This window comes from Sphingopyxis sp. UBA6723 (assembly GCF_002454115.1).
Lineage (GTDB): Bacteria > Pseudomonadota > Alphaproteobacteria > Sphingomonadales > Sphingomonadaceae > Sphingopyxis.
In genome coordinates, this window is the sequence record NZ_DKIH01000010.1 from 406,040 (window position 1) to 504,042 (window position 98,003).

At 64.8% G+C, this 98,003-nt stretch carries 93 protein-coding genes and 1 pseudogene (1 of these 94 cut by a window edge); 48 read left to right on the plus strand and 46 right to left on the minus strand.

Features of this window, described 5'->3' with window-relative positions:
* The 7 genes from B4F07_RS10585 to mmsB form a co-directional block, all read left to right on the plus strand.
* Positions 1-430, plus strand: the 3' portion of a protein-coding gene (locus B4F07_RS10585; protein WP_293701084.1) for a hypothetical protein. It extends 95 nt beyond the left edge of the window; only the last 430 of its 525 coding nucleotides appear in the window; the start codon falls outside the window, past its left edge; its stop codon occupies positions 428-430.
* A gap of 20 nt (positions 431-450) precedes the next feature.
* Complete coding sequence (locus B4F07_RS10590; protein ID WP_293701083.1) at positions 451-753, plus strand: I78 family peptidase inhibitor; 303 nt, start codon at positions 451-453, stop codon at positions 751-753.
* The gene (locus tag B4F07_RS10595; RefSeq protein ID WP_293701082.1) at positions 746-1,144 is read left to right on the plus strand and encodes a RidA family protein; all 399 of its coding nucleotides are present in this window, start codon (positions 746-748) and stop codon (positions 1,142-1,144) included. The genes B4F07_RS10590 and B4F07_RS10595 overlap by 8 nt, the downstream gene beginning before the upstream one ends.
* 2 nt (positions 1,145-1,146) lie before the next feature.
* Positions 1,147-2,292 carry an acyl-CoA dehydrogenase family protein gene (locus B4F07_RS10600; RefSeq protein WP_293701081.1) on the plus strand — a complete coding sequence of 382 codons (1,146 nt, stop codon included), beginning with the start codon at positions 1,147-1,149 and terminating at the stop codon, positions 2,290-2,292.
* Between the two features lie 181 nt (positions 2,293-2,473).
* Positions 2,474-3,520: an enoyl-CoA hydratase/isomerase family protein gene (locus B4F07_RS10605; protein ID WP_293701080.1), complete on the plus strand. Its 1,047-nt coding sequence runs from the start codon at positions 2,474-2,476 to the stop codon at positions 3,518-3,520.
* A gap of 95 nt (positions 3,521-3,615) precedes the next feature.
* Positions 3,616-4,398 (plus strand): enoyl-CoA hydratase-related protein, encoded by a 783-nt coding sequence (locus tag B4F07_RS10610; protein WP_293701079.1) that lies wholly within the window; start codon positions 3,616-3,618, stop codon positions 4,396-4,398.
* A 179-nt stretch (positions 4,399-4,577) separates the two neighbouring features.
* Positions 4,578-5,453: a 3-hydroxyisobutyrate dehydrogenase gene (gene mmsB / locus B4F07_RS10615; RefSeq protein ID WP_293701078.1), complete on the plus strand. Its 876-nt coding sequence runs from the start codon at positions 4,578-4,580 to the stop codon at positions 5,451-5,453.
* A gap of 105 nt (positions 5,454-5,558) precedes the next feature.
* Here the strand turns inward: mmsB and B4F07_RS10620 are convergent, their stop codons facing one another.
* The 10 genes from B4F07_RS10620 to B4F07_RS10665 all read right to left on the minus strand — a co-directional run bounded on the left by B4F07_RS10620 (position 5,559) and on the right by B4F07_RS10665 (position 17,152).
* Positions 5,559-5,786 carry a hypothetical protein gene (locus tag B4F07_RS10620; RefSeq protein ID WP_293701077.1) on the minus strand — a complete coding sequence of 76 codons (228 nt, stop codon included), beginning with the start codon at positions 5,784-5,786 and terminating at the stop codon, positions 5,559-5,561.
* 152 nt (positions 5,787-5,938) lie between these two features.
* Complete coding sequence (locus B4F07_RS10625) at positions 5,939-7,972, minus strand: 3-hydroxyacyl-CoA dehydrogenase NAD-binding domain-containing protein (RefSeq protein ID WP_293701076.1); 2,034 nt, start codon at positions 7,970-7,972, stop codon at positions 5,939-5,941.
* A gap of 110 nt (positions 7,973-8,082) precedes the next feature.
* A complete protein-coding gene (locus tag B4F07_RS10630) occupies positions 8,083-9,285 on the minus strand; it encodes a serine hydrolase domain-containing protein (protein ID WP_293701075.1) in 1,203 nt (400 codons plus the stop codon).
* A 153-nt stretch (positions 9,286-9,438) separates the two neighbouring features.
* Positions 9,439-10,242, minus strand: a complete 804-nt coding sequence (locus B4F07_RS10635; protein ID WP_293701777.1) for an SDR family NAD(P)-dependent oxidoreductase — start codon at positions 10,240-10,242, stop codon at positions 9,439-9,441.
* The gene (locus B4F07_RS10640; protein ID WP_293701074.1) at positions 10,242-11,018 is read right to left on the minus strand and encodes an SDR family NAD(P)-dependent oxidoreductase; all 777 of its coding nucleotides are present in this window, start codon (positions 11,016-11,018) and stop codon (positions 10,242-10,244) included. The genes B4F07_RS10635 and B4F07_RS10640 overlap by 1 nt, the downstream gene beginning before the upstream one ends.
* Positions 11,015-12,082 carry a phosphotransferase family protein gene (locus tag B4F07_RS10645; RefSeq protein ID WP_293701073.1) on the minus strand — a complete coding sequence of 356 codons (1,068 nt, stop codon included), beginning with the start codon at positions 12,080-12,082 and terminating at the stop codon, positions 11,015-11,017. The genes B4F07_RS10640 and B4F07_RS10645 overlap by 4 nt, the downstream gene beginning before the upstream one ends.
* A gap of 148 nt (positions 12,083-12,230) precedes the next feature.
* Positions 12,231-13,322 (minus strand): Zn-dependent alcohol dehydrogenase, encoded by a 1,092-nt coding sequence (locus tag B4F07_RS10650; RefSeq protein ID WP_293701072.1) that lies wholly within the window; start codon positions 13,320-13,322, stop codon positions 12,231-12,233.
* Positions 13,323-13,429: 107 nt separating this feature from the next.
* Positions 13,430-14,719 carry an acyl-CoA dehydrogenase family protein gene (locus tag B4F07_RS10655; RefSeq protein WP_293701071.1) on the minus strand — a complete coding sequence of 430 codons (1,290 nt, stop codon included), beginning with the start codon at positions 14,717-14,719 and terminating at the stop codon, positions 13,430-13,432.
* Positions 14,720-14,831: 112 nt separating this feature from the next.
* The gene (locus tag B4F07_RS10660; protein WP_293701070.1) at positions 14,832-16,298 is read right to left on the minus strand and encodes an MFS transporter; all 1,467 of its coding nucleotides are present in this window, start codon (positions 16,296-16,298) and stop codon (positions 14,832-14,834) included.
* The gene (locus B4F07_RS10665; protein WP_293701069.1) at positions 16,295-17,152 is read right to left on the minus strand and encodes an SDR family NAD(P)-dependent oxidoreductase; all 858 of its coding nucleotides are present in this window, start codon (positions 17,150-17,152) and stop codon (positions 16,295-16,297) included. The genes B4F07_RS10660 and B4F07_RS10665 overlap by 4 nt, the downstream gene beginning before the upstream one ends.
* A gap of 169 nt (positions 17,153-17,321) precedes the next feature.
* Between B4F07_RS10665 and B4F07_RS10670 the strand changes: the two genes are divergently transcribed.
* From B4F07_RS10670 to B4F07_RS10685, 4 genes are all read left to right on the plus strand, one after another.
* Entirely contained in the window at positions 17,322-18,503 is a 1,182-nt protein-coding gene (locus tag B4F07_RS10670) for an acyl-CoA dehydrogenase family protein (RefSeq protein ID WP_293701068.1), read from the plus strand.
* Between the two features lie 210 nt (positions 18,504-18,713).
* Entirely contained in the window at positions 18,714-19,832 is a 1,119-nt protein-coding gene (locus tag B4F07_RS10675; RefSeq protein WP_293701067.1) for an acyl-CoA dehydrogenase family protein, read from the plus strand.
* Between the two features lie 154 nt (positions 19,833-19,986).
* Positions 19,987-20,790, plus strand: a complete 804-nt coding sequence (locus B4F07_RS10680; RefSeq protein ID WP_293701066.1) for an SDR family oxidoreductase — start codon at positions 19,987-19,989, stop codon at positions 20,788-20,790.
* A 196-nt stretch (positions 20,791-20,986) separates the two neighbouring features.
* The gene (locus B4F07_RS10685; RefSeq protein WP_293701065.1) at positions 20,987-21,502 is read left to right on the plus strand and encodes a hypothetical protein; all 516 of its coding nucleotides are present in this window, start codon (positions 20,987-20,989) and stop codon (positions 21,500-21,502) included.
* A gap of 114 nt (positions 21,503-21,616) precedes the next feature.
* Here the strand turns inward: B4F07_RS10685 and ppc are convergent, their stop codons facing one another.
* From ppc to B4F07_RS10700, 3 genes are all read right to left on the minus strand, one after another.
* Positions 21,617-24,295: a phosphoenolpyruvate carboxylase gene (gene ppc / locus B4F07_RS10690; RefSeq protein WP_293701064.1), complete on the minus strand. Its 2,679-nt coding sequence runs from the start codon at positions 24,293-24,295 to the stop codon at positions 21,617-21,619.
* Positions 24,296-24,358: 63 nt separating this feature from the next.
* Positions 24,359-24,778, minus strand: a complete 420-nt coding sequence (locus B4F07_RS10695; protein ID WP_293701063.1) for a YbaY family lipoprotein — start codon at positions 24,776-24,778, stop codon at positions 24,359-24,361.
* A gap of 141 nt (positions 24,779-24,919) precedes the next feature.
* Positions 24,920-25,486, minus strand: a complete 567-nt coding sequence (locus B4F07_RS10700; RefSeq protein WP_293701062.1) for an HNH endonuclease — start codon at positions 25,484-25,486, stop codon at positions 24,920-24,922.
* Positions 25,487-25,655: 169 nt separating this feature from the next.
* On the opposite strand from B4F07_RS10700, the gene gluQRS reads away from it, so the two are divergent.
* The 8 genes from gluQRS (at position 25,656) to B4F07_RS10740 (ending at position 32,690) form a co-directional block, all read left to right on the plus strand.
* Entirely contained in the window at positions 25,656-26,507 is an 852-nt protein-coding gene (gluQRS, locus tag B4F07_RS10705; RefSeq protein WP_293701061.1) for a tRNA glutamyl-Q(34) synthetase GluQRS, read from the plus strand.
* A 9-nt stretch (positions 26,508-26,516) separates the two neighbouring features.
* The gene (locus B4F07_RS10710) at positions 26,517-26,741 is read left to right on the plus strand and encodes an HIG1 domain-containing protein (RefSeq protein ID WP_293701060.1); all 225 of its coding nucleotides are present in this window, start codon (positions 26,517-26,519) and stop codon (positions 26,739-26,741) included.
* A 133-nt stretch (positions 26,742-26,874) separates the two neighbouring features.
* Complete coding sequence (locus B4F07_RS10715; protein ID WP_293701059.1) at positions 26,875-27,456, plus strand: cob(I)yrinic acid a,c-diamide adenosyltransferase; 582 nt, start codon at positions 26,875-26,877, stop codon at positions 27,454-27,456.
* Between the two features lie 240 nt (positions 27,457-27,696).
* On the plus strand, positions 27,697-28,974 hold the full coding sequence (egtB, locus tag B4F07_RS10720) for an ergothioneine biosynthesis protein EgtB (protein WP_293701058.1): 1,278 nt from the start codon (positions 27,697-27,699) through the stop codon (positions 28,972-28,974).
* Between the two features lies 1 nt (position 28,975).
* Positions 28,976-29,962: an L-histidine N(alpha)-methyltransferase gene (gene egtD / locus B4F07_RS10725; protein ID WP_293701057.1), complete on the plus strand. Its 987-nt coding sequence runs from the start codon at positions 28,976-28,978 to the stop codon at positions 29,960-29,962.
* A gap of 149 nt (positions 29,963-30,111) precedes the next feature.
* Positions 30,112-30,978 (plus strand): 3-hydroxyacyl-CoA dehydrogenase NAD-binding domain-containing protein, encoded by an 867-nt coding sequence (locus tag B4F07_RS10730; RefSeq protein WP_293701774.1) that lies wholly within the window; start codon positions 30,112-30,114, stop codon positions 30,976-30,978.
* Between the two features lie 38 nt (positions 30,979-31,016).
* Entirely contained in the window at positions 31,017-31,517 is a 501-nt protein-coding gene (locus B4F07_RS10735; protein WP_293701056.1) for a hypothetical protein, read from the plus strand.
* Positions 31,518-31,547: 30 nt separating this feature from the next.
* Entirely contained in the window at positions 31,548-32,690 is a 1,143-nt protein-coding gene (locus tag B4F07_RS10740) for an epoxide hydrolase family protein (protein ID WP_293701055.1), read from the plus strand.
* A 7-nt stretch (positions 32,691-32,697) separates the two neighbouring features.
* On the opposite strand, the gene B4F07_RS10745 is transcribed toward B4F07_RS10740, so the two are convergent.
* From B4F07_RS10745 to B4F07_RS10755, 3 genes are all read right to left on the minus strand, one after another.
* Positions 32,698-33,018 (minus strand): MliC family protein, encoded by a 321-nt coding sequence (locus tag B4F07_RS10745; protein WP_293701054.1) that lies wholly within the window; start codon positions 33,016-33,018, stop codon positions 32,698-32,700.
* A gap of 11 nt (positions 33,019-33,029) precedes the next feature.
* On the minus strand, positions 33,030-33,641 hold the full coding sequence (locus tag B4F07_RS10750; protein WP_293701053.1) for a beta/gamma crystallin-related protein: 612 nt from the start codon (positions 33,639-33,641) through the stop codon (positions 33,030-33,032).
* Positions 33,642-33,747: 106 nt separating this feature from the next.
* Positions 33,748-35,100 carry a NupC/NupG family nucleoside CNT transporter gene (locus B4F07_RS10755; protein ID WP_293701052.1) on the minus strand — a complete coding sequence of 451 codons (1,353 nt, stop codon included), beginning with the start codon at positions 35,098-35,100 and terminating at the stop codon, positions 33,748-33,750.
* A 115-nt stretch (positions 35,101-35,215) separates the two neighbouring features.
* Here B4F07_RS10755 and B4F07_RS10760 point away from each other — a divergent pair, with 115 nt between their 5' ends.
* The 6 genes from B4F07_RS10760 to B4F07_RS10785 are packed head-to-tail and all read left to right on the plus strand — an operon-like array spanning position 35,216 to position 39,338.
* Positions 35,216-35,887, plus strand: a complete 672-nt coding sequence (locus B4F07_RS10760) for a queuosine precursor transporter (protein ID WP_293701051.1) — start codon at positions 35,216-35,218, stop codon at positions 35,885-35,887.
* A 5-nt stretch (positions 35,888-35,892) separates the two neighbouring features.
* Positions 35,893-36,792, plus strand: coding sequence for an acetylglutamate kinase (argB, locus tag B4F07_RS10765; protein WP_293701050.1), 900 nt, complete (start codon positions 35,893-35,895; stop codon positions 36,790-36,792).
* A gap of 44 nt (positions 36,793-36,836) precedes the next feature.
* Positions 36,837-37,136 carry a YggT family protein gene (locus tag B4F07_RS10770; RefSeq protein WP_088443299.1) on the plus strand — a complete coding sequence of 100 codons (300 nt, stop codon included), beginning with the start codon at positions 36,837-36,839 and terminating at the stop codon, positions 37,134-37,136.
* Positions 37,136-38,041 (plus strand): bifunctional methylenetetrahydrofolate dehydrogenase/methenyltetrahydrofolate cyclohydrolase FolD, encoded by a 906-nt coding sequence (gene folD / locus B4F07_RS10775; protein ID WP_293701049.1) that lies wholly within the window; start codon positions 37,136-37,138, stop codon positions 38,039-38,041. The genes B4F07_RS10770 and folD overlap by 1 nt, the downstream gene beginning before the upstream one ends.
* Entirely contained in the window at positions 38,041-38,715 is a 675-nt protein-coding gene (locus B4F07_RS10780) for a hypothetical protein (protein WP_293701048.1), read from the plus strand. Before folD ends, B4F07_RS10780 begins: the two co-directional genes overlap by 1 nt.
* A complete protein-coding gene (locus tag B4F07_RS10785; RefSeq protein ID WP_293701047.1) occupies positions 38,712-39,338 on the plus strand; it encodes a MarC family protein in 627 nt (208 codons plus the stop codon). The genes B4F07_RS10780 and B4F07_RS10785 overlap by 4 nt, the downstream gene beginning before the upstream one ends.
* A gap of 52 nt (positions 39,339-39,390) precedes the next feature.
* Here B4F07_RS10785 and B4F07_RS10790 read toward each other — a convergent pair whose 3' ends face one another.
* Positions 39,391-40,080, minus strand: coding sequence for an OmpA family protein (locus B4F07_RS10790; RefSeq protein WP_293701046.1), 690 nt, complete (start codon positions 40,078-40,080; stop codon positions 39,391-39,393).
* A 212-nt stretch (positions 40,081-40,292) separates the two neighbouring features.
* Here B4F07_RS10790 and B4F07_RS10795 point away from each other — a divergent pair, with 212 nt between their 5' ends.
* Entirely contained in the window at positions 40,293-41,615 is a 1,323-nt protein-coding gene (locus tag B4F07_RS10795; protein WP_293701045.1) for a hemolysin family protein, read from the plus strand.
* A 254-nt stretch (positions 41,616-41,869) separates the two neighbouring features.
* The gene (locus B4F07_RS10800; RefSeq protein WP_293701044.1) at positions 41,870-42,784 is read left to right on the plus strand and encodes a beta-1,6-N-acetylglucosaminyltransferase; all 915 of its coding nucleotides are present in this window, start codon (positions 41,870-41,872) and stop codon (positions 42,782-42,784) included.
* Between the two features lie 79 nt (positions 42,785-42,863).
* Here B4F07_RS10800 and B4F07_RS10805 read toward each other — a convergent pair whose 3' ends face one another.
* From B4F07_RS10805 to B4F07_RS10815, 3 genes are all read right to left on the minus strand, one after another.
* Positions 42,864-43,139, minus strand: coding sequence for an HU family DNA-binding protein (locus B4F07_RS10805; protein ID WP_088440085.1), 276 nt, complete (start codon positions 43,137-43,139; stop codon positions 42,864-42,866).
* A gap of 140 nt (positions 43,140-43,279) precedes the next feature.
* Entirely contained in the window at positions 43,280-44,734 is a 1,455-nt protein-coding gene (locus B4F07_RS10810) for a cobyric acid synthase (RefSeq protein ID WP_293701043.1), read from the minus strand.
* A 28-nt stretch (positions 44,735-44,762) separates the two neighbouring features.
* The gene (locus B4F07_RS10815) at positions 44,763-46,220 is read right to left on the minus strand and encodes a S41 family peptidase (RefSeq protein WP_293701042.1); all 1,458 of its coding nucleotides are present in this window, start codon (positions 46,218-46,220) and stop codon (positions 44,763-44,765) included.
* Between the two features lie 185 nt (positions 46,221-46,405).
* Here B4F07_RS10815 and B4F07_RS10820 point away from each other — a divergent pair, with 185 nt between their 5' ends.
* Entirely contained in the window at positions 46,406-46,774 is a 369-nt protein-coding gene (locus B4F07_RS10820) for a nuclear transport factor 2 family protein (RefSeq protein WP_293701041.1), read from the plus strand.
* A gap of 66 nt (positions 46,775-46,840) precedes the next feature.
* Here B4F07_RS10820 and B4F07_RS10825 read toward each other — a convergent pair whose 3' ends face one another.
* From B4F07_RS10825 to B4F07_RS10835, 3 genes are all read right to left on the minus strand, one after another.
* Positions 46,841-47,554 (minus strand): RlmE family RNA methyltransferase, encoded by a 714-nt coding sequence (locus tag B4F07_RS10825; protein WP_293701040.1) that lies wholly within the window; start codon positions 47,552-47,554, stop codon positions 46,841-46,843.
* Positions 47,551-48,654, minus strand: a complete 1,104-nt coding sequence (locus tag B4F07_RS10830; protein WP_293701039.1) for a Ppx/GppA phosphatase family protein — start codon at positions 48,652-48,654, stop codon at positions 47,551-47,553. The genes B4F07_RS10825 and B4F07_RS10830 overlap by 4 nt, the downstream gene beginning before the upstream one ends.
* 189 nt (positions 48,655-48,843) lie before the next feature.
* Positions 48,844-49,251 carry a glycine zipper 2TM domain-containing protein gene (locus tag B4F07_RS10835; protein ID WP_293701038.1) on the minus strand — a complete coding sequence of 136 codons (408 nt, stop codon included), beginning with the start codon at positions 49,249-49,251 and terminating at the stop codon, positions 48,844-48,846.
* 177 nt (positions 49,252-49,428) lie between these two features.
* Between B4F07_RS10835 and B4F07_RS10840 the strand changes: the two genes are divergently transcribed.
* Entirely contained in the window at positions 49,429-50,439 is a 1,011-nt protein-coding gene (locus B4F07_RS10840; RefSeq protein WP_293701037.1) for an esterase-like activity of phytase family protein, read from the plus strand.
* Between the two features lie 24 nt (positions 50,440-50,463).
* Here the strand turns inward: B4F07_RS10840 and rpmB are convergent, their stop codons facing one another.
* Complete coding sequence (gene rpmB, locus B4F07_RS10845) at positions 50,464-50,757, minus strand: 50S ribosomal protein L28 (protein WP_293701036.1); 294 nt, start codon at positions 50,755-50,757, stop codon at positions 50,464-50,466.
* Positions 50,758-50,899: 142 nt separating this feature from the next.
* Between rpmB and tadA the strand changes: the two are divergent.
* Positions 50,900-51,352, plus strand: a pseudogene (tadA, locus tag B4F07_RS10850) (tRNA adenosine(34) deaminase TadA); the annotation flags it as partial.
* A 1-nt stretch (position 51,353) separates the two neighbouring features.
* Here tadA and B4F07_RS10855 read toward each other — a convergent pair.
* Positions 51,354-52,058, minus strand: coding sequence for an NAD-dependent deacylase (locus tag B4F07_RS10855; protein ID WP_293701034.1), 705 nt, complete (start codon positions 52,056-52,058; stop codon positions 51,354-51,356).
* Positions 52,059-52,280: 222 nt separating this feature from the next.
* Here B4F07_RS10855 and dapB point away from each other — a divergent pair, with 222 nt between their 5' ends.
* The 3 genes from dapB to B4F07_RS10870 all read left to right on the plus strand — a co-directional run bounded on the left by dapB (position 52,281) and on the right by B4F07_RS10870 (position 55,294).
* Positions 52,281-53,015: a 4-hydroxy-tetrahydrodipicolinate reductase gene (dapB, locus tag B4F07_RS10860; RefSeq protein ID WP_293701033.1), complete on the plus strand. Its 735-nt coding sequence runs from the start codon at positions 52,281-52,283 to the stop codon at positions 53,013-53,015.
* The gene (gene nth, locus B4F07_RS10865; RefSeq protein WP_293701032.1) at positions 53,012-53,668 is read left to right on the plus strand and encodes an endonuclease III; all 657 of its coding nucleotides are present in this window, start codon (positions 53,012-53,014) and stop codon (positions 53,666-53,668) included. Before dapB ends, nth begins: the two co-directional genes overlap by 4 nt.
* A 252-nt stretch (positions 53,669-53,920) precedes the next feature.
* Positions 53,921-55,294 carry a M20/M25/M40 family metallo-hydrolase gene (locus tag B4F07_RS10870; RefSeq protein WP_293701031.1) on the plus strand — a complete coding sequence of 458 codons (1,374 nt, stop codon included), beginning with the start codon at positions 53,921-53,923 and terminating at the stop codon, positions 55,292-55,294.
* A gap of 6 nt (positions 55,295-55,300) precedes the next feature.
* On the opposite strand, the gene B4F07_RS10875 is transcribed toward B4F07_RS10870, so the two are convergent.
* Positions 55,301-56,200, minus strand: coding sequence for an AraC family transcriptional regulator (locus B4F07_RS10875; protein WP_293704754.1), 900 nt, complete (start codon positions 56,198-56,200; stop codon positions 55,301-55,303).
* Positions 56,201-56,363: 163 nt separating this feature from the next.
* Here B4F07_RS10875 and B4F07_RS10880 point away from each other — a divergent pair, with 163 nt between their 5' ends.
* A complete protein-coding gene (locus B4F07_RS10880; RefSeq protein ID WP_293701030.1) occupies positions 56,364-57,098 on the plus strand; it encodes an SDR family oxidoreductase in 735 nt (244 codons plus the stop codon).
* 21 nt (positions 57,099-57,119) lie between these two features.
* Here the strand turns inward: B4F07_RS10880 and B4F07_RS10885 are convergent, their stop codons facing one another.
* Positions 57,120-57,713: a TetR/AcrR family transcriptional regulator gene (locus B4F07_RS10885; RefSeq protein ID WP_293701029.1), complete on the minus strand. Its 594-nt coding sequence runs from the start codon at positions 57,711-57,713 to the stop codon at positions 57,120-57,122.
* Positions 57,714-57,746: 33 nt separating this feature from the next.
* On the opposite strand from B4F07_RS10885, the gene B4F07_RS10890 reads away from it, so the two are divergent.
* Together B4F07_RS10890 and B4F07_RS10895 are read left to right on the plus strand one after the other, a co-directional pair.
* On the plus strand, positions 57,747-58,913 hold the full coding sequence (locus tag B4F07_RS10890) for an aromatic ring-hydroxylating oxygenase subunit alpha (protein WP_293701028.1): 1,167 nt from the start codon (positions 57,747-57,749) through the stop codon (positions 58,911-58,913).
* 99 nt (positions 58,914-59,012) lie between these two features.
* Positions 59,013-60,617, plus strand: a complete 1,605-nt coding sequence (locus B4F07_RS10895) for a phytoene desaturase family protein (RefSeq protein WP_293701027.1) — start codon at positions 59,013-59,015, stop codon at positions 60,615-60,617.
* Here B4F07_RS10895 and B4F07_RS10900 read toward each other — a convergent pair.
* From B4F07_RS10900 to B4F07_RS10925, 6 genes are all read right to left on the minus strand, one after another.
* The gene (locus B4F07_RS10900; protein WP_293701026.1) at positions 60,579-61,925 is read right to left on the minus strand and encodes an amino acid permease; all 1,347 of its coding nucleotides are present in this window, start codon (positions 61,923-61,925) and stop codon (positions 60,579-60,581) included. The two genes, B4F07_RS10895 and B4F07_RS10900, sit on opposite strands and share 39 nt — an antisense overlap.
* Positions 61,926-61,929: 4 nt before the next feature.
* Positions 61,930-64,314, minus strand: coding sequence for a TonB-dependent receptor (locus tag B4F07_RS10905; protein ID WP_293701025.1), 2,385 nt, complete (start codon positions 64,312-64,314; stop codon positions 61,930-61,932).
* Between the two features lie 144 nt (positions 64,315-64,458).
* On the minus strand, positions 64,459-66,273 hold the full coding sequence (locus B4F07_RS10910) for a tetratricopeptide repeat-containing sulfotransferase family protein (protein ID WP_293701024.1): 1,815 nt from the start codon (positions 66,271-66,273) through the stop codon (positions 64,459-64,461).
* 10 nt (positions 66,274-66,283) lie between these two features.
* Complete coding sequence (locus tag B4F07_RS10915; protein WP_293701023.1) at positions 66,284-67,906, minus strand: DsbA family protein; 1,623 nt, start codon at positions 67,904-67,906, stop codon at positions 66,284-66,286.
* Between the two features lie 53 nt (positions 67,907-67,959).
* Positions 67,960-69,363 carry a M48 family metalloprotease gene (locus B4F07_RS10920; RefSeq protein ID WP_293701022.1) on the minus strand — a complete coding sequence of 468 codons (1,404 nt, stop codon included), beginning with the start codon at positions 69,361-69,363 and terminating at the stop codon, positions 67,960-67,962.
* Positions 69,364-69,524: 161 nt separating this feature from the next.
* Positions 69,525-72,233: an Rne/Rng family ribonuclease gene (locus B4F07_RS10925; RefSeq protein ID WP_293701021.1), complete on the minus strand. Its 2,709-nt coding sequence runs from the start codon at positions 72,231-72,233 to the stop codon at positions 69,525-69,527.
* A gap of 622 nt (positions 72,234-72,855) precedes the next feature.
* Between B4F07_RS10925 and B4F07_RS10930 the strand changes: the two genes are divergently transcribed.
* The 7 genes from B4F07_RS10930 to B4F07_RS10960 all read left to right on the plus strand — a co-directional run bounded on the left by B4F07_RS10930 (position 72,856) and on the right by B4F07_RS10960 (position 81,503).
* Entirely contained in the window at positions 72,856-73,788 is a 933-nt protein-coding gene (locus B4F07_RS10930) for an N-acetylmuramoyl-L-alanine amidase family protein (protein WP_414711707.1), read from the plus strand.
* Between the two features lie 204 nt (positions 73,789-73,992).
* Positions 73,993-75,246 carry a D-arabinono-1,4-lactone oxidase gene (locus tag B4F07_RS10935; RefSeq protein WP_293701020.1) on the plus strand — a complete coding sequence of 418 codons (1,254 nt, stop codon included), beginning with the start codon at positions 73,993-73,995 and terminating at the stop codon, positions 75,244-75,246.
* Entirely contained in the window at positions 75,243-76,391 is a 1,149-nt protein-coding gene (locus B4F07_RS10940; RefSeq protein ID WP_293701019.1) for a DSD1 family PLP-dependent enzyme, read from the plus strand. The genes B4F07_RS10935 and B4F07_RS10940 overlap by 4 nt, the downstream gene beginning before the upstream one ends.
* Positions 76,358-77,017: a TetR/AcrR family transcriptional regulator gene (locus tag B4F07_RS10945; RefSeq protein ID WP_293701018.1), complete on the plus strand. Its 660-nt coding sequence runs from the start codon at positions 76,358-76,360 to the stop codon at positions 77,015-77,017. Before B4F07_RS10940 ends, B4F07_RS10945 begins: the two co-directional genes overlap by 34 nt.
* Before the next feature lie 61 nt (positions 77,018-77,078).
* Positions 77,079-79,595: a penicillin-binding protein 1A gene (locus tag B4F07_RS10950; protein WP_293701017.1), complete on the plus strand. Its 2,517-nt coding sequence runs from the start codon at positions 77,079-77,081 to the stop codon at positions 79,593-79,595.
* A 61-nt stretch (positions 79,596-79,656) separates the two neighbouring features.
* Positions 79,657-80,784: a peptide chain release factor 2 gene (gene prfB, locus B4F07_RS10955; RefSeq protein ID WP_293701016.1), complete on the plus strand. Its 1,128-nt coding sequence runs from the start codon at positions 79,657-79,659 to the stop codon at positions 80,782-80,784.
* Positions 80,784-81,503 (plus strand): class I SAM-dependent methyltransferase, encoded by a 720-nt coding sequence (locus B4F07_RS10960; protein ID WP_293701015.1) that lies wholly within the window; start codon positions 80,784-80,786, stop codon positions 81,501-81,503. Before prfB ends, B4F07_RS10960 begins: the two co-directional genes overlap by 1 nt.
* A 102-nt stretch (positions 81,504-81,605) precedes the next feature.
* On the opposite strand, the gene B4F07_RS10965 is transcribed toward B4F07_RS10960, so the two are convergent.
* The 9 genes from B4F07_RS10965 to B4F07_RS11005 are packed head-to-tail and all read right to left on the minus strand — an operon-like array spanning position 81,606 to position 87,876.
* Positions 81,606-81,971 (minus strand): DsrE family protein, encoded by a 366-nt coding sequence (locus B4F07_RS10965; RefSeq protein WP_293704776.1) that lies wholly within the window; start codon positions 81,969-81,971, stop codon positions 81,606-81,608.
* The gene (locus B4F07_RS10970) at positions 81,959-82,708 is read right to left on the minus strand and encodes a HesA/MoeB/ThiF family protein (RefSeq protein ID WP_293704756.1); all 750 of its coding nucleotides are present in this window, start codon (positions 82,706-82,708) and stop codon (positions 81,959-81,961) included. Before B4F07_RS10970 ends, B4F07_RS10965 begins: the two co-directional genes overlap by 13 nt.
* Positions 82,709-83,248, minus strand: coding sequence for a dUTP diphosphatase (dut, locus tag B4F07_RS10975; RefSeq protein WP_414711755.1), 540 nt, complete (start codon positions 83,246-83,248; stop codon positions 82,709-82,711). It lies immediately after the preceding gene.
* Positions 83,220-84,482, minus strand: coding sequence for a bifunctional phosphopantothenoylcysteine decarboxylase/phosphopantothenate--cysteine ligase CoaBC (gene coaBC / locus B4F07_RS10980; RefSeq protein ID WP_293704758.1), 1,263 nt, complete (start codon positions 84,480-84,482; stop codon positions 83,220-83,222). Before coaBC ends, dut begins: the two co-directional genes overlap by 29 nt.
* 4 nt (positions 84,483-84,486) lie before the next feature.
* On the minus strand, positions 84,487-84,783 hold the full coding sequence (locus B4F07_RS10985; protein ID WP_293704760.1) for a CcdB family protein: 297 nt from the start codon (positions 84,781-84,783) through the stop codon (positions 84,487-84,489).
* Positions 84,783-85,043, minus strand: coding sequence for a type II toxin-antitoxin system CcdA family antitoxin (locus B4F07_RS10990; RefSeq protein ID WP_293701014.1), 261 nt, complete (start codon positions 85,041-85,043; stop codon positions 84,783-84,785). Before B4F07_RS10990 ends, B4F07_RS10985 begins: the two co-directional genes overlap by 1 nt.
* A gap of 34 nt (positions 85,044-85,077) precedes the next feature.
* Positions 85,078-85,563, minus strand: a complete 486-nt coding sequence (locus tag B4F07_RS10995) for a hypothetical protein (RefSeq protein ID WP_293704762.1) — start codon at positions 85,561-85,563, stop codon at positions 85,078-85,080.
* Between the two features lie 34 nt (positions 85,564-85,597).
* Positions 85,598-87,142 (minus strand): 2-polyprenylphenol 6-hydroxylase, encoded by a 1,545-nt coding sequence (gene ubiB / locus B4F07_RS11000; RefSeq protein WP_293704778.1) that lies wholly within the window; start codon positions 87,140-87,142, stop codon positions 85,598-85,600.
* Positions 87,139-87,876 carry a class I SAM-dependent methyltransferase gene (locus tag B4F07_RS11005; RefSeq protein ID WP_293704764.1) on the minus strand — a complete coding sequence of 246 codons (738 nt, stop codon included), beginning with the start codon at positions 87,874-87,876 and terminating at the stop codon, positions 87,139-87,141. The genes ubiB and B4F07_RS11005 overlap by 4 nt, the downstream gene beginning before the upstream one ends.
* Before the next feature lie 92 nt (positions 87,877-87,968).
* Between B4F07_RS11005 and mutM the strand changes: the two genes are divergently transcribed.
* From mutM to dnaA, 3 genes are all read left to right on the plus strand, one after another.
* Positions 87,969-88,781, plus strand: a complete 813-nt coding sequence (gene mutM, locus B4F07_RS11010; protein ID WP_293704766.1) for a bifunctional DNA-formamidopyrimidine glycosylase/DNA-(apurinic or apyrimidinic site) lyase — start codon at positions 87,969-87,971, stop codon at positions 88,779-88,781.
* Between the two features lie 187 nt (positions 88,782-88,968).
* On the plus strand, positions 88,969-89,232 hold the full coding sequence (gene rpsT, locus B4F07_RS11015) for a 30S ribosomal protein S20 (protein WP_293704768.1): 264 nt from the start codon (positions 88,969-88,971) through the stop codon (positions 89,230-89,232).
* Positions 89,233-89,737: 505 nt separating this feature from the next.
* Positions 89,738-91,096: a chromosomal replication initiator protein DnaA gene (gene dnaA / locus B4F07_RS11020; protein WP_293704770.1), complete on the plus strand. Its 1,359-nt coding sequence runs from the start codon at positions 89,738-89,740 to the stop codon at positions 91,094-91,096.
* A 410-nt stretch (positions 91,097-91,506) separates the two neighbouring features.
* Here dnaA and B4F07_RS11025 read toward each other — a convergent pair whose 3' ends face one another.
* The 4 genes from B4F07_RS11025 to secB form a co-directional block, all read right to left on the minus strand.
* Entirely contained in the window at positions 91,507-92,205 is a 699-nt protein-coding gene (locus tag B4F07_RS11025) for a DUF4136 domain-containing protein (protein WP_293697534.1), read from the minus strand.
* 158 nt (positions 92,206-92,363) lie between these two features.
* Complete coding sequence (gene trpS / locus B4F07_RS11030; RefSeq protein ID WP_293697536.1) at positions 92,364-93,362, minus strand: tryptophan--tRNA ligase; 999 nt, start codon at positions 93,360-93,362, stop codon at positions 92,364-92,366.
* Positions 93,363-93,375: 13 nt separating this feature from the next.
* Positions 93,376-94,968 (minus strand): murein biosynthesis integral membrane protein MurJ, encoded by a 1,593-nt coding sequence (gene murJ / locus B4F07_RS11035; RefSeq protein WP_349681326.1) that lies wholly within the window; start codon positions 94,966-94,968, stop codon positions 93,376-93,378.
* A gap of 135 nt (positions 94,969-95,103) precedes the next feature.
* Positions 95,104-95,622, minus strand: coding sequence for a protein-export chaperone SecB (gene secB / locus B4F07_RS11040; RefSeq protein WP_293697528.1), 519 nt, complete (start codon positions 95,620-95,622; stop codon positions 95,104-95,106).
* Between the two features lie 205 nt (positions 95,623-95,827).
* Here secB and B4F07_RS11045 point away from each other — a divergent pair, with 205 nt between their 5' ends.
* The gene (locus tag B4F07_RS11045; RefSeq protein ID WP_293697530.1) at positions 95,828-96,538 is read left to right on the plus strand and encodes a Tim44/TimA family putative adaptor protein; all 711 of its coding nucleotides are present in this window, start codon (positions 95,828-95,830) and stop codon (positions 96,536-96,538) included.
* 5 nt (positions 96,539-96,543) lie between these two features.
* Complete coding sequence (locus tag B4F07_RS11050; protein ID WP_293697532.1) at positions 96,544-97,884, plus strand: murein transglycosylase A; 1,341 nt, start codon at positions 96,544-96,546, stop codon at positions 97,882-97,884.
* Positions 97,885-98,003 lie beyond the last annotated feature (119 nt).

Below are 98,003 nucleotides of genomic sequence, written 5' to 3' on the forward strand. Positions count from 1 at the left end.
ATCGGTGCAAGAAACCGAGCGCGCCGACCCTGCTGCCACGACGGTCGATTCCGACATGTCTGAAGCAGCGGAAGAATCGGCCGTGAAACCCGAGCCTCAAACTGCCGCCGACGGCCAGACGATCCCGGCCTCGATCCGCGGTCGTTGGGCGCTGAAACCCGCCGATTGCGCCGCGAAGAAAGGCACCGACCTCACCGCGCTGACGATCGACGCGACCAACTTGCGCTTTTACGAATCGCACGGCGAACTCGCGCGCGTCCGCATCAGCGAACCGGGCCGCATCGACGCCGACTATAAATTCAGCGGCGAAGGCGCGACTTGGGATCGCCGGATGCAGCTCGACCTCGCCGACGGCGGCAAGACGCTCGTTCGCCGCGATCAGGGCGAGGGTGCCGCCGCCGGTCCGATGCGCTATACGCGCTGCACCTGATGGTTTTGAAAGGGAGACTCATGTTGGACATTCGCTTGCTTGCCATGGCCGCCGCGCTGCCACTCGCCGCTTGCACCCAGGAACGGCCGCCCGAATCGACCCCGACGCCGCCAGCGGAAATGATGTGCAAGGCTGACGCGGCACAAAGCTATATCGGCCAGACGGCAACGCCCGACCTCGGCGGCGCGATCGTCAAGGCCACCGGTGCGCGCACGCTGCGCTGGGGGCCGCCGCGCTCGGCAATGACGATGGATTATCGTCAGGACCGGGTGAACGTCATGTACGACGACGCTTACAAGATCACGCAGGTCACCTGTGGCTGATTCCAGTCGTCGCAATCACAGCTCGGCGTCTCCCTTCGAACCGATCTACGGCTACAGCCGCGCGGTTCGCGTTGGCAACCGCATTGATGTCGCGGGCTGCGCACCGATCGAAGCCGACGGGACATCGACCGTCGGCGACGCAGGGGTGCAGGCGGCGCGCTGCCTGACCATCATCCGCGAGGCATTGGAGGCGCTCGGCGCTAGCCCCGCCGATGTCGTGCGCACGCGCATGTACATCACCGATGCCGCCGACGCCGATCTTGTCGGGCGCGCGCATGGGGCGGTGTTCGGAGACATTCGCCCCGCATCGACGATGCTCGTCATCCCGGCGCTGATCCGCCCCGAGTGGAAAGTCGAAATCGAAGCTGAAGCCATCCTCATCGAGAAATGACCATGACCGACCAGTTCCAGCTTACCGACGACCAGCTCGCCATTCAGGATATGGCGCGCAAATTCACCGCCGATGCCATTACGCCCTTTGCCGCCGAATGGGACGAGAAAGCGCATTTCCCGCGCGACGTGATCAAACAGGCCGCCGAACTCGGCTTTGCTGCAATTTATGTGAGCGAGGAATCGGGCGGCATCGGTCTTGGCCGATTGGAAGCCGCGCTGATCATGGAAGCCATGGCCTATGGCTGCCCTGCGACGAGCGCCTTCATTTCGATCCATAATATGGCGGCCTGGATGATCGACTGCTTCGGCAGCGCCGAGGTGAAGGCGAAATTCCTGCCCGGCCTCGTCACGATGGAGCAGATCGCGAGCTATTGCCTCACCGAGCCGGGCAGCGGGTCCGACGCCGCGGCGTTAAAGACGAGCGCGCGGCTGGAAGGCGATTATTATGTCGTCAATGGCACCAAGCAATTCATCTCGGGCGCCGGGGTCAACGACATCTATGTCACGATGGTCCGCACCGGCGGGCCGGGTCCAAAGGGGATCAGCTGCCTGGTCATCGAAAAGGACATGCCGGGGGTCAGCTTTGGCGCCAAGGAGCGCAAGCTTGGCTGGAACGCCTCGCCGACCGCGGCGGTGATCTTCGACAATGTGAAGGTGCCGGTCGAAAACCGCGTCGGCGCCGAGGGCGACGGCTTCCGCTTTGCGATGGCGGGGCTCGACGGCGGCCGCCTCAATATCGGCGCCTGCTCGCTCGGCGGCGCGCAGCGCTGTCTCGACGAAGCGGTCGCTTATACCAAGGATCGCCAGCAGTTCGGGCAGCCGATCGCCGATTTCCAGAACACCCAGTTCATGCTGGCCGACATGGCGACCGACCTCGAAGCTGCGCGTGCGCTGCTCTACATGGCGGCGGCCAAAGTCACGGCCAACGCCCCCGACAAATCGCGTTTCTCCGCGATGGCGAAACGGCTCGCGACCGATAGCAGCAGCAAGATCGTCAACGACGCGCTGCAATTGTTCGGCGGCTATGGCTATTTGAAGGATTATCCGATCGAGCGCTTCTGGCGCGACCTGCGCGTTCATTCAATCCTCGAGGGGACCAATCAGGTGATGCGGATGATCATCGGAAGGGATCTGCTGCGCCAATGATTTTTACCCCTCTCCCGTCGGGAGAGGGTTGCGAAGACTTGCGAGCTTGCTCGCTAGTCGAAGCTGGGTGAGGGGTGGTGTGCTATCGATACGGCGGATCCCCTCATCCAACTCCGCCTAACCGGCAAGCCGGTAAGGCTTCATATCCTTCTCCCGACGGGAGAAGGTTTTGAGAGGTTGTATGACCGAAGACATTGTCATCTCGACCGACGGCCGCAGCGGCCGCCTGTCGCTCAATCGCCCGAAGGCGCTCCACGCGCTCAACCTCGCGATGTGCGAAGCGATGATCGACGCGCTCATCAAATGGCGCGACGACGACGCCATCGAAGCGGTGATCATCGACCATAGCGAAGGCCGTGGTTTCTGCGCGGGTGGCGACATTCGCATGCTTGCGGATAGCGGCGCCAAGGACGGCACGGAAGCGCGTCAATTCTTCCACACCGAATATCGCCTCAACCACCTGCTCTTCACCTATCCCAAGCCCATTGTCGCCTTCATGGACGGCATCACCATGGGCGGCGGGGTCGGCATTTCGCAGCCGGCGAAATATCGCGTCGCGACCGAGCATACCCGCTTTGCGATGCCCGAAACCGGGATCGGCCTGTTCCCCGATGTCGGCGGCGGCTGGTACCTGCCGCGGCTCGAAGGCCGCGTCGGGGTGTTCCTCGCGCTCACTGGCGCGCGGCTCGACGGCGCCGAATCTTTGGCACTCGGCCTCGCGACCCATTATCTGCCGTCCGAAAAGCTCGATGACGCAAAGGCGCGCATCGCCGCACACCCCGACCGCATCGGCGGGATCCTGGGTGAGCTGTCGGTCACCGCGCCGCCTGCGGCGATCACCCAGCATATCGACAAGATCAACCGGCTGTTCGCCAGCGACACCTATGAGGAGATCCTCGCCGCGCTCGAAGCCGATGGCGGCGAATGGGCGTTGAAGGAGCTGGCGGCATTGCACAGCAAATCGCCGCAGACGTGCAAGGTCGCGCTGCGCCAGCTGAAGGAAGGCGGCGAGATGCACGACTTTGCGGCGCAGATGACACAGGAATATGCAATCGGCAGCCGCGTCGTTCAGATGCACGACTTCCTCGAAGGCGTGCGCGCGCTGATTATCGACAAGGACAACAGTCCGAAATGGGATCCGGCCAAACCCGAAGCGGTGACCGAGGACTGGATCGACGCAATCTTTGCGCCGCTGCCTGATGATGAGAAATGGACGCCGCTCAATTAGCTTCGTCACCCCGGACTTGATCCGGGGTCCATTCGGCCCCGTCGGAATGGATGCCGGATCAAGTCCGGCATGACGATTTTCAGGAGATCATTGGAATGACCTACGAAACCCTCCTCGTCGAACAGCGCGGCGCCGTCACCTTGGTGACGCTCAACCGCCCGCAGGCGCTGAATGCGCTCAACTCGAAAGTGCTCGACGACCTGATCGCCGCCTTCGCCGCCTTCGAAGCCGATAGCAGCCAACGCTGCGCCGTCCTCACCGGCTCGGGCGACAAGGCGTTTGCTGCGGGCGCCGACATCAAGGAAATGGCCGACAAGCCCGCCTCCGATTTCTACCTCGAAGATTTCTTCTCGAAATGGACGAGCGATTTCGTGAAAAAGGTCCGCAAACCGTGGATCGCCGCGGTCAACGGCTTCTCGCTTGGCGGCGGCTGCGAACTCGCGATGATGGCCGATTTCATCATCGCATCGGACAAGGCGAAATTCGGCCAGCCCGAAATCAAGCTTGGCGTCGCGCCGGGCATGGGCGGCTCGCAGCGACTGACCCGCGCGATCGGCAAGGCAAAGGCGATGGAAATGTGCCTGACCGGCCGGATGATGGACGCCGCCGAAGCCGAACGCTCGGGCCTCGTCGCGCGCGTGGTTCCGCACGAGTCGCTGGTCGAAGAAGCGGTAAAGACCGCGACTGTCATCGCCGCAATGCCGCCGATGGCCGCGATGGTGAACAAGGATATGGTCAACGCCGCGTTCGAAACCACGCTCGACCAAGGACTGATCTACGAACGCCGCCTGTTCCAGATTTTGGCGGCGACCGAGGACAAGGCCGAGGGCATGGCCGCCTTCATCGAGAAGCGCGAAGGCGTGTGGAAGGGGCGGTAGTCCTCCATCCTCTCCCTTTGGGAGAGGCAACGGAGACTTGGTCCGAATGGACCTAGTCGCAGTCGGTGAGGGGCTGTGCACTACCGCTAAGGAAAAACCCCCTCACCAACTTCGCCTAGTCGGCCAAGCCGACAAGGCTGCATATCCTCTCCCCAAGGGAGAGGGAGTTGGAGCAAGACATGAAAATCGTATTCATCGGACTGGGCAACATGGGCGGCGGCATGGCCGCGAATCTGGCGAAGGCGGGTCATGAGGTGCGCGCATTCGACCTTAGTGAAGACGCGCTCGCCCGCGCGGTCGCGGCGGGCTGCGTCCGCGCTGCGTCGGCGGCCGAGGCCGTGACCGGCGCCGAGGCCGTCGTGACGATGCTTCCCGCGGGCAAGCATGTCGCGTCGGTCTATGAAAGCGACGTCTTTCCGAACGCCACGCCGGGCACCTTGCTCCTAGATTGCTCGACGATCGACGTCGCCACCGCGCGCTCGAACATCGAAGCCGCGACCGCCAACGGCCTCGTGGCGGCCGATGCGCCGGTGTCGGGCGGCATCGCCGCCGCCAACGCCGGGACGCTGACCTTCATGGTCGGCGGCACCGACGAAGGCTTTGCCCGCGCGCAGCCGATCCTCGCGCAGATGGGCAAGGCGGTGATCCATGCCGGTGACGCGGGGGCGGGGCAGGCCGCGAAAATCTGCAACAACATGCTGCTCGGCGCCTCGATGGTCGCGACGTGCGAAACGCTCGCGCTGGCGCTCAAGCTCGGGCTCGACCCGCAGAAATTCTTCGACATCGCCAGTGTATCGTCGGGGCAATGCTGGTCGCTGACCAGCTACGCACCGCTCCCCGGCGTCGGCCCGACGACGCCCGCCGACAATGATTACAAGGGCGGGTTCGCCGCGGCGCTGATGCTCAAGGATCTGCGGCTGGCGATGGAGGCAGCGGTCAGCGTTGACGCCGATGTCCCGATGGGCGCGAAGGCGCGCGAATTGTATGAGGCGTTTGTTGCGGCAGATCAGGATGGCCGCGACTTTTCGGCGATTATCCGGACGTTGCAGGGCTGACGCATTGCACCCAACGCCGTTCGCATCGAGCGAAGTCGAGATGCGTCTGGCGCTGTTCTGGCGTGTCTCGACTTCGCTCGACACGAACGGAAGTTTGAGTCCGTTCTAGTAAAAATCCGCCGTCTCGCCGCCGTCCTTGCGCTCGCCGCGGTGCACCTGCGTCGGCGCTTTGCGGTTGCCCGTCCGTACCTCGATCCGGCCGTCAACGCGCCGCACTTCGGCGGGTGCCAATATCCGCGCCCGCGCCACGCCGACCGCGCTCGCGGGCGGTGCCGCCACCGGAGCGGTGACCGGGACGCTGCCGGTGAGCAGCAATAGGGCGAGAAACGACATGGCAATCATGCTCTGCCGTAACGGCAGGTGTGACCAGCGCTTTAACCCTGAATCGCAACTATTTGTGTCCACCGACGGCGGCCGCAGACCAAAGCAAAGGCCGCCTGCCCCGAGCTGGGACAGACGGCCTGCTGATTTTAATCGAAGCGGGTTTAGAAGCCGCTTTTCGCGTCGGCCTTTTCCTTGAGCAAAGGCGCGATCTCGAATCCGTGCTTTTCCAGCGCCGCGACGATCTTGTCGGTGCCTTCCAGCCCGGCCCAGAACATCGGGCCGCCGCGATAGACCGGCCAGCCATAGCCATAGATCCACACGACATCGATGTCCGACGCACGCTGCGCCTTGCCCTCGGACAGGATCAGCGCGCCTTCGTTGACCATCGGATACAGGGTGCGTTCGATGATCTCCTGATCGGTGATCTCGCGCTTTTCGGTTCCGGACTTGGTCCGGAATTCCTCGATCAGTTCGGCAACGCGCGCGCTTTCCGACGGCTGGCGCTTCTCGTCATAATCATAGAAACCTGCCTGCTTCTTCTGGCCCCAGCGGCCCTCGGCGCATAGCGCGTCGCGGATGCTTTCGATGCGGTTGGGGTCGCGGTGCCAGCCGATGTCGACGCCGGCCAGGTCGCTCATCTGGAACGGTCCCATCGGCATGCCGAATTCGACATGCACCTTATCGACCTGCGCCGGGGTGGCGCCTTCCATCAACAGGTTCATCGCCTCCATCTGGCGCGGCTTGAGCATGCGGTTGCCGATGAAGCCATCGCACACCCCCGCGACCACGGCGACCTTGCCGATCTTCTTGCCGATCGCCATCGCCGTTGCCAGCGCGTCGGGCGCGGTCTTGTCGCCGCGCACGACTTCGAGCAGCTTCATGACATTGGCGGGCGAGAAGAAGTGCATGCCCAGCACGTCGCCGGGGCGGCTCGTCGCGGTCGCGATCTCGTCGACATCGAGATAGCTGGTGTTCGACGCCAGGATCGCGCCGGGCTTGGCGATTGTGTCCAGCTTGCCAAAGATGTCCTTCTTGACGTCCATATTCTCATAAACGGCTTCGATGATCAGGTCGCAGTCGGCGAGATCGTCGAGGCTGAGCGTCGGGGTGAGGATGCCCATCATCTGCTCGACCTGCTCGGGTTTGAAACGTCCCTTCGCCGCCGAGGCGTCGTAATTCTTGCGGATCACGCCGACGCCGCGGTCGAGCGCCTCCTGCTCCATCTCGACGATGGTGACTGGGATGCCTTTCTGCAGGAAGTTCATCGAAATCCCGCCGCCCATCGTACCGGCGCCGATCACGCCGACCTTCTTGATCTCGCGCAGCTGGGTGTCCTTGGGCAGGCCGTCGATCTTGGCCGCCTGACGTTCGGCAAAGAAGATATGGCGCTGCGCCGCCGACTGGCTGCCGAACATCAGCTTCATGAACTGCTCGCGTTCGAACGCCAGACCTTCTTCGAAGGGCAGCCGCGTTGCGGCTTCGACGCAGGCGAGGTTGGCGTAAGGCGCCTCGAACCCGCGCCAGCGCTTGGCGTTGGCGGTCTTGAGCTGTTCGATCACCGCGACGTCGCCGAACACCGGGCGTTCGCGCGTCGGGCGGGGGCCATCGGCGATCTTCGCGCGCGCGAAGGCGATCGCATCGGCGGCAAGGCTGTCTTCGCCCGCGAGTTCGTCGACGAGGCCGAGCTCCTTCGCCTTGGCGGCGGGGAGCGGATCGCCGGTCGAGGTCATCGTCGCCGCAGCTTCGACGCCGACGACGCGCGGCAGGCGCTGGGTGCCGCCGGCGCCGGGCAGCAGGCCCAGCTTGACCTCGGGAACGCCGAGCTTCGCCGAGGGGACGGCAATGCGATAATGACAGACGAGCGCGGTTTCCAGACCGCCGCCGAGCGCGGTGCCGTGGATCGCCGCGACGACCGGCTTCGATGCCGCTTCGATGCTATTCAGCACCGCATTAAAATCGGGTCCACGCGGCGGCTTGCCGAATTCGCTGATGTCGGCGCCCGCGATAAAGGTCGCCCCGGCGCAGCGCAGCACGATCGCTTTCACGCTGTCGTCGGACAGCGCGGCGGCGAAATTGTCTTCAAGGCCCTGACGGACGTGCCAGCTCAGCGCGTTGACGGGCGGATTGTTGACGATGATGACGGCGACGTCGCCATCTTTTTCCATCGTGACGGAAACGGGGGTTTCTTCGGACATTTCAGGCTCCTTAAAAGATTCCGTTCGCTTCGAGCGAAGTCGAGAAGCGTCTAGCGCTGCGCTTCGCGTGTCTCGACTGCGCTCGACACGAACGGGGATGGGTTCTCAATTCAATCGTCAATTGCGGCGTGGACCAATGTCTTGACCTCGCGCCGCACGGGATAGGTGGAGGAGGGCATCAGCTGGGTCATGAACACCATGCAGATCTGCTCGACCGGATCGACGAAGAAGCCGGTCGAAAACATGCCGCCCCAATAATAGTCGCCGACCGACCCGGGGGTCATCGTCTGCGCCGGGCTTTCATTCACCGCAAAGCCGAGCCCGAAGCCGACCCCGGCATTTTCGGCCTCGGAAAAGATGCCGACGCTATGCTGCACCAGATCGCCGCCGCCGACGAGGTGGTTCGCGGTCATCAGTTCCAGCGTCTTGCGGCTGATGATGCGCGTGCCATCGAGCGCGCCGCCGCCGAGCAGCATCAGGCAGAAACGGTGATAGTCGGCGAGCGTCGAAGCGAGCCCGCCGCCGCCCGAATGGAAGCTGCGGTCCTTCGCCCAGCGGCTCTTGTCGCCGCTATCGAAGGCTTTCATTTTCGCCTGCGGGTCGAACGCATAACAGTCGGTCAGCCGGTGCTGCTGGTCGGCGGGTACCTTGAACCCGGTGTCGATCATGCCGAGCGGACCAAAGATGCGCTCCTGCAAGACCTCGGCAAACGGCTTGCCCTCGATCCGCTCGACCACCGCACCAAGCACATCGGTCGCCATCGAATAATTCCAGTGCGCGCCGGGGTCGAACTGGAGCGGAATTTTCGCCAGCCCCTCGATGAAGCTGTCCATCGTATAATCGGCATCGAAATCGTCGATCCGCATTTTGCGGTACGCCGCATCGACCGGGGTGCGCTCCTGAAAGCCGTAAGTCAGCCCCGACGTGTGGCGCAGCAGGTCGACCATGCGGATCGGCTGCGTCGGCGCGCGGGTCAGGAACGGCACATTGCCGCCGCCCGCGACAAAGACGCCGGTGTCCTTGAATTCGGGGCAGAATTTCACCAGCGGGTCGGACAGCGCAACCTTGCCCTCCTCGACCAGCATCATGAACGCGACGCTGGTGATCGGCTTGGTCATGCTCGCGATACGAAAGATCGCATCGTCCTTCAACGCCGCGCCCGGCCGCGCCTCACCGACGCACGACAAATGCGCGATCTCGCCGCGCCGCGACACCAGGGTCGCGGCGTGCGGCAGGCGGCCGATGCCGACATATTTGGCCTCGAGAAAGGCGGGAATGCGGTCGAGCCGCGCCGTGTCGAAACCGTGAGTCATGGCATCCCTTTTGACTGTGAAGGCTTCGCGCCTTCCTTTCGTTCCCGTTCGTGCCGAGCGAAGTCGAGACACCCCGAATGCACGCGCGACCGATGCGCATCTCGACTTCGCTCGATGCGAACGGAAGAGGGGAGGCAGATCAAAACCATTGTCTCAATGCGAAGTCTGGCCAAGCAGCTGGCGCGTCACCGGATGCGAACTGGTGAGCCCGCCGTCAACCGCGATCGCCTGTCCATTGACATAACTCGCCTGATCGCTGGCCAGGAACAGCGCCACATTGGCGAGCTCCTCGGGCTGCGCGGCGCGTTTCAACGGATTGAGCTGGCCCAGCTTGTGGGTGACCTCCTTGGCCTTGGCATAGTCGAAGGTCGGCTTGGTCATCCCGGTTTCGGTGAGCCCGGGGCAGATCGCGTTGACGCGCACGCCGCTGGTGGTCAGCTGCTGCGCCGCGGTCTTGGCCAGGTTGATGACCCCCGCCTTCGACGCCGAATAGGCGCCCGGACCCGCGCCCGAATTGAGGCCCGCGACGCTGGCGGTCAGCACGATCGCACCGCCGCGACCCTGATCGACCATGGCTTTTCCGGCATGTTTCACCATCAGCGCCGGGCCGATCAGATTGACGCGCAGCGTCTCGGCCCAGGCGATCGGATCGAAATCGAAGATGCCGCCCATGTCGCCGATGATCCCGGCGTTGGCGAAAGCGATATCGAGCGCGCCATAGTTGTCCTTGGCGGCAGCAACCAGCTTGGCGACATCGGCCTCGACGCCCGCGTCGATTTCCAGTCCGACCGCTTCACCGCCCGCGTCCTTCACCAGCTGCGCCGTCTCATGCACCGCCGCCGTCTTGTCGCCGAGGACCAGCTTCGCGCCCTCGGCGGCGAAGCGCAGCGCGCTGGCGCGGCCGATGCCCGAACCGGCACCCGTAATGATCGCAATCTTGCCGTCCAACGCGCCCATCATGCGCCTCCTGAAATCGTGGCCCCGCCATCGCACACGATGGTCTGGCCGGTGGTGAATGCCCCCGCGCGGCTGGCGAGGAAGACGGCGGCACCGGCGATTTCCGGCGGTTCGCCGATCCGGCGCAGACACGCCATGGCGGTCGCGCGTTTCAACGTCTCGGGATTTTCCCACAGCGCGCGCGCCATGTCGGTGCGGACCAGCCCGGGGGCGATACAGTTGACGCGGACCCCTTGCGCGCCGAATTCGACCGCAAAATTGCGCGCGACCTGCATGTCGGCGGCTTTCGAAATCCCGTAAGCGCCGATGACCGGCGATCCTTTCAGCCCGCCGACCGAACTGATGATGGTGATCGACCCCTCGCTGCGGCCTAGCATCTCGGGCGCGACCATCGAAATCAGCCAGTGGTTGGACAGGATATTATTGTCCATGATCTTGCGGAACTGATCGTCGCTGATCCCAAGGCCGGGGCCATAATAGGGGTTCGACGCGGCATTGCAGACCAGCGCGGTGATCTTGCCGAATGCGGCGCGCGTTTCGTTGACGAGATTCTGCAGGTCGTCCTTCGACGAGATGTTGGCGGCGACCGAAATCGCGGTACCGTCGCCGAACTTCGCGTTGATCTCGGCGGCAGTGGCATCGCAGGCGTCCTGCTTGCGGCTCGAAATCACGACCTTGGCGCCTTGCTCGGCCATCGCTTCGGCGGTGGCCTTGCCGATGCCGCGCGACGATCCGGTGATCAGCGCGACCTGGCCACTCATGTCGAACAGGCTCATGCGCCGGCCTTTCGTGCAAAGTCCCATGCGCGTTCGGCCAGCGGACGGACGCGCTCGGACATGTCCTTCGCGTGCTGCGACGAGGCGGTGCCTTCGATCACGCGCTTCTTGATGCCCTGAATAATCCCCGCGAGGCGGAAGAAATTATAGGCAAAATACCAGTTCATGTCGGGCACGCCGGTGCGGTCGGTGGCGGCGCAATAGCGCTCGACCATTTTGTCGAGCTCGGGAATGCCGAGCGCCTGCCGATCGAGATCCATGACGCCCGAGCGCCCGCCATTTTCGGTCACCCACGCCATCGCGACATAGGTGAAATCGGCGAGCGGATCGCCCAGCGTCGACAGCTCCCAGTCGAGCACCGCCAGAACCTCCGGCCGATCCTTGGCAAAGATCATATTGTCGATGCGGTAGTCGCCGTGGACGACGCTGGTGCGCGTCTGTTCGGGCAGGCTGGCGGGCAGGAACGCGATCAGCTGTTCCATCTCGTCCATCGTCTCGGTTTCGGCGAGGCGGTACTGCTTGGTCCAGCGGTCGACCTGGCGCCCGAAATAATTGCCCGGCTTGCCATAATCGGACAGCCCCGCCGCCTCGACATCGACCTTGTGCAGCGCGGCGAGCGTGTCGATCATCGCTTCATAGGTGGCGCGGCGGTTTTCGGGGGTCGATCCCGGCATTGCGCCGTCCCAGATCGTGTGCCCATCGACCATGCCCATGACATAGAACCAGCTGCCGGTGACGCTTTCGTCGGTGCACAGTCCATATTGGCGCGCGACGGGAAAGCCCATCTTATGCAGGCCGGACTGGACCTTATACTCGCGGTCGACCGCATGCGCCGAAGGGAGCAGCGGGCCATAGGGTTTGCGGCGCAGGACATAATTTCCCGACGGCGCGGAGATTTTGTAGGTCGGGTTCGACTGGCCGCCGGCAAATTTATGCTGGGTCAGCGGGCCTTCAAAACCCTCGACATTCGCTTCCATCCACGCGGTCAGCTTCGCTTCGTCGAGCACGTCGGCGCCCTCGGGCGCGACCGTGCCGCTGAAGGCCTTTTGCGCGTCGAGCGTCATAAGCCCCTCCCCTTCAGGGGAGGGGTTGGGGTGGGGTCTGTCGGGTTAGCACAAGGCCGCGAAACCCCTCCCGCTGCGACTAGGCAGCAAGCTGCCAAGTCTCGCTGCCCTCCCCTGAAGGGGAGGGAGGAAAAGATGCTCGCGCCCATCATTGATCGAAAACGATCACCGACCGCGCGGCGTCGCCTTTCTTCATCTTGTCGAACCCTTGGTTGATCCGCTCCAGCGGGATCGTCTCGGCGACGATGCTGTCGAGATCGAGCAGGCCTCGCAGGTAGAAATCGACGAGGCGCGGGATGTCGACGGGGAAGCGGTTGCCGCCCATGATCGCGCCCTGCAATTTCTTGCCCGAGAGCAAGTCCATCGCCGACAGGCCAACCTTTTCCGACAAAGGCATCATGCCCAGGATCGTCGCAGTACCGCCGCGGCGCAGCGACGCGACGGCAAGCGCCGCCGAGGCCGGACGCCCGACAGCTTCGATCGCATGATCGACCCCGCCCTTGCTGAGCTCGAGGATCTGCTTGGCGGCATCTCCGTCCATCGCGTCGACGACATCGGTCGCGCCCAGCTTCATCGCCAGCGCGCGCTTTTCGGGCATCGGGTCGGCGGCAATGATGCGCCCCGCGCCCGCAATCTTCGCGGCGTTGATCGTGGCCAGTCCGACCCCGCCGCAGCCGACGACCGCGACGGTCTCGCCCGGCGTCACCTTGCACGCGTTGAAGATCGTCCCCGCGCCCGTCGTCACCGCGCAGCCAATCACCGCGGCGCGGTCGAGCGGCATGTCGGGGTCGATCGCAACGCACGCATGTTCGTGGACGAGCATCGTTTCGGCAAAGGCCGACAAGTTGAGCATCTGGTTGACCAGACTGCCATCGGGGCGCGTGATGCGCGGCGCCGATCCGACTGCGCGCCGCGTATCGCCGCCCATGCACAGCGACATCCGGCCCGAAACGCAGAACTCGCAATGACCGCAGAAGGCCGACAGGCAGGTAACAACCGCGTCGCCGACCTTCACCGTCCGCACTTCGCTGCCGACCGCCTCGACTATGCCCGCCGCCTCATGCCCCGGAATCGCGGGCAGGGGGTGCGGATAGGCGCCGTCGATGAAATGCAGGTCCGAATGGCACAGCCCGCAGGCGGCGGTGCGAATGCGCACCTCGTGCGGGCCGCAATCGGCGATCTGTACCGTCTCGATCGACAGCGGCTGGCCGGGTTCGATCAGGATCGCGGCTTTGGTCATTTAAACTACCCTCTCTGCCGGTTTGCCCTGAGCCTGTCGAAGGGCCGTTCTTTCTTGTGGTCAAGAAAGGCGGTGCTTCGACAAGCTCAGCACAAATGGATTGTCCTTTAGCGTGACACCCCGATGTCGCCCGACGAAAAGCCCGGCTCGCTCGCCGCGCTATGCTTGGCGAATTCGATGCGGGCGATCGCGCGCTCATGCACTTCATCGGGACCGTCGGCGAGGCGCAGCGTCCGCTGATGGGCATAGGCGTTGGCCAGGCCGAAATCTTCGGACACGCCCGCCGCGCCATGCGCCTGGATCGCGTCGTCGATGATCTTCAGCGCCATGTTCGGCGCCTGCACCTTGATCATCGCGATCTCGGCGGCGGCGGCCTTGTTGCCGACCTTGTCCATCATGTCCGCGGCCTTCAGGCACAGCAGCCGGGTCATCTCGATGTCGATGCGCGCACGCGCCAGACGATGTTCCCAGATGCTGTATTCGGCGATCGTCTTGCCGAACGCGACGCGCGATTGCAGGCGTTTCGCCATCTTGGCGATCGCTTCCTCGGCGGTACCGATCGTGCGCATGCAGTGGTGGATGCGGCCCGGGCCAAGGCGCCCCTGCGCGATTTCGAAACCGCGGCCCTCGCCCAGCAGCATCGCTTCCTCGGCGTTGACGCGGACGTCCTTGAGCTCGATTTCCATATGGCCGTGCGGCGCATCGTCATAGCCGAACACGGGCAGGTGGCGCAGAATGGTGACCCCCGGCGCGTCGAGCGGCATCAGCACCATCGACTGCTGCGCGTGGCGCTTGGCATTGAAATCGGTCTTGCCCATCACGATCGCGATTTTGCAGCGCGGATCGCCCGCGCCCGACGACCACCATTTGGTGCCGTTGATGACATAATCGTCACCGTCGCGCTCGATCCGGCATTCGACATTGGTCGCGTCGGACGACGCCACCGCGGGCTCGGTCATCAGGAACGCCGAGCGGATTTCGCCGTTCATCAGCGGCAGCAGATATTTCTCTTTCTGCGCGCGCGTCCCGTAACGGTGGAACACTTCCATATTGCCGGTGTCGGGCGCCGAGCAGTTGAACACCTCGCTGGCGAACCCGATGCGGCCCATTTCCTCGGCGCACAGCGCATATTCCAGATTGGTGAGCCCCGGGCCTTCGAATGCGATCGTTTCGTCGACATGATGATGCGCCGCCGACTTGGGCGGCATGAACAGGTTCCAGATGCCCGCGGCCTTGGCCTCGGCCTTCAGTTCCTCGACGATCGGGATGACCTTCCAGCGGTCGCCCGCCTTGTCCTGTTCCTTGTACGTCGGGACCGCCGGGCGCACCTTGCGCTCGATGAATTCGCGCACCCGGTCGCGCCAATGAGTCTGCCGGTCGGTGAGATCGAAATCCATCTGAGCATCCTTTCCGTTTACGTTCGCGTAAGCCTTTGGACCGATTCGTCCCGCTTTGCCAACCCCTGCGGGCCGATTATTACCTCATTCCGTCGTCAACTGACATTTTCCGTCATGGATGCGCGCCGCTGGCGTCGGGATCCGCGCGCGCCGCGTCACCCAAAATGGCGATCCGTGCCTCATGATCGGCGCGCGAGATCGGAAAACGCCGCATGACGATCAGGCCTAGGATGCCGATGACGAGCACCGCTGTCATGTAACCCAAGGCCAGATTGCCAAGGATCGCATTGCTGATCTCGCCGGGCTGGGCTGCCGCGGGAAAGGCCGCGAATGACAGGATCAGCCCGGCGATGAAGATGCCGACACCCGTCGCGCATTTCTGCATGAAGAAATATCCGGCAAAGAACAGTCCTTCGGATCGCCGCCCGGTCTCGCTTTGCGATGCCTCGACAACATCGGCCATCATCGACGACGACAGGATCATCAGCATGATCGAAAAGCTGTTCGAGATGAATACGAGCGCGAACATCACCGCCGCGCTGGGCTTGCCGGGCAGGCCGGGAAATACACCCTGGATCCACGCGAAATACATCCCGCTGTTGACCAGCAGCGCGATTGCCCCGGCCAGGATGGCGCCGTCGCGCTTGCCCAGCCGTGCCGACAGCGGCGCCACGAACAGAAAAGCGGCAATCATCGATCCAAACAGCAGAAAGACATAGGCGATCAGCTCGCCCTGCGTCAGCTGCCAGAAAAAGCCGAGCAGATAATTGGTCATTGAAAAGGTGATGCCCTGATTGATGAAGCCGAACAGCGCGGCAAAGATCAGCCACAGAAAGGCGCGGTTCGACAGCGTATCGCGCATCTCGCCCAGTACCTGGCGCAGCGTCATCACCGGTTTGATGTCGGCCAGGTTCGACACCGCAATCCGCCGATGCTGGCCCGCCGCCGAAATCACTACCGCGCCCAGCATCATCAGCGCGCCGGTCAGCGCATAGGGGCCATAGCCGTCGGGATCGACCAGCCCCTTTTCGCCACCGAAAAACACGCCATAGGCAAGGAGCAGGACCAGCAGCCCGCCGGCCCACCCGAACAGGAAGCGATAGCGCATGACGATCGTGCGCTCGTCATAATCGGCGGTCAGTTCGGGGACGATCGCCACCGACGGCACCTCGCAGCACGACACCAGCGAGCGGACGATGATCGCAAAGCCGATCAGCCAGGCCACGGTCATCGAATCGGACATTTCGGGCGGGTGCCACAGCAGCATCCACGCAATCGCCAGCGGCACCGGCGCGATATAGAGCCACGGCAGACGGCGGCCCCAGCGGCTGCGCGTGCGGTCGGTCAATTCGCCGATCACCGGATCGACAAAGGCATCGGCGATCAGCGCGACCATGATCGCGGTGCCGACGATCCCGGCGTCGAGGCCGACAACCTGATTGTAGAACAGCAGCAGGAAGGTCGAAAAGCCGTTGTCCTTGACGCCATAGGCGATGCTGCCCAGACCATGCGTTGCTTTCAGCCACACGGGGAGTTTTTCGGGGCGCGGCACCGCGGCGGTTGCCGCCGCTGTGGTCACGCCGACGCTCCCGCCTTGGCGGCCTCCTCCATTGCCGTCAGCGCGTCGAACATGCCGGGCGTTTGCTTGTCCCACGCATGGCGCTGGCCGATCGTCAGCCCGCCGTCGACCAGCAGGTGGGTGCCGGTCATGAAACTGGACTCTTCGCTCGCCAGATAGGCGACCGCATTGGCGATGTCGTCGGGCTGGCCGCCGCGCGCCACCGGCTGCGCCTGCGCGCTCATCCCGGCGATCACGGCGTTGGCCTGCTCCTTCATCGCGTCGGGAACCTCGAGCGACGCGGTGAAGATATTGGTGTTGATGAAGCCGGGGCAGATTGCGTTCACGCGGATGCCGTACTGCGCGAGGTCGGTCGCAGCGACCTTGCTCAAGTGCAACACCCCCGCTTTTGCGACGGCGTAGGCGATTGGCGAATAGCCGGCCCCGAGCGCCGCGACGCTGGCGGTGTTGACGATGCTCGCGCCCTTCCGCCCCTTCATGTGCGGCGCGGCATAACGGATCCCCATCGCGACCGATTTCAGCACCAGGTCCATCGTCCGGTCCCATCCTTCGGGGGTGATTTCGTCGATTGGCGCGCGGTCGCCGCCCGCTGCGGCATTGTTGAAGACGATGTCGATACCGCCGTCCTTTGCCGCGGCCGCGTCCATCAATGCTTCAATGTCCGACGGCTTTGTGACGTCGCAGCGGACAAAGTCGATCTTGCCGTTCGACTGTTCGGCGAGCGCGCGGCCGCCTGCTTCGTCGATGTCGGCGGCAAAGACATGCGCGCCTTCGCCTGCCAGTTTCAGCACTGTGGCCTTGCCGATACCTGATGCCGCGCCGGTGACGACGGCGACTTTGCTTGCGAATCGCATATCCTGCTCCCGTTTTCTTTTGCCACTTAGCTTAGGGGCGAAGCGGGGCGCGTCAACGCTGGCCTGTCGGACGCTACGGTGCCGTAACGGCAGGGACGGGCGTCCAAGTTGACGCTTGCGTAAAGCAGGCGAATCCCCCTAGATTTGGCGCGGAAGAGGAGCATTGACGATGAGCGATCTGGCCGCATTCCGCGCCGAAACCCGTGCCTGGCTGGAGGCGAACTGCCCCGCCGAAATGCGCGAGCCCGTCCGCGAAGAAGGCGACGTCTGTTGGGGCGGACGCAAATGGGTGTTCAAGAATGACGCCCAGAAGACGTGGCTCGAAGCCTGCGTTGCCAAGGGCTACACCGTCCCCGACTGGCCCAAGGCCTATGGCGGCGCCGGGCTGACCCCCGAACAGACCAAGATCCTCAAACAGGAAATGAAGCGCATCCACGCGCGTTCGCCGCTCGACAGCTTCGGCATCTGGATGCTCGGCCCCGCGCTGCTGCAATTCGGGACCGAGGAGCAGAAAGTCCAGTATCTCAATCCGATCGCGCGCGGCGAAATCCGCTGGTGCCAGGGCTATTCGGAACCCGGTTCGGGCAGCGATCTCGTCTCGCTCCAGACGTTCGGCGAAGACAAGGGCGATCATTGGGTCGTCAACGGATCGAAGATCTGGACCAGCTACGCCGACCAGGCCGACTGGATTTTCTGCCTCGTCCGCACCGACAAGGCGAACAAATATCAGGGCATCACCTTCATGCTTTTCGACATGGAAAGCCCGGGGGTCACGACCAAGCCGATCCTGCTGATCAGCGGCAACTCGCCCTTCTGCGAAACCTTCTTCGACGATGTGAAGGTGCCAAAGGACCAGTTCGTCGGCGAGATCAACCGCGGCTGGGATGTCGCCAAATATCTGCTCGGCCACGAACGCGAGATGATCTCGGGCGGCGGCGCCGGCGGCGACATGGTCAGCATCGGCGGCGCGTTCGCGAAATCCTTTGGCAAGAATGCCGCGGGCGAACTCGACGATCCGATCCTGCGCGCCGAAATGGCGGCGTTCGATACCGACGTCTTTGCCTATCGCGCGATGGGCGAGCGTTTTATGGATATGTGGAAGACCGGCCGCGCGCATCCCGCCAGCTCGAACATGATGAAATATGTCGGCACCGAGCTCAACAAGCGCCGCCACGAACTCGTCATGTCGGGTGGCGGCAGCGAAGCGCTCGAATGGGACAGCGAAGAGACCAAGGGCGGCGCCCGCGCGCGCGGCTGGCTGCGCACCAAGGCCAATTCGATCGAAGGCGGCACGAGCGAAGTCATGCTCAACGTCATCGCCAAGCGTATTTTGGATTTGCCGGGGGCTTAGAACGGAAACACGCCCTCCCCTTCAGGGGAGGGCAGCGAGACTTGGCAGCTTGCTGCCTAGTCGCAGCGGGGTGGGCCTCGCAGGCCGCGCAAGGCCGCTGGCCCCCACCCCAACCCAGTGGCGGGTCGATCATGCCCCCGGCATGATCTAAACCGTCCGGGGGACGGTTTACCCGCCACTCCTGAAGGGGAGGGGCTTAGGAGAAACAAAATGCCACTCTACTACAATGACGACCAGGCGATGCTCAAGGACAGCGTCGCGCCCTTCGTCGCCGAACAGGCCCCCGTGTCGCACCTGCGCAAACTGCGTGACTCTGCCGACGCCACGGGCTTCTCCCGCGACCTGTGGGCGCAGTTCACCGAAATGGGCCTGCCGGGGATGCTCGTTCCCGAGGCGCATGGTGGGCTCGGCATGGGCCATATGGAGGCGGGGATCGTGCTCGAGGAAATCGGCCGCAACCTGACCCCCTCGCCCTTCCTGTCGACCAGCGTCGGCGCGGTCGCCGCGCTCGCCAAGGCGGGCGGCACACAGGCGGGCCGCTGGCTTCCCGCCATTGCCAGCGGCGAGGCGATCATCGCACTCGCGATCGACGAAGGCGCCAAGCACCGCCCCGACCGTATCGCGACCACCGCGACGCGCGCCGGCAATGGCTTTCGTCTCGATGGCAAGAAAAGCTTCGTCCTCCATGGCCATGTCGCCGACATGAGCATCGTCGCGGCGAAGACCGACGGCGGAATCACTTTGTTTGCGGTGCCGAAGGATGCCAAAGGCGTCACCGCCGATCCGCGCCGCCTTGTCGACTCTTCGCTCGCGAGCCATGTCACCCTCGACGGCGTCGAGGTCGATGCCGACGCGGTGATCGGCGAGGTCGATGCCGGCGGCGACATCCTCGACGCGCTGCTCGCCGCCACCCGCACCGGTGCCGCCGCCGAAATGGTCGGCGTCGGGCAGGGCGCGATGGACATGACCGTCACTTATCTCAAGGAACGCAAGCAGTTCGGCAAGCTGATCGGCGAGTTCCAAGGGCTCCAGCACCGCGCCGCGCATCTCTACGGCGAAATGGAAGTCGCGCGCGCTACCGTTATGAAGGCGCAGCAATTGCTCGATGAAGGCAATGAGGGCGCCAAGCTGATGGTCTCGGTCGCCAAGGCCAAGGCCGGCCGCGCCGCCAACCTCGCGGTGCGCGAGGGCGTGCAGATGCACGGCGGCATCGGCATGACCGACGAATATGACATCGGCCTCTATATGAAACGCGACCGCGCGCTCGCCGAATTTATGGGCGACGTGCATTACCACATCGACCAGGTCGCGCGGATGAACGGGTACTGAGTTAATTGAAACCCCTCCCCTTCAGGGGAGGGGCAGCGAGACTTGGCAGCTTGCTGCCTAGTCGCAGCGGGGTGGGCACCGAAGTCTGCGCAACCTCGCAACCCCCACCCCAACCCCTCCCCCGAAGGCGAGGGGCTTTAAGGAGCCCACTAGAATGAACCTCCAAGACATGTTCGGCCTCGACGGCCGCATCGCCCTCGTCACCGGCGGCTCGCGCGGCATCGGCAAGATGATCGTCGAGGGCTATCTCGCCGCAGGCTGCGCCCGCGTGTACATCTCGGCGCGCAAGACCGCGCAGATCGAGGAAGCCATCGCCGATTTCGACACCCGCTATCCGGGCAAGGTTATCGGCCTGCCGGTCGACCTTGCCACGGTCGAAGGCTGCCGCGCGCTCGCCAAGGAACTCGAAGCGCGCGAGGAACGCCTCGACATCCTCGTCAACAATGCCGGCGCCGCATGGGGCGAACCCTTCGAGGGCTTCCCCGAAGCGGGCTGGGACAAGGTGATGGACATCAACGTCAAATCGCCCTTCTTCCTGACGCAGGCGCTGCACGGACTGCTCAAGGCGGGCGGCTCGCATGAGCGCCCCGCGAAAGTCATCAACATCGGCTCGATCGACGGCCAGCGGCTCAATCCGTGGGAAACCTACAGCTATCACGCATCGAAAGCCGCGATCCTCTACCTCACCAAGCGCCTCGCCGCGCGGCTGGTCACCGATCATATTCTGGTCACTGCGATCGCCCCGGGCGCCTTTCAGTCGGACATGAACAAGGCGGCGCGTGACCATGGCGATGCGGTCGCGAAAAGCATCCCCGTGAAGCGCATCGGCGTTCCCGAGGATATGGCGGGCGCCGCGATCTTCCTCGCGTCGAAAGCTGGCGACTATGTCGTCGGCGACACGATCACCGTCGACGGCGGGCTGGTGCATGGCGACCTGAAGACGAGCATCGACGCCTAACGTAAGCCCCTCCCCGTCAGGGGAGGGGTTGGGGTGGGGTCTGTCGGCTTAGCGCAAGGCCGCAAAACCCCACCCGCTGCGACTAACGAACAAGTTCGTAAGTCTCGCTGCCCTCCCCTGAAGGGGAGGGCGAGGGCCGATTGACTCGCCCAGCTTCAAGGTGTATTATATAACTAATGCACCAAGGAGAATCCCCATGCGCCTCGCGTTCCTGATCCCCCCGATGATGTTCCTCGCGGCCTGCGGGTCTGACGAGAAAGCCAAGGACGCCACTGAGGTCTCGATCAACGCGGGCGACGACCAGGGCGGCGTCCAGATCAAGGCCGGCAAGGACGGCGGCAATATCAAGATCGGCGGCGAAGGCGCGTCGATCGACATCAACATCCCCGATTTCGTCGACCTCGACATCGAAAGCGATTTCGACATCGATGGCGTCAAACTCTACCCCGGCAGCAAGGTGACCACGGTCGACGTCGATGCCAACGACAAGAATGGCGCCGACAAGGCCGTGGTCAAACTTGGCTTCACCTCCCCCGCCGCGCCGACCAAGGCTGCCGACTGGATGGCGGGCGAATTTGCCAAAAAGGGCGTCAAGGTTACTCGCACCGGCAATATGCTCGCGGGCAAGGACAAGGACGGCGCCGATTTTCGCATCAACTTCGCCCCTGACGGCGCGACCGCCAAGGGCGAGGTGGTGATTGTGAAGAGCTGAGGGGCAGCCCAACACCCACCTCCGTTCGTGTCGAGCGAAGTCGAGACACGCTAGCGCTGCGTTGACGTGTCTCGACTTCGCTCGACACAAACGGGATCAGGCGTGGGTCGAACCTTACCCGCTATTCCGCAATGCCGTCGCAATCGCGTTGATCGTCAGCTGGATTCCTTCGGCGATCCGCGGGTCGGTTTCCCCCGCCCGGTGCCGCTTCATCAACTCGATCTGAAGTAAATTCAGCGGTTCGATATAGGGCAGCCGCAACCGGATCGACGCCTCGAGCGCCGGGTTCTTCTCCAGCAACCGCGTCTGCCCGGTAATGTCCAGCAACCCGTCATGCGCGCGGTTCCATCCGTCGCGGATGCGGCCAAAGATCGCGTCATGGCCATCGACATGCGCTGCCAGCTCGGCATAGCGCGCCGCGATCCCCATGTCGGACTTCGCCAGCACCATTTCCATATTGCCGAGCAGCGCCGCAAAAAATGGCCAGCCCGCCGCCATGTCGGCCAGCAGCGCCTTGTCGCCGAACGCCGCAAAACCTTCGCCGGTCCCGTACCAGCCCGGCAGCATCGCGCGCGCCTGCGCCCAGCTGAACACCCACGGGATCGCGCGCAGATCCTCGATCGCGCTCGACTTGGTGCGGCTCGACGGCCGCGACCCGATCTTTAGCGTCGCGATCTCGGCGATCGGGGTCATCGCGCGAAAGAAATCCTTGAACGTCGGGGTGTCGTACACCAACCCGCGATAGGCGGCGAAGGCGCTATCCGAGAGTTGGTCCATCGCCGCGGTAAAGCGCGCCGCGTCGGCATCGCTCAGCGCCTCGGGCTCGAGGCTCGCGAGCAGGCTCGCCGATACCATCGCTTCCAGGTTTGTCGCCGCGCTCGCCGCGGTGCCATATTTCGCTGCGATCACCTCGCCCTGTTCGGTGATCCGGATGCGCCCCTGCACCGTGCCCGCGGGCTGGGCGCGGATCGCGGCAAAGGCGCTGCCGCCGCCGCGTCCGACCGCGCCGCCGCGGCCGTGGAACAATTGCATCGCCGTATCGGCCTCGTCGAACACCGGGGTCAGCGCCTGCGACGCCTGATGCAGCCCCCAGGTCGAGGTCAGATACCCGCCATCCTTGTTCGAATCCGAATAGCCGATCATCACTTCCTGATGTCCGCGCACCCCGACCTGCGGGCCGATTTCGGGCATCGCGAAATAGCGCGCCATGATGTCGGGCGCCTTGTCGAGATCGGCAATCGTCTCGAACAGCGGCACCACCATCAGGTTCGATTGGCCCGCCGCCTCGCCGCTCCGCCACAATCCGGCTTCGCGCGCCAGCACATGAACCTCCAGCAGGTCGGACAAGGTCTGCGCCATGCTGATGATCCACTGGCAGATCGCTTGCCCGCCCAGCCGCGCGCGGACATCGGCAGCGGCGTGGACGATCGCGAGTTCGCCGGCGGTCTCGTCGCTCCACTGGTGCCACGGGGCGGCGAGGGGCCGGTCACTTTGCAGCTCGGCGGTGAGCAGCGCGACGCGTGCCTCTTCGTCCAGCGCCAGATAGTCGGCGCACACGCCCGACACCTTGAGCAATTCGGCGAGCACACGTTCGTGCACCGCGCTGTTCTGCCGCATGTCGAGCGTCGCAAGGTGGAACCCGAACACTTCCACGGCGCGGATCAAACGCCCGAGCGCGCCGATCCCACCGAACTGGCCTTGGCTGTTCGAAGACAAGCCATTGGCGATCGTAACCAGATCGCGGCGAAAATCGGCAGGGGTCGCGTAAGGCAAACCCTTCAGCGCCGACGGCCGCGGCGGCGCCTTGCCGACAATCTGCGTATAGGTCGCGCACAGCCGCGCATAAATACCCGACAGCGCGCGGCGATAGGGTTCGTCGCGGCGGCTCGGCGCGCCATCGCCGCTTGCCTCGGCCAAAGCTTCTACCGCGTCGGGAACCGCAGCCAGGCTCGCCGACACCGACAGCTCGGCGCCCAGCCCATGCACCGCGTCGATATAATGGCCCAGCACCGCGGCGGCATTGCGCCCCGTCGCCATGACCATCGTCTCGGCGGTGACGAAGGGGTTGCCGTCGCGGTCGCCGCCGATCCAGCTGCCGACGCGCAGGAAGCTGGCGGGGCGCTGCCCCAGCTCGGCTTCCCAGCGCGCGTAAAGCTTGGGAACGACCGGCAGGAACACATCGCGCAAATAGGTCAGCGCATTGTCGATCTCGTCGGCAACGAACAATTTCTCCATGCGCAGCGGCCGCGTCTGCCACAGCAGCACGATCTGGCGCCGGATCGCATCTTCGACGACGTCGCCCTCGGGCGTCTCGTCGGCGCCGCTGTCGCGCAGCAGCATCAGTTCGGCGATGCGGTTCTTGTGGTCGAGCATCGATTTGCGCCGCACTTCGGTCGGGTGCGCGGTCAGCACCGGCGCAACGAGCGAGGCGCTCAGCAAGGCCGCGATCGCATCGCTATCGATCCCGTCGCCCTTCAGCTTCTCGATCGCCGCCGCGACCGTCGCCTCGGGCTCCGCCGCAACCCCCTGCCGGTCCTCGGCCAAGTTCGCGAGCATCGAAAACAGCATGAACCCGCGCACGAACGCGACCGTGTCATCCAGGCTCAGTGCATCGAGCCCCGGATCGATCGCCTCGGCCCCCGCAATCCCGCGATGCCGGTCGACGCTCGACGAGCGGATATATTCGGTCTGCCGAAACAATTTGTCGCCGCCATAGGCACGAATGACGTCGCCCAGGATCCGCCCCAGATAGCGGATGTCGGGATTTTGCGAGATCTGGATCGGCGGCCCCATGACGCGATTGCTGCACCTGCGAAGGCGCGGGGTCAAGCGGCGCATAGCTATGCGCGCGATTGATTAGTTCGTCTTGACCAGCACCAACATCCCCATGTCGATCGCGCGGCGGCCATCGAACGCAACGCTGTTGCGCGTATCGGTGATGAACATCAGCCGCCCCGACGCGTCGGTGATGCGCGCCGACACCGCATAGCTGTGGCGCGGGTCGAGCGGGCGCTGGTCGACGGTCAGCGAAAAGGCAAAGGGCACCTGCCGCCCGTCGGCGGTGAAGCGTTGCTGGGCGATCGTCTTTGCGGGTGCGTCCATCAGGCTGACGTCGGCCAGGGTGATTTCGACCTGCGCGGTCGGCGGCAAGGCGATGCGCTCGCGATAGGTGATCTGGCCGGTGACGGTCACCGGTTGCTCGGCGGGCGTCGTCATGCACGCCGCGAGCGGCAGGGTTGCGAAGCTAAGCGCGATGGCGCGGACGATACGGACCATGATCTTTTCCTTACCAGACTGCACCCCTGCGAAGGCAGGGGTCCATCTCCGGTCGATGCCGAATAAAACCGGCAGGAGATGGGTCCCTGCCTTCGCAGGGACACGGGAAGCTAAAGACATATCTCAATCAGACGGGGCAGCCTATCCCTCCAGCTCGACATCCCAATATAACCAGTCGATCCAGCTTGTATGCAGATACCCCGGCGGAAAGGCGCGGCCATTGTCCTGCAGCTGCCAGCTCGTCGGGCGCCACGGCTGGCGATAGATCGGCATCCGCGCCTGTTGCGGCGTCCGCCCGCCTTTTTTGAGGTTGCATGGCGCACAGGCCGTCGTGACATTTTCCCATGTCGTCCGCCCGCCGAGCCGCCGCGGCACGACATGGTCAAAAGTCAGGTCCTTGCCTGACCCGCAATACTGGCACGCAAAGCGGTCGCGCAGGAACAGGTTGAAGCGGGTGAAGGCCGGGTGCTGCGATGGTTTCACATATTGGCGCAGCGCGATGACGCTGGGGATCGGCATCGTCCGCGTCGGCGAGTGAATCTCGCGCTCGTAATTTTCGACGATGGTGACGCGGTCGAGGAAAACCGCCTTGACCGCAGTCTGCCACGGCCACAGGCTCAAGGGATAATAGCTGAGCGGGGTGTAGTCGGCGTTGAGAACGAGCGCCGGGCAACTATCGGGATGCCGGGCAAGATCGGGATGGAACATGGCTAGTTATGCTGCCCCCATTGCTTCACGGGATGGCGCGCCACTGCCTTCCCTGCGTGACACCATCATTACATGCCCGATCAGATTCTGACGTCAAGGGGGCATCTGCCGCAAGATATGGAAGGATTTTGATGACGTCGGCACAGTATATGGAGTTTTTACCACGGCGATGCTGACCCGTTTCGCGCCCAGCCCGACCGGTGACCTGCATCTGGGTCACGCTTACAGCGCGGTGCTGGCGCATGCCGCGGCGCGCGCGGCGGGCGGGCAATTCCTCATCCGCATCGACGATATCGACGGCAGCCGCTCGCGCGAGGACTATGTCGCCGCGTCGCTCGCCGATCTGGCGTGGCTCGGGCTCGGCTGGGATAGTGAGCCGATGCGCCAGTCGGCGCGACTGAGCGATTACGCCGCCGCGCTCGATACGCTCCGCGCCCGCGACCTCGTCTATCCCTGCTTCTGCACCCGCGCCGATATTGCCGCGAGCCTTTCGGCACCGCATGGCCCGTCGGGGGCGGTCTATCCCGGCACCTGCCGAAATCTGCCTGAAGCTGAGCGCGAGCGGCGGATGGCGACCGAGCCGCATTGCTGGCGTCTAGATACCGCGCGGGCATCGGCGATGGTCGGTGATCTGATGTGGGAAGAACAAGGGCAGGGGATGCGCCCCGCCGATCCGCTGGCGCATGGCGACATCGTCCTCGCGCGCAAGGACGCCCCCGCCAGCTATCATCTCGCCAGCACGCTCGACGACGCCGCGATGGGGGTCACGCACGTCATCCGCGGCGCCGACCTGGTCGCCGCGACCGATGTTCACCGCCTCCTTCAGGCGCTGCTCGACCTGCCCACTCCGCTGTACCGCCATCACGCACTGGTCTGCGGCCCCGACGGCAAGCGGTTGGCGAAGCGCGACGCCGCGGCCTCGCTCGCCGCAATGCGCGCGAGCGGTGTCGATGGCCCCACGCTCGCCGCCAATCTGCTCGCCGGACGGCTTCCCACTGGTTATTCGCTGCAAATGCCCTAAATAGGGGCCATGAACATCTTGCTGATCATCGGCGTCGTCGTGGCGGCCGGCTTCGTCCTCTTCTCGCTCGCGCGGGGGCTCTTCTATTTTTCGCAAGGTCACCGGGCGGTGATCGACGGAAAAGTCGAGGAAAATCAGGTGATGCAGAACAAGATGATGATGTCGCGCGTCAAATGGCAGGCGATCACCATCATCCTCATCGTGCTGATTGGCCTGCTCGCCGCGGGCGGCTGATCGGGGACGCTTCTTCTTCCGTTCGTGTCGAGCGAAGTCGAGACACCGGGAAGGCCAGCACGAACGATGAGTGTCTCGACTTCGCTCGACACGAACGGGGTAGGGTGATGGTCCCACAACGGATTATCCACACATGGTCAAACTCAACAAAATCTACACGCGCACTGGCGACGACGGCACCACCGGGCTGGTCGATGGCTCGCGGATCGCCAAATCGGCGTCGCTGATGGCGGCGATCGGCGATGTCGATGAAGCGAACAGCGCGATCGGCATCGCGGTCGCCGCGCTCCATCCGAACAGCGACGCCACCGCGATGCTCGTGCGGATCCAGAACGAGATGTTTGACCTTGGGGCCGACCTCGCCACCCCCGCCGACATCCAGTTCGGCTTTGGCCCGCACGACATGGCACTGCGCATCGTCCCCAGCCAGATCGCGCGGCTGGAGGACGAGATCGACCGCATGAACGACGATCTTGACGCGCTCAAGAGCTTCATCCTGCCCGGCGGCACCGACGCGGCGGCGCGGCTCCATCTTGCGCGCGCGGTAACGCGCCGCGCCGAACGGGCGGCGGTCGCGGCAGGAAGCGAGCGCGACCTCAACCCGCTCGCGCTCACCTATCTCAACCGCCTGTCCGACCATCTGTTCGTGCTCACCCGGCACCTCAATGCCGCAGCGGGCGGTGACATTTTGTGGAAACCCGGCGCGACACGGTAACCGCATAATCCTCCCTGTCGCGCAGCGATGGGGAGGTGGCAGCGCGAAGCGCTGACGGAAGGGCGTTGGAACTTCCGTTGCGGCCCCTCCACCCCTTGCTTCGCAAGCGGTCCCCCTCCCCATGGCTTCGCCACAGGGAGGATCGGCACTGTTCCCCAAATGTTCTAGACATTTCGCCACCGCGTAACCATATTCCTTCGTCATGCGAAACCGAATCGCACCGCGGGGGATTGTCTCATCATGGCCAGCCGAACCGACGCTTCACCTCTCGCGCAAACCGCCCACACGCCCGACCTGCTCGCGCAGCGTTTCGCCGCCACCCGCCGCCTGTCGCTCGACCTCGTCGCAACGTTGTCCGACGCCGACGCCAGCGCCCAGTCGATGCCCGACGCCTCGCCCGCCAAATGGCACCTCGCGCACACGACATGGTTTTTCGAAACCTTCATCCTGCGCGACCATGTGGCGGACTATAGCGCGTTCGACGATCGCTACGCCTATCTATTCAACAGCTATTATGAGGCCGAGGGACCGCGCCACGCGCGCCCGCAACGCGGTCTGCTGACCCGCCCCTCGCTGGACGACATCTGCATCTGGCGCGCGCATGTCGATACCGCGGTGCAGACCGCGCTCCCCGACCTGCCCCCCGCGGCACACATATTGATCGAACTCGGCATCCAGCACGAACAGCAGCATCAGGAATTGCTGCTCACCGACCTCAAACATCTCTTCGCGCAAAACCCGCTCGGACCGGCGGTGTGGGAAAAAACCGCCATCGCGAGTGAAGTTACGCAGTTTTCCGCCATGAAATGGATTGAGGGCAATGCGGGCGTGACCCAGGTCGGCCATGATGGCGACGGCTTCGCCTTCGATTGCGAAGGCCCACGCCACGATACGCTCCTGCCCCCGCACGCGCTCGCCAGCCGCCCGGTCAGCAACGGCGAATGGCAGCAATTCATCGCCGATGGTGGCTATCACACGCCCTCGCTCTGGCTCAGCGACGGCTGGGCGTGGGTGCAAAGCGAAAGCATCGACGCCCCCGCCTATTGGGACGGCGACCGCCACTTCACCCTGTCGGGTTGGCAGGCCATCGACCCCGCTGCCCCGGTTACCCATATCAGCTTTTTCGAGGCCGACGCCTTCGCCAGCTGGGCAGGCGCGCGCCTCCCGACCGAGTTCGAATGGGAAGTCGCCGCAGCGCGCCTCGACCCGGCCTCGGGGCAACAGCTCGACGTGGCAGGGCCGGCGCACCCTGCCGCCGCGGTCGATGACACCGGCTTGCAACAGATGTTCGGCAGCGTGTGGGAATGGACCGGCAGCGCCTATCGCCCGTACCCCGGCTTCCGCGCCGCGCCCGGCGCGGTCGGCGAATATAATGGCAAGTTCATGAGCGGCCAGTTCGTGCTGCGCGGCGGCAGCTGCGCGACCCCGCGCGGCCATCTGCGCGCCTCCTACCGCAATTTCTTTTACCCCCACCAGCGCTGGCAATTCACCGGCGTGCGTTTAGCCAAGGATCTCTGACATGGGCGTTGTTCGCAATCTTCGGCAGGTCGATGCCGATGCCGCGGGAGTCGATATCGCCTTCCGCGCCGACGTCCATGCCGGTCTGGCGCAGGCGCAAAAAGCGGTTCCGGCGCGCTGGTTCTATGATGCCACCGGCTCGGCGCTGTTCGAGGATATCACCGCGCTGCCTGAGTATTATCCGACGCGCAGCGAGACCGATCTGCTCACCCGCCACGCCGCCGATATCGCAGCGGCAGTCGGCCCGAGCCGCGCGGTTGTCGAACTGGGCTCGGGCAGCTCGACCAAGACCCCGCTTTTGCTCGATGCGATCGCGCCCGCGGCTTATGTGCCGGTCGATATCTCCGGCGATTTCCTGCGCGATAGCGCCCGCACGCTTGCGACGCGTTTTGACGGGTTGCCCGTCTATCCGGTTGAGGCCGACTTTACCCAGCGCGTCGATATGCCGCGCGAAATCGCCGCTATGCCCAAGCTCGGCTTTTTCCCGGGCAGCACGATCGGTAATATGGTTGCGCGCACCGCGGTCGATTTGCTCCGCAACTGGCGCGAAGCACTGGGCGAGGGATCCCTGCTTCTGATCGGCATCGACCGGATCAAGGATGAGCGTGTACTGGAACTCGCCTATGATGATCCGGCGGGCGTCACGGCGGCGTTTAACCTCAACCTGCTCGAACGGATCAACCGCGAGCTGAACGGTGACATTCCGGTCGAAAATTTCACCCACCGCGCGGTCTGGAACGGCGTCCATGCGCGGATCGAAATGCATCTCGTCGCGGCGTGCGACTTGGATTTCACCATCGATGGGCGTGACTATCATATGGCGGCAGGCGAGACGATCCACAGCGAGAACAGCCATAAGTACGGCCCCCGCGATGCCAACCTGCTGCTGCGCGCCAGCGGCTGGACCCCGGTCGCGACGTGGGACGACACCGACCCCGCCTTCGCGCTGATCCTCGCTGAAGCAACCGAGTTCCGCTCGGCCCCTTGACGCTGACCGCCGATGACGTAGGGCAACCATCAAATCGTCATCCCGGCGAAAGCCGGGATCTCGCCCTTTCGCCAGAACGCAGCGGTGAGGTCCCGGCCTTCGCCGGGATGACGGATGAAAGCCTTAAGGTTGTTTTGGAGAATAAGGTCATGATCGTCGGCGTCATCGGGGCAGGGCAAATGGGCGCGGGGATTGCGCAAGTGTCAGCGGGCGCCGGTCACGACGTGCTGCTGTCGGACATCGATCTGGCACGCGCCGAAGCGGGCAAGGCGGGGATCGCCAAAGCGCTCGGCCGCCTCGTCGCCAAGGACAAGATGACGCAGGGCGATGCCGATGCTCTGCTCGGCCGTATTGCCCCGGTCGCCGACCACAGCGCCTTCGCCCCCGCCGACCTCGTCATCGAGGCCGCGACCGAGCGCGAAGACATCAAGCGCGCGATCTTCGCTAGCGTCGGTCCGCATCTGTCTGACACCGCGATCCTTGCCAGCAACACCAGCTCGATCCCGATTACCCGGCTCGCCCAAGCATCGCCCGATCCGGCGCGCTTTATCGGGGTGCATTTCTTCAATCCGGTGCCGGTGATGGGGCTGATCGAATTAATCCGCGGCCTCGCCACCAGCGACGCGACGCTGCAAGCCGTCGAAGCCTTCGGCCGTGGCCTCGGAAAGGAGATCGTCCACGCCAACGACGCGCCCGGCTTCATCGTCAATCGCGTCCTCATGCCGCTGATCAACGAAGCGGTGTTCGCACTGGGCGAGGGTGTTGCGACGATGCAGGACATCGACGCCGGCTGCCGCCTGGGGCTCAATCATCCGATGGGGCCAATCACGCTGGCCGACTTTATCGGGCTTGATACCTGCCTCGAAATCATCCGGGTGCTGCACAGCGGCACCGGCGACCCCAAATTCCGCCCGGCGCCGCTGCTGGTGCAATATGTCGAGGCGGGCTGGGTCGGAAAAAAGGCAGGGCGCGGCTTTTACGACTGGACGGGAGCCGAACCGGTTCCGACGCGTTAGCAGCTTATGCGGTCAGGGAACCGCCAAGGAGGCGTCATATGCAAAGCACATTTTTCGTTACATTGTCGGCCACCGCTGTGGCTGCCTCGCTCGTCATCGCGGCACCGGCCTATGCTCAGGCGGGATCGCCGGAAAATTCGACCATCAAGGACACCGCCAACAAAGTGACCGAACCGTTTGACGGCAAGGAAGCGCCCGCGAAGCTGATCGCGGTTCAGGGCGATCCCTATTCCTTGGCGGGCCTGCGCAAATGCGCCGCGATCCAGCAGGAAATCGTCGAACTGGACGAAGTGCTCGGTCCCGACGTCAACGAAACCGAAGAAGAAAGCAGGGATAAAAAGCGCGAGCGCACCGCCGGCCGCGTCGCCGGCAGCGTTGCCGGGTCGATCATCCCGTTCCGCAGCCTGATCGGTGAAATCACTGGCGCCAATGCCGAACGTCGCCGCTATGCCGAAGCGGTCTATGCCGGAACAGTACGGCGCGGCTTTCTGAAAGGTGTCGGGCTGGAACGCGGCTGCAAGGCGCCCGCGCGGCCCTGATAGACGGAGGGCGTGGGGAGGGGGTATTCCATGAACGTCGACAATATCCGCAGCTTTACCGTCGATGTTCCGCAGGCGGCGCTCGACGATCTGAAAGACCGTCTGGCGCGGACGCGCTGGCCCGAGAGGGAAACGGTCGACGACTGGGATCAGGGCATTCCGCTTGCCTATGCGAAGGAACTGGCGGCCTATTGGCTTGACCAACATGATTGGCGCGTTGTCGAGGCGCGACTGAATGCCCTGCCCAATTATCTGGCGACGATCGACGGGCTCGACATTCATTTCCTCCATGTCCGGTCGGCCAATCCGGCGGCGCGACCGCTGGTGCTGACGCATGGCTGGCCGGGGTCGGTGCTGGAGTTTCTCGACGTCATCGAACCGCTATCGGCCGACTATCATCTCGTGCTCCCGTCGCTCCCCGGTTACGGCTTTTCGGGCAAGCCGACCGCGGCCAAATGGAGCGTCGAGCATATCGGCGCGGCGTGGGACGCGCTGATGGTCGCGCTCGGTTATGATCGCTATTTCGCGCAAGGCGGCGACTGGGGCAGCGCGGTGACCTGTGCGATCGGGATGAACCATGCCGATCATTGCGCCGGCATTCACGTCAACATGGTCGTCGGCGCGCCGCCGCCCGACCTGATGAGCGATCTCACTGACAGCGAAAAACTCTATCTCGCGCGCTTCGCCTGGTATCAGGCGAAGGACAGCGGTTATTCGACGCAGCACGCGACCCGGCCGCAGACGATCGGCTATGCGCTGACCGATTCGCCGGTCGGCCAGATGGCGTGGATCGCCGAGAAATTCCATGGCTGGACCGATTGCGGGCATCAGCCGGGCGGCCATTCGATCGGCGGCCATCCCGAGAAAGCGCTGTCGAAGGACGCGATGCTCGACACGATCAGCCTCTATTGGCTGACCGCGAGCGCCGCCTCGTCGGCGCGGCTGTATTGGCACAGCTTTCGCAATTTCGCCGCGGGCGAGATTTTGGTGCCGACGGGGTGCAGCCTGTTCCCGAACGAGATCATGCGGCTGTCGCGCCGCTGGGCCGAGCGGCGGTACAAGACTATCGTCCACTGGAACGAGCTGCCCCGCGGCGGTCATTTCGCCGCGTGGGAGCAGCCCGAGCTGTTCGCCAGCGAGGTTCGCGCCGCGCTGGCGAAGATGGCGCTCTGACCGGTCCCTAGCGCGGCACCACCACCTGACGACAGGTTTCGGGCGCCGAGCGCAGCGCGGTGTTCCACATCGCCTCATTGCCCTTGGTATGCAGTCGCCACCCGGCGCGGTTTTCGTAGATCGCGCCGCTGGCCGCGGGGGTGGAACGCATTGCTTCGGGACGTCCGCCATTGACGCTCACCAAAGCGCGGTCGCCCATGAAATCGACTTTCAGCCGGGTGCCGCGGTCGCATTCATAATAGGTGCTGACCCCCGGCCCACCGACCGACATGCAAGCCGAAAGCAGCACCGCGGCCCCGCCGACAGCGGCAAACTTCAGCGTCGTCATCGCATCCTCCCTCAATAGCCCGAGCGGACGCACAGCACGTCGGCCAGATAGACGCGGCCCGCCACCGTTTCCATATGCTCGCGCGCCGACCCGTTCCAGCCGATCGAGCGGCAATAATTGTCCGCCGTCTGCGCCGCGCAGTTCGCCGTCACCGATCCATATTGGCAAGCAAGGAGGCGCCGGTTGCCTTGCGCGGGCTGGGTGTGGAATTCGGCAAAATTGCCGCGCGCGACCTGATCATTGGCGGGCGGCGCCGGATCCCAGCCGCCACCCCCCGATCCAACCGGGCGGATCGACTGGATGGTCAGGCCGCGCAGGACGTTGTTCAGCATCGGCGTATCGCGCTCGACGGTGCGGCAGGTGCCGCGAAAGCGCGTCTTTTCGCACAATTCCCAGCGCCCGCTGGCGACGCGCACCGAATTGACCGGCCAGGCGAGGCCCAGATTGGGTTTCGCTTCGCCGACGAACACCGCGGGGCCACGATAGGCGGCGTCGCGATAGATCGTCGCCTCGGGCGGTCGGTACATGCGGTCATCGGGCGTTTGCGCGCTGGTGGCGAGGACCCCCGCCCCAATCGACGCGGCGGCGGCGGCGAGGATCGACAAACGATAGGCGATTTTCATGGCAACCTCCCTGTTGGCAAATGCGACCCGGGATTCGATAACTTTGCCGAGTTTACGCCATCGAGGTGCGGCTTGCAATTCTCCCCGAGCGTGGGCCTTGGTAGGGTCAGGGGGTTTTGCTAGGGGCGGTTGCCGCGGCGTCGGGCGTTGTTACCGGTGCGCTTTCGGATGCTGTGGCAGCCTCGACTGCCGGTGCGGCGGGCGGCGCGGCGACCGGCGGCGCGATCCCAAGCATCAGCCCCGCCAAGGCCGCCGACATCAGGTTCGACAGGCTGCCCGCGAGCAGGGCCTTCAGCCCCAGCTTGGCGATCATCGGGCGCTGGTTGGGGGCGAGCCCGCCGGTCACCGCCATCTGGATCGCGATCGAGCTGAAATTGGCGAAACCGCACAACGCAAAGGTGGCGATTGCGACGGCGGCCAGCGACATATCGCCCTGCACACGGCCCAGATCGATGAAGGCGACAAATTCGTTGAGCACGATCTTGCTGCCGAACAACCCCCCGACGACCGCGCTTTCGTCCCACGGCACCCCCATCAGCCACATCACCGGGCGGAACAGTGCGCCGATGATCGCCTGAAACGACAGCTCGGGGTAACCGAACCATCCCCCGATGCCGCCGAGCAATCCGTTGGCGAGCGCGACGAGCGCCACGAACGCCAGCACCATCGCGCCGACCGCGACGGCCAGCTTGACCCCGGTCTGCGCACCTTGCGCCGCCGCCATGATGATGTTGGCGGGCTTTTCCTCGTCATGGCTTGCCTCGGGCATGATCACCGGTTCGATGCCCAGATCCTTGGGATCGTCGGGCATCATGATCTTGGCCATCAAAATGCCGCCGGGTGCCGACATGAAGCTGGCGGCGAGCAGATAGGGCAGCAGTTGTTCGCCGATCATGCTGGCATAGGCGCCGAGGATCGTCCCCGCGACCCCCGCCATCCCGACGGTCATGATCGTGAACAGCTGCGGCGGGGTGAGTCCGGCCAGATACGGACGGATGACCAGCGGCGATTCGGACTGGCCGACAAAGATATTCGCCGCCGCGCCCAGGCTTTCGACCTTGGTGATGCCGGTGATTTTCTGGATCGCACCGCCGACCCATTTGATCACCAGCTGCATGATGCCGAGATAATAAAGGATCGAGATCAGCGAGGCGAAGAACACGATGACCGGCAGCGCCGCGATCGCAAAGCTGTTGGCACCGATTTCGGGCGAGGCGAGCGGGCCAAAGATGAAATCGGTGCCCGCCTTGGCATAGCCGAGCAGGTTCGACACCGCGTTCGACATCGCCTGGATGATCGCGCGGCCCCATGGGGTGCCGATCACGAGTAGCGCAAAGCCGGCCTGGAGCAGGAAGGCCGGAATGACGACGCGCAGGCGGATCCAGCGGCGGTTCGACGAAAACAGCACGGCAATCGCGAGCAGCGCGACGATGCCAACCAGACCAATCAGGCGTTCCATATATTTGTGCGTCCCCCGCAAATTGTTGCGCCTTGTCTAGCGGGCTTTGGCGGGGGGGCAAGTGTTGCCGCCACCCCCATCTTTCCACCGCCGACAAAACCGACTATCGGGCGGCATGACCGACACCACATCGACGGCGCTGCCGCGCACGCTCTCACCCTCCCTGTTCCTTTTCACCATCGTCTATGGCGGCATGGTCGTGCTCGCCGGGGTGCTGGGGAACAAACAGGTGGCGCTGGGCGACTGGCTGGCGGTCGAAGCGGGGATTTTTGCCTTCTTATTGCTCGTTGCGTTGTCGAGTGCGACCGCCGAGCTGCATGGCCAAGGGACCGCCAACCGACTGGTGCTCTGGGGTTTTGTGCCGTTGGTGATCGCGATCATGCTTACGGGTCTCGTTTTGGCGCTTCCGGCGTCGCCAAAGATGGACCCAAAGATACTTAGTTCCTTCCATACGGTGTTAGAACAGAGTCCGCGCCTGATGGCAGCTGGGATTGTGGCTTATGGCACCTCGCAGTTCCTCAACGTCACGATTTTCAGCAAATTGCGCGGGCGTGAAGGGGCGGGTGCGGGTGCGCTCGCAATCCGCGGCGCGATCGCCAGTGCGCTCAGCCAGATCGTCGATACGCTGCTGTTCGTCACCATCGCCTTTTACGGCGTGTTCCCGATCGCCAATCTGATGGGCGGACAGATGCTGGCCAAGGTCGCGTTGTCGGTGCTGGTCATTCCGTTCGTGATCACCGGCTTGGTCGCGCTCGGCCGCAACCTCGATGCCAAGACCGGCGGATGATGACGATGACCGACGCGCCCGCAATGCCCGACCTGCTCGCCAAGGCCGAAACGCTCGTCGAAGCGCTGCCCTATCTGCAGCGCTATGCGGGCGAGACGTTCGTGATCAAATATGGTGGCCACGCGATGGGCGACGCCGAGGCGCAGCGCGATTTTGCCGAGGATGTCGTGCTGCTCAAAGCCGTCGGCATCAATCCGGTGGTTGTGCATGGCGGCGGGCCGCAGATCGGCGCGATGCTGAAAAAACTGGGGATCGAATCGTCGTTTGTCGGGGGGCTGCGCGTCACCGATGCCGCGACCGCCGAGGTCGCCGAAATGGTGCTGGCGGGCAAGATCAACAAGGAAATCGTCGGCTGGCTCGCCGCGCTCGGTGGCCGCGCGGTCGGCATTTCGGGCAAGGACGCCAATCTGGTGCTTGCCGAAAAGGTCCGCCGCACGGAGCCCGACCCCAATTCGGGGATTGAGCGCCATGTCGACCTGGGCTTTGTCGGCGAACCGGTAGCGGTCGATCCGACGATCCTGATCAACCTGACCAAGGATAATTTCATCCCCATCGTCGCGCCGGTCGCGCTGGGCGCCGATGGTGCTACCTATAATATCAACGCCGATACGATGGCCGGCGCGATCGCCGGGGCGCTCGGCGCTAAACGCTTTTTCCTGCTCACCGACGTCGCCGGGGTGCTCGACAAGGCGGGCGCACTGCTCACCGACCTCGACCAGCCGGCGATCGATGCCCTGAAGGCCGACGGGACGATCACCGGCGGCATGATCCCGAAGGTCGAAACCTGCGTCGCCGCCGTCGATGCCGGGGTCGAGGCCGCGGTCATCCTTGACGGGCGCATTCCGCACGCGATGCTGCTGGAAATTTTCACGGCAAGGGGTGCAGGCACGCTCATTCACCGCTAAGAGACGCGGCAAGATCTTAATTCGGAGAAATCGCCTTGGTTCTCATGCTCCTCCAGATCGTCCACATCATCCTGACGGTCCTGTGGTGGTTCATCATCGCGCAGGCGGTGATGTCGTGGCTGATCGCGTTCAATGTGATCAACACGCACAATGATTTCGTCAACCAGCTGTGGACGGTGCTCGACCGGATCACCGAGCCGCTGTACCGCCCCTTCCGCCGCATCATGCCCGATTTCGGCGGGCTCGACCTGACCCCGATGCTGGTGCTGATCATCATCATCATTCTCGACGGGCCGGTGCTCAATTATCTCGGTCGCCTCGCTTATGCGAACGGCATGGCGTGATGGCGGTTGATGCCGCCGCGCAGGTGATCGACGGCAAGGCGTTTGCCGCTGGTCTGCGCGGCCGAATTGCCGACGCTGTCCCCGCCTTTGTCGCCGCGACCGGCCGCGCGCCCGGGCTGGCGGTGGTGCTGGTCGGCGACGATCCGGCGAGCGCGGTCTATGTCGGATCGAAGGGCAAGGCCACCGTTGCCGCGGGGATGGCTAGTTTTGAGCATCGCCTGCCCGCCACCGCGACGCAGGACGAGGTCGAGGCGCTGCTCGCCCGACTGAACGCCGACGATGCGGTCGACGGCATCCTGCTGCAACTGCCGCTCCCCGGCCACCTCGACGAACAGGTGGCGGTCGCGACGATCGATCCCGACAAGGATGTCGACGGGCTGACGCCGGTCAGCGCCGGGCGCCTCGCGCTCGGCATCGCGGGCATGGTGCCGTGCACCCCCTATGGCTGTCTGTTGCTGCTGCAGGACCGGCTTGGCGACCTGTCGGGCAAGGACGCGATCGTCGTGGGGCGCTCGATCCTGGTCGGCAAGCCGATGGGGCAATTGCTGCTGGGCGCCAACGCCACGGTGACGATGGCGCACAGCCGCACCAAAGACCTGCCCGCGCTCGTGCGCCGCGCCGACATCGTCGTGGCGGCGGTCGGGCGCGCCGAGATGGTCAAGGGTGACTGGATCAAGCCGGGTGCCATCGTCATCGACGTCGGCATCAATCGGCTGCCGCCCGCCGACGGCGCGGCAAAGGGGCGACTGGTCGGTGACGTCGATTATGCCGAGGTCGCGGCGGTCGCTGATGCGATCACCCCGGTTCCGGGCGGGGTCGGGCCGATGACGATCGCCTGCCTGCTTCGCAACACGCTGGTCGCCGCGCACCGCCGCGCGGGGCTTGCCGATCCGGAAGGATTCTGATGCGCCGTCTGTTCTCCGCCTCGTTCGTCCTTCTGTTGGTCGCCGCTTGTGCCGGTGACGCCGATGACCTCCGCAACCGCCCGCTGGGACCGAATCCGAGCGCCTTTATCGCGGCCGAGATCGGCTTTGCGCGGCTGGCGCAGGACAAGGGGCAGTGGACCGCGTTTCGCGAAACCTCCGCCCCCGACGCGGTGATGTTCGTGCCGCAGCGGGTGAAGGCGCGCGACTGGCTCAAGACGCAAAAGGACCCCGCTGAAGCGGTCAAATGGCAGCCGCACGCGGTCTATGTCAGCTGCGACGGAAACGCTGGGGCGACCACTGGGGCGTGGCAAAAGGGACCGGCGAACGGTTATTTCAGCACCGTCTGGCTGCGCGATCCGAAAAGCGGCAAGATCAACTGGATCCTCGACCATGCTGACGAACTGACCGCCGCGCGCGAAGCCCCTGAATTCATTGCGTCGAAGCAGGCGGTGTGCGGATCGCGGCCCGCGGTACCGATCGAGGCGAGCGCGGAGGGTGACGACATGGCGGTCGGCCTGTCGCCCGACCAGACGCTCAGCTGGACGTCGACCGTGCGCCCCGACCAATCGCGCCGCGTCACCATCCGGCTGTGGGACGGCAAGGCAATGGCGACCGTCATCGACGATCAGGTCGCGGCGCCGAAACAGCCATGATTGACCTGTTCATCTCGGCCTTTGTCACGCTGTTCGTGGTCATCGACCCGCCAGGCTGCGCGCCGATATATGCCAGCCTGACCACCGGCGCGAGCGCACAGCAGCGCCGGTCGATGGCGATCCGCGCCACGGTGATTGCGGGGGCGATCCTCGTCTTTTTCGCGATGTTCGGAGAGGCGCTGCTCAGCTTCCTGCACATCGACCTCGACAGTTTTCGGATCGCGGGCGGCATCATGCTGTTCATGATCGCGATCGACATGGTGTTCGAGAAGCGCACCGAGCGGCGTGAGCAGCGGGCGGAAAAGGTTGCGGCATCGCATGTCGAGGATGTGTCGGTATTCCCGATGGCGATGCCGATGCTCGCCGGGCCGGGATCGATCGCATCGGTGATGCTGCTGGTGTCGCAGAATAACGGGCTGGACCGCGCCTTCGTCATTTTTGGCGCGTTGCTGCTTGTGTTGCTGTTGACGCTGGCGGCGTTGCTCGCCGCAGGGCCGCTGATGCGCTTTATTGGCAACAAGGGCGAGGCGGTGATCACCCGGCTGCTTGGTGTGCTGCTGGCCGCGCTGGCCGCGCAATTTGTCATCGACGGGCTCAAGGCCAGCTTCCCCAGCCTCACATAGAAAAGGGCGCCGCCCGCAGGCGACGCCCTTTCCTGTTCCACGGGAATGGAATCTAGCGTGCGGCGTTGACGTCCGCTTGCGTCACCGGCGCGATGCGGATTTCGACGCGGCGGTTGCACTGATAATCGGCCTCGCTGCGTTCGGGCGAACATTTCAGCTGCGATTCGCCATACCCCATCGTCGCCATACGCGCGCGCTGGATGCCGCGGCCGCCCAGATAATCGGCGACCGACGAGGCGCGGCGTTCGGACAGACCTTGGTTATAGCTGTCGCTGCCGGTCGAATCGGTGTGACCGTACACGTCGATATAGGTGCTGGGATATTCGGCCAGCGTCGACGCGACGTTATCGAGCGCGCTGCGGAACTGCGATTTCACCAGCGCGCTGTTGTAATCAAAGGTCACATCGCCGGGCATGTTGAGCACCAGCTGGTCGCCCTGACGTTCCACGTCGATGCCGGTGCCGGCGGTGCGCTGGCGCAGCTTCTTTTCCTGCTCATCCATATAATAGCCGACGCCCGCACCGGCGACCGCGCCGATGCCCGCGCCGACGATTTCTTCGGTGCGGCTGTTCTTGCCGCCGATCAGGTCGCCGAGCAGATAACCGCCGAGCGCACCGCCGATGCCGCCGATGGCGGCGTTCGAAATGCGCTTCTGCCCCGTTTCGGGGTCGGTGACACAGCCGGTCAGCGCCACGGCGCTCATCGTGGCCAGTGCCGCGAGTTTAATGGTCTTGATATTCATTGGTCGCTCCCTTTTTTGCGGCCGCATGGATCGTTTGCGCACCGCCATTCCTGCCGATAACATATGGCTGGCGATCTAGTTCCCGAATCCGGCTGAACGCTCGCTGAGGCCGATGTTCAGGCGCCATTGTGCAATTGCGCAACTTTCGCCTATAGACGCCGGATGACCGACGCTGACAGGGGCCGGGCGCCGAAGCGCCAGATCACCGCCCAATGACCCCTTTCCCATGGTCCGACGTGGCGATCATTGCCATCCTGATCCTGCTCAATGGCGTTTTCGCGATGTCCGAACTCGCCATCGTCTCGGCGCGCGCGCCGCGCTTGCAGGCGGCCGAAAAGCGCGGCAGTCGCGGCGCTGCAGTTGCACGGCAGCTTGGCGCCGATCCGGGGCGTTTCCTGTCGACGGTACAGGTTGGTATCACGCTGATCGGCATTCTGGCCGGTGCCTATTCGGGCGCCAGCTTGGGCGGCCCGGTCGGCGACCGGTTGCAGGCGCTGTTCGGCCTGGACGATGAAACCGCGCTGACGGCAGGCTTCGCCGTGGTCATTGCGGTGACGACCTATTTTTCGCTGATCGTCGGCGAGCTGGTGCCCAAGCAATTTGCGCTGCGCGCGCCTGAACCGATCGCGATCTTCATGGCGCTCCCGATGCTGTGGCTGTCAAAAATCGGCGCGCCGCTGGTGTGGCTGCTCGATCGCAGCTCCGCGCTCGTCTTTCGGGTGCTCGGCCTCAACCGCGAATCCGAGGATCGGGTGACCGCCGAGGAGCTGCACCTGATCGTTGCCGAAGCGTCAAAATCGGGTCTGATCGAGGAAAGCGAACGCGCGATCATTTCGGGCGTCGTCCGGCTTGCTGACCGCCCGGTGCGCGAAGTGATGACGCCGCGCAAGGACGTCGACTGGATCGATATCTCGCTCGATGCGCAGGGGGTGCGCGACAAGCTCGTCGCGTCGCCGCACAGCCGACTGCCGGTCGCACGCGGCTCGGTCGACGATATTGTCGGGGTGGTCCAGGCGCGCGATATCGCCGCCGCGCTGTTCCGCGGCGAGGCGTTGGATCTGGAGACAGTGACGCGCTCCGCCAAGGTGATCCACGATCAGATCGACGCGATGGACGCGCTCGAAGCATTGCGCGTCGCCGACGTACCGATGCTGTTCGTCCATGACGAATATGGCCATTTCGAAGGGCTGGTGACCCCCGCCGACCTGCTCGCGGCGATCGCCGGCGAGTTTGCGTCGGACCAAGATATCGGCAGCGAACCGTTTGTCGTCGAACGCGACGACGGCAGCCTGCTGATCGCCGGATCGATGCCCGCCGACCAGATGGCCGAACGGCTGGGGATCGAGCTTGACGACGACCGCGACTATGCGACCGCCGCAGGCCACGCGCTGGCGATCCTGAAGCATCTGCCGAAGGAGGGCGAACGCTTTACCGACAAGGGCTGGCGATTCGAGATTATCGATATGGACGGGCGCAAGATCGACAAGCTGCTCGCCACCGAATTGTCCCGGCCAAAGGACGCCGACGACACCTAGCTTCAGCGTCTATCCACGGCATCAGCACCGTAACCGATCCCGCCACCAGCCGAGCAACCCTTACAATGCGATCGGTTGCCCCCATATGCAAACGATGCCGCTGGACCGCGCCGCGTCGTAACGTGGCGGGCCAACTGTCGGGCATTGTCTCCTGTCGATCAAAAATAGATTTGGTTGGGTTTTCCGGAGCACGCGAATGATTGCGCACCCGGTGGGCTGACAGCCCGGGTCTGCGATCCGAAAGGCATGACCGCATGATCGGCTATTTCATCCTCCTCCACCGTTTTCCCGAACAGTTCAAACGGATGTTCCGTGCCATCTACGCTCCCGGCAACAGCTATGTGATCCATGTCGACAAAGGGTCGGGCGCGGAGTTTGCCGCCGACATTGCCGAATTCCTCAAGCCGTATCAGGGGGTCGCGATCATCGAATCGAAAAAGGCGCTGTGGGGCGGCTATAGCTTGGTCGACGCCGAACTGCGCGGCATGGCCAAGTTACTGGCGATGAGCAGCAGCTGGACGCATTACATCAACCTCAGCGGCCAGGATTTTCCTCTGAAGTCGCAGGCCTATATCCGCGATTTCCTGCGCGCTAACCCGCGCCGCCAGTATATCCGCGCGCTCGACCAGCGCGCGATCCGGCCCGATACGCTGAACCGCGTCAGCCATATGTTCGTCGAAGCGCTGGGGCGGATGTTCCGGACCCCTGTGTCGCGCCCATTCCTGAAAGGTGCCACGCCGTTCATCGGCACCCAGTGGAAGGGGGTGACGCGCAGCTTCTGCCAGTTTGCGGTCCATCACCCCAGCGCCGATCGCTTCAAGACCTTCTATCGCCGCAGTTTCATCCCCGACGAGGCGTTTTTCCAAACGCTGATGATGAACAGCCCCAATCAGGGTGAAGTGATGAACGACGATCTGCGGACGATCGACTGGGTGCCCGACGGCGACATCAAGCTGCGTCCGCGCACCTTTGTGACCGCTGACGCGCTGCGCCTGACGCTCAGCCCCGACCTGTTTGCGCGCAAATTCGACATGAACGAGGATGCGATGATTTTTGATCTGATCGAGGCGCATCTGAAAACGCCCGCGGCAATGGACTATGTCGGCGATGTGGTGATCAAGCCGACCAAACCGCGCGCCAAACCCGTCGCAGCCGTCACCCCGACCTGAAAAAGCTGCCGGGCTGAAACAGCAAGGGCTCCGCCGATGGTGCGGCGGAGCCCTGTGTGCGGCAATGAGCCGGGATGGCTCAGCCGTTCAGGCGATCCTTGACGGCCTTGGCCGGACCAAAGGTCAGCTTCTTGGCAGCCTTGATCTGGATCGTCGCGCCGGTCGACGGGTTTCGGCCTTCGCGCGCCGGGGTTGCCTTGACCTTGAACTTGCCAAAGCCGTTGACCGAAACTTCGTCGCCCTTGGCGGCGGCATCGGCAATCGCAGCGAAGACGGCATCCACGGCCTTGCGGCCATCGGCTTTGCTCAGGTCCAGCGACGCGGCGACAGCGTCCGACAGTTCGGCATGATTCATAAATTCTCTCCTGGTTTCGGTCGGGCGATTCCCGGCCAATGCGCTGCCATAGACGCATGATGTACCCTTCGCCAAGCCCGTGTTTGCGGGGGGTTGGGTGTCTCGGCTGGCGATTCGCAGCGGGAAGCGCCGCGTCTGCGTCAACGCATTCTGGCAATTTCGAGAATCGCATCGAGGTTGACATGGACCGCGAGCTCAGCGGCGATGTCATCGAGCGCCGCATCGACGTCGGCGGCATGGTCGCGCGCGCCGCCTGTAACCCCGATGTGCGCCAGCAACGCGCGGCGCAGCTCGGCCGAGGCGAAAAGGCCATGGATGTATGACCCCATCACCCTTTGATCCCTGCTGATCGCGCCGTCGCTGGCGCCGTCGGCGACCATCGCAAAGGGCTGGGTCGTCCCCGGACCGTGGGTTTCACCCATATGCATCTCATAACCTTCCAGAGCCGCGCCTAGCGCGGTCCCGGTGACGTGCCGCAGTGTCTTGGCGGGCGACAGCGTCGTTTCGACGTCGAGCAGCCCCAAGCCCGCGACGTCGTCCGCCACGCCCTCGATCCCCAGCGGATCGGCGATCCGTTGTCCCAGCATCTGATACCCGCCGCACAGCCCGACGATCATCCCGCCCCGCCGGTGGTGTGCCAAAATATCGATGTCCCAGCCCTCGGCGCGCAGCGCGCCCAGATCGGCGATCGTCGCTTTCGACCCGGGCAGGACGATGATCGCGGCTTCGGCAGGGATCGGCCGCCCCGGCGGCACCATCACCATTTCGACCCCGGGTTCGAGTTTGAACGGATCGAGATCGTCGAAATTGGATATGCGCGGCAGGATCGGGCAGGCGATCATGCGGCGTCCGTCGCGCGGGTCGGCCGGGCGCTCCAGGATCACCGCATCCTCGCTCGGCAACCGCGCCGCGGCGCTGAGCCAGGGGATGACCCCCAACCCCGGCCACCCGCTGCGCCGTTCGATCTCGCGATAGCCATCGTCGAACAGGGCCGGATCGCCGCGAAACTTGTTGATCATGAATCCGCGGATCAACGCCGCATCGTCGGGATCGATCACGGCGCGGGTGCCGACGACCGCGGCGATCACCCCGCCGCGGTCGATGTCACCGACCAGGATGACGGGGACGTTCGCGGCGCGCGCGAAGCCCATATTGGCGATGTCACCGGCGCGCAGGTTGATCTCGGCAGGTGACCCCGCGCCCTCGACGACGACGATATCGCACTGCGCCCGCAACCGGTCGTAACTTTGCATGACCTCGGTCAGCAGCGCGCCGCGCGCCTCGCGAAAATTGCTGCTGCCCAGCGTGCCGCGCACCCGGCCATGGACGATCAGCTGCGACGTGCGGTCGGCCTGCGGCTTCAACAGCACGGGGTTCATGTCGCTGTGCGGCGGGGTGCGGCACGCGACCGCCTGCAACGCCTGCGCGCGCCCGATCTCGCCCCCGTCGATCGTCACCGCGGCGTTGTTCGACATATTCTGCGGCTTGAACGGGCGAACCACCATGCCGCGATTGGCAAACGCGCGGCACAGCCCCGCCACCAGCACCGATTTGCCGACGTCGGAGCCCGTTCCTTGCAGCATTACAGCGGCCATGCGCGGTGCTCCTGCCGCATCGCGCGGATCAGAACAGCCCCGGCAGTTCGCGCTGCGCCGCGCTCGGGCGGTCGGGGACCAGCATTTCGGGTTCGGCCAGTACGCGCACATTGCTGCTTTGCGCCGCCGCGCCGACGCTGGCTTCGGCGATCCGCGTGGGGCAACCGGCGCCGGACAGGAAGTCGATCGCCGCGCGAACCGACGCTTCGCGCGGATCGCCCAGCGGCAGGCTCAGATCGTCGCCCGCGGCGCAGCTGTTGCCGATTTTGGGCGCCAGACCATTGTAATAATCGCCCGCGCCAGTCGAATTGGCGGTTGCAAAGGCGACGACGCGCATCCGGTCGTCACATTCGGCCTTGTCGAGCGCGATCTGGCCGACCGGCTTGCCGAAGGTATTGCTGCCGACCAGCGTCATGTTGGTGCCAAGGTACGGCAGCATCGAATTGATCACCAGTTCGCTCGCCGATGCGGTCGATCCGGTGCCGATAAAGGCGATCCGTGTCGGCGCGATCGATTCGGCGGTCGGCGCAAAGCGATGCTCGTCATTCTCGACTGCTTTCGACGCGCGAAACACCGTCTGCGAAAAGATCGATCCGCCGCGTCCTTCGCCCATCAAATCGCCCATCAGCTCGGCGGTCGAAACCAGCCCGCCGCCATTATAGCGGAAATCGATGATGACGTCGGTCACCCCCTGGTTGCGGAAATTGAGGAAGGCGGCGCGAAGCTGCGGATTTGCTGACGAAATGAAGGTGCGCAGGTTGAGATAGCCATAATTGCGCCCGCCTTCGCTGATGATCTTGGCGCCATAACGATCCGAAATCGGGTCGAGCGAATAATCGGCCTTGCTGATGGTGACGTCGCGGGTGCCCGCGGCGTCCTGAATGCGCAAAACGCGGGTGATGCCGGGGTCATTGGGACCAAGCGCATTGGTGATGCCCTGCGTGCCTTCGGCAGCGACGATCGCGGCGATGGTGCGCATATTGCTGGCGGTGGCGCCGATCGCGACGATGCGGGTGCCGCGATCGATGCCTGCGGCCAAGGCGGGAGCACCCTCATAGGCTTCGGCGATGACGACCTGGTTCGCGGCGGCATCATAAGTCAGCCGGATACCGAATCCGGCGCTCGATCCGCTGGCGAAAAACGCATTCTCCTCGGCGATCGAGGTGATGTAGGTGAAAAACCGGTCCTTGCCGAGCGCGCGCGCCGGGGCGACCAGCGCATCAATATAGGCATCCACATTGGTGAAACTTGCTGGGTTGACCCCGCTCGCGACGTCGCCGGGGAACAGATACCATTCGTCGATCACCGCCTTGGCAAAGCCCTGCCTTGCGGCGAGGCCGCAGCCTGCGGTCGGGGTGGGCGTCGGCGACGGGGTCGGGGTGACGGTCACTGGCCCGGCATTGCTGCCGCTGGTCGAACCCCCGCCGCCGCCGCACGATGCCAGAAGCAAGGACAGAACGGTGAGTGACGCAACGGCGCGGCGCATATTTTTCCCCGGTATAATCAACGGCTCGGACGATAGTCATATTGGCCATGAATTGGAAATGAAGAAGCAGCGACGGCTTGCGATCCGTCGCGGGTAAACCGGAAGGGGAGGGGATTGTTTCAAAACAGCCGTTGCTACAAACGGCAACCAAACCCTTTGCCGGAAGGACGGTCTCTGTGAACAAAATGATCGAAGTCGAACAAGTTGAGGAGAAATTGAGAATCGCCATGTTGGCGAGCGATATCGAAACGCTCGATGATCTGCTGAGCGACGAACTCGTTTTTACCAATCACCACGGCCAACGACTATCCAAAGCAGATGATCTGGCAGCGCATAGGTCCGGTCTTCTCAACATTGATCGGTTGGAACCCAGAGCCGAACCAACAATCCGTTTCATCGGCGACAGCGCAATCGTCAACGTCACGCTCGATCTGGCGGGCACATATGATGGGCAGCCCTTTGCAGGCGCATTTGCCTATTCCCGCATGTGGTATCGTCAGGGTGGCAAATGGCGAATCGAAGCGGCGCACTGCTCGTCGGTCGCGGGCAGCTGAACATTTTCTGCAATGAGCAACGAGCGCGCGATCACTTGATATTGACCCAATGGCGACGCCGACCCGTCAGGCGTCCGCTTCGGTTTCACGCCGCCCCTTGAATCCTTGCGCAACGACGTACAGCTCGGGCGACCCCTTGCGGCTTGCAGGCGGCTTGGCGTGCTTGACCGTCGTGAAATGTTTTTTCAGCAAGGTTAGCAGGGTGTGGTCGGCGCCGCCGGCAAAGACTTTGGCGACAAAGGCGCCGCCGGGTTGCAGCGTCTGCACCGCAAAATCGGCAGCGGTTTCGGCCAGCCCGATCGTGCGCAGATGGTCGGTTTGCTGGTGGCCGACGGTATTCGCCGCCATGTCCGAAATCACCAGATCGGGGGCGCTGCCCAGCGCGTCGATCAGCGCATCGGGCGCGGCATCGTCCATAAAATCCATCTCGAGGATTTCGACGCCCTCGATCGGCTCGCACGCCAGCAGGTCGATCCCCGCGACACGCGCGCGCGGATTCGTCTTGCGCACGACCTGCGACCAGCCGCCGGGGGTGATGCCCAGATCGACGACCGCGCGCGCCTTTTTGATGAAGCCGAATTTCTCGTCGAGCTCGATCAGCTTGTACGCGGCGCGCGACCGATATCCCTCCGCCTGCGCGCGGCGCACATAGGGATCGTTAAGCTGACGTTGCAGCCAGCGCGTCGACGACACGCTGCGCTTTTTCGCTGTCTTGACGCGGACATGCAGCCCGCCCCGCCCGCTGCCGCCGCCACCGCTCTTGCCGCCACCGCCGCTCATTTACGATACGCGCGCCGTGTCACCGGCACGTCGCGGCCCTGCATTGCCAGCGTCCGCAAAATGCCTTCGCGGATGCCGCGGTCGGCGACGCCGACCCGCGCTGCGGGCCACAGGTCGATAATGCTCTCCAATATCGCACAGCCAGCGACGACCAGATCGGCGCGCTCTCGGCCGATGCACGCGATGTCTGCGCGGTCGGCAATGCTGGCATCTGCCAAACGGCGGCTAATGTCGCGCATCGCATCGGCCGGGACGACCAGCCCGTCGACCGCGCGGCGATCGTATCGCGGCAGGTTCAGAAACACGCTGGCCAGCGTCGTTACCGTGCCGCTGGTGCCGAGCAGGCGCAGCTCCTGCCCGGAAAATTGTTCGGCGCGCCCGGCAAAGGCGGCAAAGGCGCCGCGCGTCACTTCGCGCATATGCGCGTAGGCGGCTTGCCGCCCCGCCAGACTGTCGTCGGGTAGCGGCGCATGTTCGGTCAACGACACGACCCCCCACGGCACGCTGATCCAGTCGTGGATCTGCACGTCATGCTCCGACACATCGACCTGCATCAATTCGGTCGAACCGCCGCCGATGTCGAAAATCAGCGCTGGCCCCTCTCCGGGCTCCATCAGATTGTGACAGCCCAGCACTGCAAGCCGCGCTTCTTCGGCGGGGGAAATGATGTCGAGGACGATGCCCGTTTCGCGCCGCACCCGCTCGGCCAGTTCGGCGCCATTGGCGGCACGGCGGCAGGCCTCGGTCGCGACCGCGCGCGACAGCGAGACATGGCGGCGGCGCAGCTTGTCGGCGCAGATCGCCAGCGCCGCCACGGTGCGATCCATCGCTGCTTCGCTGATCCGACCGCTGGCGTGCAGACCTTCGCCGAGCCGGACAATGCGTGAAAAGGCGTCAATCACGACCAGCTCGCCGTCCTGCGGTCGAGCGATCAGCAATCGGCAATTATTGGTGCCCAGGTCGATCGCGGCATAGCTTCGCGGTCGCGCGAAATGCGCAGGCCGCGCGGCGGGTTCTGCCTGGTTTCGCCCTTTCGCCGCTGGCCCCGTCCTCGAACCTGGCCGCGGCGGTCGCCCGGATGGCGCTGCCATTTGCCGCATGGCTAGTATTACCTGTCTCTCTCACGCATCCACCAATCGCGGATGTGCACTTGGGAAGGAACCTAGGCTTTGGCGGCCTTTTAGGCAACCCCGTCCCCCGCCGGGGTCGCGGCCCAAAGAAAACCCCGCCCGGCGGTGGCCGGACGGGGCATAAGGGGGACTGTAAATTATTGGAGGTCGGGACTGCCCTTAACGGCAGCCGTCATTCCCCTTGTCGATCGCGCGGCCGGCGATCGCGCCGACGGCGCCGCCGATGATCGTGCCGACGGCGCGGTCGCCGCGGCCGGCGATTTCATGGCCGGCGAGGCCACCGGCGATCGCGCCGATGATCGTGCCGCCGGTGCCATTGTCGCACTGGCGATAATTGCGATTGATGTACCGCTGCTGGTTATAGCGACGGTCCTGACGATAATCGCGGCGGTCGGCGCGGCGATCGTAACGACGGTCATACCGGCGGTCGTCGCGGTCATAGCCGACATTATAGCTCGAATAGCCGCGCTGGTCGTAATAACTGTTCTGCGCCGCAGCGGGAGCCGCCATGCCCAGCGTCGCGGTGGACATCAGGGCGGCGATCGAGAGGGTCACCATCTTTTTCATCGTCGTTCTCCTTCTTTCGTCGTTCGGCCCCTTGGGGCTGCCCATCTGGGCGTTGGTCGATGAAGGGGTTATGGGTGATTCGCATTGAGCCAAGCCTGAACGCGCTTGTTGGCTGCCGTTCAGCTTCGCGCCCCGGAACGCTTCCCTTTCGGCCCGCACCGCCCTAACCCCGCGCCGATGCGCCGCCTGTTTCTTGCCGCCCTGATCTTTCTCGCGCTCGGCCCCGTGCCGGGGACGGTGCATCGTTTCCCGGTCGATAACCTGACCCAGCGCGCCAGCGCCCACCCACTGGCGTTGGCACCCGCGACGACCGGGTCGATGCGCTTTGCGCGCGGCTGGCACCTGGACAGCCCCAACAGTCACTTCGGGGGATTTTCGGGACTGGCGCGGATCGGACCCGCCCAATTCCAGCTGATCGGCGACAATGGCTATGCCACCCGGCTGACCATGGATGCGCAGGGCCGCATCGCCGCGGTTCATATCCGCCCGCTGCCGACCCCCGACGGCCGCCGCGCAACCAAAGCCATGGCGGACACCGAGGCGTTGTTTATCGATCCGGCGAGCGATCAAGCCTGGATCGCGCTCGAAGGGATCAACCAGATCTGGCGGCTCAACGCCGATCTGACCATCATCGAATCGCGCCGCCGGTTGCCGGACCCGCGCTGGCCCAAGAATCGGGGTGCCGAGGCGATGGCGCGGCTCGCCGACGGGCGGACGGTGATTTTTTCGGAGGACGCCGACAAAGATCCGCGCGGACGCGAGGCGTTCTTATACGCGGGCGACCCCGCGGCGCCCGGCCCGACGCCGATTCGCTTTTTCTACGATTCGCGCGGCAAGGGGCTGGTCAGCGACGCTGCGGCGCTGCCCGATGGGCGCCTGCTGCTTGTCCACCGGCGGCTGGGATTCGATCCTGTGTTCACGACAATCATTGGCATCGTTGATCCCGCCGATATCGCCAAAGACGCGGTGGTGCGGTCGCTAACGGTCGGCCGCGTTCCCCGTCCGCTCGCCGAAAATTACGAAGGCGCGTCGATAACCGTCGAAAATGGCCGCACCTGGCTGTGGCTCGTCGCCGACAATAATTTCAACCGCTGGCAGCGCAGCCTGCTGCTCCAGTTCGAGCTGATTGATCTGCCGCCGCGCAAGACGCCAGACAGCAAAAAGGCCGCGCGGAAACCGGCGGCCTGATTGCGTTTAGCGATGGAAAAGTGCTTAAGCGGCCTTTTCGGCCAGCTTCTTCGCCACTTCCTTCTTCACCTTGCGCGCCGAATCCGACAGCTGGTCGTCACCGGCTTTCAGCAGCCAGTTGTCGAGCCCGCCATTATGTTCGACGGTGCGCAGGCCGTGGGTCGACACCCGCAGCTTGACGCCCTTGCCCAGCGCGTCCGACAGCAACGTCACATTCTGCAGATTGGGCAGGAACGTGCGCTTGGTCTTGTTGTTGGCGTGGCTGACATTGTTGCCGACCATACGACCCTTGCCGGTCAGTTCGCAGATGCGCGACATGATGTTTGTCCTCGTACAAAAATATCGGTTCGGCGTCCGGGTGCTTCCCGTGAAATCGGGGAAGGAAGGACCGGAGTGAGCCGGGAAAGGCGCGCGCTTATCGGCTTGCCGCAGATTCGTCAAGCGACTAGCGGGAAAAGCGATGCCGCAATTTCTGCTCCCCGCGCCGATGCGCCGCGCGCTCGACCTCGCCAAAACCGCGGCAGACCGGGGGGAAGTGCCGGTCGGTGCGGTCGTCGTCAAGGACGGCGCGATTGTCGGCGAGGGCCATAATGCCCCCCGCGAATCGCACGATCCCACCGCCCACGCCGAAATCGTCGCGATTCGCGCCGCCGCGCGGGCTCTCGGCAACGAACGCCTCGATGGCTGCGATCTCTATGTGACGCTGGAGCCTTGCGCGATGTGCGCGGGCGCCATCGCCCACGCCCGCATCGCGCGGCTTTATTATGGCGCCGACGATCCCAAGGGCGGCGCCGTGGTCCACGGCCCGCGCGTCTTCGCGCAGCCGACGGTGCATCATCGGCCCGAGGTTTACGACGGCATCGGGGCAGGGGAAGCGGCGGCGCTGCTGCGGGATTTTTTCGCGGCGCGGCGGATTAAGTTCCCAAAACTTCCTCCACCCATTTCGGCACCAGCATCCCCGCCGGGCCATGCCGCGCCTCGCTGAACCAGTGGCTTCCCTGGCTCGGCTCCATATTCAGCTCCAGCGTCCGTGCCCCTGCCGCCCGCGCCTCGCGCACAAACCCTGCCGCCGGATAGACCGCGCCCGACGTGCCGATCGACACGAACAGGTCGGCGCGGTTCAGCGCGGCGTAAATCTCGTCCATCCGGTACGGCATCTCGCCGAACCATACGATGTCGGGGCGCAAGGTGCCGACCACCCCGCACGCCGCACAGGCGGGCCGATCGAGCAGCGGCCCGGTCCACCGCAGCCGCGCATCGCACGCCGCGCACCAGGCGTTCAGATGCTCGCCATGCATATGGATCAGCCGCCTGGCCCCCGCACGCTCGTGCAGATCGTCGACATTCTGCGTCACGACCAGCAACTCGCCCTGCCATTCCGCGTCGAGCCGCGCCAGCGCTTCATGCGCCGCATTCGGCACCTTGGTCTGGATCGCCGCGCGCCGCGCATCATAGAATCGCAGCACCAGATCGGGGTCGCGCGCAAAGGCTTCGGGGGTCGCGACATCCTCGACGCGATGCTGCTCCCACAATCCGCCGCCGTCGCGAAACGTATCGATGCCGCTTTCGGCCGACACCCCGGCGCCGGTCAGGATGACGATGTTCTGAATATCCTTCATCCCCCCTCTCTATCCGTTGGTGTCGCGCGAAGTCGAGACACCTATCGGTCGAACCTTCGAACCCTCCCTATCGTTCGTCATCCCGGCGAAGGCCGGGATCTCAACTTCGCCCAATAACGCACCGGTGAGATCCCGGCCTGCGCCGGGATGACGGGAGCAGAGCACATCTCGACTTCGCGCGCTGCGAACGGCTAAGGGGAAACGAAGGACAGGGGACGGCATATGACCAGCATCGGCATTATCGGCAGCGAAGGCCGCATGGGCGTCGCGCTGGCCGCCGCGATCGCCGCGGCGGGGCAGCAGCATCGCGGCGCCGACAAGGGCGGCAACATCGTCAAGCTGGTCAGCGAGAGCGACGTCCTCGTCGATTTCTCCTCCCCCGCCGCGCTCGAAGCGACGCTCGACGCCTGCATCGCGGCGAAAAAGCCGATCGTCATCGGCACCACCGGGCTCGAGGAACGCCATCATTATCTGATCGACGACGCCGCACGCGACATCGCGGTGCTGCAAACCGGCAACACCTCGCTTGGCGTCACGCTACTCGCGCATCTGGTGCGCGAGGCGGCGGCAAGGCTCGATCCCGAATATGACATCGAGATTGTCGAGATGCACCACCGGATGAAGCTCGACGCGCCCAGCGGCACTGCGCTGCTCTTGGGACAGGCGGCCGCCGACGGTCGCGGCATCGACCTTGGCAAATGCTCCGAACGCGGCCGCGACGGGCTGACCGGCGCGCGTGGTCACGGCAAGATTGGTTTCGCATCCTTGCGCGGCGGCACCGTTGCGGGCGATCACGACGTGATCTTTGCGGGCGACGAAGAAATGATCACCCTGTCGCACCGGGCCGAGAACCGGATGATCTTCGCGCGCGGCGCCGTGCGCGCCGCGCTGTGGCTGACCGGGCAGGCGCCGGGGCGCTACACGATGCCGCAGGTGCTGGGGCTGCCCCAACGGTGAAAAAGGCCGATATTTTCGAATTCTATCGCCGCCTCGCCGACCTCAACCCGGCGCCCGAGACCGAGCTGGCCTTTGGCAACACCTACCAGCTGCTCGTCGCCGTCGTGCTCTCGGCGCAGGCGACCGATGTCGGGGTGAACAAGGCGACGCGGCGCTTGTTTCAGGACGTGACCACGCCGCAGCAGATGATCGACCTCGGCGAGGCGGGGCTGAAAGAGCATATCAAGACGATCGGGCTGTTCAACGGCAAGGCGAAGAATGTCATCGCGCTCTCCGAAATCCTGGTCCGCGACCATGGCGGCGAAGTCCCCGCCGACCGCGATATCTTGACCAGCCTGCCGGGGGTCGGACGCAAGACCGCCAATGTCGTGATGAACTGCGCCTTCGGCGCCGAAACCTTTGCCGTCGACACCCATATCTTCCGCGTCGGCAACCGCACCGGCCTCGCGCCGGGCAAGACCGTGCTCGCGGTCGAAAAGGCGCTGGAGAAAGGCACCCCCGCCCCCTTCCGCGTCGGCGCGCACCACTGGCTGATCCTCCACGGCCGCTACATCTGCAAGGCGCGCACGCCGGAGTGCTGGCGCTGCCCGGTCGCCGACCTGTGCCGGTTCAAGCCGAAGACGGCAGCGCCGAAGGGGAAAAGGGCGGCGTGAAAAAGGGTTCACGCGGCGACGCGGAGCCGCGGAGGGAGTATCCCAGTTCCGTTTGCCCTGAGCTTGTCGAAGAGCCGTTCTTCCTTCTGGCGGGGCAAAAAGAACGCTGCTTCGACAGGCTCAGCACGAACGGATTCAGGGTAATCCCTCCGCGGCTCCGCGGCTCCGCGTGAACCCAAATCTCTGCGTCCTCTGCGCGAAACATTCTGGCTCCCCTTGCGCAACCCGCAGCACGCGCCATAGTCGGGTTCCATGCGCAACCTGACCGCCCCGCTCGCCCTCGCCGCCGCCCTGCTCGCCGCCGCGCCCGTCCACGCCAAACCCGCCGATGCGGACGCCGCGAAGCAGATCCTGAAGGACAGCATCGCGATCCCGACGGTCGAGGGGCGCGGCAAGGTGCCCGAACTGGCGGCCTATTATGCCGGGGTGCTGAAGGCCGCGGGCTATGCCGACAGCGATATCGAGATCACCCCGATGGGCGAAACCGCGACCCTCGCCGCGACGCTGACTGGCACGACAAAGAAGAAACCGATCCTGCTGCTCGGTCATATGGATGTTGTCGCGGCCGACCCAAAGGATTGGACGCGCGATCCCTTCGTCCCGGTCGAGGAGAATGGCTATATTTTCGGCCGCGGGTCGGAGGACAACAAGTTCGACATCGCGATGATGGTCGCAACGATGGCGCAGCTGAAAAAGGACGGGTTCAAGCCGCAGCGCTCGATCATCCTGCTGCTGACGGGTGACGAAGAAACCCAGATGGTGACGACCCGCGCGCTCGCCGCCAAATATAAGGACGCCGAATTTGCGCTGAACGGCGACGGCGGCGGCGGGACGCTCGGCGAGGATGGCAAGCCGCAATATTACGGGCTGCAGGCGGGCGAAAAAACCTACGCCGACTTCACCTTGGAAGTCACCAACCCCGGCGGCCACAGCTCGCGTCCGTCGCCGGTCAACGCGATCGTCCAGCTGGCCGCGGCACTTGAAAAGGTCGGTGCCTATAAATTCACGCCCCAACAGAATGAACTGACCAAAATCGGCATGCCGATCGTCGCCGATCAGGTCGGCGGCAATATGGGCGCCGCGCTCAAGGCTTTCGCCGCGAACCCGGAGGACGCGGACGCGATCACCAAGATTCGCGCCGACCCCGAATATGTCGGGCAGATCGGCACCACCTGCGTGCCGACTTTGGTGAAGGGCGGCCATGCCGAAAACGCGCTGCCGCAGCGCGCCACCGCCAACATCAACTGCCGTATCTTCCCTGGCGTCCCGGTCGAAAGCGTGCGCGCCGAGCTGGAACGCGTCATCGCGGACCCCGCGGTCAAGGTGAACCCCGATCCCGACGCCAGTGCCAGCGACGCTTCGCCGCTGCGTCCCGACGTCATGGCGGCGGTCAAGAAAGCCGTCCACGCCCGCGCTCCCGGGCTGCCGATCATCCCCTCAATGAGCGCGGGCGCGACCGACAGCTATCATTTCCGCATCGCCGGGGTGCCGAGCTACGGCGTCGCCGGGTTGTTTTCGAAAGCCAGCGACAGCTTCGCCCACGGCCTCAACGAACGCGTCCCGGTCGATGCGATCGTTCCCGCGCTGGCGCATTGGGACAGCCTGCTCAGGGATTTGTCGAAATAGGGCGCCTCACGCCGACAATCCGAATTCCGGCGCCGCGCGGAGGCGCGCGGCGTCGCGGAGCGGCGGCAGGCCGAAGGCGCGGCTATAGTCGCGGTTGAACTGCGACGGGCTTTCGTACCCGACGTGGAAACCCGCGCTGGCCGCGTCCATCGCCTCCGACACCATCAACCGCCGCGCTTCCAGCAGCCGCAGCCGGGTGCGATATTGCAGCGGGCTGAAACGCGTCACGCTCTTGAAATGCTCGTGGAAGGACGACGGGCTCATCCCTGCCAATCCGGCCAAGTCATCGATGCTGAAGACGCCGGCATAATGATCCTTGATCCACGCCACCGCGCGGCTGATCTGGTGCAGCCGGGTGTCGGCGGTCGCAATATGGCGCGGCATCGCGCCCTGCGATCCGGTCAGCAGCCGGTATAAAATCTCGCGTTCCGCAAGCGGCGCCAGCGCGGCCATATCGTGGGGCGTATCGAGCAGGCGCAGCAGGCGCAGCGCGGCATCGAGCAGGCCCGTATCGACGTCGCCGACCGCAATCGACGGGGCATGATCGCTACGCGGAACGCGCGCCTCATGCGCCAGCAGCAGGTCGCTCAGCACAGCGACGTCCAGGTCCAACTTCAGGCACAGATAGGGATTGTCGGGGCTGGCATCGACGACCATGCCGCTCACCGGCAGATCGACCGAAACGACAAGAAACTGTGCGCTGTCATAAATAAAGCTCGCATCGCCCAGCAGCACGCGCTTGCGGCCGCTGATGGCCAGGCACAGCGACGGCTCGTACACGACGGGCATCGGCTCGCTCGGCTCGGAGCTACGGACAAGCGATACGCGCGGCAGCGCGCACGGGTGAACCCCGTCGGTCGGCCGATGACGGAGCAAAAGAGAACGCATTTCTTCAAGTTTTGTCATGGTGACGGTTTTGCAGCCTTGCGCTGCCCCGACAAGCGCAAAGCGCCGTGTCCGGAGGATCGTGCAATCATTGCGGAGCCTTGATCTACCGTCTGACCGCCAGTCAGGCGCAAAAGCGGGTCAACGGATGGCATAGGGCCGTCCGGTTTCGATGGAGACGATTATGACCCCCAATACCGACAAGGTCATCCTGATCACCGGCGCGAGCAGCGGCATCGGCGCCGCCACGGCGCGCGAACTCGCTGCTACCGGCGCAACGCTTTTGCTCGGCGCCCGCCGTACCGACCGGCTCGAAGCTCTCGCGGCCGAAATCGCCGCTGCGGGCGGCAGCGCCGACTATCGCGCGCTCGATGTGACCAGCCGTGACGACATGCAGGCATTCGTCGATCATGCGATCGCGCGCTTCGGCCGCGTCGATGTGCTCATCAACAATGCGGGCATCATGCCGCTATCGCCGCTCGCCGCGCTCGAGACCCAAAATTGGGACGCGATGATCGACGTCAACATCCGCGGCGTCCTCAACGGCATTGCTGCGGCTCTGCCGGGCTTCACCGCACAGGGTTCGGGCCATTTCGTCAATGTCGCCTCGCTCGGCGCGCATTATGTGGTTCCGACCGGTGCGGTCTATTGCGCGACCAAGTTTGCGGTGTGGGCGATCACCGACGGTATCCGGCAGGAACATCGGGATGTGCGCGCGACGATCATCTCGCCCGGCGTTGTCGAATCCGAACTCGGCCATGACATCACCGATCCGGCCAGCGCCGCCGCGATGGCGGAATTCCGCAGCATCGCGATCACCCCCGATGCCATCGCCCGCGCAATCCGCTTCGCGGTCGAACAGCCCGATGATGTCGATGTCAGCGAGATCATCGTGCGCCCGGTGAAGGGCAGCTTCTGAGGATGCCGCGTGGCAGCGCTGCTAGTCCAGCAGCGCTGCCACCGCCTTTTCGATCATCGCCGCCGCCGCTTCCGCACCAAAGCTGGCGGCATCGAGCGACAGTTCGAGCCACAGCCCGTCGACCATCGCGGTCAGCATGATCGCCAGCCGCTCGGCGTCGCGCGCGCCGCAAGCGGTCAGCAGTTCGCCGAGCCGCGCACGGTATCCGGCGTAACTTTCCGCGTGAATATCCGCCATCCGCGCGTCGCTCCGCGCCAGCGCCCAGAAGGCGGTCCACGCCCCCAGCAATTCGGGATCGGTGACCGGGGCGCGGAAACTTGCGGTCAGATACGCCAGCAACCGCGCCCGCGGTTCGGGTCTGGCGCTCGCCACGGCGGCGGCAAAAATCGCGTCCATCCGGTCGCTGGTCGCCTGATAGGTCGCCGCGACCAGATCGTCGATGCCGTCGAAATAATGGCGCAGCAGCCCCGGCGACACCCCCGCTTTCGCGCAGATTGCCCGGACATTGGTGCCCGCCAGCCCATGCTCCGCCAGGCACGCGGCAGTCGCCTCGATCAGATCACTACGGCGGGCATCGGCGCTTTCGCGCGTAAAGGCTTGGCGAGCGGGTTGCATCTTGTTATACGATTGTACAACAAGGATCGACTCATGGCAACGCTGCGCGACACTTTCGTTCATCTAGACCCGCAAGATGGCTGGTCGCTCCCGGCGTGGACATACAGCGACCCCGATTTCTACGCCGCCGAAATGGCGCGGATCTTCCGCCCCAGCTGGCAGGTCGTGTGCCACGATAGCGACATCCCGAACCCCGGCGACTGGCACAGCATCGATTATTGCGGCGAAAGCGTCATCGTCGTGCGCGGCGCCGACCGGACCGTCCGCGCCTTCACCAATGTCTGCCGCCACCGCGGCTCGCGGCTGGTCGATGGGTCGGCAGGCTGCGCCAAAAAGCTCGTCTGCCCCTATCATGCCTGGACCTACGACCTCGACGGCCGCCTGACCGGCGTACCCGACAGCGCGAGCTACCCGACGCTTGACAAGAACAAGGCATCGCTGGTGCCGGTCGACCTCGAACAATGGCGCGGCTTCTGGTTCGTCCGCCTCACCGACGACGGCGGCCCCTCGGTCGCGAGCATGATGGCGCCCTATGAAGCGCAGGTCGCGCCCTATCGGTTCGAAGATCTCGGCGCTTTGGGCCGCGTCACGCTGCGCCCGCGCGAGGTGAACTGGAAAAATGTCGGCGACAATTATTCCGACGGCCTCCACATCCCCGTCGCTCACCCCGGCCTCACCCGCCTGTTCGGCAAAAGCTATGGGGTCGAGGCGACGACCCACGTCGACCGCATGTGGGGCGACCTGATCGACCGGCCGTCGGTTAATTGGTCGGAGCGCATGTATCAGCGGCTGCTGCCGCCGGTTCCGCACCTGCCGGAGGCGAACCAGCGTCGCTGGCTCTATTTCAAGCTGTGGCCCAATGTCGCCTTCGACATCTATCCCGACCAGGTCGACTTCATGCAATGGCTGCCGACTGGCCCGACCAGCTGCCTGATCCGCGAAATCAGCTATGTCCTGCCGGATGATCGGCGCGAAATGCGCGCCGCGCGCTACCTCAACTGGCGGATCAATCGTCAGGTCAATGCCGAGGACACGTTGCTCATCACCCGCGTCCAGCAGGGGATGGCATCGCAGAGCTTCACCATGGGGCCGCTCAGCGACAAGGAAGTTTGCCTCAAGCATTTCTGCGCCCGGATGCGCGACCTGATCCCCGAATCCCGCCTCGAACAAGCCCCGCGTGCGGGATGGAGCAAAGCATGACGCTAGAATTCCCGTTCGCATCGAGCGAAGTCGAGATGCCTATCGGAAATACGCGCCTTCGCGGTGTCTCGACTTCGCTCGACACGAACGGAATTTGATATGACCAAGCAATATGACGCCCTGATCATCGGCGCCGGCCACAACGGCCTTGTCTGCGCTTTCTATCTCGCGCGGGCGGGGCTGAAGGTGCGGATTGTCGAAGCGCGCGACGTCGTCGGCGGCGCCGCGGTGACCGAGGAGTTTGCGCCGGGGTTTCGCAATTCGGTCGCCAGCTACACGGTCAGCCTGCTCCAGCCCAAGGTCATCGCCGACATGAAGCTCGCCGAGCAGGGTTACCGCGTGATCGAGCGGCCGATCAGCAATTTCCTGCCGCAGGAAGATGGCGGCTATCTGAAGCTCGGCGGCGGGCTCGAACGCACCCAAAAGGAATTTGCGCGCTTCTCGGCCCATGACGCTGCCCGGCTACCCGCATATTATGACATGCTCGAGGGCGTCGCCGACGTGCTGCGCGACCTCGCGCTGAAATCGCCGCCGAATGTTGGCGACGGGTTCAAGACCTTGATCGACGCCGCGCGGCAGGGGCGTGGGCTGACCAAGCTAAGCCTGTCGCAGCAGCGCGACGTGCTTGAACTGTTCACCAAATCGGCGCGCACCTTTCTCGACAGCTGGTTCGAAAGCGAAGCGGTGAAGGCGGCCTTCGGCTTCGACGCCGTCGTCGGCAATTATGCCAGCCCCGACACGCCGGGCAGCGCTTACGTCCTCCTCCACCATGTCTTTGGTGAAGTGAATGGCAAGAAGGGCGCGTGGGGCCACAGCATCGGCGGCATGGGCGCGATCACCCAGATGATGGCGAAGGTATGTACCCAGCTGGGGGTCGAGATCAGCCTCGAAGCGCCCGTGTCGCGCGTCCTGGTGGATGGCGGCAAGGCGGTCGGGGTCAAGCTGGTCAGCGGCGAGGAAATCGCCGCCGCGCGTATCATCGCCAATGTCGGGCCGAAATTGCTCTATGAACGGATGTTCGACGAAGGCGATATCGCGCCCGAGTTCCAGCGCCGGATCAAAGCGTTCAAGGCGGGCAGCGGCACCTTTCGTATGAACGTCGCACTCAGCGAGCTGCCCAGGTTCACTTGCCTGCCGGAACCTGGCGAGCATCACCAGTCCGGGATCATCCTTGCCCCGACGCTCGACTATATGGACCGCGCATTCCTCGACGCGAAACAATATGGCTGGTCGAAAAAGCCGATCGTCGAAATGCTCATTCCTTCGACGATCGACGACAGCCTGGCGCCGCCGGGGCAGCATGTCGCCAGCCTCTTCTGCCAGCAATTCGCCCCCGAGCTTCCTGATGGTCGCGACTGGGACGCGGAGGAAGGCGCCGCCGCCGACTGCATCATCGACACCGTCGAGGCGCACGCCCCCGGTTTCCGCGCCTCGATCGTCGGCCGCCAGATCCTCAGCCCCAAGGGGCTCGAACGCAAATTCGGGTTAGTCGGCGGCGACATCATGCACGGCAATATGAGCCTCGACCAACTATGGTCTGCGCGCCCGGTGCTCGGCAACGGCGCTTATCGTGGGCCGCTCAAGGGACTTTATATGTGCGGTGCGGGGACGCATCCCGGCGGCGGCGTCACCGGCGCGCCGGGGCATAACGCCGCGCAGGTGATCCTACGTGACCGGGGTTTCTTCGCGCCGCGCTGGCGCTGACCGGCGCATCGCGAAATAGATCGGCAGCCCGGTCGCGGTCATTGCGAGGCTCCACAGGCTCGCCTCGATTCCGGCACCGTAAAAGGCCCAGCAGCTGTAGATGAAGCCGATCAGCGTCAGCGCAGCGAATCGCGGCGATGCGGCGATGCGGCGCTGCCTTTCGAGCTTCAGCGCCGCGAGCGCCGCTGCCATGTAAAAGATGATCGCGGTCGAGGTCGTCACCAGCACCATGAAATTGAACAACCCGGCCAGCCCGCGCGAATAATTGGCATAGACGACCAACGTGGCGAGACTGCTGGCGAGGAGTAGGCTCCACAGCGGTGCGCCAAAGCGGTTCTCGCGCGCCATCAGCGACGGCAGCTGCCCTTTCTGCGCCATATCGCGCGGGATTTCGCCGACGAGCAGGACGAAGCCGTTGAGCGCGCCGAGCGCTGCAATCGCCGCGAACAAAGCGACGAGCTGGCCCGCGGCAGGGCTGACCAAGGTCGCGAAAAAGGTCGCATAAGGTGCGTTTGACCCCTGCACCGTCGCGACGGGTAGCAGCATGGTAACCGCAGTGCAGGACAGGAGATATATGACTCCGGTCGCCACCGCGCCGATCATCGTGGCGCGCGGCACCGTTTTTTCGGGGTCTTTCACGCGGTCGCCGACCGCTAGCGCGCTTTCAAACCCGAGCAGCGCGAACAAGGTCAACGTCGCCGCGCTGCCGATATTGCCCAGGCTGACCGGCGCGGCGTCGGCGAGTGCGGGCGGGCTTACAATCCCCGACCCCAGCACCCAGACAGCCACCACGACGGCGCCGAGCAACGGCAGCAGCTTGAGCGCCCAGGTCAGCACCTGCGCGCCGCCCGCCTTGCGCACTCCGAGCAGGTTGATCGCGGTGAACAGCCAGATAAAGCCGATCGCGAGCAGCGCGGGGGTCTGGCCATCGGCAGCCAGCCCGGGAAAGATGATCGAAAGATTGCTGGTCGCCGCGACCGCCAGCGCTGCATTGGCGGTCCAGCAGCTGATCCAGAAACTCCACGCAACGATAAAGCCGACGCCGGGGCCAAAGGCTTCGGCGGCATAGGTGAACGGCCCGGTGCCCCCAGGCAGCAAACGCGCCAACCGCGCGAGCACCAGCGCTAGGCAAAGGGTGCCGCCGATCGTTACACCCCAGCCGATCACTGCGTTCCAGCCCAAGGGCGCCAGCGCGGCGGGGAGCAGGAACACGCCCGACCCGATCATATTGCCCATGACCAGCGCGATACACATCAAAAGGCCGAGCTTTTGGCTCGGCCTTTCCATGTTGGTCACGCTGCCGGTCACCCGGTCAGAAATCCTTGCTGACCTTGATCCCGATCAGGCGTGGGCGGATGACATTGTCGTAGAACACGCCGCCGGTGCTGCTGACCCCGTCGGGATCGCCGCAGATCGATTCGCCGCACTGGACCGCGCTGTTGATGACGCCGTTGCTGTTGAACAGGTTCGTGGCGAACAGCTCGGCGTCCCAGCCTTCGCCCTTGACGCCAAAACTGATGTCGGCGGTGGTATAGGCCTTGAAATTGCCGACGATGTCATTTTCGAACGGACGCACATCGGATCGCCGCTTGCCGATATGGTTGACGGCAAACTGGAAATGACCGTCCATGCCGCCGATCGGAAACTCATAACGGGCGATGGCATTGCCCTTGAATTTCGCCGTGACGGGCAAACGTGATCCTGCGGGAGCAAGGAGCGCGTTGGTCTGGCCCGGTGGGTTGATCGTACAGTCGAAACTGTCATTGGCGATCCGGCAGAAATCGCGGCGGATCGTCGCGTCGTTGTAACTGCCGCCCAAGCTGAGTGTGAAGCCGCCGGCGCGATAGTTCAGATCGGCCTCGATCCCGCGGATGCGGGCGATACCGGCGTTGCGGATTTCAGTGAGACCATTGGCGCCCAGGAACGACAGCTGAATGTTGTTCCAGTCCTGCTGATACACGGCGCCGTTGAAGCGCACCGGGCCAAACGACGTTTTCCAGCCAAGCTCATAATTGTCGAGCGTGTCGGGGCCATAGGGGTCGAGCGTGCCGCGGCGGTTGATCCCGCCGGGGCGGAAGCCGCGCGACCAGGTGCCGTACAGCAACACATCGTCGGTCACCTTATAGGTGAGGTTCAGTTTGTGGATGAAGTCGGTATCGCTCGTGCTCTTGTCGAGATTGGTACAGGGTGACCCCGCAATGATCGTCGGAGCGAAACACGCCGCCTCGCCGGTGCGACTGCTGAAACCGGCCGAATAGCCGAAGAAGCCGACCAAGCTGTTGTCGAATTTATAGACGCGGCCGCCGCCGGTCAGCGTCAGCTTGTCGGTGATGTCGAAACTGACTTCACCAAATGCAGCATAGTCGCGGTCGATGCGCAGCTGTTTGGTCAGCCAGATATTGCTGTCGGTGCCGGTGACGGTGATCGCGTCGCCGATGCCGTCGATGATGTAATTCTGTTCGATATTGTGCGACTGGCGCTGCCAGAACAGGCCGCCGATAAAGCGGATACGCGCATCGGCGGGTGAGGCGATACGGATTTCGGCGAAGCTGCGCTTATAGCGATCGATCCCCTGGATATATTGGTTCGGGTTGACCGGATCGCCGTTGTTGTCGGTGAAATAGGCGCCATAGCCATAGAGCGCGTCATAGAAATAGGCGTAATCCGAATAGTCGCTCTCGGTCTCGGTCTTGCGGCGCATGTGCCCGCCGGTGACGGTCAAATCCCAGCTGCCGACCTTGCCCTCGATCGTCATCGCGGCCTGGATCCATTTATCGTCGCCGCGTTCGGGATTATATTGCACCGTCTGCAGCTTGCCGTTCACCGCGGTCGAACGTTCCTGCGCGAAGCTGCCGTCGGCCTTCTGGATCTGCCCCATCAAGTTCGGGCGGATCGTCCAGTCGTCGTTGAGTTCGATGCCGAGCGCGAGGCGCGCACCATAGGTATCGACGTCGTTATAGTCTTTTTCGACAAGGTCTGCATTGTTCTGGGTGATGCCGCTGGTCGGATAGGTCCGGCTTCCGGCGATATTGTCGATATAGCCTGCGTCGTGGCGGTACCATCCGACCAGGCGCAGCGCTGCCTTTTCGCTGAGCGCGGCGTTGACAAAGCCTTCGGCAACCCCGCCGATGCCGCCCTTGGACACCGTGTTGAGTTCAAGGCCCATCGAACCATAGGTACCGCTGGTATCGGGCTGGTTGGTGATCAGGCGGATCGTGCCCGCCATCGAGCTGGCGCCATAGAGCGTGCCTTGCGGCCCGGCGAGTGCCTCGACGCGCGCCAGGTCATAGGCATGGATGTCGAGCGCGCCCTGAATCGTCGTGATCGGCATTTCATCGAGATAGGTGCCGACGGTGGGCAGCGATGCCGAATGGTTGGCGTTCTCACCCGACGCGACGCCGCGAAAATAAATCTGCGCAAAACCGGGTCCGGCGGTCTGGATCGTCACCGATGGCAGGAATTTGATGACGTCCTGAAATTCCTTGACCTGCAACTGGTCGAGCCGTTCGGTCCCGATCGCGGTGATCGCCAGCGGCACATCCTGCAGATTTTGCTCGCGCTTCGACGCGGTGACAACGATGTCGCGGTCGTCGTCGATCGCGGCCTCCTGCGCCAGCGCGCCGCCGGACGTATACAGGATGCTGCTGCCAAGCAGCAAGGCGCCGCTCCGAACCAGCCGGGTTGAAATTGTACGCATGAGACCCCCCTCAAAGTGACAGCTATATGACGCGAGGATGGCGCACCGCAGCATAAGCGCAAGTGTTGTTCGCGTACCGGTGGCATCGTTGGTCGAAAATGTCGTCAGCTGTTGCTCAAAGGCAACGATTTGTTGGCTTGGGCCTTAATCGAAGCGCGCCGGCACCGCAGGATAGGCGGCGAGTACCGGACCAAGCGCATCGGTCAGCGCGCCAAGCCACGCCTCATAAGGCCGCCATTGATCGACCCCATCGCGGTTGATCGGGCGGCGGACCTGCTCGCTCGACGCCGTGCGCACAGCGCGTGCGTTGGTGTGGAACGCCATGCAGGCGTCCTCAAACGGCAGCCCGAGATAGCCCAGCATCGCGCGCACCTCGGCTTCCGGATTATCCAGCAGCGCTTCGTGGATCACGCGGTGGACGCGGCCCGGCTGGACGGCGTCGATATGCGCCATCAACCGCACATAATCGCGGTAGTAAGCGCCCATGTCGGGCAGGTCGTAGCTGAACGCCTGCCCCTTGGCATAATGCTGGCGGAAGTTGGACCAGCAACAGTCGAGCGGATGCCGCCGCGCGTCGATGATCTTTGCATTGGGCAGGATCAGCCGGATCAGCGGCACATAGCGCCAGTTGTTCGGCAGCTTGTCGATATAGAAAGGCTTGCCGGTCTTGCGCTGGATCGCAGTGCGGCGCAGGAACGCCGCGCCCATTTCGGCAAGGCGCTCAGCTGGGGCGTCGGCCAGCGCCGCGACCCAATGCCGTCCCTCACCTTGCGTTTCGCGCCCCAGGCCCAGCGCCAGCGCGGGGATGTCGGGCAGCTCCATCGTCCCCTCGATCGCCGAATGGCTCGCCAATATCTGCTCGATCAAGGTCGATCCGGCACGCGGCATACCAAGGATGAAGATCGGGTCGGGCGCCGGATCGCCCATATCGGCGCGGGCCGCGAAAAAGTCGGCTGTGCAGGTCGCGATCGCCGCATCGACGATCGTGCGCGTATCGGCGGCATCATAGCCAAGCTGCCTGGCACGGATCGCATTGCCTGCGGCATAATGGCGAAACGCGGGTTCCGCGTCGCCGGCGTCGTCATAGGCTTTGCCGAGCGCGAAATGCAGGTGCAGCCGGTCGTCGGCGCGCTCATCGACCGCGGGTTCGGCGGCGACCAGCGCCGCTTCCATCGCCGCACGGTCGTCGGCCCCGAAACGGATCGTCTTGAGGTTGGCAAGGCTCCACCAGATTTCGCCGAGGCCCGGATCGACGCCGAGCGCATGACGGTAGGCGGCGATGCTGTCGTCCTGTCGCCCAACGGTCTTGAGCAGATGGCCATAGCTCATCCACAGCTTGGCGTGATCGGGGAAGCGCATCGTGAGTTGCTCGTAGAGTGCAAGCGCTTCGTCATAACCGCCAATACGGCCCAGCGCCGCGGCTTTCAGATTGGCATGCGCCGGATTGTCGGGGTCATCGCCCAGCACCGCATCGAGCGTTTCGGCGGCCTCCGCATAGCGGTTCTGCTTGTAATAGACGGTGGCCAGATTGGCGCGGGCCGCCCCGAACCCCGGCGCGAGTTCGAGCGCGCGTACGAGCAGCTTCTCGGCATCGCCATACCGCCCGATCCGCCCCGCGACTTCGGCCAACATGCGGATCGCGGCGACGTCGGTCGCATCCTCACGCAGACGCGCCCGCAGCGCGGCTTCGGCGTCGGGCAGGCGGTTTTCGGCGAGCGCCAGCGCGGCATCGACCATCGCCGTGTCGTGGATCGTCGCGCCAACCGCGGCAAGCGCCGCGGCCTGTGCTTCGCTCTCGCGATTCAGGGCACGGAGGGCATGGGCGGCGAGCCGGTGCGCGGCGGCAGACGTCGGTACCGCTTCGATGATCGCCTGTGCCTGCGCCAATGCCGCGGCAGGTTCGGCGGCGAGCAACCGGCGGGCGTTGGCGAGCGCCGCATCATGGGTGACGGTCGCCATACAGCCCCGATCAGCTTTTCGCCGCGCGCGCCTTGGCGACCGCCTGCTTCAGCGCGTCATAGCCGATCTGTCCCTGGAACAGCTGGTCGCCGACGATCCAGGTCGGGGTGGCGTTCAGCTGGAGCTGGGTCGCGATCGCCAGGTTGCTGTCGAGCTCGCGCTGGAACAGCGCCTCGTTCGCCGTCGCGTCGGCGGTGCCGTCGGTGACGACGCCGGCGCGCTGGGCGGCGGTGGCTATGCCCGCTGCGTCGAGCGAACCGACGGCGAACATCGCATGATGAAACGCATCATATTTGCCCTGCCGCGCCGCGGCAAGCGCCATCAGCGCCGCGTCACGGCTCTGCGGGGCGATGATCGGCAGCTCGCGGAACACGACCTTTAACCGTTTGTCTTCGCGGATCAGCCGGTCGACGTCTGGCACGCTGGCGCGGCAGAAACCGCAGGCATAATCGGTGAACACCACCAACGTGACGTCGCCGTCGGCATTGCCCGCCCACGCCCCGGCATAGGGTTTTTCCAGCGCCGGGCGGATCGCGCCGATCGCCTTGGCGATTTCGCCGTTGCGCTGCGCCTCCAGCGCCTCGGGAATGATCTGCGGGTTGGCCTTGATATAGTCGGCGACGATGGTTTCGACCTCGCTCTTGCTCATTCCGCCGCCCATGCGCCCGCCGAGCCAGAACACTGTAGCGAGCAACAACAGCCCGCCAAGCGCGATGGCCCAGATACGCGTCGATCCGCCGTCCATTCCCGTCCCCTTGATGTGCGGCAAGCGCGGCGCCGCCATCGCTTTGGTTGCGCCAATCGGCTTTTTCGGTGGCGGCGCGGCCAGCGGTGAGCGGTCGTCACCATCGGCGCCGGCGCCCACCGGGGCCGACGCCATCGTCCTGCCCGCATCGCTCGCAAACAGCGGTAGGTCGGGGGCGGACGGGTTTTTGGCGCGCGCCGCGGCTTCCTCGCGGGCCAGCAATTGTTCGAGCCCTGACGGCGGCGGCACCAATTCCTCACGTGGGCCGGGGCGGAGCTTTGTTGCGGCGTCGCCAATGCTCCCACGGATGCTTTCGCTGCCCGCTTTGGCGATCTGGCCGACACCCGCCTTGGTCCGGTCGGCGACTTCGCCAAGCCCGCGCCCCGCTTCGCTCGACAGCTTCCGCGCCTTGTCGCCGAGCGCCAGCCGGTCCCACGCTGCGCTGCTGGCCTTTGCTGTGACGCGGCCTGCCTGCACCGATCCGCGCCCGATCGCGCGCGCCGCTTGCGCCGTCATCGCGCCAGTTTTGGCGGCGAGTTCGCCGGTTCGGCGCGGAATTTCCATCGCCTCGACGCGCGCCGGAATGTCGGCGCGGTCGCCGATGCGGATCGTCCAGTCGGCAAAGGCGTCGGCGCTATTGCGCAGCGCCCGCCACACTCCGGCGGCGCCTGCCTTCATCTGGTCCGATGTGACCACTGGTTGGCGCGTCGCCTTGTCGTTGGCGGTATAGCGCGACAGGTCGATGCCAACCGGCGGTATGTCGCGCGGCTTGGCCAATCCTTCGTCTGGCGACGGCGATGTCGGCGGCTGCGGCCGCGGCACAGCCTTCGGGGTCGGCTCCGCGTCGCGCAGCCATGGCTGGTAATAATCGTCGTTTTTGTCGGTCACTTGTTGCCCTTGCGCATCATGATCGACGATGCGGCCCCTGTCTTTGTTCGAAACTAGCGTCGTTTGCGCGTCTGTTCCACCTCGGCGCGTGCGACCAGTGCAATATCCTGTGCACGGATCCAATCGGGGGAGTCCTGCGCCAGGCCCTGCATCGCGATTTCGGCATTACGCAGCGTCAGCGCAGGCTGTCCACCCTGCAGGCTATAGCGTTCCGCCGAAGCGAGCGCGGCGCGCGCCTGATCGCCTTTGTTCGCATAGACGATACCGAGTTGATACCAGGCAAAGGGGTTCTGATTGTCGAGTGCCACCGCCGTTTTCAGCACATCCTCGGCCTCGGTGAAATTCGCCGGGTCTTCGGTCGCGATCAGCGCGTGGCCCAGCGTCGCACTAATCAGCGGCTGCGACCGCGATATCGTCACCGCTTTGCGCAGCGCCGGGATCGCTTCCTTGGGGCGCCCCGATTCGAGCAGCACCTGGCCTTCAAGTTCCAAAAAATAAGGGTCGCGTGGATTGGTGGCGAGCAGCGCCTTGACTTCGTCCAGCGCTTTTTGCGGATAGGCGCTGCGATGCCAGGCGTAGGCGCGCGCGTAACGCGCCGGAATGCTTGTGATGGTTTCGGGGAATTTGCGCAGGGTCCGGTCGGGATCGGTCATGAAACCGGACAATTTTGCTTTGATCCGCTGAAAACGTTCCTCGATCACCGGATCGGCGGGCTTGTCCCACGCCGGATCGATCACATAGACCTCGCGCAGCGCCTGGATGCGATCGCCCGACATCGGATGGGTGCGGCCATAGGCCTGATCATCGTCCTGCTTCACCGCGTAACGAAATTCCAGATTCTGCAATTTTTTGAAAAAGGCCAGGCTGCCGCGGCCGCTGATCCCGGCTTTGGAAAGATATTGGGCGCCCGCCGCGTCGGCAGTCGATTCCTGAACGCGACTGAACGCCAGATATTTGCCCAGCGCGGCCTGCTGCCCCGCCATCATGACACCCATGCCGGCTTCGCCCGCGCCCGCCGCGATCGCCGCGGCACCCAGCAAAAGGCTGAGCAGCGATATGCCGGTGGCCGTCTTGGCGCCGTCATTGACGCGAATCGCGTGGCCGCCGATGACATGGCCCAGTTCGTGCGCGAGCACACCCTGCACCTCTTCGGCAGTGTCGGCGGCCTCGATCAGCCCGGCAAAGACATAGACGTCCTGACTGCCCGCCACGAACGCGTTGATGCTGGGGTCGCCAAGCAGATGGACGCGCACCTGCCCCGGTTGCAGCCCGGCTGCGACGAGCAGCGGGTCCATCATGTCCTGAAACAGCGCTTCGGTCTCGGCATCGCGCAGGATCGATTGCGCCATCACCGGGCGTATCGTCACGGCGAGCATCGCGAGCAGGGTCAGTGCGATCCGGAGCAGCGGGCGCCATGCGCCTGTCCGAAAGATCGATTTGGGGGAGGGCGGCATCATCCTGCCTACCCTCGCGCGGCGCATCTGAACATCGACTGAAGCCATGCCAGCTTTGTGGGGGTCAGCGCGCGTGGAGGCAAGGCGAGACTTTGGCTCAAAACGATCATGGCTTCCCCCGACGTTTGCCGGAGGAAGCCATGATGAGACGTATTTCGCTCGGATCAGCCGAAAGTGCGCTGCCACCAGCCGCGACGCGGTTCGCCGTCGGGACCGACGCCGCTCTCGTCGCCATTGGCGGCTTCGGTTTCAGCTTCGCCCGTCGTCGCCGCTTCGGGCGCCGCGTCCGCTGCAACCGCTTTTTTGGCGCGGCTCGCCCGCTTCTTCGGCGCGGGTTTGGCGGGTTCGGCTTCCGGTTCGGCCTCGGCAACGGGTTCGGCCTCCACCGCTTCCGGCGCCGCTTCGACCACAGCGTCGGCGGCTTCGGCTTCGACTGCCGCCTTGGTCTTGCGCGGTGCGCGCTTGCGCTTCGGCTTTTCCTCGGCAGCCGGTGCTTCGTCGGCGACCGGTTCGGCGACGTCCGCGGCTAGCGGGGCTTCGACAGCTTCTGCGGCGGTGTCGTCGGTTGCCTCTGCCGCGTCGACCTTGGGCTTGCGACCACGGCCACCCCGTCGGCGGCGCGGTTTGGCGTCGGGATCGACGGCTTCGGTCCCGGCTTCTGCCTCGCCATCGCTGGCGGTTTCTGCCGGTGCGGCGTCGCCCTCCTCGGCACCGTCGGCGGCGTCGTCGCGCTCGGCTTCGCCATCGCGTTCTTCGCCGTTCTCGAGGATTTCATTGCCTTCCTCGTCGCGGCGACCGCGGCGGCCACGACGACGACGGCGGCGGCGCTTGCGGCCCTCGCCGTCGGTGTCGCTCTCGCCGCCCTCGGGTGCGCGCTCACGCTGGCGGGCGGGGCGGGCTTCGGCTTCCGCTTCGGCTTCTTCCGCATCTTCGTCTTCGGGATAATCGTCGTCATCCTCGTCCTCGATCGGCGCGATCGGGGCAAAGCTGCGGCGCTGCGTCGGCGGCGGGCCGGTGACTTCGACCGCCATCCGCGCCCCTTCGGTCTCGCCGTCGGGCAGGATTTCGACGATGACGCCGTACAGCTCCTCGATGTCGCGCAGCTCGCGGCGCTTTTCGTTGAGCAGATAGAAAGTCGCTTCCTGGCTGGCGCGAAGCGTGATCCGGCTGCCCTTGCCGCGTGCCGCTTCTTCTTCGATCAGGCGCAGCGCGCTGAGCCCCGCCGACGAGGCGGTGCGGACCAGCCCGGTGCCTTCGCAATGTGGGCAGGGGCGCGTCGATGCTTCGAGCACGCCGGTGCGCAGGCGCTGGCGGCTCATTTCCATCAAGCCAAAGCCCGAGATGCGACCGACCTGGATGCGCGCGCGGTCGTTCTTCAGCGCGTCCTTCATCGCCCGCTCGACCTTGCGGACGTTCGAGCCATGATCCATGTCGATGAAGTCAATCACGATCAGGCCGGCCATGTCGCGCAGACGCAGCTGGCGGGCGATTTCGGCCGCGGCTTCCAGATTGGTGCTGACCGCGGTCTGCTCGATATTATGCTCGCGGGTCGAGCGGCCCGAGTTGATGTCGATCGACACCAAGGCTTCGGTCGGGTTGATCACCAGATAACCGCCCGATTTCAGCTGGACGACGGGATTGAGCATCCCGGCCAACTGATCCTCGACGCCGTAACGCTGATAGAGCGACACCGGATCGGCATATTGCTTCACCCGCCGCGCATGGCTGGGCATCAGCAACTTCATGAACTGCTTGGCGGCTTTATAGCCCTCGTCGCCCTCGACGAGCACTTCCTCGATGTCCTTGTGATAGATGTCGCGGATCGCGCGCTTGACCAGGTCGCTGTCCGAATGGACCAGCGCCGGGGCGCTCGATTGCAGCGTCTTTTCGCGAATCTCGTCCCACAGGCGGGCGAGATAGTCGAAGTCGCGCTTGATCTCGACCTTGGTGCGGCTCATTCCGGCGGTGCGGACGATGCACCCCATCGTCGGCGGCAGCGCGAGTTCGTCGATCATCGCCTTCAGCTTGCGGCGATCGGCGCCGTTCGAAATTTTGCGGCTGATCCCGCCGCCGTGCATCGTGTTGGGCATCAGTACGCAGTAACGACCGGCAAGCGACAAATAGGTGGTCAGCGCCGCGCCCTTGTTGCCGCGTTCTTCCTTGACGACCTGCACCAGCATCACCTGGCGGCGGCGAATGACGTCCTGGATCTTGTATCGGCGGCGCAGCGACATGCGGTTTTCGCTGTCATCCTCGTCGCGGCGGCTGCTGCGACCGCGGCCACCGCCCTTGCGGCCATTGCCGCGTCCGCGGCCCCGCCCCTTGCGGTCGCCACGATCGTTACGGCCTTCGCGGCCTTCTTCGGATCCTTCGCCGCCCTCTTCGCCGTCGCCATTTTCGGCGTCGCCCCGGTCGTCGCGATCATCGCGGTCATCGTCGTCGCCATCGTTGCGTTCGTCACGATCGTCATCGTCGCGGTCGTGGCGGCTGTCGCCATTGTCGTCGTCGTCATGATATTCGACGTCGGCGACATCGCCTTCCAGCGCGTCGAGGTCTTCCTCGGCGCGCTGCGCGGCGGCGGCGGCATGTTCGGCCTCTTCGCGCAGCAGCGCTTCGCGGTCTTCCTTTGGAATCTGATAATAATCGGGGTGGATTTCGCTGAACGCCAGGAACCCGTGGCGATTGCCACCATATTCGATGAACGCCGCCTGCAGCGACGGTTCGACGCGGGTTACTTTGGCCAGATAGATATTGCCCTTGAGCTGCTTGTGCTCGGCGGACTCGAAATCAAACTCCTCGATGCGGTTTCCCTGGGTGACGGCGACCCGGGTTTCTTCCCGGTGCCGCGCGTCGATCAACATGCGCGTGGTCATTAGTTACACTCCAAGCGCGCCGTAGCGCGCCATCAAAAAATCCCGCGACCTTCCTTGACGAAAGATCGCGGCGGATACGGATGATACGAAAAAAGACGTTATTGCCGCGGGGAGCCTGCGTCCGATGCTGGACGCGCATGCGGTCTTCGCATCCGGCGACGGCGGCGGCAAAAGCGCCCGCGTCGGGATGAAAAGAGGGCATGGCAAGCCTCATGCGGCATCAACCTGTTACATGGGGTGAGCGGGCGGGCAGGGCGGGCGTCTGGCGATCGCCCCGACTGTCCGGTCAACCGGGTGGACTGACGGCAGGTTGCCGATCCCCGCATATCCGGCGCCAAGGCGGCCATGTCCCGCAATGTTTGCGGAGCAGGCCTTCCCCTCAAAAGGCCGGACGGCACCGGGAACGACACCGTCAGTGGTGGTGTGCTAGCATCGGCACGGGCCGACGGCAACAGCGCCACGGTAGAAAGATGGGACGCCGACATGCGTCCGCAAGGGTTGCGGTTCTGTTCGTCTGGCAGATTCGCAGCTTAACCGGCATTTCACGCGTCATGGCTAAAGGTGCGTTCACGATGGTTTGCGGCCTTGATTCTGAAATTTTGGAATTAAGCGCTGGACCAGTGTGCGCCGCGCGCCGCATAATCGTGCCATGAGCCTGCTGCTCGCCTTGATTGGCCTATCTTTGACCCCCGTGCCGTCGGGGCAGATGGTCGACCGTATCGCGCGCGGTCCGCGCACCGAACTGGCGCCGCCCGCGGGGTTTCGCGCCAAGGTCCCCGAAAAACGCTACAGCGTCAGCGTCCCCATCGGCAAGCCCAGGCCCAGCGTTGCACTGCCGCGGATCGAAGGGCCGAACGATAGTCGCCTGCCGCTCGTGGTGCTCGACGCGGGGCATGGCGGCCACGATCCGGGGGCAATCAGCCCGCACAGCGGCAAGCGCGAAAAGGACATCACCCTCGCGCTCGCTCGTGCCATCCGCGACGATCTGCTCGCCTCGGGCCGTGTCCGCGTCGCGCTGACCCGCGGCGAAGACCGCTTTCTGGTGCTTGAGGAGCGTTTCGGCATCGCGCGGCGGCTGAAGGCCGATTTGTTCATTTCGATCCACGCCGATGCGGCGGAAAACCAGACCGCCAGCGGCGCGTCGATCTACACCTTGTCCGAAGTCGCCTCCGACCGCGAAGCGGCGCGGCTCGCGGCGCGCGAGAATAAGGCGAATGTCATCAATGGCGTCGATCTCGGCGCCCACAGCGGCGATGTGTCGTCGATCCTGCTCGACCTGACCCAGCGCGAGACGATGAACGTCGCCTCCGATTTCGCGCGGCTGCTTCAGCGCGAGGCAGGCGAAGCGGTCAAATTCCGCACCCACGCGCATCGCTTTGCCTCGTTCGTGGTGCTGAAGGCGCCCGATACGCCATCGGTGCTGTTCGAAACCGGCTTTATCTCGAACAAGGACGACGCCGAATTTCTGGCGTCGGCGGCGGGACAGAAAAAGGTCGCGCGCGGCGTGCGCAATGCGGTCCAGATCCATTTCGCGCGGCAGATCGCGGCGCGGTAACCGCAATCGCCCTCCCCTGAAGGGGAGGGTGGCGAGACTTGCCAGCTTGCTGGCTTAGTCGCAGCGGGTGGGGTTTGCAGCCTTGCATCACCCCGAGAGACCCCACCCCAACCCCTCCCCTGAAGGGGAGGGGCTTTTGAAATATAGTCTTGACTAACTTTCTCCACCTAGCCAGCTTGCTCTCGGTGGCGGCGGGAGAAGATCATGAGCTGGAGCAACTGGTCAGGCAGCGTCAGCGCCGCCGCGCAAATCGCCCGCCCGCATAGCGAGGACGAACTCGCCGCGCTGATCCGCAGCGCACACAAGCTGCGCGTTACTGGGGCCGGGCACAGTTTCATGCCGCTCTGCGAATCGGACGAGTTGATCGTCAGCCTCGACGAGATGGCGGGCGTGATGCATATCGCCGCCGACCGCCAGACCGCGCGCATCCCCGCCGGGTGGAGCATCCGGCGGCTGACCGCGGGGCTGTGGGACGAGGGGCTGGCGCTCGCCAATCAGGGCGATGTCAATCCGCAGTCGCTCGCAGGGGCGATGGCGACGGGGACGCACGGCACCGGGGTCGATCTTGGTTCGCTCGCGACCTTTGCGCGCGGCTTCCGGCTGATCGGCGCCGATGGCGAGGCGCATTGGTGCGATGCGACCACCAATGCCGATCTATATCAGGCACAGCGGCTGTCGCTTGGCCTGTTCGGGGTCGCGACCGAGATCGATGTCGCGGTCGTCCCCGCCTTTCACCTGTCCGAACGGATCGAAAAGCGCCGCTGGGCGGAGGTGCGCGAAAGCTATGATGAGCTGGCGAAGCAGCATCGCCATGTTGAATTCTGGTTCTTTCCGCACAGCGACGACGTGATCCTGAAAACGCTCGACCTGTGCGACCCATGCGATCCGCCGCCGACCACGACCGACATGGAGGAGGCCAGTTTTCGCCGCATCCTGAACATCGCGGCGCGCCTGCCTTTCCTTACCCCGACGCTTCAGCGGCTGATCATGAAAGGCGGCATTTCGGGGCGCCGCCGCGGCCCGGCGCATCTCGTCTTTCCATCCGACCGCACGATCCGCTTCGAAGAGATGGAATATGAAATGCCGCGCGCCGCCGGGCTCGACACGCTGGCCGAAGTGGTCGGGTGGATTCGCAAGAAACGACTGCCGGTCACCTTCCCGTTCGAATTTCGCACCGTTGCCGCCGACGATATCTGGATGAGCCCGATGAACGCCGGACCCGTCGCCGCGATTTCGATGCACCAATATGCGAAGATGCCTTGGCAGGGCCTGTTCGCCGAAGCCGAGACGATCTTTCGCAGCCATGGCGGTCGCCCGCATTGGGCCAAACGCCATACGCTGACCCGCGCCGACGTCGCGGCACTCTATCCGATGGCGGGTCGCTATACTGCCGTCCGCCGCGCCGCCGATCCGGGCGGAAAATTCCTCAACGCGCATCTCGAAAGCCTGTTCGCATGACCACCGACCGCGACCTGCACGCGCATCTAATCGACCAGCAAGGCTCACGCGCCGATCTCAACACTCCGGTGCTGGTGCTCGATGTCGACGCCCTCGACCGCAATGTGCAGCGCATGGCGGCGCTCACCGCACACCACGAGGTCGCGCTGCGCCCGCACGCCAAAACGCACAAGAGTGTCGATATTGCGCAACGCCAGATTGCTGCGGGCGCGGTTGGCGTGTGCTGCGCCAAGATCGGCGAGGCCGAGGCGCTGAGCGAGGGCGGCGTGAACGGCATCCTCATTACCTCGCCGGTCGCGGCACCCCGCGCGATTGAGCGGCTCGCCGCGCTGGCGGCCCGCGCCGACGGCTTGATGGCGGTCGTCGATCATCCCGATGTCGCGGCGGGCATCGATGCGGCGCTCGCGGTCGCCGACGCGCGGCTCGACATGATCATCGACATCGATCCCGGTATTGCGCGCACCGGGGTTGCTTCGGCGGATGCGGCGGTGGCGCTGGCCGAGGTCATCGCCGCCGCTCCCAACCTCAAGTATCGCGGTGTGCAATTCTACTGCGGGTCGCAGCAGCATATCGAAAGCTATGCCGACCGCCGCGCCGCGATTGTCGAGCGCACCGGCTATTTGCAAAGCGTCATCGCGGCGCTGGCCGACGCGGGGTTCGCGCCCGAAATCATCACCGGATCGGGCACCGGCACCCATCGCATCGACCTCGACCTTCGCGTCTTCACCGAATTGCAGGCGGGAAGTTACGTCTTCATGGACAAGCAATATCTCGACTGCGATCTGACCGGCGAGGAAAGCGAACCGCCGTTCGAGGTCTCGCTGTCGGTCGATGCGCGCGTGGTCAGCGCCAACCACAGCGGCCTGGTCACCATCGACGCCGGGTATAAATCGCTGTCGACCGACGGCGGTGTTGCGGTGGTGCAGTGCGGGGCGCCCGACACGGCCTTCTTCGCCTTCATGGGCGACGAACATGCGGCACTGATCGCCCCCGGAATCGGGGTGCAGCTCGCGCCCGGCGACCCGGTCAGCCTGACGGTGCCGCACTGCGACCCGACGGTGAATCTCTACGACAGCTATCATGTCGTCGCGGGCGAAACGCTGGTCGATATATGGCCGGTCAGCGCGCGCGGCCGGGCGCGGTGAACGCGCCCGGGGCGGTGAAGCGTCCGCCGCAGCAGGACCGCGCGCGCCAGACGCGCGAACGGTTGCTCGATGTCGCGGGCGCGCTGCTCGCCGAGGTCGGGATCGAGCGGATTTCGACCAATATGATCGCGGCGCGCGCCGGGCTGACCCCGCCCGCGCTCTACCGCTATTTCGGCGACAAATATGCGGTGCTGGAGGCGCTGGGCAGGCGGCTGATGGAGCGGCAGAATGCGGTGCTCGCGGCATGGCTGGCGCACCACGGGCCGGACGGGATCGCCGCAATGGCCGATCACATCGGCGACCTGCTCGCCCAGAACGCCGCGGTGACGCGCGCCGAACCGGGCGCGGTGTGGATATTGCGCGCGCTCCACGCCTCGCCGCGGCTCGTCCATATCCGGCTCGAATCGCACCGCCATGTGACCGACCGGCTGACCGACGCCTGCGCGCCCTACGTGGCCGGGATCGACCGCGAAAAGCTGTGGTCGCGGCTGCGACTGGCGGTGGAGCTTGGCTTCGCTGCCGATGAAATGCTGTACGAGGAAGATCGTATTTCGGCGGACGCGGCGCTGGCCAATGTCGCGGCGATGCTACGCTTCGCCATGCTCGACCTGACCGAAAGCGTCTAGTCGCCCACCCTGCCGCAACCATGCTTCCCTTTCGGCGATCCACGCTTTAGAGGCAGGCATCATGGTCGCCGACAGTCCGCCTGATTTCCGCCTGCGCCTGCGCCGCGACAGCAATGCCGTCATCGCCTGGCTGCGCGCAATGTGGACGCGGCGCTGGTTTCGCTGGCTCGGCTATCTGGTGCTGGCGGGTGTGCTGGGGCTTATCCTGATCTGGGCGGTTTTTGCGCGCGATCTGCCGTCGGTCGACCAGTTGCGCGATTATGAACCACCGCTGCCGACAATGGTCCGCGACGGCGAGGGCAAGCCGGTTCACAGCTATGCCCGCGAACGCCGCGTCCAGCTGGACTATAGCGAATATCCGCAATTGCTAGTGCGCTCGTTCCTGGCCGCCGAAGACAAGACGTTCTTCAGTCACGGCGGCATCGATTATCCGGGCATCGCCTCCGCGATCATCACCAATCTGTCGAGCAGCGGCCGTCCCGTCGGAGCCTCGACGATTACCCAGCAGGTCGCCAAGAATCTGTTGCTGACCAACGAGCTCAGCTATCGCCGCAAGGTGCGCGAGGCGATCCTGGCGATGCGGATCGAGGATGCGCTGACCAAGGAGCAGATCCTCGAACTCTATCTCAATGAAATCCCGCTCGGCCGCCGCAGCTTCGGGGTGCAGGCGGCAAGCCGCGCCTATTTCGACAAGGATGTCGATCAGCTCCAGCTTCACGAAATGGCGTTCCTCGCCATCCTGCCCAAGGCACCCGAGAAATATGGCCGGTCGCGGTTCGAACGCGAAGCGCTGGCGCGGCGCAATTTCGTGCTCGGGTCGATGGAAAGCAATGGCTGGATCACCGCGGCGCAGCGCGACGCCGCGCGCGCCATGCCGCTCGGCCTCACCAACAGCGGCAATCGCGCGATCGCGCAGGTCGGCGGCTATTATATGGAAGAGGTGCGGCGCCAGCTGATCGCCCAGTTTGGCGAAACCGCCGACGACGGGCCGCTCAGCGTCTATGCCGGCGGGCTGTGGGTGCGCACGCCTTATGACGGCAAGATGCAGACCGGCGCGACGATGGCGCTGCGCAAGGGGCTTCAGCGTTACGATGCCGGCAAGGGCTGGTCGGGACCGATCGCGAGGATCGAGGCCGACGATCAGTGGCAGAGCCGCCTTGCGTCGAGCTTTATCGGCATCGATTATGACAATTGGCGCGTGGCCGCGGTGCTGTCGAAATCGGCGGCGGCGGCACAGATCGGGTTTGCCAATGGCGATACCGGGACGCTGCCCGCCAGCGCTGCGACGCTCGGCTATCGCAAGACCGGCGGCACCGCCTTTTCGGCGATGCGCCCCGGCGACCTGATCGTCGTCAAATCGACCGGCGGCAGCGGCTATGCCCTGCGCAACATCCCCGAAGTGTCGGGCGGCATGGTCGTCGAAAGTCCGCACTCGGGTCGCATCTATGCGATGCAGGGTGGCTTCGACGTCCGTCTTTCGCCGTTCAACCGGGCGACCCAGGCGCAGCGCCAGCCGGGCTCGACGATCAAGCCGTTCGTTTACGCCGCGGCGCTCGACAATGGCATGACCCCCGCGACGATGATCGTCGACGGCTCGTTCTGCGTTTATCAGGGTGCGCGCCTCGGCAACAAATGCTTCCGCAACTTCGGCAATTCGGGGGGCAGCGGCGAACATACGATGCGCTGGGGACTCGAACAGTCGCGCAACCTGATGACGGTGCGCGCAGCGAGCCAGGTCGGCATGGAGCCGGTTGTCGAAACGATCGCGGCGATGGGCATTGGCAAGCACGAACCCTATCTCTCGACCGCGCTTGGCGCCGGATCGACGACGGTCGAAAAAATCACCAACGCCTATGCGATGCTCGCCAACCATGGCCGTGAGCTGAAACCGCGGGTGATCGACTATGCACAGGACCGCCGCGGCAAGGTCATCTTCCCCGCCAATTGGAAACCCTGCGAGGGCTGCAACAAGAAAGACTGGGACGGGCGTCCGATGCCGCGCTTTGCCAAATCGGGCAAGCAGCTGATGGACCCGATGACCGCCTATCAGGTCGTCCATATGCTCGAAGGCGTTGTCCAGCGCGGTACCGCAGTGCGGCTGCGCGACCTGAACGTACCGCTGTTCGGCAAGACCGGCACGACCACGGGTCCGAACGATGTGTGGTTCGTCGGTGGCACCCCTGATGTGGTGGCCGGTATGTATATCGGCTTCGACCAGCCGCGCAGCATGGGCGGCTATGCGCAGGGTGGCAGCTATGCGGCGCCGATCTTCAAAGATTTTGCGCTCGCCGCGCTCGCCGACCGCCAGCCGATCCCGTTTGCGGCGCCCAAGGGCGTGCGCATGGTGCGCATCGACCGCCGGTCGGGCCGCCGCGTCTATGGCAGCTGGCCGGGGACCGATCCCAAGGCATCGATCATCTGGGAAGCGTTCAAGCCCGAAAGCGAACCGCGCCGGACGATCCGCGAAGAAGAGATCCAGCCGGTGAAGACACCGCGGCGGCAGGACGCGCCGGTACGACAAGGCCCGGCGGGGCGCAGCGACAACGACTTCCTCGACGACCGCGGCGGGATCATCTGACCGCTTGTCTCTGACGGCTGAGCCTCTATGGCCGGTTTTCACTAGTTTCAGGAGCAAGGACATGCGCGCCGAAGCGCAGGATCATATCGACAAGATTGGCGCCGCGCTGGCGCTGCTGCGGCGTTTTCTCGACTGGGACCGCGCGGTGCGGCGGCTCGACGAGCTGAATGCCAAGGTCGAGGACCCGACGCTGTGGGACAGCCCGAAGGCGGCGCAGGAAGTGATGCGTGAGCGGCAGCGGCTCGATGCGGCGATCACCGCGACGCGCGCGATCGAAACCGAGTGCGCCGACACCGCCGAACTGATCGAGCTCGCCGAGATGGAAGGCGACGAGGCGATGGTCGACGAGGCGGTGGCGTCGCTGGCGACGCTCGCGGCGCGCGCCGAGGAAGACAAGATCCGGGCGCTGCTCGCGGGCGAAGCCGACGCCAACGACGCCTATATCGAGGTTCACGCCGGCGCGGGCGGCACCGAAAGCCAGGACTGGGCCGAGATGCTCCAGCGCATGTACAGCCGCTGGGCGGAAAAGCGCGGCTTCAAGGTCGAGCTGGTCGAATATCAGGCGGGCGAAACGGCGGGCATCAAATCGGCGACGATGCTGGTGAAGGGCGAGAATGCCTATGGCTATGCCAAGACCGAAAGCGGCGTCCACCGCCTCGTCCGCATTTCGCCCTACGACAGCTCGGCGCGCCGCCACACCAGCTTCTCGTCGGTGTGGGTCTATCCGGTGATCGACGACAATATCGATATCGAGATCAACGAAGGCGACCTCAAGATCGATACCTATCGCGCTTCGGGCGCGGGCGGCCAGCACGTCAACACCACCGATTCGGCGGTGCGCATCACCCACATCCCGACCGGCATTGTCGTCGCCAGCCAGAACGACCGCTCACAGCACAAGAACCGCGCGACCGCGATGGGGATGCTGAAGGCACGGATGTACGAGGCCGAGCTGCAAAAACGCGAGGCCGCGGCATCGGGCGAATATCAGGCGAAGACCGAGATCGGCTGGGGCCACCAGATCCGCTCCTACGTCCTCCAGCCCTATCAGCTCGTGAAGGATCTGCGCACCGGGGTGACCTCGACCGCGCCGGGCGATGTGCTCGATGGCGCGCTCGACCCGTTCATGGCCGCGGCGCTGTCGCAAAAGGTGACGGGCGAAAAGGTCGAGGTTGAGGACATCGATTGATGAAGCGATCCGCCGCCGTCCTGCTCGCGTTGCTGCCGCTGCTCGGCAGCTGCGATGCGCCTTGGGATGATGGCGGCGACCGCGCCGTAACCGCCCGCGACTTTCCGCCCGCCGACCGCCCGGTGGCGCCGACTGTCTCGACCAAATGGTCGACCGAAGAAGCGCGCGACCGCGTCAACGAGGCCGAAGACGTCATGGATTCGGCCGACGTTCGTCCGGGCATGACCGTCGCCGACATTGGCGCGGGCGACGGCTATTATACGGTGCGCCTGGCGCAGCGCGTCGGCGCGACCGGGCGGGTACTGGCGCAGGACATCATTCCCGACGTGATCGAGCGGCTCGCCGACCGCGTGGCGCGCGAACGGCTCGACAATGTCTCGCTCAAACTCGGCGCGGTCGACGATCCGCGCCTGCCCGCGGCCAGTTTCGACCGCGTGTTCATGGTTCACATGTATCACGAGATCGGCGAGCCCTATGCTTTCCTGTGGCGCCTGCGCCCGGCGCTGCGTGCGGGCGGACAGGTGATCGTCGTCGATGGCGACCGGCCGATCGCCGACCATGGCACACCGTTCCGCCTGCTCGTCTGCGAGTTCGAGGCGGTCGGGTACAAGCTGGTGTCCTATGACGACAAGCAACATGCCGGGGGGTATCTGGCGCGGTTCGTGCCGAGCGGGAAGCGGCCGGAACCCGACGCGATCACGGTCTGCGATAATCCGTGAAATAGTCGTCGCCCCCGCGAAGGCGGGGGCCGCTATCGTTTTACGCGGCTTGAACAGGAAAAACCGCCAGCGGCCCCCGCCTTCGCGGGGGCGACGGTGTTTTCAATACACCACCAACCGGTCAGCTTCGCCCATCGCGGCCATGAAGCTGACCAGCCCGCCGCTGCGCACTTGCGGGACCAATTCGCTCGCGGTCATGCCGACCAGCGCCATGCCCGACTGACAGACGATTAACCGCACATCCATCGCCATCGCCTCGGCGATCAGCGACACGAGATCGGGCTGCCCCGCCGCGCGCCGCCCGGCATTGCCGGCAAAAGCGACGGGGGTGCGCAGCAACGCCGCGGCTGGTCCTTGCAGGAAGATGCGCGCCGGTCGCCCCAGCGCCGCCGCTGCCGCCGCCGCCTCAAGCGCGGCATAGAAACGCTCGCCATCGGCCGATGCGACGATCAGGTTCAGCCCCGGCATATCGGACACTCCGGATCCTTGGGCACCGCAACCTCGCGCCAGCGTCGGTCGAGCATGTCGATGATCGCCAGCCGCCCGGTCAAGGCCGACCCCCAGCCGGTCAGCGCGCGCACCGCCTCCAGCGCCGCCATCGTGCCGACCATCCCGGCGAGCGCGCCCATCACCCCGGTCTCGGCGCAATTGATCCCGGGCCGGTCGGGATCGTCACCGACCAGGCAGGCGTAACAGGGACTGTCCGTGCGCCAGCCCTCGTACAGCGCGACCTGCCCCTCGAACGCCCCGATCGCGGCGCTGAGCAGCGGGATCTGCAAGACCGCCGCCGCATCATTGACCGCCAGCCGGGTCGCGAAATTGTCGCAGCCATCGAGGATCAAGCTCGCGCCGCGCAGCAAAGCGGCGGCGTTGTCGTTATCGATCCGTTCGACCACCGCGACCGCCTCGACATGCGGGTTGATCCGCCGCGCGGCATGCGCCGCTACTGCGGCCTTTTGCGCGCCGATGTCGGCATCGGTAAACAGCGGTTGCCTTTGCAGGTTCGACAATTCGACGACATCATTGTCGATGATCGTCAGCCTGCCGATCCCCGCCGCCGCCAGATAGGTGATTGCCGGACAGCCGATGCCGCCCGCGCCGATTACCGCGACATGCGCCGCTTTCAGCTTGGCCTGTCCGGCACCGCCGAACACGGGCAGGATGATCTGGCGCGCATAGCGGTCGAGTTCGGCGTCGGTCAGCAATTACTCGCTCGATCGCCGGGTCTTGATCCCCGACAGCGAGGCCAGTCCTGCGGCGTCGGCGGTTTCATCGACGGGTTCGCTTTCGACACCGGTCGACCCGAAACCGCCAGTCCCGCGCGCGGTTTCGTCGAGCGTCAAAACTTCGGCAAAATGGGCGCGTTGCACAGGCGCCGGAACCAGCTGTGCGATGCGGTCGCCGCGCTTCACCTCGAAATTATCCTCGCCGAGATTGGCCAGGATCACCTTCACTTCGCCGCGATAATCGCTGTCGATCGTCCCCGGCGTGTTGAGGCAAGTGATGCCATGTTTCAGCGCCAGTCCCGAGCGCGGGCGCACCTGTACCTCATACCCCGGCGGGATCGCCATTGCGAACCCGGTTGCCACCGCATGGCGGGTGCCGGGGCGGATCGTCAGCGATTCGGCCGCGACCACATCCATCCCCGCCGCGCCATCGCTGGCATAGGCAGGCAGGGGCAACCCGCCCCCGTTCGGCAGGCGCTGGATGCGAATTTCAATCGGACTGGCGGGGGCTACGCGCATCGAGCTCATCGGCGATCTTTTCCATCAATTTGCGGGCGACGGCGGCTTTCGGCAGTCGGTCCCAGCTGTCTATCCCGTTTTTGCTAACGATATGCACCCGGTTGCTCTCGCCGCCCATTGGGTCAGCAGCGACGTCGTTGGCGACGATCCAGTCGCAGCCTTTCTTTGCCAGCTTCGCCTGGGCATGGGCGATGACGTCGTTGGTTTCGGCGGCAAAGCCGATCAGCAGCGTGGGGCGCTCGGCGCTCTTGGCAACCCCGGCAAGAATGTCGGGATTCTCGGCCAGCGCGAGCGGTGGCACGGCGCCGCTGCCATCCTTCTTGATCTTCTGCCCCGCTGGGTCGGCGGCGCGCCAGTCGGCGACTGCGGCGACCATGATCGCGGCATCGACCGGCAGGCCTTGCCGGACTTCGTCGGCCATTTCGACCGCGGTCTCGACGTCGACGCGGATTACGCCGGGCGGGGTGGGGAGCGGTACCGGCCCGGCGATCAGCAGCACCTCGGCCCCCGCCGCAGCAGCGGCCTCGGCGATCGCAAAGCCCTGTTTGCCGCTCGACCGGTTGGCGATGTAGCGCACCGGGTCGATCGGCTCGTGCGTCGGCCCGGCGGTGATCAGGATGCGGCGGCCGTACAGCGGGCGGTGATTGGCGGGCGAAAAATCGGGCTGGCCGACCATTGCGGTGACCGCGGGTGCAGCGGCCAGCGCGGCATCGATCGCGTCCTTGATCGCCGCCGGTTCGGGCAAGCGTCCCGGCCCAAATTCCCCGCACGCCATCTCGCCCTCGTCGGGCGCCACTACCGTCACCCCGTCGGCGCGCAGCGTGGCGACATTGCGCTGCGTCGCGGGGTGCAGCCACATGCGGACATTCATCGCAGGTGCAGCGAGCACCGGCTTGTCGGTGGCGAGCAGCAGCGTGGTGGCGAGGTCATCGGCAATGCCCGCTGCCATCTTCGCCAGCAAGTCAGCGGTTGCGGGCACTACGACGACTAGGTCGGCCTCACGGCTCAGCTGGATATGCCCCATCTCGACCTCGTCCTTCAGGTCGAAGAGATTGGTATAAACCTTGTTCTCGCTGAGCGCCGCGAGCGTCAGCGGGGTCACAAACTGCTCGCCTGCGCGGGTGATAACACAGCGCACCACATAGCCCGCCTTGCGGAGCAGGCGGACAAGCTCGATCGATTTATAGGCCGCGATACCGCCACCGATGATGAGCAGGATGCGGGGGTTGGTCATGGCGTCAATAACCGGTGAGAAGCATGTCGAGGGCGTTCAGGATTTCGTAGCGCTGGTCAGCGAGCGACGCGATTTTAGGTCCAAGATCGTCGATTCCGACGGCGGATGCCAACGGGGTTGCGAGCAAATGCTGCTTACCAGAAATAGCGAAAACGGGATGTAGCCGGTCCATTTTTGGTTTGCCCTCCGAAGGCAAGAGCGGAATGACAACACGGGTGCCGAAATGCCTGAACAGGTCAGCTTGGCAATCAAGCAATAATGCACCATCGTGTGGACTGCGGTGAACGTCGAATTGTGCCATCAAAACTGCCGGTATTTCGCAAGCGGTAGGCCGTTTTCGCGGACATAATCGTTCCACCATTCGATCGCCGCGCGATTCTCTTCCTGCCATTCGGCTTCGCGCGCCTTCTTGACCCCGGCGGCGAGGCCCGATTGGCAGGCTTCACTGACATTGATACCAAGTCGCTTGGCTTCTTCGACCAGGTCAACGCTGAGCGATACATTGGTGGGCTTTTTCGGGATCGCTTTTTTCACCGCTTCAAATCGCGCTGGACGGTTCATCGCCATTCTCCTTGCGCATAAATTATGCGCATAGTTATGAAACGTCAATCGGTCCGCCGATGGATTGCGTCCGGCGCGTGAGCCGCCAGAAGATCAACGATGCAAAGACGCCGCATGCGCCGCCAAATACCAGCATGCCAAGGAAATTTTCGCCATGGTAGCGGTCGGGATTGGTAACGAAATCCTGCAATGCCCCGCTTGCCAGCGCCAAGCTTAAAGCGCCCGCTACGGCACCAATTCCTGCCCATAGAGTGCGGCGGCGCATCAGCGGCCAGCCCACCGCCCCGCGGGCGCAAAGCCAGCCGATGATCGCAATCGGAATCCAGCCGATCACGACCGCCAGACAAATGGCCAAGATCGACCCGGTGAACAGCAACACAATAAATGTGGCAATGGCCCCGCTTGGATCGGCGATCAACTCCGAGGGATCGGCGGCAACCATCACCGCGATCAGCAACAATATGCCAAACAATCCCGTCGCAATGGCCGTCAGCAAGCCGAAGCCGAGGGCGCCCATCATCGTTAGTCGATGCAGCTCGCCCTCCGCCGCCACGCTATCCCCACCAGGCCATGCCCAGCGCCCCGGCGGCGCCCGCCGCCAGTGCGGTCAGTACGTAACGCCACCAGCGCTGCTTCTCGCCCCTCTCCCACATCAGCGGGATTTCGGGCAGCGGCGGCGCGGGCGGGGCGGCGCCCTTTCGCGGCAATTGCGCATCAAGGCGCCGGATGATGTCGGGGATCAGCGCCAGCGTCTTGCCCTGTTCGCGGATCCCGTCGGCAAGCGCGGCTTCGGGGCCGAGTTCTCCCCGGATCCATTCCTTCACGAACGGTCCTGACACGTCCCACATGTTGATCTGCGGGTTCAGCATCGTCGCGACGCCCTCGACCATTACCATCGTTTTTTGCAGCAGCAGCAGGTGCGGTTGAGTCTGCATGTCGAAATCGCGCGTAATCGCGAACAGCCCGTCGAGCATCTGACCGACGCTGAGCTCGCTCACCGGTTTGCCGCGCATCGGTTCGCCAACCGCGCGCAGCGCCGTCGCGAATTCCTCGACATTGTGATAATCGGGGACGTACTGCGCCTCGAAGTGGATTTCGGCGACGCGGCGGTAATTGCCCGTCGTCAGCCCATAGAGGATCTCGGCGAGCCAATAGCGCGCCTGCCGGTTGATCCGCCCCATGATGCCGAAATCAACCGCGGCGATCGTCCCGTCGGCCTTCACGAACAAATTGCCCTGATGCATGTCGGCGTGGAAAAATCCCTCGGCGATCGCCTGGCGCAGGAAGGCGTGGACCAGATTGCGGGCAAGCGCCTCCATGTCGTGGCCTGCGGCAATCAGGTCGTCGCGGCGCGAAATCTTGACGCCGTCGATCCAGTCGAGCGTCATCACCTTGCTGGTGGTGCGGTCCCAGTCGATCGCCGGGACTTCATAGGTCGGCACTCCGACCATCGCGTCCTTGAGTTCGGACGCCGACGCCGCTTCGCGGCGCAGGTCGAGTTCGCGCAGGGTCCAGCGGCGGAAATTGGCGATGACCTGTCGCGGGCGCAGCCGCGTCGCTTCGCCGCCGAGCGCTTCCAGATGCGCTGCTGCCCATTCATAGGTTTCGATATCGCGCGCGAATTGCTTGTCGATGCCGGGGCGGCGGATCTTGACTGCGACCGGACGGCCTTCGGTGGTGACGGCGCGGTGGACCTGCGCGATCGACGCCGAGCCGACGGGGTCGGGATCGAATTCGCGATACAGGCTTTCGAGCGGTACCTCGAAGGTCGCCTCGATCTCCTGCCGGATGCGGTCGAACGCGACGGGCGCCAGCGCATCCTGCAAACTCAGCAGGTTGCGCGCGGCATCCTCGCCGACCAGGTCGGGACGCGTCGCGAGCGTCTGGCCCAGCTTGACCGCGGCGGGGCCGATCGCCTGGAAAGCCGCGGCATAGTCGGGAATTTTCGGCTGCACCGTGCCGAAGCGCGCAATCCGGCACAATCGCTTCACCCCCGGGGGCGTCTGCGGCGCGGTCTCGATCCCGCGCAGCGCCCCGTGGCGCGCGAGGATGCGGCCCCACTTCAGCAGGCGCAGGATATGGGTGACGGGACGGGTCAAGCTTTCCACCCGCTGTGGATCGCGACCAGCCCGCCCATGATCGACTCGACCTTTACCGACGTGAAGCCCGCAGCGCCGATCATCTTGGCAAATTCGGGCATCGGCGGGAAACGGCGGATCGATTCGATCAGATAGCGATAGCTGTCCTCGTCCTGCGCGATCAGCTTGCCCAGCTTGGGCACCACGCGGTGCGAATAGGCGTCGTAAGCCTGCGCGAAGCCCGGCCATTCGTTGGTCGAAAATTCCAGGCAGAAAAAGCGACCGCCATAACGCAGCACGCGGTGCGCTTCCTTCAGCGCCGCGGGAATGTCGGTGACGTTGCGGATACCAAAGGCGATCGTATAGGCGTCGAAAAACTGGTCGGGGAACGACAGCGTTTCGGCATTCTGCTCGCTCCACACCAGCGAATCGATGCCGCGCTCGGCGGCGCGTTCCATGCCAACGCCCAGCATGTCGGGGTTGATGTCGGCGACGGTGATGCTGGCGCCCGACGGCTCCATGCGAAAAGCGATGTCGCCGGTGCCGCCGGCCATGTCGAGGATCGCCTCGCCGGCGCGGGGTTTGACCCGGCGCACGAAGCGGTCTTTCCACAGCCGGTGCATCCCGCCCGACATCGCATCGTTCATGATGTCGTACTTGCGCGCGACGCGGCTGAACACCTCGCCGACCTTGGCGGTTTTTTCGGTCGCCGGAACCTGTTCATAGCCAAAGCTGACGGTGTCGGGGGTGGCCATCGTTGTGCGCCTTTGTGGGGAGATGCGGAACTGCTGATGCGCTTTAGCGAGGCCTTGCCGCCCACGCAAATGGCGCGTAGCCGGGTCCCGATATGCCCGAACTTCCCGAAGTCGAAACCACCGTTCGCGGCCTCGCCCCGCATCTCACCGGCCAGCGGCTGATGCGCGTGTCGACGCTGCGCCCCGACTTGCGCCGTCCGTTCCCGGTCGATCTGGCGCAGCGGCTGACCGGATCGATCGTTACCGGGCTGTCGCGCCGCGCCAAATATGGGATCATCGCCACCGACCGCGGCGACCATATGATCTTTCACCTTGGCATGTCGGGCAGCTGGCGGATCGGCAACGCTGAGCCCGGCAAGCACGACCATCTGCTGATCGACACCGCGGCGGGGCAGCGGCTGATGCTCCACGATCCCCGCCGCTTCGGCTCGGTCGATCTGGTCGCGGGCGATCCGCTGACCGGCTTTCCGGCGTTTGTGTCCCTCGGTCCCGAACCCTTGTCGGGCGCGTTCGACGCGGCCTATCTGGGACGGGTGCTGGCGGGGCGCCGCGCGCCGATCAAGGCGATGCTGCTCGATCAGACGATCGTCGCGGGGCTGGGCAACATCTATGTGTGCGAGGCGCTGAACATGGCGCGCATCGCGCCGACCCGCGCCGCCGCCGACGTCACACGGGTCAAGCTCGCGGCGTTGGTCCCGGCGATCAAGGCGGTGTTGGAGGCCTCGATCGCCGCTGGCGGTTCGACCCTGCGCGATTACAAACAGCCGGACGGCGAGCTCGGCTATTTCGCCAAGGACTGGCGCGTCTATGGCCGTGAGGGCGATGCGTGCCAATGCGGCGGCACGATCGCCCGAATCGTCCAGAGCGGCCGTTCGACCTTTTATTGCCCCAAATGCCAGCGGTGACGCGCGCATTTGCTGCAAAAATGATTGACCAACCGGGGCTGTCTGGCTATGCGCGCACCCTTCGAGCAGGGTCCGGGTTACCGGAACCGGCCGTATCCGGACATTGATTCGCTGCACACGCGCGATTCGGCTGCTCCGGTGACGCTGCGCTCCGACTGACTTAGACCGTTTGGAAACCGAGGAATTTATGGCCAATACGCCGCAGGCAAAAAAGCGCATCCGCCGCAACACCGCGCGCACCGTCGTGAACAAGAATCGCGTTTCGCGCATTCGCACGCTGGTGAAGAAGGTCGAGAACGCGATCATCGCGGGTGACAAGGACGCCGCGGCGACCGCACTGAAGGCTGCGCAGCCCGAAATGGCACGCGGCGTCGCCAAGGGCGTGCTGCATAAAAACACTGTCGCGCGCAAATTCTCGCGCCTGACCAAGAGCGTGAACGCGATCGCCTGATTGCGCTTGTCCCGAAAGGGAACAAAAAAGACCCGCCGGCACCGTGCCCGCGGGTCTTTTTTTGTGCCTGAGATTATGACGATGCGATGGCAAAACTGTTGCAGCGCGGTAAGTGACGGAATTACGGCGATTCGTTGACATTGCGCCAGATAGAGATAGCTAAACATCTGAAAAAACAGGAAAAAAATACGCTTTGACGCGATTCAGGCACCTGAGGCGAGTCAAGATTTTTATTTCAGTATTTTTACACGACCAGCCCTTGATCGACTCGGCGCGCCCTGACTAGACAGGTGCGTCGTCGGCCTTCGCCGGTGGCCGCCACATCGACATGATTCGTTCGTCTTCGGGCTGCTTGGCCCGGACAGGATGCTTGCGCCTGTGCGCAGGCGATGAATCGGCATGGGAGCGGCCGCGCGGAGGCATCGAGGGCAGGGGAATCAGCGGGGGCGGTGCGGGCGTGACGGACAGCGGGAGTTGGAATGGTTATGACGTACGGGATAGAGCGATGAGCGGCGATGCCGCGGCGCTCTGGCCGCGCGTTGCCGAAGGCTTGCGCCGCGACCTGGGTGCGCGCACCTTTGACCATTGGTTGAAGCCCGTCCGCTTTGGTGACTATTGCGCCTTATCGGGTGTGGTGACGCTCGAAACCGTCAGCCGGTTTTCAGCGAACTGGATCAACGAACGCTTTGGCGACCGGCTCGAGCTGGCGTGGCGCCAGCACCTTCCCACCGTGCGCAGCGTCACCGTGCGCGGCGGCAACGGGGCGAGCGACCGCGCCGCGATTTTGGCCAGCCCGCCGCTGCCGACCTTCGACACGCCCGTTCCGGCGGCGAACGCCGTTCCGTCGCCTTTCGACCCGCGGCTGTCGTTCGACCGCTTTGTCATCGCGCGCAGCAACATCCTTGCTGCCAATGCTGCGCGCCGCATGGCGATGGTCGAAGCGCCGCAATTCAACCCGCTCTACCTCGCCTCGGGCACCGGCCAGGGCAAGACCCACCTGCTCCAGGCGATTGCACAGGATTATGCCGCGGCGCACCCGACCGCGACGATCATCCTGATGTCGGCGGAAAAATTCATGCTGGAATTTGTCGGGGCGATGCGCGGCGGCGACATGATGGCGTTCAAGGCACGGCTGCGCGCCGCCGACCTGTTGCTGCTCGACGACCTGCAATTCGTCATTGGCAAGAATTCGACGCAGGAAGAACTGCTCCACACGATCGACGATCTGATGACCGCGGGCAAGCGGCTGGTGGTCACCGCCGATCGCCCGCCGTCGATGCTCGACGGGGTCGAGGCACGGCTGCTGTCGCGGCTGGCGGGCGGGCTGGTTGCCGATATCGAGGCGCCCGAGGACGACCTGCGCGAACGCATCATCCGCCAGCGGCTGGCGCTGATGCCGATGCTCGACGTCCCCGACGATGTCGTCGCCTATCTGGTCAAGCATTTCACCCGCAACATTCGCGAACTCGAAGGCGCGCTGAACAAGCTGCTCGCTTATGCTGCGCTCACCGGCACGACGGTTGACCTTAGGCTCGCCGAAGACCGGCTCGCCGAAAATGTCCGCACCGCGCGCCCGCGGATCACGATCGACGAAATCCAGCGCGCCGTGTGCGCCCATTACCGGCTCGACAAGAGCGAAATGGCCTCAAAACGCCGCGTCCGCGCCATTGCGCGCCCGCGCCAGGTCGCGATGTATCTGGCCAAGGAACTCACCCCGCGCTCCTATCCGGAAATCGGGCGGCGCTTTGGCGGCCGTGACCATAGCACCGTGATCCACGCGGTCCGCACGGTCGAAGCGCTGCGCGTCGCCGACAGCGAACTCGACGCCGAAATCGCCGCGATCCGGCGCAGTTTGAACAGCTGATCCACCGGGTTGTGCCGGGGTTATCCCCGGGTTTATGCACAGTGTTAGACGTTTTGGTCGCCTTGGGCCGAGGGACGGCTGCCTCCTTCGTCATCCCGGACTTGATCCGGGATCCAGGACGCCAGTGCAGCTGTGGATACCGGATCAAGTCCGGGATGACTTTAAGGAAAAATCCTCCCTGTCGCGTAGCGATGGGGAGGGGGACCGCGCCCGAAGGGCGTGGTGGAGGGGCAGCAACGGTAGTGCCAAAGCCCCTCCGTCAGCGCTCCGCGCTGCCACCTCCCCATGGCTTCGCCACAGGGAGGATCAACGGCTAGAACCCATCGCACCCCGACATTGCCCACCCGCCAAAGCAAAAGGCCCGCCTCTCATCCGAAAGGCGGGCCTTTGTCATCAGTCTGGCGGCAATCTCACCCCTTTTCGGGCGGTGCCACCGTGATCCGTACCCGCTCGCCCGAATTGCCGGGGAAGCCGGTGAACATCGCTTCGACCAGATTCGGGACGATGGTTTGCAGGTTGTTGTCGCGCGACTGTGCCTCGGCCTGACCTTCGAACAGCCGCGATCCGTCGGCGGCGCGGTTGATCTGCAAATTCAATCCGCTGGTGTAGACGGTGTAACTGCTGACGTCCGTGCCGCCCCAGCCAGGGCCAAAGCCGCCCCACAGGAACGGGTCGCGATAGCCATAGACGTAACGGCGCCCGCCGCGCCCAGCGACGATGACCGGGCGATAGAAGCCGCGGCCATAATAGCCGCCGTAACCGCCATACCAGGGATCGCCAAAGCTGGGGCTCGACACAACGCGCTCGCGTCCCTTGTCGACGCCATAGTCCATGCGGACGACCAGGTCGGCGCTTTCGCCCGGTGCGGCGGGGCGATAGCCGTAGCGGGTGAGCTCGCCCGCGACCAGATTGGCATATTGGCTGAATTCGATCCCGCCGGCGAGCGCCGGATTATTGGCCTCGACCACAAAGCTCTGGCCCTGCGGCGCGGGTAATTGGGTCTGGAAACGCGCGACATCGGCCTTGAACGGCGTCGCGCAACCGGCGATCGCCAGCGCAGCGCCGGTCATCGCGGCGAGGCCGAGGTGGCGAAGGTTGAACTTGCTCATCATGGTGGCTCCGTGATCGTGGCGGCGCACAAAAATCGCGCCCTTATCGCATAGACTAAGCCGCAACGGCTTAACCTTGGTTGAACCCGGTTTGTCGCAGCTTGGTTCCGAAACAAGATATCGGGTGCCGCCGCCAATTAGCAAGCCCGGTCAGGAATTTAGCGGCAAAGCCCCAGCGCCGTATAAGCGGCGTCGATTGTCGGCCGCGCCAGCGCGGTCGCGCGGGCCGCGCCATCCGCCAGCGCCGCGTCGATCGCAGCTGGATCGGATTTCAGTGCTGTCAGCCGCGTTGCGATCGGGCGCAGGCTTTCCACGAGCAGCTCCCCCAGCGCGGGCTTGAACGCGCCGAAACCCTGCCCGGCAAAGCGTGCGAGCACGGCATCGACGCTCTCATCCGCCATCGCGGCATAGATCGACACCAGATTCCGCGCCTCTGCGCGTCCTTCCAACCCCGCGGCCTCTGACGGCAGCGGTTCGGCGTCGGTCTTCGCCTTGCGGATCTTTGCCATGATCGTGTCGGCGTCGTCGACCAGGTTGATGCGGCTCGCATCGCTCGGGTCCGACTTCGACATCTTCGCCGATCCGTCACGCAGGCTCATGATCCGCGCGGCGGCCTTCGGAATCGTCGGTTCGGGGAGCGTGAACGTCTCGGTTCCCGTATCGAGGTTGAACTTGGTCGCAATGTCGCGCGCAAGCTCCAGATGCTGTTTCTGGTCGTCGCCGACCGGGACGTGCGTCGTCTGGTAGAGCAGGACGTCGGCGGCCTGCAGCACCGGATAGGCGTACAGCCCGACGCTGGCGCCCTCACGGTTCTTGCCCGATTTTTCCTTGAACTGAGTCATCCGGTTCAGCCAGCCAATGCGCGCGGTGCAGAACAGCAGCCAGCCCAGCTCGGCATGGGCGGGAACGCGCGCCTGATTGAACAATATCGCCTTGGCCGGGTCGATCCCCGCCGCCATCAGCGCCGCCGCCATCTCGCGCGTGTTCGCGGTCAGCTCGGCGGGATCGTTATGGACGGTGATCGCGTGCAGGTCGGCCAGGAAATACAGCTTCTCGCCTGGCATCTCGTCCTGCATCCGCACCCAGTTGCGGATCGCGCCCAGATAATTGCCCAGGTGCAAGTTTCCGGTGGGCTGAATGCCCGATAACGTCCGCATCATATCTATCCCGTTAGAGTTTGCGTCGGCGCAGCTGGCCGATGGTGTCGCGATTGACCACGCCGAACAGCATGGCGCAACCAAAGAATATGACCGCGCCCAGCCCGACAATCGCACCCAGCGCGACGATCCGCTCGACCACCCCGCCGACAAAGGCGTCACCCGCCAACGGGATCGCATAAATGAGCGCGACAGCCATCGCCGCGGCGGCGAGGATGATGCGCGCGATCCGTCCGGCGACCCGGCCGGTCAGGCGAAACAAGCCTCTGCGGTGCAGGATCGCGTAAAGCATCGCGACATTGCACCACGCCGCGATCGACCCCGCCAACGCCAGCCCGACGATGCCGAGCGAGGGGATCAGCGCCAAGTTTAGACCGATGTTGATCAGCAGCGAAATCGCCGCGGTCCACACCGGGGTGCGGGTGTCCTTGCGCGCAAAGAAATTGGGCACCAGCACTTTCACGAGCACATAGGCTGGCAGGCCGACGACCAGCCCGCCGACGACGGCGCCGGTCGCCAGCCCGTCGGCGACGCTATATTGTCCGCCGACGTAAAAGGCGCTGGTGATCGCCGGTCCCGCAATGAACAGCGCGACCGCCGCCGGAACGGTCAGCAGCATCGCAAGCTCGACCGCATTGCTTTGCAGGCGCGATGCGCCGTCGCGGTCATCGAGCGCGACGAAGCGCGACAATGCGGGCAGGATCGCGGTCCCTAGCGCGATGCCGATGATGCCGAGCGGCAGCTGGTTGAGGCGGTCGGCCATCGCCAGATAGGTGATGCTCTTGTCGGGCAGCATCGCGATGAAGAACAGATCGACGAAGCGGCTGATCTGATAGACCCCGGCGCCGAACACCGCGGGCAGGATCAACACCCCCATTTCGCGCACGCCGGGGGTAAGCTGCGGGCGGCGCAGCGCGGGCCGAAAGCCCGAGCGCCGTACCCAGAACAGCAGCCAGACAAGCTGGAACAGCCCGGCGATCGAGACCGAAATGGCGAGATACAGGCCGGTCGCGGCTTTGGCCGCTTCGCCGCCGTCACCCGTCGCCATCCCGATCAGCAGCGCGGCGACGAGGCAGATATTGAGCAGGATCGGCGCCGCCGCTGCTGCGGCAAAGCGCGACAGGCTGTTGAGGATCGCCGCGAACAGCGTCGCAACGCTCATAAACGCCAGATAGGGAAAGGCGATGCGTGCCATGGCGACGGTCAGGTCGAATTTTTCGCGGTCGGCGCGCAGCGCCTCGCTCGCAAACAGATGCATGATCCACGGCATCACGATCAGCAGCAGCGCCGAAAAGACGATCAGGATCGGGATCAGCACTGCCAGCACCGCATCGGCAAAGGCGCGTGCTTCGCTATGGTCGCCCTCCTTCGTCATCCGCTGGTTGAACAGCGGGACAAAGGCGGCGGCAAAGGCGCCCTCGGCGAACAGGCGGCGAAAGATGTTGGGCAGCTGGAACGCCAGCTGCCACGCATCGGCGACCCCGCCCGCGCCGAGGATGCGGCTGAGCAGCATGTCGCGCGCGAAACCGAAAATGCGGCTGACCATTGTCAGCCCGCCGATCGTCCCGACGCTTTTGAGCAGGCCGCTCATGGGGCGAAACCGCACAGAATTATAGCACCGTGTCCCCGCGAAGGCGGGGACCCATCTCCGGTCGGTGCTAATTTAAACTGGCCGGAGATGGACCCCCGCCTTCGCGGGGGAACACACCTCACAGAAGGCATTTCAGAGGAAATGGAAGACCTACGCCTGGCCAACCGGCACGGCGTCGCCCAGTTGCCCGGCTTCGGCCTGCTGGACCTGCTGCATGAACAGGCCGTGGAAATCGATCGGTTCGAGCAGCAGCGGTGCAAAACCGCCGTCGCGCACCGCATCGGCGACGACGCGGCGGGCAAAGGGGAACAGGATGCGCGGCGCTTCGGCAAGGAAAAACGGCTGCAACTGGTCTTCGGGGACGTTGCGGACGCCGAACAGGCCGGCATATTTCAGCTCGATCACGAACATCGTGCCCGCGTCGGTCTTCGACGTGACGTCGATCTTCAGCGACACTTCGAACAGCTGGTCGCCGACGCCTTCGGCGGCAATGTTGAACTGGACGTCGATCTGCGGCGCATCTTGCCACTGATACACCGCGGGCGCGTTCGGATTTTCGAACGACAGGTCTTTGACATATTGCGAGATCAGGCCGATCGCCGGGCTCGTGTCTTCGCCATTGGGCTGCAGGGCGGGGTTGTTGATGTCGGCGCTGGTCTCGTCAGCCATGGTGCAATGCTTTCGCTCGAAAAGATGAAACGGGATCCGTGCCACAGGCCGTTTCGGGCCCGCGGCAGACGGTTGCGGGGGCGCTTAGCAGCGCACGCCAGCCAGCACAATGGGATCGCGGCGGCGCATGGGTCAGGGGCGAATCGTTGACCTGCCGCGCCGCCGGGGCCATGGCGTTTGAAACTTGGCCATGCATCGCCTATGTATGGGTTCTTATGTTTCCATTGCCCGCATTGGACTTTTGCCCGTGACTGCTTTTTCGATCGTCTTGCTCGCCATGATTGCCGCCTTTCTCGGGATGCGGCTGTACTCGGTACTCGGCAAGCGCACCGGACATGAGCAGGAACCCGTGCTGCCGCGCCGCGATGAGCGTGCGGCGCCGTCACCGGTGCGTCTGGAGGACGGCGAAACGTCGCCATCGCCGACCGCCGCGACTGCGGACACGTCGGGCCTCGTTTACGAACCCGCCGCCGAAATCGGCCTTCGCCAGCTGCTCGCCAGCGACCGCAACTTTGATGCCGGCCGGTTCATGGAAGGCGCCGAAGCGGCGTACCGCATGATCCTCGAAGCCTATTGGAAGGGCGACCGCGACACGCTGCGCGACCTGTGCGACGACGACAGCTACGAAGCCTTTGTCGAAGCGATCGAAGCGCGCGACGCGCGCGGCGAAAAGCTGGAGAATCGCTTGGTCGGCATCGAATCGGCCAAGATTACAGCGGTCGAAATGGACCGCAAGGAAGCGCGGATCACCGTGCGCTATCAGGCCGACATCAGCGCGATCACGCGCGACGCCGACGGCAAGCTGATCGCGGGGTCGATGAGCGATGCGTCGCGCACCGACGACCTTTGGACCTTCCGCCGCGCGATCGGCAGCGACGATCCCAACTGGCTGCTCGACGAAATCGAAGCAGCCTGACGGCGATGCCCACGGTGTACTCGTCCGGGAGACGCCGGACGCGGGTTTTCGGATTCATCTTTCTCACCGCGCTGCCGCTCCTCGCGGGCTGCGCGTCGGTGATCCCCGATTCGGGCGATCGGCCCGTCGCCGACACGCCCGCGCCGCCGCCTGCCGCCAGCCCCGCCGTGGGCACCCCGCGTCCCTATCAGCCGCGCCCGTCCGAAAGCGGCGGCGTTGCGGCTCAGCCGATCCCCGCTACCCCGCGCGTGCCCTTGCCAGCGCCCGCGGTGCCGACCGACGCGACGACCGCCGCGACCAGCGGCGTCATCGCCGGTCCCGATTTCGCTACCCTTGGCGTGACCGCCGAACAGGCGACCACCGCACTCGCCGCCTTCCGCATCAGTTGCCCCTCGGTCCAGCGTCGCGCTGACGCCAGCGGGCTGACGCAGGGCGCCGACTGGACCGAAAGCTGCAATGCCGCGAAAAACTGGGCCGACAGCGATGCCGCGGCCTTCTTTGCCCGTTATTTCGGCACGGTGCAGATCGGCACCGGCACCGCCTTCGTCACCGGCTATTACGAACCCGAAATCGCCGGATCGCGCACGAAACGCCCCGGTTACGACGTCCCCATCTATCGCCGCCCCGCCGATCTGGTCGATGTCGATCTCGGCCAGTTTGCGGACGATCTGAAAGGCCGCACGATCCGCGGCCGCGTCGATGGCGGCAAGCTGGTGCGTTATTATGATCGCGCCGCGATCGAAAGCGGCGCGCTCGAAGGCCGCGGGCTCGAAATCGCGTATGCCGCCGACGCCGCCGAATTCTTTTTCCTGCAAGTGCAGGGATCGGGCCGTCTGCGCCTGCCCGACGGCGGCATCATGCGGATCGGTTATGACACGCAGAATGGCCGCGGCTATGTCGGCATCGGCAAGCTGCTGCTCGACCGCGGCGAATTGCAGCGCGGCCAAGCCTCGATGCAGGGCATCCTCGACTATCTGCGCGCCGACCCGGTGCGCGGCGCGGCGGTGATGAACGAGAATCCCAGCTGGGTGTTCTTCCGCGAACTCACCGGCCCCGGCCCGCTCGGTGCCATGGGGCTGCCGGTGACCGGCCGCGCCAGCGTCGCCGCCGATCCCAAATATGTGCCGCTCGGCGCCCCCGTCTTCCTCTCGCTTGACCGTGCCGAACCGAACGGCCTGTGGATCGCGCAGGATACCGGCGGCGCGATCAAGGGCGCCAACCGCTTCGACAGCTTCTGGGGCGCGGGCGAAGAGGCGCGCGCGATCGCCGGCGGCATGGCGGCGCGCGGTTCGGCGTTGCTGCTGCTCCCGCGCGCCAGCATCGCGCGGCTGATCCCGGCGCGCTGACGCCGCCATGGCGCGGCGGCTCGATCCCGACGAAAACGCGCTGTGGAAAAAGGTCGCGGCGACGGTCAAGCCGCTGGCGAAGCCGAAAGCTCCGCTTGCGCCCGCCGCGCCGCCGACGA

Excerpts from the sequence above, each read along its gene's own strand:
- B4F07_RS10590 (WP_293701083.1), top strand. The coding sequence starts at position 451 with ATGTTGGACATTCGCTTGCTTGCCATGGCCGCCGCGCTGCCACTCGCC.
- B4F07_RS10600 (WP_293701081.1), top strand. The coding sequence starts at position 1,147 with ATGACCGACCAGTTCCAGCTTACCGACGACCAGCTCGCCATTCAGGAT.
- B4F07_RS10605 (WP_293701080.1), top strand. The coding sequence starts at position 2,474 with ATGACCGAAGACATTGTCATCTCGACCGACGGCCGCAGCGGCCGCCTG.
- B4F07_RS10610 (WP_293701079.1), top strand. The coding sequence starts at position 3,616 with ATGACCTACGAAACCCTCCTCGTCGAACAGCGCGGCGCCGTCACCTTG.
- mmsB (WP_293701078.1), top strand. The coding sequence starts at position 4,578 with ATGAAAATCGTATTCATCGGACTGGGCAACATGGGCGGCGGCATGGCC.
- B4F07_RS10620 (WP_293701077.1), bottom strand. The coding sequence starts at position 5,786 with ATGTCGTTTCTCGCCCTATTGCTGCTCACCGGCAGCGTCCCGGTCACC.
- B4F07_RS10625 (WP_293701076.1), bottom strand. The coding sequence starts at position 7,972 with ATGTCCGAAGAAACCCCCGTTTCCGTCACGATGGAAAAAGATGGCGAC.
- B4F07_RS10630 (WP_293701075.1), bottom strand. The coding sequence starts at position 9,285 with ATGACTCACGGTTTCGACACGGCGCGGCTCGACCGCATTCCCGCCTTT.
- B4F07_RS10635 (WP_293701777.1), bottom strand. The coding sequence starts at position 10,242 with ATGGGCGCGTTGGACGGCAAGATTGCGATCATTACGGGTGCCGGTTCG.
- B4F07_RS10640 (WP_293701074.1), bottom strand. The coding sequence starts at position 11,018 with ATGAGCCTGTTCGACATGAGTGGCCAGGTCGCGCTGATCACCGGATCG.
- B4F07_RS10645 (WP_293701073.1), bottom strand. The coding sequence starts at position 12,082 with ATGACGCTCGACGCGCAAAAGGCCTTCAGCGGCACGGTCGCGCCCGAG.
- B4F07_RS10650 (WP_293701072.1), bottom strand. The coding sequence starts at position 13,322 with ATGACCAAAGCCGCGATCCTGATCGAACCCGGCCAGCCGCTGTCGATC.
- B4F07_RS10655 (WP_293701071.1), bottom strand. The coding sequence starts at position 14,719 with ATGGATTTCGATCTCACCGACCGGCAGACTCATTGGCGCGACCGGGTG.
- B4F07_RS10665 (WP_293701069.1), bottom strand. The coding sequence starts at position 17,152 with ATGCGATTCGCAAGCAAAGTCGCCGTCGTCACCGGCGCGGCATCAGGT.
- B4F07_RS10670 (WP_293701068.1), top strand. The coding sequence starts at position 17,322 with ATGAGCGATCTGGCCGCATTCCGCGCCGAAACCCGTGCCTGGCTGGAG.
- B4F07_RS10675 (WP_293701067.1), top strand. The coding sequence starts at position 18,714 with ATGCCACTCTACTACAATGACGACCAGGCGATGCTCAAGGACAGCGTC.
- B4F07_RS10680 (WP_293701066.1), top strand. The coding sequence starts at position 19,987 with ATGAACCTCCAAGACATGTTCGGCCTCGACGGCCGCATCGCCCTCGTC.
- B4F07_RS10685 (WP_293701065.1), top strand. The coding sequence starts at position 20,987 with ATGCGCCTCGCGTTCCTGATCCCCCCGATGATGTTCCTCGCGGCCTGC.
- ppc (WP_293701064.1), bottom strand. The coding sequence starts at position 24,295 with ATGGGGCCGCCGATCCAGATCTCGCAAAATCCCGACATCCGCTATCTG.
- B4F07_RS10695 (WP_293701063.1), bottom strand. The coding sequence starts at position 24,778 with ATGGTCCGTATCGTCCGCGCCATCGCGCTTAGCTTCGCAACCCTGCCG.
- B4F07_RS10700 (WP_293701062.1), bottom strand. The coding sequence starts at position 25,486 with ATGTTCCATCCCGATCTTGCCCGGCATCCCGATAGTTGCCCGGCGCTC.
- gluQRS (WP_293701061.1), top strand. The coding sequence starts at position 25,656 with ATGCTGACCCGTTTCGCGCCCAGCCCGACCGGTGACCTGCATCTGGGT.
- B4F07_RS10710 (WP_293701060.1), top strand. The coding sequence starts at position 26,517 with ATGAACATCTTGCTGATCATCGGCGTCGTCGTGGCGGCCGGCTTCGTC.
- B4F07_RS10715 (WP_293701059.1), top strand. The coding sequence starts at position 26,875 with ATGGTCAAACTCAACAAAATCTACACGCGCACTGGCGACGACGGCACC.
- egtB (WP_293701058.1), top strand. The coding sequence starts at position 27,697 with ATGGCCAGCCGAACCGACGCTTCACCTCTCGCGCAAACCGCCCACACG.
- egtD (WP_293701057.1), top strand. The coding sequence starts at position 28,976 with ATGGGCGTTGTTCGCAATCTTCGGCAGGTCGATGCCGATGCCGCGGGA.
- B4F07_RS10730 (WP_293701774.1), top strand. The coding sequence starts at position 30,112 with ATGATCGTCGGCGTCATCGGGGCAGGGCAAATGGGCGCGGGGATTGCG.
- B4F07_RS10735 (WP_293701056.1), top strand. The coding sequence starts at position 31,017 with ATGCAAAGCACATTTTTCGTTACATTGTCGGCCACCGCTGTGGCTGCC.
- B4F07_RS10740 (WP_293701055.1), top strand. The coding sequence starts at position 31,548 with ATGAACGTCGACAATATCCGCAGCTTTACCGTCGATGTTCCGCAGGCG.
- B4F07_RS10745 (WP_293701054.1), bottom strand. The coding sequence starts at position 33,018 with ATGACGACGCTGAAGTTTGCCGCTGTCGGCGGGGCCGCGGTGCTGCTT.
- B4F07_RS10750 (WP_293701053.1), bottom strand. The coding sequence starts at position 33,641 with ATGAAAATCGCCTATCGTTTGTCGATCCTCGCCGCCGCCGCCGCGTCG.
- B4F07_RS10755 (WP_293701052.1), bottom strand. The coding sequence starts at position 35,100 with ATGGAACGCCTGATTGGTCTGGTTGGCATCGTCGCGCTGCTCGCGATT.
- B4F07_RS10760 (WP_293701051.1), top strand. The coding sequence starts at position 35,216 with ATGACCGACACCACATCGACGGCGCTGCCGCGCACGCTCTCACCCTCC.
- argB (WP_293701050.1), top strand. The coding sequence starts at position 35,893 with ATGACCGACGCGCCCGCAATGCCCGACCTGCTCGCCAAGGCCGAAACG.
- B4F07_RS10770 (WP_088443299.1), top strand. The coding sequence starts at position 36,837 with ATGCTCCTCCAGATCGTCCACATCATCCTGACGGTCCTGTGGTGGTTC.
- folD (WP_293701049.1), top strand. The coding sequence starts at position 37,136 with ATGGCGGTTGATGCCGCCGCGCAGGTGATCGACGGCAAGGCGTTTGCC.
- B4F07_RS10780 (WP_293701048.1), top strand. The coding sequence starts at position 38,041 with ATGCGCCGTCTGTTCTCCGCCTCGTTCGTCCTTCTGTTGGTCGCCGCT.
- B4F07_RS10785 (WP_293701047.1), top strand. The coding sequence starts at position 38,712 with ATGATTGACCTGTTCATCTCGGCCTTTGTCACGCTGTTCGTGGTCATC.
- B4F07_RS10790 (WP_293701046.1), bottom strand. The coding sequence starts at position 40,080 with ATGAATATCAAGACCATTAAACTCGCGGCACTGGCCACGATGAGCGCC.
- B4F07_RS10795 (WP_293701045.1), top strand. The coding sequence starts at position 40,293 with ATGACCCCTTTCCCATGGTCCGACGTGGCGATCATTGCCATCCTGATC.
- B4F07_RS10800 (WP_293701044.1), top strand. The coding sequence starts at position 41,870 with ATGATCGGCTATTTCATCCTCCTCCACCGTTTTCCCGAACAGTTCAAA.
- B4F07_RS10805 (WP_088440085.1), bottom strand. The coding sequence starts at position 43,139 with ATGAATCATGCCGAACTGTCGGACGCTGTCGCCGCGTCGCTGGACCTG.
- B4F07_RS10810 (WP_293701043.1), bottom strand. The coding sequence starts at position 44,734 with ATGGCCGCTGTAATGCTGCAAGGAACGGGCTCCGACGTCGGCAAATCG.
- B4F07_RS10815 (WP_293701042.1), bottom strand. The coding sequence starts at position 46,220 with ATGCGCCGCGCCGTTGCGTCACTCACCGTTCTGTCCTTGCTTCTGGCA.
- B4F07_RS10820 (WP_293701041.1), top strand. The coding sequence starts at position 46,406 with ATGATCGAAGTCGAACAAGTTGAGGAGAAATTGAGAATCGCCATGTTG.
- B4F07_RS10825 (WP_293701040.1), bottom strand. The coding sequence starts at position 47,554 with ATGAGCGGCGGTGGCGGCAAGAGCGGTGGCGGCGGCAGCGGGCGGGGC.
- B4F07_RS10830 (WP_293701039.1), bottom strand. The coding sequence starts at position 48,654 with ATGCGGCAAATGGCAGCGCCATCCGGGCGACCGCCGCGGCCAGGTTCG.
- B4F07_RS10835 (WP_293701038.1), bottom strand. The coding sequence starts at position 49,251 with ATGAAAAAGATGGTGACCCTCTCGATCGCCGCCCTGATGTCCACCGCG.
- B4F07_RS10840 (WP_293701037.1), top strand. The coding sequence starts at position 49,429 with ATGCGCCGCCTGTTTCTTGCCGCCCTGATCTTTCTCGCGCTCGGCCCC.
- rpmB (WP_293701036.1), bottom strand. The coding sequence starts at position 50,757 with ATGTCGCGCATCTGCGAACTGACCGGCAAGGGTCGTATGGTCGGCAAC.
- B4F07_RS10855 (WP_293701034.1), bottom strand. The coding sequence starts at position 52,058 with ATGAAGGATATTCAGAACATCGTCATCCTGACCGGCGCCGGGGTGTCG.
- dapB (WP_293701033.1), top strand. The coding sequence starts at position 52,281 with ATGACCAGCATCGGCATTATCGGCAGCGAAGGCCGCATGGGCGTCGCG.
- B4F07_RS10870 (WP_293701031.1), top strand. The coding sequence starts at position 53,921 with ATGCGCAACCTGACCGCCCCGCTCGCCCTCGCCGCCGCCCTGCTCGCC.
- B4F07_RS10875 (WP_293704754.1), bottom strand. The coding sequence starts at position 56,200 with ATGACAAAACTTGAAGAAATGCGTTCTCTTTTGCTCCGTCATCGGCCG.
- B4F07_RS10880 (WP_293701030.1), top strand. The coding sequence starts at position 56,364 with ATGACCCCCAATACCGACAAGGTCATCCTGATCACCGGCGCGAGCAGC.
- B4F07_RS10885 (WP_293701029.1), bottom strand. The coding sequence starts at position 57,713 with ATGCAACCCGCTCGCCAAGCCTTTACGCGCGAAAGCGCCGATGCCCGC.
- B4F07_RS10890 (WP_293701028.1), top strand. The coding sequence starts at position 57,747 with ATGGCAACGCTGCGCGACACTTTCGTTCATCTAGACCCGCAAGATGGC.
- B4F07_RS10895 (WP_293701027.1), top strand. The coding sequence starts at position 59,013 with ATGACCAAGCAATATGACGCCCTGATCATCGGCGCCGGCCACAACGGC.
- B4F07_RS10905 (WP_293701025.1), bottom strand. The coding sequence starts at position 64,314 with ATGCGTACAATTTCAACCCGGCTGGTTCGGAGCGGCGCCTTGCTGCTT.
- B4F07_RS10910 (WP_293701024.1), bottom strand. The coding sequence starts at position 66,273 with ATGGCGACCGTCACCCATGATGCGGCGCTCGCCAACGCCCGCCGGTTG.
- B4F07_RS10920 (WP_293701022.1), bottom strand. The coding sequence starts at position 69,363 with ATGATGCCGCCCTCCCCCAAATCGATCTTTCGGACAGGCGCATGGCGC.
- B4F07_RS10925 (WP_293701021.1), bottom strand. The coding sequence starts at position 72,233 with ATGACCACGCGCATGTTGATCGACGCGCGGCACCGGGAAGAAACCCGG.
- B4F07_RS10935 (WP_293701020.1), top strand. The coding sequence starts at position 73,993 with ATGAGCTGGAGCAACTGGTCAGGCAGCGTCAGCGCCGCCGCGCAAATC.
- B4F07_RS10940 (WP_293701019.1), top strand. The coding sequence starts at position 75,243 with ATGACCACCGACCGCGACCTGCACGCGCATCTAATCGACCAGCAAGGC.
- B4F07_RS10945 (WP_293701018.1), top strand. The coding sequence starts at position 76,358 with ATGGCCGGTCAGCGCGCGCGGCCGGGCGCGGTGAACGCGCCCGGGGCG.
- B4F07_RS10950 (WP_293701017.1), top strand. The coding sequence starts at position 77,079 with ATGGTCGCCGACAGTCCGCCTGATTTCCGCCTGCGCCTGCGCCGCGAC.
- prfB (WP_293701016.1), top strand. The coding sequence starts at position 79,657 with ATGCGCGCCGAAGCGCAGGATCATATCGACAAGATTGGCGCCGCGCTG.
- B4F07_RS10960 (WP_293701015.1), top strand. The coding sequence starts at position 80,784 with ATGAAGCGATCCGCCGCCGTCCTGCTCGCGTTGCTGCCGCTGCTCGGC.
- B4F07_RS10965 (WP_293704776.1), bottom strand. The coding sequence starts at position 81,971 with ATGCCGGGGCTGAACCTGATCGTCGCATCGGCCGATGGCGAGCGTTTC.
- dut (WP_414711755.1), bottom strand. The coding sequence starts at position 83,248 with ATGCGCGTAGCCCCCGCCAGTCCGATTGAAATTCGCATCCAGCGCCTG.
- coaBC (WP_293704758.1), bottom strand. The coding sequence starts at position 84,482 with ATGACCAACCCCCGCATCCTGCTCATCATCGGTGGCGGTATCGCGGCC.
- B4F07_RS10985 (WP_293704760.1), bottom strand. The coding sequence starts at position 84,783 with ATGGCACAATTCGACGTTCACCGCAGTCCACACGATGGTGCATTATTG.
- B4F07_RS10990 (WP_293701014.1), bottom strand. The coding sequence starts at position 85,043 with ATGAACCGTCCAGCGCGATTTGAAGCGGTGAAAAAAGCGATCCCGAAA.
- B4F07_RS10995 (WP_293704762.1), bottom strand. The coding sequence starts at position 85,563 with ATGATGGGCGCCCTCGGCTTCGGCTTGCTGACGGCCATTGCGACGGGA.
- B4F07_RS11005 (WP_293704764.1), bottom strand. The coding sequence starts at position 87,876 with ATGGCCACCCCCGACACCGTCAGCTTTGGCTATGAACAGGTTCCGGCG.
- mutM (WP_293704766.1), top strand. The coding sequence starts at position 87,969 with ATGCCCGAACTTCCCGAAGTCGAAACCACCGTTCGCGGCCTCGCCCCG.
- rpsT (WP_293704768.1), top strand. The coding sequence starts at position 88,969 with ATGGCCAATACGCCGCAGGCAAAAAAGCGCATCCGCCGCAACACCGCG.
- dnaA (WP_293704770.1), top strand. The coding sequence starts at position 89,738 with ATGAGCGGCGATGCCGCGGCGCTCTGGCCGCGCGTTGCCGAAGGCTTG.
- B4F07_RS11025 (WP_293697534.1), bottom strand. The coding sequence starts at position 92,205 with ATGAGCAAGTTCAACCTTCGCCACCTCGGCCTCGCCGCGATGACCGGC.
- trpS (WP_293697536.1), bottom strand. The coding sequence starts at position 93,362 with ATGCGGACGTTATCGGGCATTCAGCCCACCGGAAACTTGCACCTGGGC.
- secB (WP_293697528.1), bottom strand. The coding sequence starts at position 95,622 with ATGGCTGACGAGACCAGCGCCGACATCAACAACCCCGCCCTGCAGCCC.
- B4F07_RS11045 (WP_293697530.1), top strand. The coding sequence starts at position 95,828 with ATGGGTTCTTATGTTTCCATTGCCCGCATTGGACTTTTGCCCGTGACT.
- B4F07_RS11050 (WP_293697532.1), top strand. The coding sequence starts at position 96,544 with ATGCCCACGGTGTACTCGTCCGGGAGACGCCGGACGCGGGTTTTCGGA.